The sequence below is a fragment of the Falsiroseomonas sp. genome (assembly GCF_051859025.1).
Classification (GTDB): domain Bacteria; phylum Pseudomonadota; class Alphaproteobacteria; order Acetobacterales; family Acetobacteraceae; genus Falsiroseomonas.
The window spans coordinates 1-108,640 of sequence record NZ_JBHYGL010000002.1 but is presented as its reverse complement, the minus strand read 5'-3'; the positions used below and the strand labels follow the sequence as shown (position 1 = coordinate 108,640).

At 71.5% G+C, this 108,640-nt stretch carries 113 protein-coding genes and 1 pseudogene (1 of these 114 cut by a window edge); 44 read left to right on the top strand and 70 right to left on the bottom strand.

Features of this window, described 5'->3' with window-relative positions; translation table 11 throughout:
* The 6 genes in view from ACTIE5_RS05830 to ACTIE5_RS05805 are tightly spaced (at most 57 nt apart) and all read left to right on the top strand, a layout consistent with a single transcriptional unit that may run on beyond the window.
* A protein-coding gene (locus ACTIE5_RS05830) for a DUF167 domain-containing protein (protein WP_439548768.1) crosses the window boundary here: on the top strand, positions 1 to 244 show its 3' portion. It extends 59 nt beyond the left edge of the window; only the last 244 of its 303 coding nucleotides appear in the window; the start codon falls outside the window, past its left edge; the stop codon is at positions 242 to 244.
* A complete protein-coding gene (gene folD / locus ACTIE5_RS05825; RefSeq protein WP_439548767.1) occupies positions 241 to 1,083 on the top strand; it encodes a bifunctional methylenetetrahydrofolate dehydrogenase/methenyltetrahydrofolate cyclohydrolase FolD in 843 nt (280 codons plus the stop codon). Before ACTIE5_RS05830 ends, folD begins: the two co-directional genes overlap by 4 nt.
* Positions 1,084 to 1,087: 4 nt before the next feature.
* Entirely contained in the window at positions 1,088 to 1,963 is an 876-nt protein-coding gene (locus tag ACTIE5_RS05820) for a DMT family transporter (RefSeq protein WP_439548766.1), read from the top strand.
* A 19-nt stretch (positions 1,964 to 1,982) separates the two neighbouring features.
* Positions 1,983 to 2,540, top strand: coding sequence for an NUDIX domain-containing protein (locus ACTIE5_RS05815; RefSeq protein ID WP_439548765.1), 558 nt, complete (start codon positions 1,983 to 1,985; stop codon positions 2,538 to 2,540).
* 57 nt (positions 2,541 to 2,597) lie between these two features.
* On the top strand, positions 2,598 to 2,846 hold the full coding sequence (locus ACTIE5_RS05810; protein WP_439548764.1) for a type II toxin-antitoxin system Phd/YefM family antitoxin: 249 nt from the start codon (positions 2,598 to 2,600) through the stop codon (positions 2,844 to 2,846).
* Complete coding sequence (locus ACTIE5_RS05805) at positions 2,837 to 3,289, top strand: type II toxin-antitoxin system VapC family toxin (RefSeq protein WP_439548763.1); 453 nt, start codon at positions 2,837 to 2,839, stop codon at positions 3,287 to 3,289. Before ACTIE5_RS05810 ends, ACTIE5_RS05805 begins: the two co-directional genes overlap by 10 nt.
* Here the strand turns inward: ACTIE5_RS05805 and ACTIE5_RS05800 are convergent.
* Positions 3,273 to 3,881: a hypothetical protein gene (locus ACTIE5_RS05800; RefSeq protein WP_439548762.1), complete on the bottom strand. Its 609-nt coding sequence runs from the start codon at positions 3,879 to 3,881 to the stop codon at positions 3,273 to 3,275. The genes ACTIE5_RS05805 and ACTIE5_RS05800 overlap by 17 nt on opposite strands.
* A gap of 14 nt (positions 3,882 to 3,895) precedes the next feature.
* Positions 3,896 to 5,653 (bottom strand): transglycosylase domain-containing protein, encoded by a 1,758-nt coding sequence (locus ACTIE5_RS05795; protein WP_439548761.1) that lies wholly within the window; start codon positions 5,651 to 5,653, stop codon positions 3,896 to 3,898.
* A 260-nt stretch (positions 5,654 to 5,913) separates the two neighbouring features.
* Here ACTIE5_RS05795 and ACTIE5_RS05790 point away from each other — a divergent pair, with 260 nt between their 5' ends.
* Positions 5,914 to 6,909: a Bug family tripartite tricarboxylate transporter substrate binding protein gene (locus ACTIE5_RS05790; protein ID WP_439548760.1), complete on the top strand. Its 996-nt coding sequence runs from the start codon at positions 5,914 to 5,916 to the stop codon at positions 6,907 to 6,909.
* Positions 6,910 to 6,966: 57 nt separating this feature from the next.
* On the opposite strand, the gene ACTIE5_RS05785 is transcribed toward ACTIE5_RS05790, so the two are convergent.
* The 3 genes from ACTIE5_RS05785 to ACTIE5_RS05775 form a co-directional block, all read right to left on the bottom strand.
* Positions 6,967 to 7,533, bottom strand: a complete 567-nt coding sequence (locus ACTIE5_RS05785; RefSeq protein ID WP_439548759.1) for a manganese efflux pump MntP — start codon at positions 7,531 to 7,533, stop codon at positions 6,967 to 6,969.
* 71 nt (positions 7,534 to 7,604) lie between these two features.
* A complete protein-coding gene (locus tag ACTIE5_RS05780; protein WP_439548758.1) occupies positions 7,605 to 9,185 on the bottom strand; it encodes a GMC family oxidoreductase in 1,581 nt (526 codons plus the stop codon).
* An 87-nt stretch (positions 9,186 to 9,272) separates the two neighbouring features.
* Positions 9,273 to 10,205 carry a LysR family transcriptional regulator gene (locus tag ACTIE5_RS05775; RefSeq protein ID WP_439548757.1) on the bottom strand — a complete coding sequence of 311 codons (933 nt, stop codon included), beginning with the start codon at positions 10,203 to 10,205 and terminating at the stop codon, positions 9,273 to 9,275.
* Positions 10,206 to 10,337: 132 nt separating this feature from the next.
* On the opposite strand from ACTIE5_RS05775, the gene ACTIE5_RS05770 reads away from it, so the two are divergent.
* Positions 10,338 to 10,775 (top strand): DoxX family protein, encoded by a 438-nt coding sequence (locus ACTIE5_RS05770; RefSeq protein ID WP_439548756.1) that lies wholly within the window; start codon positions 10,338 to 10,340, stop codon positions 10,773 to 10,775.
* A gap of 36 nt (positions 10,776 to 10,811) precedes the next feature.
* On the opposite strand, the gene ACTIE5_RS05765 is transcribed toward ACTIE5_RS05770, so the two are convergent.
* The 9 genes from ACTIE5_RS05765 to ACTIE5_RS05725 all read right to left on the bottom strand — a co-directional run bounded on the left by ACTIE5_RS05765 (position 10,812) and on the right by ACTIE5_RS05725 (position 19,272).
* On the bottom strand, positions 10,812 to 11,693 hold the full coding sequence (locus tag ACTIE5_RS05765; RefSeq protein ID WP_439548755.1) for an amidohydrolase family protein: 882 nt from the start codon (positions 11,691 to 11,693) through the stop codon (positions 10,812 to 10,814).
* 10 nt (positions 11,694 to 11,703) lie between these two features.
* Positions 11,704 to 12,690 (bottom strand): Bug family tripartite tricarboxylate transporter substrate binding protein, encoded by a 987-nt coding sequence (locus ACTIE5_RS05760; RefSeq protein WP_439548754.1) that lies wholly within the window; start codon positions 12,688 to 12,690, stop codon positions 11,704 to 11,706.
* A gap of 124 nt (positions 12,691 to 12,814) precedes the next feature.
* Complete coding sequence (gene dut / locus ACTIE5_RS05755; protein ID WP_092954223.1) at positions 12,815 to 13,276, bottom strand: dUTP diphosphatase; 462 nt, start codon at positions 13,274 to 13,276, stop codon at positions 12,815 to 12,817.
* 48 nt (positions 13,277 to 13,324) lie between these two features.
* Positions 13,325 to 14,674, bottom strand: coding sequence for an MFS transporter (locus ACTIE5_RS05750; protein WP_439548753.1), 1,350 nt, complete (start codon positions 14,672 to 14,674; stop codon positions 13,325 to 13,327).
* A 60-nt stretch (positions 14,675 to 14,734) separates the two neighbouring features.
* Positions 14,735 to 16,294, bottom strand: a complete 1,560-nt coding sequence (locus tag ACTIE5_RS05745; protein ID WP_439548752.1) for a D-aminopeptidase — start codon at positions 16,292 to 16,294, stop codon at positions 14,735 to 14,737.
* A 7-nt stretch (positions 16,295 to 16,301) separates the two neighbouring features.
* Positions 16,302 to 16,814 carry a flavin reductase family protein gene (locus ACTIE5_RS05740; RefSeq protein WP_439548751.1) on the bottom strand — a complete coding sequence of 171 codons (513 nt, stop codon included), beginning with the start codon at positions 16,812 to 16,814 and terminating at the stop codon, positions 16,302 to 16,304.
* 123 nt (positions 16,815 to 16,937) lie between these two features.
* On the bottom strand, positions 16,938 to 18,113 hold the full coding sequence (gene coaBC, locus ACTIE5_RS05735; RefSeq protein WP_439548750.1) for a bifunctional phosphopantothenoylcysteine decarboxylase/phosphopantothenate--cysteine ligase CoaBC: 1,176 nt from the start codon (positions 18,111 to 18,113) through the stop codon (positions 16,938 to 16,940).
* On the bottom strand, positions 18,113 to 18,547 hold the full coding sequence (locus tag ACTIE5_RS05730; RefSeq protein WP_439548749.1) for a PaaI family thioesterase: 435 nt from the start codon (positions 18,545 to 18,547) through the stop codon (positions 18,113 to 18,115). The genes coaBC and ACTIE5_RS05730 overlap by 1 nt, the downstream gene beginning before the upstream one ends.
* Positions 18,535 to 19,272 (bottom strand): class I SAM-dependent methyltransferase, encoded by a 738-nt coding sequence (locus ACTIE5_RS05725; RefSeq protein ID WP_439548748.1) that lies wholly within the window; start codon positions 19,270 to 19,272, stop codon positions 18,535 to 18,537. The genes ACTIE5_RS05730 and ACTIE5_RS05725 overlap by 13 nt, the downstream gene beginning before the upstream one ends.
* An 81-nt stretch (positions 19,273 to 19,353) precedes the next feature.
* Between ACTIE5_RS05725 and mutM the strand changes: the two genes are divergently transcribed.
* From mutM to dnaA, 4 genes are all read left to right on the top strand, one after another.
* Entirely contained in the window at positions 19,354 to 20,253 is a 900-nt protein-coding gene (gene mutM, locus ACTIE5_RS05720; protein WP_439548747.1) for a bifunctional DNA-formamidopyrimidine glycosylase/DNA-(apurinic or apyrimidinic site) lyase, read from the top strand.
* 75 nt (positions 20,254 to 20,328) lie between these two features.
* Positions 20,329 to 21,105, top strand: a complete 777-nt coding sequence (locus tag ACTIE5_RS05715; RefSeq protein ID WP_439548746.1) for an enoyl-CoA hydratase — start codon at positions 20,329 to 20,331, stop codon at positions 21,103 to 21,105.
* Between the two features lie 173 nt (positions 21,106 to 21,278).
* A complete protein-coding gene (gene rpsT / locus ACTIE5_RS05710) occupies positions 21,279 to 21,557 on the top strand; it encodes a 30S ribosomal protein S20 (RefSeq protein WP_439548745.1) in 279 nt (92 codons plus the stop codon).
* Positions 21,558 to 21,900: 343 nt separating this feature from the next.
* Complete coding sequence (gene dnaA, locus ACTIE5_RS05705; RefSeq protein ID WP_439548744.1) at positions 21,901 to 23,409, top strand: chromosomal replication initiator protein DnaA; 1,509 nt, start codon at positions 21,901 to 21,903, stop codon at positions 23,407 to 23,409.
* A gap of 86 nt (positions 23,410 to 23,495) precedes the next feature.
* Here dnaA and ACTIE5_RS05700 read toward each other — a convergent pair whose 3' ends face one another.
* The 13 genes from ACTIE5_RS05700 to ACTIE5_RS05640 form a co-directional block, all read right to left on the bottom strand.
* On the bottom strand, positions 23,496 to 24,506 hold the full coding sequence (locus tag ACTIE5_RS05700; RefSeq protein ID WP_439548743.1) for a hypothetical protein: 1,011 nt from the start codon (positions 24,504 to 24,506) through the stop codon (positions 23,496 to 23,498).
* 3 nt (positions 24,507 to 24,509) lie between these two features.
* Positions 24,510 to 25,493: a hypothetical protein gene (locus ACTIE5_RS05695; protein WP_439548742.1), complete on the bottom strand. Its 984-nt coding sequence runs from the start codon at positions 25,491 to 25,493 to the stop codon at positions 24,510 to 24,512.
* Positions 25,490 to 26,977 carry an amidohydrolase family protein gene (locus tag ACTIE5_RS05690; RefSeq protein WP_439548741.1) on the bottom strand — a complete coding sequence of 496 codons (1,488 nt, stop codon included), beginning with the start codon at positions 26,975 to 26,977 and terminating at the stop codon, positions 25,490 to 25,492. Before ACTIE5_RS05690 ends, ACTIE5_RS05695 begins: the two co-directional genes overlap by 4 nt.
* Entirely contained in the window at positions 26,974 to 28,146 is a 1,173-nt protein-coding gene (locus ACTIE5_RS05685; protein ID WP_439548740.1) for an amidase, read from the bottom strand. The genes ACTIE5_RS05690 and ACTIE5_RS05685 overlap by 4 nt, the downstream gene beginning before the upstream one ends.
* On the bottom strand, positions 28,143 to 29,603 hold the full coding sequence (locus tag ACTIE5_RS05680; protein ID WP_439548739.1) for a 4-hydroxyphenylacetate 3-hydroxylase family protein: 1,461 nt from the start codon (positions 29,601 to 29,603) through the stop codon (positions 28,143 to 28,145). The genes ACTIE5_RS05685 and ACTIE5_RS05680 overlap by 4 nt, the downstream gene beginning before the upstream one ends.
* Positions 29,597 to 31,060 carry an NAD(P)-binding domain-containing protein gene (locus ACTIE5_RS05675; RefSeq protein WP_439548738.1) on the bottom strand — a complete coding sequence of 488 codons (1,464 nt, stop codon included), beginning with the start codon at positions 31,058 to 31,060 and terminating at the stop codon, positions 29,597 to 29,599. Before ACTIE5_RS05675 ends, ACTIE5_RS05680 begins: the two co-directional genes overlap by 7 nt.
* A gap of 141 nt (positions 31,061 to 31,201) precedes the next feature.
* Entirely contained in the window at positions 31,202 to 31,975 is a 774-nt protein-coding gene (locus tag ACTIE5_RS05670; protein WP_439548737.1) for an ABC transporter substrate-binding protein, read from the bottom strand.
* A 14-nt stretch (positions 31,976 to 31,989) separates the two neighbouring features.
* A complete protein-coding gene (locus ACTIE5_RS05665) occupies positions 31,990 to 32,760 on the bottom strand; it encodes an amino acid ABC transporter ATP-binding protein (protein WP_439548736.1) in 771 nt (256 codons plus the stop codon).
* Positions 32,757 to 34,004 (bottom strand): amidohydrolase family protein, encoded by a 1,248-nt coding sequence (locus tag ACTIE5_RS05660; protein ID WP_439548735.1) that lies wholly within the window; start codon positions 34,002 to 34,004, stop codon positions 32,757 to 32,759. Before ACTIE5_RS05660 ends, ACTIE5_RS05665 begins: the two co-directional genes overlap by 4 nt.
* Positions 34,001 to 34,654, bottom strand: coding sequence for an amino acid ABC transporter permease (locus ACTIE5_RS05655; protein WP_439548734.1), 654 nt, complete (start codon positions 34,652 to 34,654; stop codon positions 34,001 to 34,003). The genes ACTIE5_RS05660 and ACTIE5_RS05655 overlap by 4 nt, the downstream gene beginning before the upstream one ends.
* Before the next feature lie 3 nt (positions 34,655 to 34,657).
* Positions 34,658 to 35,527, bottom strand: a complete 870-nt coding sequence (locus ACTIE5_RS05650) for a polysaccharide deacetylase (RefSeq protein WP_439548733.1) — start codon at positions 35,525 to 35,527, stop codon at positions 34,658 to 34,660.
* Positions 35,527 to 36,030: an ureidoglycolate lyase gene (locus ACTIE5_RS05645; protein WP_439548732.1), complete on the bottom strand. Its 504-nt coding sequence runs from the start codon at positions 36,028 to 36,030 to the stop codon at positions 35,527 to 35,529. The genes ACTIE5_RS05650 and ACTIE5_RS05645 overlap by 1 nt, the downstream gene beginning before the upstream one ends.
* On the bottom strand, positions 36,027 to 37,469 hold the full coding sequence (locus tag ACTIE5_RS05640; RefSeq protein ID WP_439548731.1) for an FAD/NAD(P)-binding protein: 1,443 nt from the start codon (positions 37,467 to 37,469) through the stop codon (positions 36,027 to 36,029). Before ACTIE5_RS05640 ends, ACTIE5_RS05645 begins: the two co-directional genes overlap by 4 nt.
* Before the next feature lie 364 nt (positions 37,470 to 37,833).
* Between ACTIE5_RS05640 and ACTIE5_RS05635 the strand changes: the two genes are divergently transcribed.
* The 3 genes from ACTIE5_RS05635 (at position 37,834) to ACTIE5_RS05625 (ending at position 39,970) form a co-directional block, all read left to right on the top strand.
* Complete coding sequence (locus tag ACTIE5_RS05635) at positions 37,834 to 38,373, top strand: sigma-70 family RNA polymerase sigma factor (protein WP_439548730.1); 540 nt, start codon at positions 37,834 to 37,836, stop codon at positions 38,371 to 38,373.
* Positions 38,370 to 39,050 (top strand): anti-sigma factor, encoded by a 681-nt coding sequence (locus ACTIE5_RS05630; RefSeq protein ID WP_439548729.1) that lies wholly within the window; start codon positions 38,370 to 38,372, stop codon positions 39,048 to 39,050. Before ACTIE5_RS05635 ends, ACTIE5_RS05630 begins: the two co-directional genes overlap by 4 nt.
* A gap of 98 nt (positions 39,051 to 39,148) precedes the next feature.
* On the top strand, positions 39,149 to 39,970 hold the full coding sequence (locus ACTIE5_RS05625) for a DUF4394 domain-containing protein (protein ID WP_439548728.1): 822 nt from the start codon (positions 39,149 to 39,151) through the stop codon (positions 39,968 to 39,970).
* A gap of 213 nt (positions 39,971 to 40,183) precedes the next feature.
* On the opposite strand, the gene ACTIE5_RS05620 is transcribed toward ACTIE5_RS05625, so the two are convergent.
* Positions 40,184 to 41,434: a putative DNA modification/repair radical SAM protein gene (locus tag ACTIE5_RS05620; protein ID WP_439548727.1), complete on the bottom strand. Its 1,251-nt coding sequence runs from the start codon at positions 41,432 to 41,434 to the stop codon at positions 40,184 to 40,186.
* Positions 41,435 to 41,504: 70 nt separating this feature from the next.
* On the bottom strand, positions 41,505 to 41,687 hold the full coding sequence (locus tag ACTIE5_RS05615; protein WP_439548726.1) for a hypothetical protein: 183 nt from the start codon (positions 41,685 to 41,687) through the stop codon (positions 41,505 to 41,507).
* A 155-nt stretch (positions 41,688 to 41,842) separates the two neighbouring features.
* On the opposite strand from ACTIE5_RS05615, the gene ACTIE5_RS05610 reads away from it, so the two are divergent.
* Complete coding sequence (locus ACTIE5_RS05610) at positions 41,843 to 42,124, top strand: hypothetical protein (protein ID WP_439548725.1); 282 nt, start codon at positions 41,843 to 41,845, stop codon at positions 42,122 to 42,124.
* Here the strand turns inward: ACTIE5_RS05610 and ACTIE5_RS05605 are convergent.
* Complete coding sequence (locus ACTIE5_RS05605) at positions 42,096 to 42,893, bottom strand: AraC family transcriptional regulator (RefSeq protein ID WP_439548724.1); 798 nt, start codon at positions 42,891 to 42,893, stop codon at positions 42,096 to 42,098. The two genes, ACTIE5_RS05610 and ACTIE5_RS05605, sit on opposite strands and share 29 nt — an antisense overlap.
* A gap of 69 nt (positions 42,894 to 42,962) precedes the next feature.
* Here ACTIE5_RS05605 and ACTIE5_RS05600 point away from each other — a divergent pair, with 69 nt between their 5' ends.
* Positions 42,963 to 44,204 carry an MFS transporter gene (locus tag ACTIE5_RS05600; RefSeq protein WP_439548723.1) on the top strand — a complete coding sequence of 414 codons (1,242 nt, stop codon included), beginning with the start codon at positions 42,963 to 42,965 and terminating at the stop codon, positions 44,202 to 44,204.
* A 22-nt stretch (positions 44,205 to 44,226) separates the two neighbouring features.
* On the opposite strand, the gene ACTIE5_RS05595 is transcribed toward ACTIE5_RS05600, so the two are convergent.
* Both ACTIE5_RS05595 and ACTIE5_RS05590 read right to left on the bottom strand, forming a co-directional pair.
* On the bottom strand, positions 44,227 to 45,135 hold the full coding sequence (locus tag ACTIE5_RS05595) for a hypothetical protein (protein ID WP_439548722.1): 909 nt from the start codon (positions 45,133 to 45,135) through the stop codon (positions 44,227 to 44,229).
* Positions 45,132 to 47,042 carry a glycosyltransferase gene (locus ACTIE5_RS05590; RefSeq protein ID WP_439548721.1) on the bottom strand — a complete coding sequence of 637 codons (1,911 nt, stop codon included), beginning with the start codon at positions 47,040 to 47,042 and terminating at the stop codon, positions 45,132 to 45,134. Before ACTIE5_RS05590 ends, ACTIE5_RS05595 begins: the two co-directional genes overlap by 4 nt.
* A gap of 186 nt (positions 47,043 to 47,228) precedes the next feature.
* Between ACTIE5_RS05590 and ACTIE5_RS05585 the strand changes: the two genes are divergently transcribed.
* From ACTIE5_RS05585 to ACTIE5_RS05570, 4 genes are all read left to right on the top strand, one after another.
* Positions 47,229 to 48,053 (top strand): DUF6502 family protein, encoded by an 825-nt coding sequence (locus ACTIE5_RS05585; RefSeq protein WP_439548720.1) that lies wholly within the window; start codon positions 47,229 to 47,231, stop codon positions 48,051 to 48,053.
* Complete coding sequence (locus ACTIE5_RS05580) at positions 48,050 to 49,321, top strand: DUF5666 domain-containing protein (protein ID WP_439548719.1); 1,272 nt, start codon at positions 48,050 to 48,052, stop codon at positions 49,319 to 49,321. Before ACTIE5_RS05585 ends, ACTIE5_RS05580 begins: the two co-directional genes overlap by 4 nt.
* Positions 49,322 to 49,682: 361 nt before the next feature.
* A complete protein-coding gene (gene pnp / locus ACTIE5_RS05575; RefSeq protein WP_439548718.1) occupies positions 49,683 to 51,941 on the top strand; it encodes a polyribonucleotide nucleotidyltransferase in 2,259 nt (752 codons plus the stop codon).
* A 218-nt stretch (positions 51,942 to 52,159) separates the two neighbouring features.
* Positions 52,160 to 53,560 carry an NAD(P)H-dependent flavin oxidoreductase gene (locus ACTIE5_RS05570; protein WP_439548717.1) on the top strand — a complete coding sequence of 467 codons (1,401 nt, stop codon included), beginning with the start codon at positions 52,160 to 52,162 and terminating at the stop codon, positions 53,558 to 53,560.
* Positions 53,561 to 53,650: 90 nt separating this feature from the next.
* Here ACTIE5_RS05570 and ACTIE5_RS05565 read toward each other — a convergent pair whose 3' ends face one another.
* From ACTIE5_RS05565 to ACTIE5_RS05555, 3 genes are all read right to left on the bottom strand, one after another.
* Positions 53,651 to 54,769, bottom strand: a complete 1,119-nt coding sequence (locus tag ACTIE5_RS05565) for an NADH:flavin oxidoreductase/NADH oxidase (RefSeq protein WP_439548716.1) — start codon at positions 54,767 to 54,769, stop codon at positions 53,651 to 53,653.
* A 67-nt stretch (positions 54,770 to 54,836) separates the two neighbouring features.
* Complete coding sequence (locus tag ACTIE5_RS05560) at positions 54,837 to 55,682, bottom strand: DUF2272 domain-containing protein (protein ID WP_439548715.1); 846 nt, start codon at positions 55,680 to 55,682, stop codon at positions 54,837 to 54,839.
* 20 nt (positions 55,683 to 55,702) lie between these two features.
* Positions 55,703 to 57,610 carry a hypothetical protein gene (locus ACTIE5_RS05555; RefSeq protein WP_439548714.1) on the bottom strand — a complete coding sequence of 636 codons (1,908 nt, stop codon included), beginning with the start codon at positions 57,608 to 57,610 and terminating at the stop codon, positions 55,703 to 55,705.
* A gap of 84 nt (positions 57,611 to 57,694) precedes the next feature.
* Here ACTIE5_RS05555 and ACTIE5_RS05550 point away from each other — a divergent pair, with 84 nt between their 5' ends.
* Positions 57,695 to 59,140, top strand: coding sequence for an FAD-dependent oxidoreductase (locus ACTIE5_RS05550; protein WP_439548713.1), 1,446 nt, complete (start codon positions 57,695 to 57,697; stop codon positions 59,138 to 59,140).
* A gap of 449 nt (positions 59,141 to 59,589) precedes the next feature.
* Here the strand turns inward: ACTIE5_RS05550 and ACTIE5_RS05545 are convergent, their stop codons facing one another.
* The 3 genes from ACTIE5_RS05545 to ACTIE5_RS05535 are packed head-to-tail and all read right to left on the bottom strand — an operon-like array spanning position 59,590 to position 62,217.
* Complete coding sequence (locus tag ACTIE5_RS05545) at positions 59,590 to 59,865, bottom strand: TfoX/Sxy family protein (RefSeq protein WP_439548712.1); 276 nt, start codon at positions 59,863 to 59,865, stop codon at positions 59,590 to 59,592.
* A 5-nt stretch (positions 59,866 to 59,870) separates the two neighbouring features.
* Positions 59,871 to 60,596, bottom strand: coding sequence for a ribonuclease activity regulator RraA (locus tag ACTIE5_RS05540; RefSeq protein ID WP_439548711.1), 726 nt, complete (start codon positions 60,594 to 60,596; stop codon positions 59,871 to 59,873).
* 49 nt (positions 60,597 to 60,645) lie between these two features.
* Positions 60,646 to 62,217 carry an alpha-amylase family glycosyl hydrolase gene (locus tag ACTIE5_RS05535; protein WP_439548710.1) on the bottom strand — a complete coding sequence of 524 codons (1,572 nt, stop codon included), beginning with the start codon at positions 62,215 to 62,217 and terminating at the stop codon, positions 60,646 to 60,648.
* A gap of 108 nt (positions 62,218 to 62,325) precedes the next feature.
* Between ACTIE5_RS05535 and ACTIE5_RS05530 the strand changes: the two genes are divergently transcribed.
* A complete protein-coding gene (locus ACTIE5_RS05530) occupies positions 62,326 to 62,568 on the top strand; it encodes a hypothetical protein (RefSeq protein ID WP_439548709.1) in 243 nt (80 codons plus the stop codon).
* Positions 62,569 to 62,663: 95 nt separating this feature from the next.
* Here ACTIE5_RS05530 and ACTIE5_RS05525 read toward each other — a convergent pair whose 3' ends face one another.
* The 4 genes from ACTIE5_RS05525 to ACTIE5_RS05510 all read right to left on the bottom strand — a co-directional run bounded on the left by ACTIE5_RS05525 (position 62,664) and on the right by ACTIE5_RS05510 (position 66,049).
* Complete coding sequence (locus tag ACTIE5_RS05525; protein ID WP_439548708.1) at positions 62,664 to 62,936, bottom strand: hypothetical protein; 273 nt, start codon at positions 62,934 to 62,936, stop codon at positions 62,664 to 62,666.
* A 67-nt stretch (positions 62,937 to 63,003) separates the two neighbouring features.
* Entirely contained in the window at positions 63,004 to 63,198 is a 195-nt protein-coding gene (locus ACTIE5_RS05520) for a cation transporter (protein WP_092954090.1), read from the bottom strand.
* Complete coding sequence (cueR, locus tag ACTIE5_RS05515) at positions 63,195 to 63,587, bottom strand: Cu(I)-responsive transcriptional regulator (protein ID WP_439548707.1); 393 nt, start codon at positions 63,585 to 63,587, stop codon at positions 63,195 to 63,197. The genes ACTIE5_RS05520 and cueR overlap by 4 nt, the downstream gene beginning before the upstream one ends.
* Complete coding sequence (locus tag ACTIE5_RS05510; RefSeq protein ID WP_439548706.1) at positions 63,584 to 66,049, bottom strand: heavy metal translocating P-type ATPase; 2,466 nt, start codon at positions 66,047 to 66,049, stop codon at positions 63,584 to 63,586. The genes cueR and ACTIE5_RS05510 overlap by 4 nt, the downstream gene beginning before the upstream one ends.
* A gap of 186 nt (positions 66,050 to 66,235) precedes the next feature.
* Here ACTIE5_RS05510 and ACTIE5_RS05505 point away from each other — a divergent pair, with 186 nt between their 5' ends.
* Positions 66,236 to 67,240 (top strand): S1C family serine protease, encoded by a 1,005-nt coding sequence (locus ACTIE5_RS05505; RefSeq protein ID WP_439548705.1) that lies wholly within the window; start codon positions 66,236 to 66,238, stop codon positions 67,238 to 67,240.
* 110 nt (positions 67,241 to 67,350) lie between these two features.
* Here ACTIE5_RS05505 and ACTIE5_RS05500 read toward each other — a convergent pair whose 3' ends face one another.
* The 7 genes from ACTIE5_RS05500 to ACTIE5_RS05470 all read right to left on the bottom strand — a co-directional run bounded on the left by ACTIE5_RS05500 (position 67,351) and on the right by ACTIE5_RS05470 (position 73,754).
* The gene (locus ACTIE5_RS05500; RefSeq protein ID WP_439548704.1) at positions 67,351 to 68,028 is read right to left on the bottom strand and encodes a hypothetical protein; all 678 of its coding nucleotides are present in this window, start codon (positions 68,026 to 68,028) and stop codon (positions 67,351 to 67,353) included.
* Complete coding sequence (locus tag ACTIE5_RS05495; protein WP_439548703.1) at positions 68,025 to 68,927, bottom strand: ABC transporter substrate-binding protein; 903 nt, start codon at positions 68,925 to 68,927, stop codon at positions 68,025 to 68,027. Before ACTIE5_RS05495 ends, ACTIE5_RS05500 begins: the two co-directional genes overlap by 4 nt.
* A 167-nt stretch (positions 68,928 to 69,094) precedes the next feature.
* Positions 69,095 to 70,078, bottom strand: a complete 984-nt coding sequence (locus ACTIE5_RS05490) for a tripartite tricarboxylate transporter substrate-binding protein (protein WP_439548702.1) — start codon at positions 70,076 to 70,078, stop codon at positions 69,095 to 69,097.
* Between the two features lie 136 nt (positions 70,079 to 70,214).
* Positions 70,215 to 70,958 carry an SDR family NAD(P)-dependent oxidoreductase gene (locus ACTIE5_RS05485; protein WP_439548701.1) on the bottom strand — a complete coding sequence of 248 codons (744 nt, stop codon included), beginning with the start codon at positions 70,956 to 70,958 and terminating at the stop codon, positions 70,215 to 70,217.
* Positions 70,955 to 71,845, bottom strand: a complete 891-nt coding sequence (locus tag ACTIE5_RS05480; protein ID WP_439548700.1) for a 3-keto-5-aminohexanoate cleavage protein — start codon at positions 71,843 to 71,845, stop codon at positions 70,955 to 70,957. Before ACTIE5_RS05480 ends, ACTIE5_RS05485 begins: the two co-directional genes overlap by 4 nt.
* Positions 71,846 to 71,850: 5 nt before the next feature.
* Positions 71,851 to 72,717: a dioxygenase gene (locus tag ACTIE5_RS05475; RefSeq protein WP_439548699.1), complete on the bottom strand. Its 867-nt coding sequence runs from the start codon at positions 72,715 to 72,717 to the stop codon at positions 71,851 to 71,853.
* A 32-nt stretch (positions 72,718 to 72,749) separates the two neighbouring features.
* Positions 72,750 to 73,754, bottom strand: coding sequence for a quinone oxidoreductase family protein (locus tag ACTIE5_RS05470; RefSeq protein ID WP_439548698.1), 1,005 nt, complete (start codon positions 73,752 to 73,754; stop codon positions 72,750 to 72,752).
* 123 nt (positions 73,755 to 73,877) lie between these two features.
* On the opposite strand from ACTIE5_RS05470, the gene ACTIE5_RS05465 reads away from it, so the two are divergent.
* The 4 genes from ACTIE5_RS05465 (at position 73,878) to ACTIE5_RS05450 (ending at position 77,165) form a co-directional block, all read left to right on the top strand.
* A complete protein-coding gene (locus ACTIE5_RS05465) occupies positions 73,878 to 74,966 on the top strand; it encodes a LacI family DNA-binding transcriptional regulator (RefSeq protein WP_439548697.1) in 1,089 nt (362 codons plus the stop codon).
* Positions 74,966 to 75,811 (top strand): metallophosphoesterase family protein, encoded by an 846-nt coding sequence (locus ACTIE5_RS05460; RefSeq protein WP_439548696.1) that lies wholly within the window; start codon positions 74,966 to 74,968, stop codon positions 75,809 to 75,811. The genes ACTIE5_RS05465 and ACTIE5_RS05460 overlap by 1 nt, the downstream gene beginning before the upstream one ends.
* A 168-nt stretch (positions 75,812 to 75,979) precedes the next feature.
* Positions 75,980 to 76,141, top strand: coding sequence for a hypothetical protein (locus ACTIE5_RS05455; protein WP_439548695.1), 162 nt, complete (start codon positions 75,980 to 75,982; stop codon positions 76,139 to 76,141).
* Positions 76,142 to 76,244: 103 nt separating this feature from the next.
* Positions 76,245 to 77,165 carry a PepSY domain-containing protein gene (locus ACTIE5_RS05450; protein WP_439548694.1) on the top strand — a complete coding sequence of 307 codons (921 nt, stop codon included), beginning with the start codon at positions 76,245 to 76,247 and terminating at the stop codon, positions 77,163 to 77,165.
* Here the strand turns inward: ACTIE5_RS05450 and ltnD are convergent.
* Both ltnD and ACTIE5_RS05440 read right to left on the bottom strand, forming a co-directional pair.
* Positions 77,143 to 78,036, bottom strand: a complete 894-nt coding sequence (gene ltnD / locus ACTIE5_RS05445; protein ID WP_439548693.1) for an L-threonate dehydrogenase — start codon at positions 78,034 to 78,036, stop codon at positions 77,143 to 77,145. The two genes, ACTIE5_RS05450 and ltnD, sit on opposite strands and share 23 nt — an antisense overlap.
* Before the next feature lie 154 nt (positions 78,037 to 78,190).
* A complete protein-coding gene (locus ACTIE5_RS05440) occupies positions 78,191 to 78,637 on the bottom strand; it encodes a MarR family winged helix-turn-helix transcriptional regulator (protein ID WP_439548692.1) in 447 nt (148 codons plus the stop codon).
* A 74-nt stretch (positions 78,638 to 78,711) separates the two neighbouring features.
* Here ACTIE5_RS05440 and ACTIE5_RS05435 point away from each other — a divergent pair, with 74 nt between their 5' ends.
* Genes ACTIE5_RS05435 through ACTIE5_RS05420 form a run of 4 tightly spaced genes read left to right on the top strand, consistent with a single transcriptional unit; the run spans position 78,712 to position 83,182 of the window.
* Entirely contained in the window at positions 78,712 to 79,749 is a 1,038-nt protein-coding gene (locus ACTIE5_RS05435) for a 2,5-dihydroxypyridine 5,6-dioxygenase (protein ID WP_439548691.1), read from the top strand.
* A complete protein-coding gene (locus tag ACTIE5_RS05430; RefSeq protein ID WP_439548690.1) occupies positions 79,746 to 80,462 on the top strand; it encodes an alpha/beta fold hydrolase in 717 nt (238 codons plus the stop codon). The genes ACTIE5_RS05435 and ACTIE5_RS05430 overlap by 4 nt, the downstream gene beginning before the upstream one ends.
* Before the next feature lie 3 nt (positions 80,463 to 80,465).
* A complete protein-coding gene (locus tag ACTIE5_RS05425; RefSeq protein ID WP_439548689.1) occupies positions 80,466 to 81,731 on the top strand; it encodes an acyl-CoA dehydrogenase family protein in 1,266 nt (421 codons plus the stop codon).
* The gene (locus tag ACTIE5_RS05420; protein WP_439548688.1) at positions 81,728 to 83,182 is read left to right on the top strand and encodes an AMP-binding protein; all 1,455 of its coding nucleotides are present in this window, start codon (positions 81,728 to 81,730) and stop codon (positions 83,180 to 83,182) included. Before ACTIE5_RS05425 ends, ACTIE5_RS05420 begins: the two co-directional genes overlap by 4 nt.
* On the opposite strand, the gene ACTIE5_RS05415 is transcribed toward ACTIE5_RS05420, so the two are convergent.
* From ACTIE5_RS05415 to ACTIE5_RS05400, 4 genes are all read right to left on the bottom strand, one after another.
* On the bottom strand, positions 83,148 to 83,462 hold the full coding sequence (locus ACTIE5_RS05415) for a BLUF domain-containing protein (RefSeq protein WP_439548687.1): 315 nt from the start codon (positions 83,460 to 83,462) through the stop codon (positions 83,148 to 83,150). The two genes, ACTIE5_RS05420 and ACTIE5_RS05415, sit on opposite strands and share 35 nt — an antisense overlap.
* A complete protein-coding gene (locus ACTIE5_RS05410) occupies positions 83,459 to 85,156 on the bottom strand; it encodes a methyl-accepting chemotaxis protein (protein ID WP_439548686.1) in 1,698 nt (565 codons plus the stop codon). Before ACTIE5_RS05410 ends, ACTIE5_RS05415 begins: the two co-directional genes overlap by 4 nt.
* A gap of 102 nt (positions 85,157 to 85,258) precedes the next feature.
* A complete protein-coding gene (locus ACTIE5_RS05405; RefSeq protein ID WP_439548685.1) occupies positions 85,259 to 86,143 on the bottom strand; it encodes an aldose 1-epimerase family protein in 885 nt (294 codons plus the stop codon).
* Positions 86,140 to 87,075 carry a 2-dehydropantoate 2-reductase gene (locus ACTIE5_RS05400; protein ID WP_439548684.1) on the bottom strand — a complete coding sequence of 312 codons (936 nt, stop codon included), beginning with the start codon at positions 87,073 to 87,075 and terminating at the stop codon, positions 86,140 to 86,142. The genes ACTIE5_RS05405 and ACTIE5_RS05400 overlap by 4 nt, the downstream gene beginning before the upstream one ends.
* A gap of 111 nt (positions 87,076 to 87,186) precedes the next feature.
* Between ACTIE5_RS05400 and ACTIE5_RS05395 the strand changes: the two genes are divergently transcribed.
* Positions 87,187 to 88,668 carry a UdgX family uracil-DNA binding protein gene (locus ACTIE5_RS05395; protein ID WP_439548683.1) on the top strand — a complete coding sequence of 494 codons (1,482 nt, stop codon included), beginning with the start codon at positions 87,187 to 87,189 and terminating at the stop codon, positions 88,666 to 88,668.
* Positions 88,669 to 88,737: 69 nt separating this feature from the next.
* Here the strand turns inward: ACTIE5_RS05395 and ACTIE5_RS05390 are convergent, their stop codons facing one another.
* From ACTIE5_RS05390 to hisB, 10 genes are all read right to left on the bottom strand, one after another.
* Positions 88,738 to 89,583 (bottom strand): SirB1 family protein, encoded by an 846-nt coding sequence (locus tag ACTIE5_RS05390; protein ID WP_439548682.1) that lies wholly within the window; start codon positions 89,581 to 89,583, stop codon positions 88,738 to 88,740.
* A 3-nt stretch (positions 89,584 to 89,586) separates the two neighbouring features.
* Entirely contained in the window at positions 89,587 to 89,976 is a 390-nt protein-coding gene (locus tag ACTIE5_RS05385) for a histidine triad nucleotide-binding protein (RefSeq protein WP_439548681.1), read from the bottom strand.
* Between the two features lie 88 nt (positions 89,977 to 90,064).
* Positions 90,065 to 90,721, bottom strand: coding sequence for a phosphoribosyl-ATP diphosphatase (locus ACTIE5_RS05380; RefSeq protein WP_439548680.1), 657 nt, complete (start codon positions 90,719 to 90,721; stop codon positions 90,065 to 90,067).
* Positions 90,721 to 91,491, bottom strand: coding sequence for an imidazole glycerol phosphate synthase subunit HisF (gene hisF, locus ACTIE5_RS05375; protein ID WP_439548679.1), 771 nt, complete (start codon positions 91,489 to 91,491; stop codon positions 90,721 to 90,723). The genes ACTIE5_RS05380 and hisF overlap by 1 nt, the downstream gene beginning before the upstream one ends.
* Positions 91,492 to 91,588: 97 nt before the next feature.
* Positions 91,589 to 91,768, bottom strand: a complete 180-nt coding sequence (locus ACTIE5_RS05370) for a hypothetical protein (protein ID WP_439548678.1) — start codon at positions 91,766 to 91,768, stop codon at positions 91,589 to 91,591.
* Between the two features lie 7 nt (positions 91,769 to 91,775).
* Positions 91,776 to 92,504 carry a 1-(5-phosphoribosyl)-5-[(5-phosphoribosylamino)methylideneamino]imidazole-4-carboxamide isomerase gene (hisA, locus tag ACTIE5_RS05365; protein ID WP_439548677.1) on the bottom strand — a complete coding sequence of 243 codons (729 nt, stop codon included), beginning with the start codon at positions 92,502 to 92,504 and terminating at the stop codon, positions 91,776 to 91,778.
* Positions 92,505 to 92,509: 5 nt separating this feature from the next.
* Positions 92,510 to 93,097, bottom strand: coding sequence for a GNAT family N-acetyltransferase (locus ACTIE5_RS05360; protein WP_439548676.1), 588 nt, complete (start codon positions 93,095 to 93,097; stop codon positions 92,510 to 92,512).
* On the bottom strand, positions 93,094 to 93,747 hold the full coding sequence (hisH, locus tag ACTIE5_RS05355) for an imidazole glycerol phosphate synthase subunit HisH (protein WP_439548675.1): 654 nt from the start codon (positions 93,745 to 93,747) through the stop codon (positions 93,094 to 93,096). Before hisH ends, ACTIE5_RS05360 begins: the two co-directional genes overlap by 4 nt.
* 10 nt (positions 93,748 to 93,757) lie before the next feature.
* On the bottom strand, positions 93,758 to 94,168 hold the full coding sequence (locus tag ACTIE5_RS05350) for a DUF2628 domain-containing protein (RefSeq protein WP_439548674.1): 411 nt from the start codon (positions 94,166 to 94,168) through the stop codon (positions 93,758 to 93,760).
* A gap of 2 nt (positions 94,169 to 94,170) precedes the next feature.
* Positions 94,171 to 94,767, bottom strand: coding sequence for an imidazoleglycerol-phosphate dehydratase HisB (gene hisB / locus ACTIE5_RS05345; protein WP_439548673.1), 597 nt, complete (start codon positions 94,765 to 94,767; stop codon positions 94,171 to 94,173).
* Positions 94,768 to 94,930: 163 nt separating this feature from the next.
* Between hisB and hslV the strand changes: the two genes are divergently transcribed.
* The 10 genes from hslV (at position 94,931) to ACTIE5_RS05295 (ending at position 103,882) form a co-directional block, all read left to right on the top strand.
* Entirely contained in the window at positions 94,931 to 95,497 is a 567-nt protein-coding gene (gene hslV, locus ACTIE5_RS05340; RefSeq protein WP_439548672.1) for an ATP-dependent protease subunit HslV, read from the top strand.
* Positions 95,494 to 96,819, top strand: coding sequence for an ATP-dependent protease ATPase subunit HslU (gene hslU, locus ACTIE5_RS05335; protein WP_439548671.1), 1,326 nt, complete (start codon positions 95,494 to 95,496; stop codon positions 96,817 to 96,819). Before hslV ends, hslU begins: the two co-directional genes overlap by 4 nt.
* Before the next feature lie 135 nt (positions 96,820 to 96,954).
* Entirely contained in the window at positions 96,955 to 97,179 is a 225-nt protein-coding gene (locus ACTIE5_RS05330; RefSeq protein WP_439548670.1) for an AbrB/MazE/SpoVT family DNA-binding domain-containing protein, read from the top strand.
* 10 nt (positions 97,180 to 97,189) lie between these two features.
* Entirely contained in the window at positions 97,190 to 97,585 is a 396-nt protein-coding gene (locus tag ACTIE5_RS05325; protein WP_439548669.1) for a type II toxin-antitoxin system death-on-curing family toxin, read from the top strand.
* Positions 97,586 to 97,610: 25 nt separating this feature from the next.
* Positions 97,611 to 98,432, top strand: coding sequence for an EcsC family protein (locus tag ACTIE5_RS05320; RefSeq protein ID WP_439548668.1), 822 nt, complete (start codon positions 97,611 to 97,613; stop codon positions 98,430 to 98,432).
* A gap of 176 nt (positions 98,433 to 98,608) precedes the next feature.
* Positions 98,609 to 100,675: a DUF4214 domain-containing protein gene (locus ACTIE5_RS05315; protein WP_439548667.1), complete on the top strand. Its 2,067-nt coding sequence runs from the start codon at positions 98,609 to 98,611 to the stop codon at positions 100,673 to 100,675.
* A 131-nt stretch (positions 100,676 to 100,806) separates the two neighbouring features.
* Entirely contained in the window at positions 100,807 to 101,589 is a 783-nt protein-coding gene (locus tag ACTIE5_RS05310) for an FTR1 family protein (protein ID WP_439548666.1), read from the top strand.
* A 153-nt stretch (positions 101,590 to 101,742) separates the two neighbouring features.
* Entirely contained in the window at positions 101,743 to 102,489 is a 747-nt protein-coding gene (locus ACTIE5_RS05305) for an AzlC family ABC transporter permease (RefSeq protein ID WP_439548665.1), read from the top strand.
* On the top strand, positions 102,486 to 102,809 hold the full coding sequence (locus ACTIE5_RS05300; protein ID WP_439548664.1) for a hypothetical protein: 324 nt from the start codon (positions 102,486 to 102,488) through the stop codon (positions 102,807 to 102,809). Before ACTIE5_RS05305 ends, ACTIE5_RS05300 begins: the two co-directional genes overlap by 4 nt.
* A 56-nt stretch (positions 102,810 to 102,865) precedes the next feature.
* Positions 102,866 to 103,882, top strand: a complete 1,017-nt coding sequence (locus ACTIE5_RS05295) for an HWE histidine kinase domain-containing protein (protein ID WP_439548663.1) — start codon at positions 102,866 to 102,868, stop codon at positions 103,880 to 103,882.
* On the opposite strand, the gene ACTIE5_RS05290 is transcribed toward ACTIE5_RS05295, so the two are convergent.
* Positions 103,867 to 104,718, bottom strand: a complete 852-nt coding sequence (locus tag ACTIE5_RS05290; protein ID WP_439548662.1) for an amidohydrolase family protein — start codon at positions 104,716 to 104,718, stop codon at positions 103,867 to 103,869. The two genes, ACTIE5_RS05295 and ACTIE5_RS05290, sit on opposite strands and share 16 nt — an antisense overlap.
* 43 nt (positions 104,719 to 104,761) lie before the next feature.
* Between ACTIE5_RS05290 and ACTIE5_RS05285 the strand changes: the two genes are divergently transcribed.
* The gene (locus ACTIE5_RS05285; protein ID WP_439548661.1) at positions 104,762 to 105,745 is read left to right on the top strand and encodes an NAD(P)-dependent oxidoreductase; all 984 of its coding nucleotides are present in this window, start codon (positions 104,762 to 104,764) and stop codon (positions 105,743 to 105,745) included.
* Between the two features lie 9 nt (positions 105,746 to 105,754).
* Here ACTIE5_RS05285 and ACTIE5_RS05280 read toward each other — a convergent pair whose 3' ends face one another.
* From ACTIE5_RS05280 to ACTIE5_RS05265, 4 genes and pseudogenes are all read right to left on the bottom strand, one after another.
* A complete protein-coding gene (locus tag ACTIE5_RS05280) occupies positions 105,755 to 106,810 on the bottom strand; it encodes a protein-glutamate methylesterase/protein-glutamine glutaminase (RefSeq protein ID WP_439548660.1) in 1,056 nt (351 codons plus the stop codon).
* Positions 106,811 to 106,827: 17 nt separating this feature from the next.
* Positions 106,828 to 107,463 carry a chemotaxis protein CheD gene (locus ACTIE5_RS05275; RefSeq protein WP_439548659.1) on the bottom strand — a complete coding sequence of 212 codons (636 nt, stop codon included), beginning with the start codon at positions 107,461 to 107,463 and terminating at the stop codon, positions 106,828 to 106,830.
* Positions 107,460 to 108,317: a CheR family methyltransferase gene (locus ACTIE5_RS05270; protein ID WP_439548658.1), complete on the bottom strand. Its 858-nt coding sequence runs from the start codon at positions 108,315 to 108,317 to the stop codon at positions 107,460 to 107,462. Before ACTIE5_RS05270 ends, ACTIE5_RS05275 begins: the two co-directional genes overlap by 4 nt.
* 3 nt (positions 108,318 to 108,320) lie before the next feature.
* A pseudogene (locus ACTIE5_RS05265) lies at positions 108,321 to 108,640 on the bottom strand (methyl-accepting chemotaxis protein); the annotation flags it as partial.

The window sequence follows — 108,640 nt, the reverse complement described above, 5'->3', positions numbered from 1 at the left end:
GCGGGCGAAGCGGCCCGCGGTGGGCGGGCTTTCGCCGGACGGCGCCGCCATCCGCGTGGCGGTGGCGGAGGTGGCGGAAGATGGCCGCGCCAATCGCGCCATCGGCCAGGCCCTGGCCCGGGCGCTCGGCGTTGCGCCCTCCGCGGTGGGCTTGCTGCAAGGGGGCGGGTCGCGCCAGAAGGTGTTCCGCATCGCCGGCGACCCGGCGGAACTGGTCCCGAAACTGGAAAAGCTCATCGCATGACGGCCCGCATCATCGACGGCAAGGCGGTTGCCGCCGGACTCCGCCAGCGCATCGCGGCCCGGGTGGCCGGCCTCGGCTACCGTCCCGGGCTGCGGGTGGTGCGGGTGGGGGATGACCCGGCATCGGGCGTCTATGTGCGCAACAAGGACAAGGCGGCGAAGGAGGTGGGCTTCGACAGCGCCACCATCGCCCTGCCGGCGGAAACGACGGAGGCCGAGTTGCTGGCGGTGGTCGCGCAGCTCAACGCGGACCCGGCCGTGGACGGCATCCTGGTGCAGCTGCCCCTGCCGCCGCAGATCCGGGCGGAGGTGGTGATTTCCGCCGTCGCGCCGGAGAAGGACGCGGACGGGTTCCATCCCCTCAATGCCGGGCGGCTGGCGTCTGGCCAGGCGGGGCTGGTGCCCTGCACGCCGAAGGGCGTGATGCACCTGCTGGCGGCCTCGGGCGCCGTCCTGCCGGGGGCGCGGGCGGTGGTGCTGGGCCGGTCCAACATCGTCGGCCGGCCGATGGCCCAACTCCTTCTTGCCGCCGATTGCACCGTGACCATCGTCCATTCGCGCACCCGCGACCTGCCGGCGGAATGCCGGCGGGCGGAAATCCTGGTGGCCGCGGTCGGGCGGGCGGAGATGGTGCGCGGCGACTGGATCGCGGAAGGCGCCACCGTCATCGATGTCGGCATCAACCGCCTGGCGGATGGCCGGCTGGTCGGCGACGTCGCCTACGCGGAAGCCGCTTCGCGGGCGGAGGCGATCAGCCCCGTGCCCGGCGGCGTCGGCCCCATGACCATCGCCTGCCTGCTGGAGAACACGCTGGACGCGGCGATCGCCCGAAGGGGATGACAGCGTGGGACGCGGCGGCTGGCTGATCGGCGGCAGCTTCGTCGCGATATGGGCCTCAGCCTTCACCGTGGCCGGGGTGGTGGTGCGGGAATGGCCGCCGCTCTGGGCGCTCGGCATCCGCTTCGCGCTGACGGCGCCGATCCTGCTGGCGATCGCGGTGGCAATGCGCGGGCGGATCCCCTCGGCCGCCGATGCGGTGCGGATCGCGGCGCTCGGCCTGTTCGGCATGGGCGGCTACCTCGCCTGCGCCTGGCTGGCCATGGCACGCATCCCGACCGGGCTGGTGGCCCTGATCTGCGCCACCACGCCCCTGCTGGTGGCGGCGGGGGAGAGCCTGGTCCTGCGGCGCCCCCTGCCCCGCCTGGCCTGGCTGGGCCTGGCCCTCGGCTGGGCGGGCGTGGCGCTGCTGGGGCTGCTGCGGGCGCTGGATGGGCTGGATGGGGCGGAGGCCGCGGGCATCGCCCTGGCCATCGCCGCCGCGGCCGGCCAGGCCGTGGGGCTGCTGATCTTCGCCCCGGCCAAGGGGCGGGTGGACATGTGGGCGGCGAGCCTGGGCCAGACCACCGTCTCCGCCCTGCTGTGCCTCAGCCTCGCGGTCATGCTGGAAGGCGGGCCGCCGGGGATGCCGCGGGCCGGCACGCTGGCGGCGCTGCTCTGGTCCATGCTGGTCGTCGGCATCGGCGCCTATGCGCTCTATTTCATCATGCTGAAGCGGGTGCCGACCTCCACCGCCTCCGCCCTGCAATTGCTCGCGCCGCCCGTGGCCGCGGTGTTCGGCTGGGCCCTGCTGGGGGAACGGCTGTTCGTCAGCGACATCATCGGCGGCGTGCTGACGCTGTCCGGACTGGCCCTGCTGTTGCATGCGCGGTCGCGTGGCTGACGCGGAAGGACCGAATGGCATGACCGACCAGACCCCTGACATCGTCGCGACCTCCACCCGCATCGCCTACGAGAATCGCTGGATGCGGGTGCGGGAGGATGCGATCCGCCGGCGGGACGGCTCCCCCGGCCTCTATGGCGTGGTGGAGAAGGACGACTTCACCCTGGTGGTGCCGGTCCATGACGACGGCGCGGTGGAGCTGGTGCAGCAATACCGCTACCCCGTGGGCGAACGGCTCTGGGAATTTCCCATGGGCATGTGGGGGCCGCGGGGCACGGACCCGCTGATGGTGGCGGCGCATGAATTGCGGGAGGAAACCGGCCTGGTCGCCGCCCACCTGCTTCCCATCGGCAAGCTGTATGAGGCGCCGGGCACGATGAACCAGGGCGCCCACATCGTGCTGGCCACCGGCCTGACCCGGGGGGAGGCAGCGCTGGAGACGGAGGAGCAGGACCTCATCACCCGCCGCATCCCCCGCGCCGAATTCGACCGCATGCTGCGCGATGGCGAGGTCCGGGACGCGATCACCGTCGCCGCCTGGGGACTGCTGCTGGTGAAGGGGTTGGTCAAGCCTTGACCAAGCGACGAGCGGCGGGTTAGTCAAGCGCCTGGTCAACCCGGACGAGGGACCGCCATGCGGACCGTGAACGTCTATGAGGCGAAGACGCACCTCTCCCAGATCCTGGCGGAGGTGGAGGCAGGGCAGGACGTGATCGTCGCCCGCAACGGCGTGCCGGTGGCGCGCATCACCGCGGTGGCGCCGAAGGTGCTGCGGGAGGCCGGTGATCTCCGGAAGCTCCCGGGCTGGGAGAACTTCGTGTATGACCCTGCCATCTTCGCGCCCCTGACGGATGAGCAGATGAAGGAAGAGGGTTGGGATTGAGTCCGGCGCGGAAAGGCTTCGCGGAAGCCTCGGCCGCCTGGCCATCCCACCCACCAGGCGCTTGCCTGGCGGATGCCTGCGCCCTGATCGTTTTCCATGCCTTCGGTGCCGCGGGCATGTCCGACGCTGGTCGTGCTGCCATGCAGGGCGGGGAGGTCTTTGTCATCGCAGAGACGGTGTGGGAGATCACCCGCAAGGCCGCTGACGGCAAGCTGCCGCCCTTTGCGCCCTTCGAAGACCTTGGCTTCCCGGCCTTCCTGCGGGAACGCGGATACAAATCCCTGGCCGTGGACTGGGACATCGCCGCCCGCGCCGCGACCCTGCCGCCGCATCACCGGGACCCGATGGACCGGATGCTGATCGCGACATCGCTGGCCACCGGCCTGCCCATCATCACCAATGACGCGGCCTTCGCCGCCTATGGCGTCACGCTGGTCTGGTAGGCCAGGCCAGCACCGGCCCAGCTTCCAGCGTGCCGGCTTCCAGCGTGCCGCCCGTGGCGGCCTCCGCCAGCAGCGCCATGGCGCGTTCGGAGGGGGCGATGCCGTCGGGCAGCGTCACCACCAGCGCCACCGCGCCATCCCGCTTCTCCGCCGCCAGGCCGATGCGCGCGCCCTGAGCCAGCAGCGGCACCGCATCCTGCACCAGGGCCAGCAGGGCCAGGTCCAGCCGGGCACGGTCCAGCGCGACCTCCGGCAGGCCATCGGCCACCGCCACATCCACCCCGTGCCGCGCGCCGGCAGCCACGGCCAGCAGCGGCAGCACCTGGCGCAGCGCCTGGGCGAGGGACGCGCGGGCCGGCTCCTCCACCGGGCGCCGCGCGGCATCCAGGAAGCCGCGCATCGTCGCGTCCAGCCGCTTCGAGGCCTCGATGCAGCGGTCCAGCTGCCGGCGGGGGGCGCCATCCGCGACGCTGCGGCCCAGCAGTTCCAGGTTCGACGCCAGCACCATCATCGCGTTGTTGATGTCATGCTGCACGCCGGGTGCGATCCGGCGCAGGCGGTCATGGCGCTGCGTGGTCAGGTCCTCAGGCAAGGCCGGTCACTCCTTCATCCGCCGCCGGGCGGGTTCGGCGGCTCCGATTGGGCGAGTCCTTCCAGGATCTCGCGGAACAGGCGCGCGGGCAGCGTGCCGCCCGCGACATCAACCATCGGGGACCCGTCATCGTTGCCGAGCCAGATGCCGATGACGAGTCCTGTTCCCGAAACGGGTGCCAGACCGATGAACCAGGCATCGCGGAAATCCTGCGTCGTGCCGGTCTTGCCCGCCACGGCGCGGGCGCCGGGCGGTTGCGCCGCGCGCCCGGTACCCCGGGCCACCACCGCTTCCAGCATCCGCCGCATGGCCTGCGCGGCTTCGGGCGTCGTCACGCGGTGGGAAGCCGGGGGCGCCACCGGCACGACGCGGCCATCGGCGCGGGCGGAGGCCAAGCCGCGCGCATCCGGCAGCAGCCCGCCATTGGCGAAGGGGGCATAGGCCGCGGTCAGGTCCAGCAGCGTCACCTCCCCGGTGCCGAGCGCGATGGTGGCGTCGCGCTGGAAGGGGCCGGGCAGACCGAAGCGGCGCGCGGTCTCGATCGCCGCCCGCGCGCCGCCGCTGCGTTGCAGCACCCGCACGGCCGCGGTGTTGACCGAATGGGCCAGCGCCTCGTCCATCGTGATCTCGCCCCGCGGCCGCCAGGCGCCGTTGCCGGGGGACCAGCCGCCGAGCGTCAGCGGGCCATCCGCCACCGGGTCCTGGGGCGAGGCGCCCCCTTCCAGCGCCGTCAGGAACACGAAGGGCTTGAAGGCGGAGCCCGGCTGTCGCCGGGCCTGCGTCGCGCGGTTGAACTGGGATGCACGAAAATCCCGCCCGCCCGCCATGGCGCGGACGTTGCCGGTCGCGGCCTCCATCGCCACCACCGCCCCCTGCCCGACGCGCGCGCGCTGGCCGGGGCCGGCCAGCAGCGCCTCCAGCCGCGCCTCCACCACCGCCTGCATCCGCAGATCGAGCGTGGTGCGCAGCACCAGATCGGCATTGCCGGGGAAGCGGCTGCCGAGGTCATCCATCACCCAATCCGCGAACCAGCCGGAATCGCGGGACGGGCGCGGCGGGATGCGGATGGCCTCCGCCGCCTGGCTGGCCTGGCGGGCGGTGATGGCGCCGGTATCGGCCATGGCGTCCAGCACCTCCGCCGCCCGACCCGCCGCGGCTTCGGGCGCGGAGCGCGGATTGAGGCGGGATGGCGCCTTGGGCAGCCCGGCCAGGATGGCGGATTGCCAGAGGTTCAGCCGCGACGCCGGCACGCCGAAATAGAGCCGCGCCGCCGCATCCACCCCATAGGCGCCGGCGCCGAGATAGACGCGGTTCAGGTAGATCTCGAGCAACTCGTCCTTGCTGAACTTCCATTCCAGCCACAACGCCATGACGGCTTCCTGCGCCTTGCGGCGGAAGCTGCGCTCCGGCGTCAGGAACAGGTTTTTCGCCAATTGCTGCGTCAGCGTCGATCCGCCCTGGGCGACGCGGCCGGTGGTGAAATTCACATAGGCCGCGCGGGCGATGCCGATGGGGTCGATGCCGAAATGGTCTCGGAAGCGGCGGTCCTCGATGGCGATCACCGCGGCGGGCAAGTGCGGCGGCAGGTCCCGCAGGCGGACGATGTCCCCCACCACGTCGCCGGAGGTCGCGATGATGCGCCCATCAGTTGCTTCCAGCGTCACGCCCGCGCGGCGCGTCGTGGTCAGGGCGAGGTCCGTGCGCGGCAGGTCCCAGGTCAGGAAGACCAGCAGCCCCGCCAGGGCGACGCCGCCCCAGATGGTCAGCAGCACCAGCCAGCGCAGCCACCGCCAGGCACGGCGGGGGCGTTTCGGCGGGGCCGGCGGGGCGGGGCGCCGGGAGGGAGCCCGAGGATGAGCAGGCGGTTCCGGCTTGCGGGCGATTCGGGCCATCCGCGCCCGCTGTAGCATGGCCGCGCCCCGGCGCCCCAACGGCGCAGGCATTCCTTGCCTTTCAATGACGGAACGTCCATTTGCGATGGTGATGGCAGCCCGCAGAAGGCTGCCCGCCTCATCGAACAGGGACCTCCTCCATGACCGATCTTTCGCGGCGCGCGGCGCTACGCCTTGCCGCGGCCGGCAGCCTGGCCGGCCTCGCCACCCCCGGCCTGTCCCCCGCCTGGGCCCAGGAATGGACGCCGCCCGGGCCGGTGCGGCTGATCAACCCCTTCGCCCCCGGTGGCAGCCCCGACATCCTGGCCCGCGTGATGGCGCCCCACATGCAGGGCTTCCTCGGCCAGCCCATGATCGTGGAGAACCGCCCCGGCGCGGGCGCCGCGGTCGGCACCCGCAGCGTGGCGCGCGCCGCGGCGGATGGCACGACGGTGCTGCTGGCGCCGATCTCCTCCGTCATCGCGCCCTTCATGATGCGCGATCCGGGCTACGACCTCGGCGAGTTCAAGGCCCTGACCTGGCTGGCGACGACGCCCTTCATCCTGGTGGTGCGCAGCGGGCGCTGGGCGGATGTCCGCGAATTCGATCGCCACCTGAAGGCCAATCCCGGCCGCCTGTCCGGCGCCACCGGCGGGTCCGGCACGCCCCACCAATTGGCGGCCGAACTGTATCGCGGCGCCAGCGGCGGCGACTTCACGCTGGTGAGCTACCGCGGCACGGCGCCGGCGCTGACGGACCTCCGCGCCGGGGTGGTGGATTTCATGTTCGCGGACATGCCGGCCGCCCTCGGCCAGATCCGCCAGGGCGGCTTGCAGGCGCTGGCGGTCTGCACGCCCGCCCGCGTGCCCGCGCTGCCTGATGTGCCCACCATGGCGGAGACCGTGGCCCCGGGCTTCGAGGCGAATAGCTGGGTGATGTGGTGGGTGCCCTCCGCCACGCCGGACCCGGTGGCGCGCCGCCTGGCCGCCGCCGCCGCGCATGGCCTGGCGCAGCCCGATGTCCGCACCCGCGCGGCGGAGGTGGGCTTCCTGCTCCAGGGCACCGACATGGCCGGGGCGGAGGCGCACAAGCGCGCCGAGACCGAGAAGTGGGGCGCCCTGATCCGCGCCCGCGGCCTGCGCTTCGAGGAAGGCTGAACAGCCGGCGGCGTGGCGCGAGGGCAGGAGGCGGTGCCGCCCCAGGCCATCGCGCCGCTACGCGAGGATCGTGTGTTCCAGCAGGATCTTCACGCCCAGCAGCACCAGCGCCACGCCGCCCAGCGCCTCCGCCATCCGCCCGAAGCGGCCGCCGAGCCAGCGGCCGACCAGCATGCCGATGGTGGCCATCACCGCCGTCGCCAGGCCGATCGCCGCCGCCGCCACGGTGATGTCCACGTCGAGGAAGGCCAGCGTCACGCCGACCGCCATGGCATCCAGGCTGGTGCCGATGGCGGTGGCCAGCAGCAGCGCCGTGCCATGCCGGCGCGGCCGCTCCACCGGGATGCCAGCCGGCTGCGCCGCGCCCCAGAGCATCCGCCCGCCGACCAGGCCCAGGATGACGAAGGCCAGCCAATGGTCCACCGCCGCCACATGCGCGCTGGCCGCCATGCCGAGCGCCCAGCCGATCACCGGCGTCACCGCCTCCACCGCGCCGAAGACCAGGCCGGTGCGCAGCGCCTCCCCGAACCTCGGCCGATCCAGCGCCGCGCCCTTGCCGATGGCGGCGGCGAAGGCATCGACGGACATGCCCATGGCCAAGGCGAGGGTGGTCATCGGCGTCATGGTCGGGCACTCCCCCTCGCAGCGAGGGGCGGCACCTAGCGACGTATGCACAGCTATTCAAGTGTCGATGTCTAGCCTGAAAGGATCATCCCCGAGGCCTTCTGCGCCACCGCCAGCACCGTCGCGTTGATGTTGCAGACGGGAATGTCCGGGAAGACCGAGGCATCCACCACCCGCAGCCCGGCCACGCCGCGCACGCGCAATTGCGCGTCCAGCGGCGCGCCGCTGCCATCGCCGCCCATCCGCACGGTGCAACTGGGGTGATACACGGTGCCGCCGGTCTCGGCCGCGAAGGATGCCAGTTCCTCATCCGATTGCAGCGCCGCGCCAGGGCGCAATTCGCCGGCGACGATGCCGCGCAGCGGCTCCGCCGCCATCCAGCGCCGGGCCAGGCGGATGCCGCGCACGACCGCGGCGCGGTCCTCCGGCGCCGTCAGGAAGCGCGGCGCGATGACGGGCGCATGGGCGGGATCGGCGGAGGCCAGCGTGACGCTGCCGCGCGACAGCGGCCGGCACTGCCAGGCGCCCAGCGTCAGCCCCGGCTCCGGGTCCGGCACGCCGATCCGCCCCTCGGCCCAGGAGACGGGGCCGCCATTGAGCTGGATGTCCGGTGCCTCCAGGCCCGGCAGGGTCTTGGCGAAGACGCCGACCATGCCGGGGGACCAGGTCAGCACCCCATCGCCGCGCAACGCCCAGCGCGCCAGTTCCAGCGCCAGGCGCGGCCAGGCGATGCGGCGGTTGGCGGACCAGCGATGGTCCGTCAGCCGCCAGGTCATGCGGGCGATGTAGTGGTCCTGCAAATTCCGGCCGATGCCGGGGATGTCCTGCAGGACCTCGATCCCCTGGTCCCGCAGATGCGCCGCGGGGCCGAGGCCGGACAGCATCAGCAGGTGGGGCGACCCGATGGCGCCGGCGCTCAGGATCACCTCCCGCCGCGCCCGGATGATGGTCTCCACGGCGCCGCGCCGGATGGCGACGCCCGTGGCGCGGCCGTCCTGGATCACGATCCGCAGCGCCAGGGCCTTGTCGAACAGCGCCACGCCGCGCGCCAGGGCAGGCTTCAGGAAGGCGCTGGCCGCGGAATGCCGGCGCCGCCCCTGGCGGGTTTGCTGAAATGTGGAGAATCCCGCCCGCACCGGGCCGTTCATGTCGCGCGGCGTAGGCAGGCCGATCGTGGCGGCGGCGTCGCGCAGCTTCGCGACCAAAGGCGGCACCTCGGCCAAATGCTCCACGGAAAGCTGGCCGTCCCGCCCGCGATGCGGCCCCGCTTCCTCCGCCCGTTCATAGGCCGCGAAATGCGGCGCGAGGTCGGCCCAGGACCAGCCCGCGCAACCCTTCTGCGCCCAGAGGTCGTAATCCGAGGGATCGCCCCAGACATGGCCAAGCCCGTTGATGGCGGACGAGCCCCCCAGCACCCGCCCGCGCGGATAATCCAGCGCCCGACCGCCCGTCGCCGCATCGGGCGCGGTGCTGAAACCCCAGGTAAGGGTGGGATGCGTCAGGATGCGGGCATAGCCGGCGGGGATGTGCAGCCACGGGTGACGGTCCCGCCCCCCGGCCTCGATCACCGCGACCGTCGCGCCGCCGGCGGAGAGCCTGTCAGCGAGGAGGCAGCCGGCGCTGCCGGCGCCGACCACGACGAAATCAAACATCGCGGTGATGTGGGGAAGGCGCTGCCTTCCCCATGCCCCATCCGCCAGGGGCGTGACGCCCCTGGACCGTCACCAGCAGAACAATCCTCATGCCCCCACGCCCGGCACCGGCCCCACTTCCCGCGCCACGCTCAGCAGCAGGCGGCGCAGCCAGGCATGGCCGGGATCAGCCTCGAACCGCCGATGGAACAGCAGGCTCAGGCGGGTGTGATTCAACTCCACCGGGCAGGGGCGCAGCACCAGGCCGTAGGTCTCCGCCATGCGCTGCGCGAGCCGCCCCGACAGCGACATCACCATGTCCGTCCGCATCAGGATCTCCGGCACCGCGCCGAGATGCGCCACCACGGCACCCAGCCGGCGCGGATACCCGGCCTCCGTCAACGGCCCGTCCAGCGCGCCGTCGCGCGACCCGTTGGCGGAATGCAGCAGATGCGGGAAGGCGGTGAAACGCTCCAGCGTCATCGGCCCCTCCGCCAGCGGATGGCCGGGCCGCACCAGGGTGAGAAATCCCTCCGGCAGCAGGCGCACGCGGGTGTAGAGCGCCGGCGGTTCCGGCAGCACGGCGATCGCGATCTCCGCTGTCCCGGCATCCAGGATTTCCATCGCATTGGTGCGGTCGGCATGCCGCACCGCGACCAGCGCGCGCGGCGCGTCCTTGGCCATCAGTTCCAGCAACGGCGGCACCAGCACGCTTTCCGCATATTCGCTGAGCGCCAGGGTGAAGACGCGGTCCGTTGTTGCGGGGTCGAAGGGCGCGTGGTCGGCCAGAGTCGTGCGCAAGGTGTCCAGCACCTGCGCCACCGGGCCCTCCAGCGAGAGCGCCAGCGCGGTGGGCTCCACACCGCCGGGGCGGCGCAGAAACAATTCATCCTTCAGCGCGGTGCGCAGGCGCGACAGGGCGTTGGAAACGGCGGGCTGGGAAAGGTTCAGCTTCTCCGCCGCGCGCGTCACATGCCTCTCCCGCGCCACGGCGTCGAAGACGCGCAGCAGGTTCAGGTCGAGGTTCTGGAGGTCCGCCAAATCATCACCCCATCATTCGTGGTGGTGATGATGGGTGTTCCGTACCGCTGTTGGAAGGGAAAGCCGGTCGCGGGCGATACCGCTGGCCATCAGGGGCGCCCACCGCGCCCCGCCAGAGACGGAACCACGACGATGTTTACCGACACCCGCACCACCACCCCCTATGCCGCCGCGCTGCTGCGCGTGACGCTGGGCGTCGCCTTCCTGGCGCATGGCCTGCTGCTGAAGATCATGACCTTCGGCCTGGCCGGCACGATGGGTTACTTCGGCTCCATCGGCTATCCGCCGATCCTGGGCGCGGTCGTCGCCATCGCGGAAACCGCGGCGGGCATCGCGCTGATCGCCGGCGTCTGGACGCGGGTGGTGAGCATCGCCGCGCTGCCCATCATGATCGGCGCCACCATCCAGCACATGGGCAAGGGCTGGCTGTTCAATGCGCCGGGCGGCGGCTGGGAATTCCCGGCGATGTGGACGGTGCTGCTGCTGGTGCAGGCCGGGCTGGGCGCGGGGGCCTTCGCCCTCGATATCAACAAGCTGCTCGGCCGCGGCGCGGTCGAAGCCCGCGCCTGAACAGGCCGGCATGACGACCATCAAGGCTCCCGGGGATCACTCCCCGGGGGTCTTGATGTCATACAGGGCCCGGGCGTTGTCCGACAGGATACGGTTGCGCACCGCCTCATCCGGTGCCCAGTCCAGCATCTGGTCCAGCAGGTCGCCATCATTGGGCATCAGCCGGCCACGCATGTTCACATGGGGCCAGTCCGACCCCCAGACCAGCCTTTCCGGCGCATGCGCCACCAGCGCCTTGGCGAGTGGCGTGACGGAGGCATAGGGGAAGTCCTCCTTCGTGCAGCGCATGGGGCCGGACAGTCGCACCCAGACGCGGCCACTATCCAGCATCCGGAGCATGGTGCGGAAGGCCGGCTGGTCCACGCCGCCCGCCGCCGGAATTGCGCCGAAATGGTCCAGCACCACCGGCCCCGGCAGCGCCATCAAGCGATCCGCGAAGTCGCCGAGATCACCCTGCGCGGGATAGAACTGCACCACCCAGCCCAGTTCCGCCGCCATCGCCGCCGCGCGTTCCGACAGATGCGGCAGATGCGCGCCATGCGCCGGGCTGACGAAGCGAAGCCCCCGCACGCCGAGGCCATGCAGCCGCGCCATCTCCGCCTGCGTCGTTTCTGGCGGCAGCAGCGCCACGCCGCGGAAGCGATCGGGGAAGCGCCGCAGCGTGTCCTCGAGATGCTTCGTATCCATGCCGTAGCCACCACCGCTGACGATGATGGCGTGCGACAGGCCGAGCGCGTCCTGCAGCGCGATGTTCGTCTCCGGCAGCGCATCCTCCGAGATGTAGCGGCTGCCGGGATCGAAGGGATAATCGGCGGCGGGGCCGAACAGATGCACCTGGCAATCGACGGAGCCCGGCGGGCAGACCAGGCGCGGCTTGCGCGGGTTGGGATCGGGCGGTGGCGTGAGGGGCGGGGACATGAGGCGACCCTTATTCGGCGCGGATGTTGGCGGCGCGGATGACCTCGCGCCATAGCGGGATTTCCCGCGCGATGAGGGCGCGGAATTCGTCGGGCGTATTGCCCACGGGCTCCACGCCCTGCGCGGTCAGGCGCTCCACCACATCCGGCGCGCGCACCGTCGCCCTGGCGGCACGGGACAGAGTCTCGATCGCCTCGGCCGGCGTGCCGGTGGGTGCCAGGATACCCATCCAGAGGATGCCCTCGAAGCCCGGCAGCCCCATCTCCGCCACCGTCGGCACATCCGGCAGCAAAGGCGAGCGCTGCGCGCTGGCGATGGCCAGCACCCGGATGGTGCCGGCCGCGATATGCGCGGCGGAGGTCGCGAGGCTGTCGAGCTTCAGCGCCACGCGCCCCGCCACCAGATCCGTCAGCGCCGGCGCGGCGCCGCGATAGGGGACGTGCAGCACCTCGATCCCCAGGCGCCGGTTCATCAACTCCATCGTGACATGCGGATGGGACCCGATGCCGGCGGAGGAATAGCTGAGCGCGCCGGGGTTCGCCCGCGCATGCGCCACGAATTCAGCGAAATTGGTGAAGGGCGCGCTGCGCGGCGCGATCAGGATCTCCGGGATCTGCGCGACGAGGGAGATGGGGATGAAGTCGCGCTCCGGCTCGAAGCCGCTATTGGGGCTGAGGCTCGGGTTGATGGTGTGGTTGGGCGCGTTGAACAGCAGCGTGTAGCCATCCGCCGTCGCGCGCGCCACGCGCTGCGTGCCGACATTGCCGCCGGCACCAGGGACGCTGTCGATGATGATGCTGGCATTGCCGAGTTGTTCCGCCAGCTTCTGCGCGATGGTGCGCGCGGTCACGTCCACCGTCCCACCGGGCGGGAAGGGGACGACCAGGCGGATGGGCCGGTTGGGATAGGCGGATTGCGCGCGGGCGCCGAGCCCGAGCGCAAGCCCGGGCGCGGCAAGGCCGAGGGCGAGCAGCCCCCGGCGCCTGAGGTTCAGCATGGCATTCCTCCGTGGCGCGCCACCCTTGCCGGGCGGTCGCTTCAGGAGGGCAGCCTGCGCCCGGGGCGGGGGCGCTACAAGCCACCGGGGGCGGAGCCCCTGAAAGCCTTACGGGGCGGAGCCCCTACAAACCAGTGGAGCCGAAGCCGCCGGCGCCGCGCGCGGAGACAGACGAGAATTCTTCCACGACCTGGAAGCTGGGCCGCAGCACCGGCACGAAGACCATCTGCGCGAAACGCTCGCCGGGTTCCAGCACGATCGGCTCGCTGCCCGGGCCGTTGCGGTTCCAGCAGCTGACCATGATGGGGCCCATGTAGTCGGGGTCGATCAGGCCGACGAGGTTGCCCAGCACCAGGCCGCGCTTGTGCCCCATGCCGGATCGCGGCAGCACCAGCGCCGCCATCCCCGCATCCGCCATGTGCACCGCGATGCCGGAGGAGACGAGCACGGGCGCCGCGCCCGGCATGATGGTCAGCGGCGCATCGAGGCAGGCCATGAGGTCCACCGCCGCGGCCATCTCGCTCTGGTAGCGCGGCAGGCCCCATTGGGCGAGCCGTGCATCCAGCACCTTCAGTTCCACATCCATCCGTCAGGCTTCCCGCGCAAGCGGCCGCGCCGCGCGGCCCGTGGCGCCTTATGGCAGACGGCGCCCCGGGCCTCCATCGGCGCCGGGCCCCGCGGCAGCCATCGCCTGCTGGCCCCCAGCCTCCTCGCTCCCGGTCTCCGGATGCAGGGCGGTGCCGACCGGCACGGCAGGCGCGAGCGCGAAGCTGCCCTTCTCCTCCTGCGGCGGCGCGGGGCGCTGGCGCATCCGCCACAGGCCCCAGGCCAGCACCAGCGCCTGCGCGGCGGCCATGGCGAAGGCGAGCCCCTGCGCCCCCGCGGCCGACATGGCGGCGCCGGCGATGATCGGCCCCAGCGTCGCGCCCAGCCCCTGCAGCACCAGCAGCCCCCCGGCGGCGGAGACGTAGTCGCCGGGCGAGACGGTGTCGTTCACATGCGCGGCGACGATGCCGTAGGTCGGCATCACGCTGGCGCCGAAGATGGCGGCGCACACACAGATCAGGGGCAGGCCCGAACCCTCCGGCACCAGATTCACCAGCAGCGGCACCACCACGGCGGCCACGCCGGCCATGGAAACGGCGACGATGCGCCGGTCGATGCGGTCGGACAGCCTTCCCATCGGCCAGGACATCAGGAAGCCACCCAGCGTGGCACTCGCCATGACGAAGGCGATGCCGCTGCCCGCCATGCCGCCATTGGCCAGCAGCAGCGGCGCCAGCGCGAAGAAGCTGGCGGTGGTGAAGCCGCACAGGGCCGCCGCCACCACGCCGAAGGGCGATCCGCGATAGAGGCGGAGAAGGTCGATCCGCGCCTCCCCCACCGCCTGGCCCGGCGCGCTGGCGCCCGAAACGGCGATGGGCACCAGGGCGAGGGAGATCAGCACCGCGACGATGCAGAAGGCCGTGAAGCCGCCGGCATCGACCAGGGTCAGCAGCAGCTGCCCGCCAATGCCCGCGACCAGCCCCGCCATGCCATAGAGGCCGAGGACGCGGCCGCGATTGGCGGCGGTGGCTTCCGCGTTCAGCCAGCTCTCCACCGTCATGAACAGGCCCGCGAAGCAGAAGCCTGTCAGCGCACGCGTCGCGATCCACGCAATCGGATGCATCACGAGCAGGTGCAGCAGCGCGGCGGTGGAGGCGATGGCGGCGAGCGCCGCGAAGGTGCGCGTGTGACCGACACGGCGGATCAGCGAACCCGCGCGCAGCGATCCCACGACGACGCCGCCCCAGAAGGCGGCGCCGACGAAGCCGATGATGGCGGCGTCGAAGCCCTCGATATTGCCGCGGACGCCGAGCAGCGTGCCCTGCAGCGTGTTGCCCATCTGCATGCTGGCATAGCCCAGCAGCAGCGCGGCGAGGGTGGAGACGGTGGTGGCGAAGCCTGCCGTGGTGCCGGTGGTGGTAGTGGTGGAAGCCGACATGCGAAAGTCCCGGAAGCCAACAGAAGCCCCCGTAACGCCCGCAGGCGGATCGGTTCCCCCTCAGTTCACGCGGTCATAGGCAAGCCCCCGGGCCAGCCAGCACCCCACCGTCACGCCCGCCGCCCGTCCCGAAGCGTCGCGGCGGAAGGCCAGCGACCAGTCGCCGGGCGGCGTATGGTCCAGCGCGCGCGGGCAGGGCAGCACCCAGAGATCGGGGCCGACGGGCTCCAGCGCCTCCATCCGCCCCTGGCCCAGGAAGCCGCTGAAGGCGCCGTGGGGGACACCGCCGGCATCGAGGATGGTCAGCACCGCGTCCAGTTCCGCGCAGCGGTATTCGCCGGCGATATCGGGCGCCGCATTCCCCGCGGAGGGGCGCAGCAGCGCCACCTGGTTCTCCTGCGGCCGTTCCATGCGCAGGCCCGCTTCGCTCATGCAAAGCCGGGTGCGCCCGTTATCGGCGCTGCCATCCTCCCGCATCTCCAGCCGTTCCGCCGAATGGCCGAAGCGCAGGCGCAGCTGGCCGGGGCCGGCTTCATCGATGCGGACGGACAGCGCGGTCTCCGGGTCCTGGTAGGCGCCGAGCCACGCCGGCATGGGCCAGGCGGCGGCGGTGGGCCGCGCCTCCCCCAGCACCGCCGCCAGCGCGTCCAGCGCGGCGGCATGGGCATCGGAGAGGTGGTTGAACATCACCACGACGGAGATGCGGTCGGCCGCCACATGCAGGCGATGGCTGCGCCAGCCCCGCAGCGCCCCGCCATGGCCTGTGGTCGCCCGGCCGAATTCACGCCCGCGGCCCAGCCCGAAGCCGTAGGGCGCCGCCGGGCCATCGGCGAAGGCAACCGGCGCGGAAAGGCGGTTGTAGAGCGAACCGGCATCGTCGCGCGTCGCGTCGATGTGCCGTTCCCAGGCGATCATGTCGTCGAGGCTGGCACCCATTCCGGCATCGCCGGTCCAGAGGATGCGGTTCGCCGCCGCGCGGAAGCCGGTGGCGACGGAGCCCTCATAGCCCTCCGTCCCGTCCGGCATGGCGCGCGTATCGGCCGCCAGCATCGCACTGCCCATGCCGGCGGGATGGAAGACGTGGTCGCGCAGCAATTCCGCGAAGCCGCGCCCGGTCACATCCTGCAAGGCGTCGGATATCAGGCGAAAATTCTGGTTGACGTAGGAATAGCGGGTGCCCGGCGCGAAGTGCAGGGATTGCGTGGCCCCGATGACGCGCGCGGCTTCCGCGTCCCCGAAGGGGGCCTCCACCGGGGATCCGTGCAGCATCGCGACGGCCCAGTAGTCCCGCAGCCCCGACTGGTTGTGCGCGAGGTGCAGCACATCCGGCACCGCACCCGCAAGGCGCGGCAGCCGCGCGCGGATGGCGGGGTTGAGCCGCCCCGGATCGGGCAGCGCCGCCAGCATCGCCGCGCAGGTGAACTGCTTGGTGATGGAGCACAGGCGGAACAGGCTGCCGGGCGTGAAGGGGATTCGCCGTTCGGCATTGGCGAATCCCCAGGCATGGCGCAGCAGCACCTCGCCCTGGCGCAGCACGGCGATGGCGCCGCCCGGGCCGGGGTAGCGGCGCGGCAGCGCGGCGGCCAAGCCCTCCAGCCGCGCGGCGATGTCCTGCGCCATGACGCGGTCAGACCGTGCGGTAGGCGCGGTTGAAATACAGCAGGGGCGCGGCATCCGGCACCGTGTGCACGGCCAGCACCTGGCAGAACAGCACGCTGTGGGTGCCCACTTCCGTCACCTGCGCGATGCGGCAGTCGAAATTGGCGATGGCGCCCTGAAGCACCGGCGCGCCCGTCACCAGTTTCGTCCATTCGCCCAGCGCGAAGCGGTCCGCCAGCGTGCCGGTGCTGCTGCCGAAGGCGCTGGACAGCGCTTCCTGCCCTGCGGAGAGCGTATTGACGCAGACCACGCCATTCGCGCGCACCAGCGGCGTGGCGGACCCGGCCCTACGCACGCAGACCAGCAGCGTCGCCGGATCATCCGTCACGCTGGTGACGGCGGAGGCGGTGAACCCGCCCTCCCCGGCCGGGCCGCCGGTGGTGACGAGGTTCACCGCGGCCGCCAGCAGCGCCATGCCGCCACGGAACTCCTTCTGGTCGACGGGGGACAGGGTCTCGATGGCCGGCGCGTCAGACGGCATGAGGGGCGGGCCCTTGGCGGGGGAAGGCTGGAAGCATGGGGAGAGATCCTCGTTGCGCATCGCAGATGGGGGCCAGGATACGCCCTGGCGAGACCCGATGCATCGTTTGACTGGAAGGCGGCGTCAGCCCAGCGCGTCCGCCACGCGCGCGGCCAGGCGCCTGGCCACTTCCTCCTTCGGCAGGCGCGGCCAATCCTCGACACCCGCTTCGGTCACGAGGTGCACGGCATTCTCCGCGCCGCCCATGACATCGCCGGAGACGTCGTTGGCCACGATCCAGTCGCAGCCCTTGCGCAGCCGCTTGGCGGTGGCGTGCTGCACGACCTTCTCCGTCTCCGCCGCGAAGCCGACCACCAGGCGGGGGCGTTGTGTCGTGTGCTGCGCGACGGTCGCGAGGATGTCCGGGTTCAGGGCCAGGCGGATCTCCGGCGGCGGCGCGCCGGGTTCCTTCTTGATCTTCTGCGTCGGCGCGGCATCGGGCCTGAAATCCGCGACGGCGGCGGCGAAGATCGCGGCATCGGCCGGCAGCGCCGCCTCCACCGCCGCCAGCATGTCGCGCGCGCTTTCGATGCGCTTCACCGTCACGCCGGCGGGATCGGGCTGGGAGACGGGGCCACTGACCAGCGTGACGCGCGCGCCAAGTGCGGCCAGCGCCGCGGCGATGGCATGGCCCTGCTTGCCGCTGCTGCGATTGGCGATGTAGCGGACGGGGTCGATGGCTTCCTGCGTCGGCCCGCTGGTGACGATGACGTGGCGGCCCTTCAGCGGGCCGTCCGCCAGCATCGCCTCGATCGTCGCGAACAGCGTGGCGGGTTCCACCAGGCGGCCGGGGCCGCTCTCGGGCTCCGCCATCGCCCCCTCCTCCGGCCCCGCCACCGCCACGCCGCGCGTGCGCAGCGCCACCATGTTCGCCTGCGTCGCAGGGTGGGCCCACATGGCCGGGTTCATCGCCGGCGCCACCAGCACCGGCGCGCGGGTCGCCAGCAGCACGGTGGAGGCCAGGTCATCCGCCAGGCCATTCGCCATGCGCGCGATCATGTTGGCCGAGGCCGGCGCCACCAGCACCAGATCCGGCCAGCGCGCCAGGCGGATATGGCCGATCTCCGCCTCCGCCGCCCAGAGATCGTCATGCACCCGCGCGCCGGAGATGCCGGCCAGCGCTTCCTTCGTCACGAAGCGGGCGCCGCCGGCGGTGAGGATGGGGGAGACCTCATGCCCCGCCTTCCGCAGCAGCCGCGTCAGTTCCAGCGCCTTGTAGGCGGCGACGCTGCCGGAGACGACCAGGAGGATGCGGGACATCAGCGGGGCTCCGGTGCGGAACGGATCATGGTGGCCATCATGGTCGCCACCAGCGCCTCCGTCCCCGCCGCATCGCGCGCGAAGATATCGGCGCGGCAGAAGGTCAGCGTGCGGCCGGGCTTCACCACCTCACCCCGGGCCACCACGGCGATGCCGGCGGCGGGGCGGAGGAAGCTGGTCTTGAATTCCACGCTCAGCACCTCCGCCCCTTCCGGCATCAGGGACAGGGCCGCGAAGCCGCAGGCATTGTCGGCCAGCGCCGTCAGCACCCCCGCATGGAACAACCCGTGATGCTGGGTCAGATCGTCGCGGAAGGCGCATTCGATGGCGCAGTGCCCGGCGGACAGTTCCACCATCCGCGCATCGAGGTTGCGCATGAATCCCTGCCGCGCGAAGGCAGCACGGACTCGCGCTTCGGCTCCTACAGCCGCCATCCCGTATGGATCGCGACGATCCCGCCCGAGAGGTTGCGGTGCGCCACCCGTTCCAGCCCCGCCGCGCGCATCATTTCGCACAGCGTTTCCTGGTCCGGGAAGCGGCGGATGCTCTCCGCCAGGTATTCGTAGCTGTCCCGGTCATTGGCGACGCGCGCACCGATCTCCGGCAGGACCTTGAAGGACCAGGTGTCGTAGATGCTCGCCAGCGGCGCGATCTCCACGCGGGAAAATTCCAGGCAGTGGAAGCGCCCGCCGGGCCGCAGCACGCGCCGCGCTTCCCGCAGCACGGCGTCCTTGTCCGTGCAGTTGCGCAGGCCGAAGGCGATGGAGATCTTCTCCACGCTGCGGTCCGGCAGGGGGATGTGTTCGGCATCCACCACCGCGTAGTCGAGGCCTTCCACGATGCCGCGGTCCAGCGCCCGCTTCTGGGCGACCTCAAGCATGGCGGGGTTCACATCGGTCAGGATCACCCGCTTCGCGCCGCCGGCCAGCGCGCCGAAGGCGATGTCCCCGGTGCCGCCGGCCAGGTCCAGCAGCGTCTCCCGCTTCGAGGCGCCGATGGCGTTGACGAAGATGCGCTTCCAGACCCGGTGGATGCCGAGCGACATGAGGTCGTTCATCAGGTCGTAGCGCGGGGCCACGCTTTCGAACACCTGGCGCACCAGGCTGGCCTTTTGGTCGCGGGGAACCTCCCGGAACCCGAAATCGGTCGTGTCGGTCATCAGCCTACCTTGCAACTTGCGCCAGCCCCCGGCAAGCAAGCGCCCCGCTTTGCCGCCTGACGGCGGCAGCCTGGAGAAAAAATGCCGGAATTGCCGGAGGTGGAGACGGTGATGAGGGGGCTGGCGGCCGTGTTGCAAGGCCGCCGGATCATCCGCGCCGAGACCACCCGCCCCGATCTGCGCTGGCCCTTCCCGCCCCGGCTGGGGGAGAGGCTGACCGGCGCTCGGGTGGTGGGGTTCCGGCGCCGGGGCAAGTACATGCTGGCCCGGCTGGACACGGCGGAGAGCCTGCTGATCCACCTCGGCATGTCCGGCCGCATGGTGGCCCGGCCGATGGAGGGCCCGCCCGTGCCCTGGATGGGCCCGACCGGCCGGTTCTCGGACGCCCGCGGCCATAACGGGCCACCGGAAGCCCATGAGCACCTGTTCATGGAGACGGATGACGGCACGCGGGTCGGCTTCGTGGACCCCCGCCGCTTCGGCTGCGTGGACCTGATGCCGACGGGGCAGGAGGACCGCCACAAGCTGCTGGACGGCATGGGGCCGGAGCCACTGGAGGCCGATTTCACCGCCGCCGCGCTTTCCGCCGCGCTGGCCGGCAAGAAGACGCCCATCAAGGCCGCGCTGCTGGACCAGGGCGTGGTGGCGGGCCTCGGCAACATCTATGTGGCGGAGGCGCTGTTCCGCGCCGGCATCTCCCCCCGCCGCCTGGCCCAAACCGTCGCCGGTGCCCGGGCGGCGAAGCTCGTGCCGGCCATCAAGGCCGTGCTGGAGGAGGCGATCGGCGCCGGCGGTTCATCGCTCCGCGACTACGTCCGGGCGGATGGCGAACTGGGCCGGTTCCAGGACCGGTTTGCCGTCTATGACCGGGAGGGCCAGCCCTGCCCGCTATGTCCCGGGCCGGATAGTGGCTGCGCGGGCGTGGCGCGCATCGTCCAGTCCGGCCGCAGCACCTTCTATTGCGGGAAGACGCAGCGGTAGCCCAGGCCGGGCACCGACGTTGAGGCACCGGCGGTCCTGCGCTACGCCTTGGAGCATCCAAGGGAGCGTCGCCGCATGGCCTACGAAATGATCCTGGTCGAGACCCAAGGCCGCGTCGGCGTCATCACGCTGAACCGGCCCCAGGCGCTGAACGCGCTTTGCGACCAGTTGATGACGGAACTGGGCGACGCGCTGCGCGGCTTCGATGCCGATCCCACGGTCGGCGCCATCGTCATCACAGGCAGCCCGAAAGCCTTCGCCGCGGGCGCCGACATCAAGGAAATGAAGGACCGGACCTACCCGGCCGTCTATTTCGACGACTTCATCGGCAAGCGGTGGGAAACGGTCCTCACCATCCAGAAGCCCGTCATCGCGGCCGTGGCCGGCTTCGCCCTCGGCGGGGGGTGTGAACTGGCGATGATGTGCGACCTGATCCTGGCCGCGGACAACGCCAAGTTCGGCCAGCCGGAGATCAACCTCGGCATCATCCCCGGCGCCGGTGGCACGCAGCGCCTGGTGCGGTCCATCGGCAAGTCCAAGGCGATGGAGATGGTGCTGACCGGCCGCATGATGGATGCCGCGGAGGCCGAGCGCGCCAACCTGGTCTGCCGCATCGTCCCGGTGGCCGACCTGGTCGCGGAAGCCGTGAAGATGGGGGAGAAGATGGCCAGCCTCTCCGCCCCCTCCGTCGCCATGGCGAAGGAAGCGATCAACGTGGCCTATGAGACGACGCTGCGCGAAGGCGTGCGTTTCGAACGGCGCCTGTTCCTCAGCCTGTTTTCGACGGAAGACCAGAAGGAAGGCATGTCCGCCTTCGCCGAGAAGCGGAAGCCGTCCTTCACGAACCGATAACCTGAACCGGGGCGGTCAGGACCGAAGCGTGACCGCCCTGTTGCCCCCCTCTTGCCCCCGCGTGACGTCCGTCCATTGACTCGGACAACGCCCGGGGGATAGAAACCGCGCCTTCGCCGATGGGTCCGCCCGGAGGCTCCCGAAACATCCCGACTGGTCAGATACAGCAACCCATGGCGAACACGGCCTCCGCGCGCAAGCGCATCCGTCAGACCGAGAAGCGCACGGAGCGCAACCGCGCCCGCAAGTCGCGGGTCCGGACCTTCCTCCGCAAGGTCGAGCTGGCGATTGCCGGCGGCGACAAGACGGCGGCGGCGACGGCCTTCCAGGCGGCGCAGCCCGAAATGCAGCGCGCGGCCGGCAAGGGCGTGTTCCACGCCAACACCGTTGCCCGCAAGCTGTCGCGCCTTTCCGCGCGCATCAAGGCCATCGGCGCTTCCGCCCAGGCCTGAGACCCGCCATGCCCGGCCGTTGACAGCAACGGCCGGCCAAAGCGGCGTCCCTTTTCCAGACCCGTGTAATCCAACCCGGCGGCGCGCATCACAGGCGCCGGCTGTCGGGCGATTATGCATGACTTCAATTTTGTGTTTCAAACTGAATACTTTCACCCTCATGATCATGACTTGGTCGGGGTGCAGTAATCATTTGCGTGGGCCAAGCGTGGCGCTGTAGCTTCCGGGAAGCAGGGTGCATCCCCCCGGAACGCGCACCACTGCCCCCATGGCGGGTCCTCCGCAGCACGCAGTTCACATCGACATTGCCCGTCAGGGCCCATGAGGTTGGCAGGTGCGTCCTATGGAGAATGCGGTCGGTCCGTCGTCTCCGCCCTCCCCCCCGGCCCAGCTGGCGGAGGTATGGGCGCGCATCCGCGGCCGGCTGCGTGAGGAAGTGGGCGAGGTCGAGTACCGCACCTGGCTCCGCCAGATGACCCTCTCCGCCATCCAGGGCGAAGAAGTGATCGTTCTCCTCCCGACCCGTTTCTTGCGCGACTGGGTTCGCGGGCATTACGGCGACCGCCTGCGCGCCCTGTGGCAGGCGGAAATCCCCGCCATCCGCCGCATCGACTTCCGCGTGACGCCGGAACCCCGTGCCGCCGAACCCGCGCCGGAAGCCGCCCCGGCCGCCATGGAGGCACCGCGCCAGCCGCCGCGCCCCGCGCCACCCCGCGCCGCCGAACCCGCCGAGGCACCCACCGGGCTGGCGGAGCCGCTCGGCCGCGCCGCGCCCGCCGCGGAGGTTCGCCCCAACGATCCGCGCAGCGACTGGACCGCGCCGCTCGACCCGCGCTTCACCTTCGACACCTTCGTCGTCGGCAAGCCCAACGAATTCGCCTATGCCTGCGCCCGCCGCGTGGCGGAAAAGCCGGCCAGCCCGGGCTTCAACCCGCTGTTCCTCTATGGCGGCGTCGGCCTGGGCAAGACCCACCTGATGCATGCCGCCGCCTGGGCGATCCGGGAGATCGGCGCCGCCGAAGGCCGCCCGCCACTCTCCGTCGCCTACATGTCGGCCGAGAAGTTCATGTACCGCTTCATCGCGGCGCTGCGGTCCCAGTCCACGATGGAATTCAAGGAAAGCCTGCGCAGCGTCGACGTGCTGCTGATCGACGACCTGCAATTCCTGATCGGCAAGGACAACACGCAGGAAGAATTCTTCCACACCTTCAACGCCCTGGTGGACGCCGGCAAGCAGATCATCGTGAGCGCGGACAAGTCGCCCTCCGACCTCTCCGGCATCGAGGATCGCCTCCGCACCCGTCTCGGCTGCGGCATGGTCGCCGACCTGCACGCCACCACCTACGAACTCCGCATCTCCATCCTGCAGGCCAAGGCACAGAGCCAGGGCGTGCCGGTGCCACCCAAGGTGATGGAATTCCTCGCCCACAAGATCACGTCCAACGTGCGTGAACTGGAAGGCGCGCTGAACCGCCTGATCGCCCATGCGAACCTGTTCGGCCGGCCCGTGACGCTGGAAGGCGCGCAGGAAGTGCTGCACGACATCCTCCGCGCCCATGACCGCCGCGTGACGATCGAGGAAATCCAGAAGCGCGTCGCGGAACACTACAACATCCGCCTGACCGACATGTCCTCCCCACGCCGCGCCCGCAACGTGGCCCGGCCGCGGCAGGTGGCGATGTACCTGGCCAAGCAGCTCACAAGCCGGTCCCTGCCGGAAATCGGCCGCCGCTTCGGCGGGCGGGACCACACCACGGTGATGCACGCGGTCAGCCGCGTGGCGGAACTCATGCAGGCGGACAGCGCCTTCGCGGAAGACGTGGAACTGCTGCGGCGGATGCTGGAGACGTAAGGCGTCCTCAGGGGCGCTGCGCCTGAAACCCCGGCAGGCTGACCGCCTGCGGCGGCAGCGTGAGGCAGGGGCCTCCTGCACCACCATCAATTGGCGCGCAGCGCCGCCAGTAGATCCTCCAGAAGCTCCGGCAGCGCGAGGGGTGTAGCGTCGCCACCGCCGCGGCCGAAATGGCCGGCGGCCTCGGCGGGCGTCCTGCCCAACCGCGACGCCAGGCGCGCCAGGGCATCCTGGCACTGCTCCCGCGTCGGCAGGGCGGTCAGGCGCAGCCCCTCCGGCAGCAGGTCATTGGCACCCACCAGCGGCAGCCTCTCCGCCCCCACCTGGCGCTGCGCGACGATGCCATGCGCGGCCCGCTGCCCCTTCGCCACCACGAAGCTGCGATGCGTGAGGCCCGGCGCCACCCAGCTGATCCGCCGCGTATAGACGCCGCCGAACCGCGCCAAGGCCTCCGCCACCACCCGCGCCATCTCGTTGTGCATCACCACATAGGCGCGCTTCTCCGAAGGCCCCCACTTCCACCGCGTGGCACTGACCCGCACGGCAGTATGGTCCGCCCGCCAGGGGGAGACCGCATTGCCCCGCTCCTCGAACAGGCCGGGATCGTCATAGAGCACGGCGGGCGAAACGCCGCCGGGATAGGCCAGCATGTGCTCATAGGGCACCAGGCCCAGCGGTTCGCTGATGACCGCGCGATGCACCATGATGCCATCGGGATGCAGCAGCGGCGCCAGGCTGAACAGCGCCTCGCTCTCCCCCTCCTCCCGCAACGCCAGCAGAGTCGGATCGGCCGGCGCCATCGGCACGAAGCCCGCGGCGATCAGCGCGGCATTGATGCGCTTGTGCTCGGTGGACAGGATGTAGGGCTTCGTTCGCGTACACGGCAGCAGCAGCAGCACGCGGCGCGGCACATCCGGCAGCGCGGGGCTGTAGTCCCGCCCGACGAAGTCGAACCACGCCCTGATCCGCGGCTGCGTGAGGCTGTCCACATTATCCTGCGGACAATACAGCGCCAGCGAGGGATCCAGCGTGAAGGGCGCGCGGAACTTCTGCGCGGATTCCCGCACGCGCGTGACGCGGTCATCGGTGGTGACCATCGATCAGGTTTCCAGGAGCGAAGCGGGGAACAGATCCTCCGGCGCCAGGTCGCGCTTCAGCAGACCCTCGTCGCGCATGTAGCGGATCAGCGTCGCGAAGACGTGGCGGTTGGCGGCGAAGCCGGTGGACCAGAAATCCGCGCCCAGGACGCGCTCCGTCTCCTCCAGTTGTTGCACCAGGAAGGGCAGACCGAAGGCGAGCGTCGCGCTGTCATGCAGCCGCAGCCGGGACTGGCGCTGCGATTCCGCGAAGGCATCATGCAGCGCCCGCGGCAGCCAGGGATTCGCCTCGGCGATAGGCTTCTTCACCGCCACCAGATGCATCGGCGGGAAGATGCCGCTGCGCTGGAAATACTCGATCTCCGCCGCCATCGGATCGGCGAACAACCGCCCCACCTTGTCCGGCGCACTGAAGAAACTGTCCGGTGCGCGGGCGGTGTAGATCGCGTCGATCTCGCCGCTCTCCAGCATCTCGGACAGCGACTTGTCCGTCACATGCTCGATCGTCACGCACGGCGGATAATCCTGCGGATGATCCTCCCCGGCACGAGGCGCGTTCAGCCCCGCATTCACATAGATCGGCGCGGCGACGGGCAGGTCGTAGTACTCGGCGAAGATGCCGCGCAGCCAGACCGCCGCCGCCATGTCCCACACCATCGCGCCAACGCGCCTGCCCGCGAGGTCCGCCGGCTTCGTCAGCCCCTTCGCCTTGTTCACATAGACGCAGGAGAAGCGGAAATGCCGTGATGGGAACACGGGAATGCCGACGTAATCCTGCGAGGGCCGGTCGAAATGCCGCAGCCAGGTAGCGACGGGGAATTCACAGCAATCGAATTGGTGGCTGGTCATCTGCAGGTTGAACAGCGGCTGCAACGGCATCACCGTTGTCTCCGCCGCGACGCCCGCGATGGCAACGCGGCCCTCCGCCAGCGCCCGGGCGCGGTCGCAATCGGAAACGCCGATGGTGAGGCGAAGCGGCGTGGTCATGCGGGGCGATCCTCCACGGGAATCTTGCGCGCGAAGGGCAGGGCCGCGCGTCCCTCCCGTTCGGCATAGGTCACGACATGCGGCTCCAGCCGCGCGGCCAGGGCGCGCGATGGCGCCAGGCGCTCCATCAGTTCCGCCAGCGCGTCGCGCGCGCGGTCGCGCAGCGTGGCGGCGGCCGGCGCCAGGCACCGCCCGTCCGCCACCACCTGCCGGCCGGCGACGAAGACTTCGCGGACGGCGCCGGCGACGTTGCAGGTCACGGCCTGGTTCGCCGCGTCATGCAGCGGCACGAAGGCGCGGTGGCCGAGATCCAGCAGCGCGAGATCCGCCGGCAGCCCCGGCGCGATCCGCCCGCCCTCGATCCCCAGCACCGCCGCGCTGCCCTCCGTGCCCATCCACAGCACATCCGCGGCCGCCAGCCACTCATCACGCGGCACGTCCCTCAGCCGCGACAGATGCGATGCCAGCCGCATCGCCTCCGCCATGTCCAGGCTGTCCGCGGAATTGCACCCATCCGTGCCGAGCCCGACCGTGACGCCCCGCGCCCGCATGGCGGCAATGGAGGCGACACCAGCGCCAAGCCGCATGTTGCTGGCCGGCATATGGGCGACGGTCGCGCCGTGCCGTGCCAGCAGGTCCAGCTCATCACTGCCGAGCCACACCGCATGCGCCGCCGTGAAATGCGGCCCCAGCAGGCCGAGGCGGGCGATGTGATGCACGGGCCCCGTGCCCCACAGCCGCCGCGCGATCAGCGCCTGCAACCGCGATTCCGCGACATGCATGTGCAGCCGCAGGCCACGGGATGCCGCGAGGTCCCGGCACCCCGTCACGAACTCATCCGTGCAGTGGTGCGGGATGGTCGGCGCCAGGGCGAAGGCGATGCCCGGCGGCGGCGTCACGGCGCCGAATGCGTCGCGCAGCGCGGCCAGGGTCTGCGCTGCCGGGGCCAGGCGAAACGCCGCCGCCTGCCCTCGCAGATCGTCCGGCAGCGTCTCCAGGAAGCCTGGCAGCACCTCGAACAACGCGCGGTCCGCCACCATCGGCGCCACCAACGCCCGCATCCCCGCCTCGGCATAGGCGCCAGCGACCGTCGCCAGCCCCTCGGCACTCGGCCGCGGGAATTCGAAGAACAGGTCGTAGCAGGCCGTGCAGCCGGCCTCGAGCATCTCCACCGCGCCCAGCAGGGTGGAAATCCGGATGATGTCGATCGACCGCTGCCCGCCCATCCAGGCGCCATTGGTCAGGGAGGATTCCAGCATCCACCGATCCGCCACCCCCTTCATGAGTGTGGCGTGGCCATGGGTATGCGCGTTCACCAGGCCCGGCAGCACCAGGCGATCCCGCGCATCGAAGCGGGGCACGCCCGCGGGCCCTTCGCCCGGCAACAGCAGCGCCGCGATCCGACCGCCCTGCAGCAGCAGGTCGCGCGGCGCCGCCGTGGCACCGTCCCAGACCAAGCCGCCAGTGACCAGCAGCGTCGTCACGACAGCGCGGGAGCCAGGGTTTCCGCCGCCGCGAGCAGCATCACGTCCTGGTAGGGCGCTGCCACCAGCGACAGGCCGAAGGGCACGCCATCCAGCGTGCCCGCCGGGATGTTCACCTGCGGCAGGCGGCAGAGGCTCGCGATGCAGGTCAGCGCCAGCGTGTTGTCGCGGAAGGCGAATTGCGCGGAGACGGGCGCGTTGCGCAGCGGCGGCAGGTCATGCGCCGTCGGGATCACCAGGATGCCGTCATGGCCCAGCAGCGCACGGATGTGTTCCGACAGCTTCTCCCGCCGCACCCAGGCCGCGGCGATATCGGCCGCCGGCACGGTGGAGGCCAGCGCGATGCGGTCCCGCACCGCGGGGCTGAGGCGCCGCCCCGGCGCCGTCGCCCAGCTGCCATGCGTCGCCCAGAGTTCGCCGAGTTGCAGCGGCTTGAAGGTCTCCAGCCAATAGCCGTGGCCCCATTCGCCATAGGCGTGCACGGCCTGCATCGGGCCGAGCTTCGCCGCGGCATCGCGCATCACATCGCCCAGCACCGGCCCGGGAATGGCGAAGGCGTCTTCCGCGAACAGCAGCCGCGGCGTGGTGGCGGGCGCGTCGCCGAAGAACAGCGAACCGACCTTCCGCAGCAGCGCCGCATCGCGCGCGAACCAGCCCACTGTGTCGATGCTCGGCGCCATCGGCATCAGCCCGGCGGTGGAGACGCGGCCATGCGAGGTGCGAATGCCGAAGACGCCGCAGAAGCTGGACGGCACCCGGACCGAACCGCCGGTATCCGTGCCGAAGGCGAAGTCACAGAACCCGCCGGCGACCGCGACGACGGAGCCGGAGGAGGAACCGCCCGGCACGCGGTCCGGCGCCACCGGGTTGATCGGCGCGCCATAATGCGGGTTCTCCCCGAACAGCCCGCAGGCGATCTCATCGGTATGGGTCTTGCCGATCATGGTCGCACCGGCGGCGAGTGCCGGCAGCAGCGCGCTGGCCGTGGTGGCGGAAGGCGGTGTCTGTTCCACCCGGTCCGGGTTGCCCCAGCCGCTGATGGTGCCGGCCACGTCGAACAGGTCCTTCACCGCGAAGGTGAGGCCCGCAAGCGGCCCTTCCGCCGCGCCTTCCACCCGCACATCGCCATGCCCGACGAAGGCGGAGGCCCTGATCTCGGCGGGCGTCATTCCGCCGCCGCCTTCGCATCCGGGCGATCGAGCCCGTAGCTGTCCATGAAGCCCTGCACCATGGCCTTGGGTCCTGTCCAATCGTGGAAGCGGTAGGAATTGCCGCGGATGGCGAATTGCGGACCAGAGTAGAACATTTCGTATTGCAGGTGTCGCGATCCGAACTCCGATCCGATCGCATCCCAGGCGAGTTTCATCAGCTTCACCCGCTCCTCGCTGCCCGCCACCGGGGAACGCTGGCTGGCCTGGATCATGTGCTCGATCTCGCCGCCGTCGAAATCCGCGGCCGAGGAGGGCAGCATCACCAGCCCGCCGCCCGACAGCCCGCGGATCGCGTCGATGAATTCGGGGTAGGTCGTCTGTGCGATCACCTGCGCGGAAGCCAGCAGCCTGCGGTCGGGCACGAAGGTGCCAAAGAAATCCTCGCCCTGCGATTCCATGGCGATGACCAGCGCCTCGATGCTGCTCGCCTTGGCGGCCAGCAGGCCCAGCGTCTCCCGCGTCTGGGGGAAGCCCAGGATGCCGTTGGTTTCCGCGATGCGGTGCGCGAGGCCAAGCAGGAAGCGCAGCTTGACCGAAAGCCGCACGATGCACTGGTGGTTCTGCATCACATGCGCCCGTGTCTCATGCCACTGCGCCTGCATCATGCGGAGGTCGCGGTGCACGAAGACGCGGTCCCAGGGGATCTTCACATCGTCGAAGAAGACGAGGGCATCATTCTCATCGAAGCGGGACGACAGCGGATAGTCGAAGACGGAACTCGCCGCGGCTTCGTAGCTGCGCCGCGATGCCAGCTTCAGGCCCTTCGTCGCCAGCGGCGTGACGGCGGTGAAGGCGTAGGGCTCATCCCCCGGCATCAGGGCGACGATGCCGGAGACCATGATCTCATTCGCCATCACGCCGGCCGTCGCCAGCATCTTGGCGCCGCGGATGGTGATGCCGCCGGTGTCCTCATCCACGATGCGGGCGACAAGGTCCCCGCCCGGCTGGTCGCGCGCCTGCTTCGACTTGTCCGCCTGCGGGTTGATGATGACGTAGGCGAGCCAGTGGTCGGCGCGGCGTGCCTGGTCGAAATAGCCCGCCAGCGCCGCCCTGCCCCGCGCGTCATAGGCGTGCAGCCCCGCCATGAAGCCCACAAAAGTGGAGGCGACGTGGTCCGGGCTTCGCCCCATCATCCCGCAGCTCCGCGCCGCGATCCGTTCCATCGCGCGACGACGACGCACCAGATCGCCATGGTTGCGCGGCAGCATCCAGGCCAGGCCCGTGCGCGTGCCATCGCCGAGGTCGAAGGTCATGCCCTCCGGGTCCTCGGCCTGCAGGTCATAGAGCGAGGCCGCGGAGGCGACGGCGACGGCGAAGGCGGGGTCCGTCGTGACATCCGCGACGCGCCGCCCGTCGATGAAGATGCTGCGCGCATCGCGCAGGCTGCGCAGGTGGGTCGCACCGTCCTTCACCATGGCCGTGTCCCTTCGGATGCAAGCCGCAGATCGGTCAATTCGCGTTCGTCATAGGCGACCAGCGCCGCGTGGTCGGCCTCCGCCTGGTCCAGGAACAGGTCGCGCGTGATGCCGCGCGCGATGCGATCCACGCTGGGCCGCAGCGTGGAGATGCCGCCCGATGACGCCGTGCTGACCATGGCGGCGAAGGAGGAGGAGCGGAGCCGACTGAGCCATGGCGCCTGGCCCGCCACACGCTCCGTGAAGGCGAAATCGCCGGTGAGGTAGGGGAAGGCGCCGAGCGCGGCATCCTCATCCCCCACCGGCGGCGCGTAGCGGTCCCGCCAGCGCGCGATGAACGGCGCGGCGGCGGTGAGTTCCGGCCGTAAAGCGGGCTCCACCACCAGCCCGGTGCCGACGATGAGGAAATCCGCGGCGATGGTGCCATGGGGCGTGTTGATGGCGATCGCGTCGCCCTCCATGCGCAGCGTCCGCACCGGCGCGCCGAGGTGCAGATGGAACGCCGCATGCGCGGCACAGCGGGAGAATGTCTCCTGCGGTGGCGGCTGGTTCATGCCGAAGATGGTCCGCATGAAGCGCCATTTCTGCGCATCCGGCAGGTCGGCGAAATGGTGGAGAAAACCGAAAAACTCCATCCAGCGATAGGGATTGACCGCCGGCAGCGCCGCCCTGCGCGCCAGCAGATCCACGCGCGCCGCCCCGTGTTCCAGCGCCATCGCTGCATTGTCGAAGGCCGAGGCCCCCGCACCCAGCACCGCCACCCGCCGCCCCGCCAGCGCCGCGAAATCGATGGGCTGCGCGGTATGGGCATGGCGATCCGCCGGCAGGGATCGCGTGACGATATCCGGCACCCGCCATTCGCCCGCGCCATCCACCCCCGTCGCCAGCACCACATGCCGCGCCAGCCAGCGCGCTCGCGTGCCGTCCTCGCGCTCCGCCATCACCGACAGAAGATCATCGGCTTCGGGCGCCACCGCGCTGACCCGCCACCCCGGCGTCACCGGCAGTTCCAGCACGCCCTGCAGCCAGTCGAGATAGGCCTGCCAGGTCGCGCGCGGGATTTTCGTGAGCGCCGCCCAGGCGGGCTCGCCGTAGCGCGCCTCGAACCAGGCGCGGACGGAGAGCGATGGGATCCCGAGTTCAGGCCCCGTCACATGCTTCGGCGTGCGCAGCGTGTGCATCCGGGCGAAGCGCAGCCAGATGCCGGCGGGGGCGCCGGCGTCGAGCACCTCGGTCTTCGTCACGCGAGCGCGCCGCAGCGCGAAGGACAGCGCCAGGCCGCATTGCCCGCCGCCCACCACCACCGCATCGCGCACATCGTCGCCACGCGGCCGCACCCAGTCCCGCGCGGGATAGGCCAGCGTCGAAAGCTCCCACGCCACGCGCTCCGCCAGCAGCGAGAGCCGCGCCCCGGCATCCGCCAGCGGCATCAGGTGATGGGAGGGCAGCGCATCCATGGCCTGCGGGTCAGCTCCTGGCGACGGGCGCGCGGCAAGACACCCCCTTCGGGACACCGCCGCGCCATGTCGCCCAGGCCCGATCATCCGGCTCACCAGGGCAGACCCAGACTATCACGACTGCGACGCGCTCCGGAAGCATCAGCCGGCCTGGCCGAACCACTTCTGGTCCAGCCCCGGCAGGAAGCCATCCGCCTGCATGGCCGCCAGGTGCCGGTTGATCTCCGCCATCAGCGCCACATCCGGATGCCGCGTATTGATGCCGACATCGCGCGCATCCCAGACCGGGGAGACGCCGAGCCGCACGCGGGTGTTGCGCGCGATGTTCCAGCGCAGCACGGGCTGGGTGTTCACCACCGCCTCCACCCGCCCCACCACCAGATCCTGCAGCGCCAGCGGGAATTCGTTGTAGACGCGGATCTCCCTGACGCGGCTGGCGTGGTGCTGGCGGACGAACTGCTCGCCCGACGTGCCGACCTGCACGCCGACGATGCGCCCCGCCAGATCCTCCGGCCGGTCGATTGCCAGCCCCGGGCGATACCCGGCCGCGATGCCGGTCTTGTAGTAGGGGGTGGAGAAGGCGATGCGCTCCGCCCGTTCCGGCGTCCACGCCATCGCCGTGATCAGGCAATCCACGCGGCCGGAGGTGAGGCCCGCGATCAGCCCGGCGAAGGCGATCACCTGCCACTGGATGCGCAAGCCCATGCGCCGGCCGAGTTCCTCGCCGAGGTCCACGTCATAGCCCGTGAGGCGCCCATTCTCCATGAATTCGAAGGGCGGGAAGGCGCCGCCATTGCCGACCACAAGCACCCCCGCGGCGCGCGCCTTGGCGAGCGTGTCACCCTCCTGCGCCAGCACCGGCGTCGCGAGGGTTGTTGCCAGCAGCGTGCGGCGGGTCAGGCGGAAGCGGTCCATGGTTTGTGTTCCTGTCATGCGTCGATGGCATCGGCGCGCAGGACGCGGCCGAGGAATTCACGCGTCCGCGCTTCCCGCGGGCGGCCCAGCACATCGGCGGGCGGGCCCTGTTCCACGACCAGCCCGCCATCCATGAAGATGACGCGGTCCGCCGCTTCGCGGGCGAAGCCCATCTCATGCGTCACGACGAGCATGGTCATCCCGTCCTCCGCCAGGCCGCGCATCACGGCCAGGACCTCGCCGACCAGTTCGGGATCGAGGGCGGAGGTCACCTCGTCGAACAGCATGACCTCCGGCTGCATGGCCAGCGCGCGCGCGATGGCGACGCGCTGCTGCTGCCCGCCCGACAGATCGGCGGGATAGGCATCCGCCTTGTGCGCCAGGCCGACGCGCGCCAGCAGCGCCCGGGCCTCCGCCTCCACCGCCGGCCGTGGCCGCTTCAGCACCTGCACGGGCGCCTCCATGATGTTGGCCAGCGCCGTCATGTGCGGGAACAGGTTGAATTGCTGGAAGACGATGCCGATGCGCCGGCGCGCGAAGGTCATGTCCCGTTCGGGGATACGGGCGCCACCGCGGCCCCAGCCGATATACTGGCCGGCGACCACCACCTCCCCGCTCTCGAAGGGCTCCAGCCCGTTCAGGCATTGCAGCAGCGTCGATTTCCCGCTGCCGGAGGGGCCGATGACGCAGACCGTCTCCCCCTTCGCCACGGTCAGGTCCACGCCGCGCAGCACTGGCGTGGCGCCATAGGATTTGTGCAGGTTGCGGACGGCAATCGCGGTCATGGCAGCGCCGCCAGCGCGGGCGGCAGCAGCGCGCCGTCACGCATCAGGAAGGCGCCATCCCGCAGCACATGCTTCAGGTCGCGCGGCCGCGCCGCCAGCAGCAGCCGCGCCGCGATCTCATCGGGCCGGGCGCCAGCGAAGGCGGCGGCGCGGAGGTCGAAGGCGATCACATCCGCCCGCGCGCCAGGCACCAGCGCATGGCCGCCGGTCGCCATCGCCAGGGTCTGCGCCGGCGTCGGCCATTCCGCGTCGGGCCGGCCCGCGCGGGGCAGCAGCATGGCGAATTTCGCGGCTTCCAGCATGTCCTGCGTGTCGTTGCTGCCGGGGCCGTCCGATCCCACGCGCATCTTCACGCCGCGCGCTAGCCCGCGCGCCACGGGCGCGATCCCGCTGCCGAGGCGCAGATTGGCCAGCGGGTTGTGCACCATCGTCGTGCCACGCGCCGCCATCCGGTCCAGTTCGGCGTCCCCCAGATGGACGCAATGCGCGTATTCCACCTGGGCACCCGCCAGGCCGAGGCGTTCCAGCCAGGCCACGGGATCATCGCCGCCCGCCCGCGCGCGACAATCCACCGCATCCTTCGCCGTCTCGCAGAGATGGAGGTGCACGAAGGCACCGTATCGCTCCGCCAGCCCCGCCACACCCCGCAGCAATTCGTCGCTGCAGCGCTGCGGCGCCGAAGGCCCGAGCCCCACCATCGCGCCCGGCGGCGGATCGCGCAGCAGCGCCGCCGCCACCGCCAGTGCTTCCGCCGTGCTCGGCGGCGTGAAGCTGGCGGAGGGCGAGGGCAGGTCGCGCAGCATCATCGCCACCCGCGCGCGGATGCCGCCTTCCGCCCAGGCAGCGGCCGCCGCGGCCACGCTTTCCACGCTCGGCGGGATCTGGCGGAAATGGTCCGTCACCTGCACCGCGCCACCGCGGATCGCCTCAGCGCAGCTGATCAGGATGGCCTGGCGGATGCGCGAAGCGGGCAGCGCATCCTGGCCATCGGCGTATTCCACCGCGAGCCAGTCATCCAGCCGCGCCATCGGCGCCCGCCCGCGTGCGAGGGCTTCGGGCGAATGGGTATGGGCGTTGACGAAGGCCGGCAGCATCAGCAGGTGCGATGCCTCCACCACCGACGCGCCATCAACCGGCCCCTCGGCCACGACGCCGTCGCGCAGCAGCAGGTCCGCGCCGGCCACCGGCGCCCAGTCATCGCCGCCGCGCAGCAGCGTGGCGCCCCGGAACAGCACCGCGCTCATGCCACCCTCCAGCGGGATTCCAGCCGCGCCACCAGCCAGACCAGCGGCAGGGTCATCATCAGGTACATCAGCGCCACGCCCGCGAAGGGGCTGAAGGTATTGGCCTGCCAGGTCATGATGTCCGTCCCCGCCCGCAGCAGATCCGGGATGGCGATGACGCTGACCAGCGCCGTGTTCTTCAGCAGCGTGATCGCCTCATTCCCGATCGGCGGCAGCACGCGCCGCAGCGCCTGCGGCAGCACGATCCGCCGCATCGCCAGCGGCCATCCCATGCCGAGCGAGCGCGCCGCGCGCATCTGCCCGCGATCGATGGATTGGATGCCGGCCCGCACGATCTCCGTCACATAGGCACCGTTGGTCAGCGACAGCGCCAGGATCGCGACGGTCTTCGCCTCCATCAGCAGGCCGAGCGAGGGCAGCCCGTAGTAGAAGAACAGCATCGTCACCAGCAGCGGCACGCCGCGCAACAGCGTCACGCAGAACAGCGCGAGCGCGTTCAACGGCGCGATGCCGGAAACCCGCGCGAGCCCGCCCATCAGCCCCAGCACCAGCCCGCCGCAGATCGAGACGATGGCCAGTTCCGCCGTCGTCGCCGCGCCGCGCGCCAGCGCGGGCAGACTCTGCACGAACAGGGCCCATTCGAAATCCATGCCTCACACCACCGTCGCGGCGTGGCGCGCGATGTCGCCGGGCCGGCAGAGCCACACCTCCTCCCGCGCCTGCGCGATATGCGCGAAGGCGCGGCGGAGGTGCTTCAGCCGGAAGGCATGGCCCACCAGGAAGGGATGCAGCGACAGGTTGAAGGTCAGCGGCCATCTTTTCGAGAGTCGCCGCTGCTCCTCGAACTGGTCGATCAGGGCATCGGCCCAGGCGGCGGGGGGCCATTTGGCGGCATGCAGGATGGGGATGTCATTCGTCGGCCGCGAATACGGCACGGTGATGAGCGAACGCCCACCCCGCGTCGCCAGCCGCGTCGGCTGGTCGTCATGCGTCCAGTCCATCACATAGTCGAAGCCCTGCTCCGCCAGCAGGTCCGGCGTCACATGCGTCTCCGCCACCCAGGGGCCCATCCAGCCGCGGGGCGCCGCGCCTTCCTCCGCCGCGATGCGCGCGCGACATTCGGCGATCATCGCGCGCTCCGTCGCCTCATCCATGTCGCATTGCCGCTCGGCATTGGTGCGGCCATGGCCCACCACCTCATCGCCCCGCGCGCGGAAGGCCTTGGCGACGGGTGGGCATGAATCGTAGATGGCGGTGTTCATCAGCGCCGCGGCGGGCAGCGCGTATTCGTCCAGCGAATCAAGCAGGTTCCAGACGCCGACGCGGTTGCCCCAATCACGAAAACCGTAGTTCTGCACATCGGGTTCCGGCAGCGGGTTCACCAGCGGGATGCCCATGCCCTCCGCGAAGGGAAAGGCTTCGAGGTTCACCGCGATGAACACCGCCAGGCGCCGGCCCCCCGGCCAGTCCCAGGCCGGCCGTTGCGCGATGGCGGAATAGGCGTAGCGCCCGTGGTCGCGCATCACGGCGTGATCGCGAAGGCAACGCCGAATTCGGCATCGAGGCGCACGGTGTGGTGGTCCACCTCATTGGTGTCCGCCAGTTCCAGGTTGAGGAAATCCTGGGTCTCAGCCTCGAAGAACGGCCCCGCATGCCAGGTGCCGCGATGCAGGGCCAGCGCCTTGTCGCCGGGGATGCGGAACACGCGGATCGCGGCCGGGTCGGGCTTCGCATCGGGCAGGTCGGGATCGCCCGCCGGCGCGAGGCCGATGAACCACTCCCCGCCCATCGTCGCGGCCAGGCATTGCGTCACGCGCGTGTGGCGCGTGATGCCCCGCACCAGCATCGGGCGCTTCACCAGCCGCATGATGTAGAGCCGCGGCGTGCCGCGACCCAGTTCCAGCCGCGCATCGGCGGGGCCGAAGGGCGTGCCGTCCTCCCCCGGCTCCACCAGCGTGCCGAAGGACGCCAGGGCTTCCGCGGTCGCCGCTTCCGGCACCAGGGCGATGATGCGGGTGTCGCTCATGCGGCTACGGTCTCCGGGAGATTGAACGGGGCGAGCTCGGCGTGGTCGCCGCCCAGGAACCAGGCCCAGTCGCTTTCCTGCTGGTCCAGGAACAGCCGGCGCTTGACGCCTTCCACCAGCCGCGGCGCCACGTATTTCATGGCGCTGATCGAAGCCGCGACCGGCCCCAGGCTGAGCGAGGCGTTGTTGGTGATGGTGAAGACGCGGCCGAGCCACGGCGCCGCCCCCGGCAGCCTTTCCGTGAAGCCGCCGAAGCGGTCGAGGTAGGGCTGCCGCCCGAGCCTGGCATCCGCCTGTTCCGCCGGCGGCGTGAAGCGGTCCCGCCACAGCGCGGCATGCGGCAGCAGCGCGGCGTATTCGGATCTCAGCGTCATGTCGGCCGTGAAGCCGGTGGCGACGACCAGCCGGTCGAAGACCAGGCGCTTGCCATTGCCTTCCACGATGATCTCGCCGCCCGTCCAGCGCAGCTGGTCCCAGGGCATGCCGGTGCGCAGCCGGAAGCCGGGCTGGGCCATCGCGGCATCGAAGGTGGGCTGCGGCGGCGGCTGGCCGATCTGGCGCAGCCGGGTCGCATAGGCCCATTTCGCGGCATCGGGCAGGTCCACGTAGTGGGCCAGGTGCCCGGCGCTTTCCATCCAGCGCCGCGGATTGTCGCGCGGCAATTCGGGCCGCCGCACGCAGACCTCCGCGCGCGTCGCGCCAGCCTGCAGCGCCGCGATGGCGACATCGAAGGCCGTCGCCCCCGCACCCAGCACGCCCACCCGTTCACCGGCGAAGGCGCCGAGGTCCAGGATGTCATTCGCATGCACCACGCGGCCGGGCGGCAGGGCGCGGGCGATGGCATCGGGGATGGCGTAGCCGCCGGCCCCGCCGGTGCCGGTCGCCATCACCACGCTGCGGGCGTGGCGCAGCAGCGGGCCATCCGGCGTTTCGAACAGCAGGCCGATCAGCGTGCCATCGGCCGTCGGCTGCATCTCCCGCAGCCGCCAGCCATTGCGCACCGGCAGGTCCAGCACGCGGCGGAACCAGGTGAGGTAGGCGGCCCAGGCGGTGCGGGGGATGCGGTACATCGCTTCCCACGCGGCCTCCCCGTGCTGGGCTTCCCACCAGGCGCGGAAGGTCAGGGATGGCAGGCCGCATTCCGGGCCGGCCAGATCCTTCGGCGTGCGCAGCATCTGCATCCGCGCGAAGTTCATCCAGGGGCCTTCCAGCCCCGCCCGCGCCGCGTCGAAGACGGCGATGCGCGTCACGCATTCGCGCTTGAGCAGGCCGGCCAGCGCCAGGCCGTACTGGCCGCCGCCGATGATGGCGCAGTCCAGCGCCTCCGCCCCATCGGGCGCGACCAGGGGCGCCACCCAGGGGGCGGTCGGGAAGGCGGTCTGGGCAAGCTCGCGCGCCACCAGGCGCTCCAGCGCGGGCAGGCCTTGCGGGAAGGTCATGGCAACTCCGCCAGGGTTCCGGTTCGGGGATGATCGGGGTGCGGGACACCCACCGCGCGTCCCGGGGCGGGACGCGACGGCCACGGGATCACGCCGTTGGTCGCCACCGGCCGCGTGCCCGGGCCAGCCCATGGGCGCGCGCCGGCCTGCCGGGGCGCCTGGGGCGGCCGGCGGCGGGGCGGGCGGGAAGGGGCGGCCAGGATGGCATGGCACCCGCCTCGCAAGGGCCGTGCCAGCCTCGCGGATGGCCTTTCGCCGCCACCGCCGCCCCGCGATGGCCGCGCTTTCGGCAGGCCTGCCCGATCCGCAGGCATCGGATGCCCCCGTTGCACCCTGGTGGGCGCCGTGGGCATCCTCCGCCCGCATGGACGCCGCGACTGACCTTTCCCCGCTGCTGTCAGCCGTCGCCGGGGGCGACCGCCAGGCCCTGCGGGCCGTCTATGAACGCCAGGCGACGCGACTGTTCGGCGTGGCCAATGCCATCCTGCGGGACCGGCACGCCGCGGCGGATGCGCTGCAGGACGCCTTCCTGAAGATCGCCCGCCGCGCCGACCAGTTCGACCCCAGCCGCGGCAGCGCGGAGGCCTGGCTGGCCGCCATCGTCCGCTACGCCGCCCTCGACCTCGCCCGCGCCAGGGGGCGGGAGATCCCGACCGATGACCCGACGCTGGGCGATACCCCCGTCGAATCCGATGCCCTCGACCGCATCGCGGCAGAGGCCGAGGGCGCCCGCCTGCGCGAATGCCTGTCGGGGCTGGAGGAACGGAACCGCCGCGGCATCGTCCTGGCCTTCGTGCATGGCCTGTCCCACGCCCAGATCGCGGCGCGGCTCGACCTGCCGCTCGGTACCGTGAAGGCCTGGATCAGGCGAGGACTCCTCAGGCTGCGGGAGTGCCTGGCATGATGACTCCCGAGGAACGGGACGCGCTGGCCGCCGAATACGTGCTCGGCACGCTGGAGGCGCGGGAAGCCGCGGCCGTCGCCGCCGCGCTGCCCCTCGATGCCGCGCTGGCGGAGGCCGTGGCGGCGTGGGAGGCGAAGCTCGGCCCCCTCGCCACCCTGGCGCCGCCGGAGGCCCCGCCCCCCGATCTGTGGCGCCGGATCGAGGCCGCGCTGGACCCGGCGCGCGCCCCCGCAGCGCCCTGGTGGCGCAGGCTGCTCGACCCCTGGCGCGTGGGTGCCATCGGCGCCACGGCCGTCGCTGCCGGCCTCGCGGCCTTCATGGTCCTGCGTCCGGCGCCGGAGCCGCGCCTGATGACCGTGCTGCTGACCGATCGCGAACAGCCGGCCTGGCTGGTGGAGGCCGATCGCGCCGGCATCCGCCTGGCCTCCCTCAACACGCGCCCGGCGCCGCCGGACCGGGTGCTGGAATTGTGGGCGCTGCCGCAGGGCGCGACGGCGCCGACCTCGCTCGGCCTGATCCCGGCCGATGGGCGCATCACCGTCAGCCCGGCCAGGATCCGCCCGAGCCCGGGGATGCTGATCGAGATCACGCTGGAACCGCCGGGGGGCTCCCCCATCGGCCGCCCGACCGGGCCGATCCAATTCATCGGCCGCCTGGCGCCGGCCACGGGTTCGTGATCGCGATTATTCCGTAGCGGCTGCGTCCAGCGGCATCCGCCCTCCGTAACGCCGGCAGCGAGGCCCAGACGGCCCCGTCACGACAACGGAGAAACGCGATGTCCCCCAACCTGCGCTACACGATTCTCGCCGCCAGCTTCATCGCCGCCGCCGGTGCCGGCCCCGCCAGCGCCACCACGCTGATCGGCCTGACCGCGGAGAACAGCCTGGTCCGCATCGACGGCGAAAGCCGCCGCGCCGCCGCCCCCATCCGCATCACGGGCGCCGAGGGCCGCGTCATCGGCATCGACCAGCGGCCGCAGGATGGCCGCCTCTATGGCGTGACCGAACGCAGCCAGATCGTCTCCATCGATCCCGCGACCGGCCGCGCGACCCAGGTCTCACGCCTCAACATGCCCTTCGATGGCGGCGGGCGCGCGGTGGTGGATTTCAACCCGGTCGCCAACCGGCTGCGGCTGATGGGCATGAACGGCACGAATTTCCGCGTGAACGTCGATAGCGGCGAAGTCGTGCGCGACGGCGCGCTGAAGTACCAGGAAGGCCCGAATGCCGGCACCACGCCGCGCATCACGGCCGGCGCCTACACCAACTCCGTCGCCCCGCCCGCCAATGCGCCGGCGGCCGGCCAGCCCGGCGCGCCCAGCACCGCGCTCTACACGCTCGACACCCTGCTCGGCAGCTTCAACCTGCAGGCGCCGCCGAATGACGGCGTGCAGCAATCCCGCGGCATGGTCGGCATGGCGCTGCCCGCCAGCACGGCTTTCGACATCCTGACGGATGCGCAGGGCGGCAATACCGGCTTCGTCCTGGCCGGCGGCACGCTGCACACGATCGACCTGGCGAATGGGCGCCTGACCGCGACGGGCGCCGTCACGGGCCTCGGGCAGGCCGAGGTGATCGACATCGCCGCGATGCGATGACGCGACATCGCCGCGATGCGGTGACGCGGTGAACCAGCCCGCCATGGCCAGCCACCCCCTCCATCCCGGTCGGCCATGAGGCGGCGGTGGCACATGCCCGCGATGCGGGATCACGCCGCCGCCGCCTTGCGGGGACAGGGCGCTGCCGCGAAACGGCAGGCCTCAAGGCGGGCCGGGGCAGCAATCCCGGCCTCGCCCCGTTCGGCGATCACGTCAGAACAGCGACATCTGCACCGGCCTGGCGGCACGGGCGAAGGCGGTCTCCGGCACCAGCAGGCCGCGCAGGCCCGGCATCTCCAGCCCCCGCGCCCGGTGGCCCGGCAGCAGCACGAAGGGCAGCACCTTCGCCAGGCTCACGCGCAGCCGCGCCAAATCCTCCGCCCGCATCAGCGTGTGCCGCCGCGCGGCGATGATGCGGTCCACGGTCTTGGCGCCGAGCCCCGGCACGCGCAGCAGCGCCTCCCGCGGCGCGGTGTTCACATCGACGGGGAAATGCTCCCGGTGCTTCAGTGCCCAGGCGGTCTTGGGGTCGAGCTCAAGGTCCAGCATGCCCCCCTGCCCGCCCGCCATGATCTCCTCCCGCGAAAAGCCGTAGAACCGCAGGAGCCAGTCGGCCTGATACAGGCGATGTTCCCGCACCAGCGGCGGCGCGATGGGCGGCAGCAGGCGGGATGCGTCGGGGATGGGCGAATAGGCGGAGTAGTAGACCCGCCGCATCCGGTACCCCGCATAGAGGTCCGTCGCGGTGCCGAGGATCACGCCATCATCCGCCCCGTCGGCGCCCACGATCATCTGCGTGGACTGCCCCGCGGGCGCGAAGCGCTGGGGCTGCGCGCGGCGGGCGGTCTTCACGGCATCCTGCGATTCCTCGATCCGTCCCCGCAGCCCCGCCATCGCGACCCTGATGCGCCGAAAATCCTTCTCCGGCGCCAGCGCCGCCAGGCTCTCCGCCTTCGGGAGCTCGACGTTGATGGAGAGCCGGTCCGCGTGGCGCCCAGCCTCCGCCAGCAGTTCCGGCGCGGCATCGGGGATGGTCTTCAGGTGGATGTAGCCGCGAAATCCATGTTCCTCCCGCAGGGTCCGCGCCACCAGCACCAGCTGCTCCATGGTGTAGTCCGGGGACCGGATGATGCCGGAGGACAGGAACAGCCCCTCGATCGTGTTGCGGCGGTAGAAGGCGAGCGTGAGGTCCACCACCTCCCGCACCGAAAAGCGGGCACGGCGGACGTTGGACGACGCGCGGTTCACGCAATAGGCGCAGTCGAAGACGCAGGCATTGGTCAGCAGGATCTTGAGCAGCGAGATGCAGCGCCCATCCGGCGCATAGGCATGGCAGATGCCCGACCCCTCCGTGCTGCCGATGCCGCCCTTCAGGCTGTTGCGCTTCGTGGTGCCGGAGGAAGCGCAGGACGCGTCATATTTGGCGGCATCGGCCAGGATCTCGAGCTTCTCGCGCAGCTCCATGGGGAACAGAATCCGACAGGTTTCTGTTCATGTTATGTTCAAGTGGGCACTGCGCAAGGTGGGGCCTGTGCTACCGGATGCGCCAGCGCCGCCACATCGCGACCCAGGCACCGAGGCCACCGACGAAGACCGTCGTGGCGACCGCCCAGACCAGCAGGATCACGATCACCGCCTTGAGCGGCGACGGTGCCGTCATCATCGTGCCGGCCAGGCCGGCGACCTCCGGCAGATGTTCAGCCGATGCGCTGCGCATGCGTCTCCTCCCTTCCCGAACGGCCATCCCGATTGGGGCATCAACGCGGCAAGGCGGAAGTTCCCGCAGGCAGATCGCTTTCTTGTGATGAGCGCGGGCGGTCCATGGCGCCTTCTTCCCTGGGCGGACGAATGTGGCTGCGCAATGGTGCGCCCATGAAGCGTTTGGACACGGATTGCATACCGCCGGTGAACACCCCGCCCCCAGCGGCGCCGTCGCTGGAGACCATCCTGGCGGAGCTGCGCCGCCTGGCGATCGGGGCGCTGGATGGCGGCCATCCGGTGGTGGCCGCGAGGATCGCCGCCGTGGCGGACCAGGTCGAGGCAGCCGCCTGGCCGCCCCGCCCCCCTCGCCCGCGCTACGGCGCCGGTCGCGCCGCCCCGCCGGCGGAGGAGACGCCATCGGCCATCACCGGCGGGCCGCCGCCCCCGGGGTGATCCCGAAGGCCGCGCGGAAGGCCGCGCCGAAGGCCGGCGCGCTGGCATAGCCCACCGCCGCCGCCGCCCGCGCCGGCGTCTCCCCGCTGGCAAGCCGCGATGCCGCCTCCGCCAGCCGCAGCGTCTGCCGCCAGCGCGCGAAGCCCATCCCCGTCTCCGCCACGAACAACCGTTCCAGCGTCCGCGGGCTCGCCCCCGCCTGGGCGGCCCAATCCTCCAGCCGGCGCGCGCTGGCGGGGTCCTGCCGCAGCGCCGCGGCCAGGCGCTTCAGCCGGGGGTCGCGCGGTTCCGGCACGCGGAAGGGCAGCGCCGGCGCGCGGGCGATCTCATCCAGGATCAGCGCCGCCAGGTGGCCGCCACGCCCCGCCAGATCCCATTCCAGCGGCTCCGCGCAGGCGGCCAGGATGAGTTCGCGCAACAGGGGGGAGACGGCGAGCACCGTCGCCTCCCCCGGCCCCGCGGCCGCGGCATCGGCGCGCAGGAACAGCGCCCGCATTGCGACGCCGCCTTCCGTCTCCACCCGATGCGGCTCCCGCGCCGGCATCCACAGCGCATGGCCGGGCGGCACCACGAAGCCCGCCGCGTCGGTCGCGATGCGCATCGTGCCCCGCGTGGCCCAGAGGAGTTGCGCGCGGTCATGCGCGTGGCGCGGCACGCCCTCCCCTTCCGCATAGTCGCGGGCGAAGGCCGAAAGGGGCCGGTCCACCTCATCCTGCGGCAGGTCGCGGCGCGGGGCGGGCGCAAGGTCGGTTTGGCGGTTTGGCGACATGGGCTGTCGGGACGTCTCCGATGCGCCAGCCTAGCATGGTCGCAGTCAGGACAGTTGGAAACGGCACCCATGGACGCGGCCCGGCGCACGATCTGGTTCATCAACGCGGCGCATATCTTCACCCATTACGGGCTGCTGATCCTGGCCACCGCCGTGCTCGGCATCGTGCTGCAGGAACCGGAGGTCTTCGGCACCGGCTACGGCCCGATCGTGGCGCTCGGCACGGGCATGTTCGTGGTCTACGGCATGGGGTCGCTGCCCATGGGCAATCTGGCGGACCGCTTCGGCCGGCCGGCGCTGATGGCCGCCTTCTTCCTCGGCACCGGGGCCGCGATGGTGGCCGCGGGCTTCGCGACGGGGCCCGTCACGCTGGGCCTGGCGCTCGCCGTCATGGGGGCCTTCAGCGCCATCTACCATCCCATCGGCACCGCCATGCTGGTCGATGCGGCAGGGGAGAAGGTGGGCCGCGCCATGGGCATCAACGGCGTCTTCGGCAATGCCGGCGTGGCGCTGGCCCCCGCCGTCACGGCCTTCGTCGCGGCCGCCATCGGCTGGCGCTGGGCCTTCTTCATCCCGGGCGTGCTCTGCGTCGCCGTCGGGCTTCTCTATTTGCGGGAGGGCCAGGTGGACAGCGCCAAGGCCAAGGCCGGCGCCAAACCGTTCCCCGAAATCCCGCCCGCCATCGTCCGCCGCGCCGTGGTGGTGCTGATGAGCCTGGCCGCCGTCTCCGGCTTCATCTTCAACGCCTTCACCATCCTGCTGCCAAAGCTGATGGAGGAGCGCCTGGCCAATTCGCCGGACCTGCTGCCGGTGGTCGGCGTGCTCGCCTTCCTCACCATCATCTGCGGCGGCATCACGCAGTTGACCGTGGGCCGGCTGATCGACCGCAACACGCTGAAGCGCGTCTTTTTGCCGCTCGCCTGCGTGCCGCTGCCCGGCCTCGCGCTGCTGTCCTTCCTGGAGGGATGGGCGGTGCTGCCCGTCGCGGGCCTGCTGGCGGCGGCCATCTTCGGCCAGGTCACGGTGAATGAGACGATGACCGCCCGCTATGTCGGCCCGAAGCTGCGCACGAAGCTTTATTCCATCCGCTTCTTCGTGGGCTTCCTCGGCGCCGCCGCGGCCAGCCCGGTGATCGCCTGGCTGCATGGCACGGCCGGGGGCCTCGGCAGCGTGCTGCTGGTGCTCTCCGCCTTCGGGGGCATCACCTTCCTCTGCGCCCTCGCCTTCCCCGACCGGCGGGAGGAGTTGTCGCCCGAGCTCTGGGCCAGCGCGCCGGAGGCCCCGCGAGCCCTGCCCCAGGCCGCGGAATAGGGAGCTGGCCGGGCGGCGCGCGTCAGGCCCTGGCGTCGCGGCCGAAATCCCGCGCGACCGGCCCCAGCCGGTCGCGCATCCCATCCGTGATGCCCCATGCGAAGGCCCGTAGCGCCTGCCAGCTTCGCCCGGCCGCCGCATGCAGCACCGACTGGGCCGCGATCGTCACCACGGCGCGGCATTTCCAGGCCAGCGGCACCGTGGCCAGGCGCAGCATCGCCACCTGGTTGCGCGCATGGGTGTACAGCCGCCGCGGCGGCTGCAGCGCGAGCCGCAGCCCCAGCAGCGGCACGCGCAGCACCCCGCTGCCCAGCCGGTGCGGCATGGGCATGGTGGCCAGCATCCAGCAGGAGAAATGCCCCGCCCAGGCGCGCAGGCACCATTCGATGTCCACCGCATCAATGAAGAAATCCTCGCGGAACCCGCCCAGCGCCTCGAAGGCCGCGAGGTCGATGAGCGAGCCGGAGGAGATGACGAATTCGAGCGGCACAGCCCCCGCCACCGGTGCCGCCGCGCCCCGGCGGCAGCGCCGCGGCGCCTTGCACCCGCAGCCCTGCGCCGCCACGGGCATCGGCCCCACCACCGCCGGGCATTCGCCAACCGCGATCAGCCGCGCCCGAACGCCGAGCAGCGCCGCCGCCATCGCCGGCGGGGGGGAACTGTCCTGGTCCAGCAGCAGCAGCGCCTCGAACCCCTCCGCCCGCGCCACCGCCGCCATGCGGTTGTAGGCGATGCCAAGCCCCTGGTTGCTGCCATCGCCCAGCAGCACCGGCGCCCGCCGCCCAGGCCGGTCCAGCACTGCCCGCGCCGCCGCATCCAGCGGCGCGTTGAGGAACAGGTACACCTGCGCGACGGAGGCCTCGAGCGCCGCCAGCGCCTCCTCCAGCAGCATCGGCGCGGGGTGGAACAGCACGATGCCGGCGGCGATCATGCCACCCCCTCCCGCGGCCAGCGGAAGCCGGATGGCGCGGCGGCGGCCGTGCAGGCCGCCAGCAGCGGCAGGTTCGGGTTATGGAAGGGGTCGGCGGCCAGGCTCTCCGCCCAGCGATGGCGCATCACGGCGCGCGCCGCGTCCATCGCGGCGACACCCTCCGGCACCGACTCGGGCAGCGCGTCCAGCACGCCGCGATGCATGAGCATGGCGAAGGGCGTGTGCAGCACGCGAAGCCCCCGCCAGCGCAGCCGCAGGCATAGATCCACGTCATGCAGCGCGTGCGGCAGCGTATACTCATCCAGCCCGCCCGCGGCTTCGAACACCGCGCGGCGCAGCATCATCACGGCACCGGACACCGCGGAGACCTGCCGCGCCAACGCCAGCATCCCGCCCGGGCCGACCTCCCCGGCCATGGCATCGGGCGCCACTGGCCGCACCACGGCTTGCGGGTCCAGCGCATAGCCCGCATGCAGCAGGCGCCCGTCGCGGCCCATCAGCTTGGCCCCCACGGCCCCCACGGGCTGCCGCAGCACATGGCCGGCCAATTCCCCGATCCAGTAGGGGGAAAGGACATCCACGGCCCGGTCCAGCAGCAGCAGCAGCGATCCCCGCGCCTCCGCCGCCGCCAGGTTCAACGCGCCCGCGCGGCTGGTGCCCGGCGGCACGTCGAGGAAGCGGATCCGCCCATCAAGCGATTGCCTGTCGCCCACGGGCGGGCTGGCCGAAGCGTCGCCCTGCGCCCGCATCGGCGCGGCGACGATCATCTCCAGCTCCGCCCATTGGGTCCTCCGCAGCACGCCATCGGCGCATTCCGGCAGCCGCCCGCCATGGGGCATCGCCACCAGCACGCTGACCAGCGGCCGCGGCGGCCGCACCGGATGCACCACGCGGTGCCAGCTTGGCGCCAGCGGCGCCGGCTGCAGCACCGCCCCCACCTCGCCCGCCGAGGCAAGGCTTTCCATGACAGCGGCACGGGACGCGCGGACGCAGCGCGCGGCCTCCCGCTTCGAATAGCTGCCCTGGGCCGGCTGCCGCCAGTGATACAGGATGCGCGGGATGTGATGGATGCGTGCCGGCGTCGTCGCCGCCGCCGCGCGCAGCGCCAGGTCATGGTCCTGGCTGCCGTTGAAGCCCGGCCGCAGCCCGCCGATCCGGCGCAACAGCCGCCTGGAATAAACGCCGAGGTGGCTGACCAGGTTCTGCGCCAGCAGCAGATCGGGGTCGAAATCCGGCTTGAAATAGGGCGCGAAGCGGCGCCCCTTCGCATCGATCTTGTCCTCGTCGGAATAGGCGATGTCGAGGTCGGGGTGCTGGCGCACCAGCGCCGCCACGTCATGCAGCGCGCGGGCCGGCAGCAGGTCGTCATGGTCCATCAGCAGTACGAAGTCGCCGCGGGCCATGCCGATGGCATCGTTGGTGGCGCGCGCGATGTGGCCGTTGCGCGTGCGCCGCCGCCAGCGGATGCGCGGATCCACCGCCGCCATCTCAGCCAACAGCGCCTCCGCCTGGCCGGATGGCGAGGCATCGTCCACCGCGCAGAGTTCCCAATGCGGGTAGGTCTGCGCCTTCAGGGATTCGATGGCCTGGCGTAGCAGCGCCGGCGGGGTCTCATGGATCGGCATGGCGACGGACAGCAGCGGCGGGTTCCTGTGGTCCATCGCCTCCCGCCGCATGGCCTGCGCCTCGGCCTCCGTCAGCGTGTCATGGTCCTCGATCCAGCGCTGGTAGCCCAGCGCATCGGTCGTCGGCAGCGCACGCAGACAGGGGCGCAGCAGCGGCAGCGCGGGCAGGGCCAGCCGGCGAAGGCCGGCACGCAGGGCGGGGTGGCGGCGCAACTCCCCCAGCACCGCGGCGGCGATGCGCGCAACGGGAAGCGGGGCGACGAAGGGCTTGGTCGGGGGCATCACGGGTTCCGCCTTGTGGTCTCGGCGCAACATAATGTGGGAAAATTTCCCACGTCAATCTTGTGGGCTGATTTCCCACGTCACGTCGTGTTACGCTGCCCTACACCCGGAAGCGTCCGTCCCTTGTCCGACCCGCCCGCCACGCCCCAAGGCCCGCCCCTTGCCCCCCCTCTTGCTCCGGCCCTCATGCGGCCGCTCGCCCGGCTGCTGCGCCCGCTGCTGCGCCTGATGATCCGCGCCGGCCTCACCTGGCCCGTCTTCGCGGAGCTGGTTCGCGCCCTCTATGTCCAGGTGGCGGCGGAGGAGGTCGCGACCGCGGCCGCCCGCACCGACAGCCGCCTCAGCCTGATGACGGGCGTGCACCGGAAGGAGATCCGGCGCCTGCGCGAACAGCCCCCGGATGCGCCCGCGGTGCCGGCGGTCGTCACTCTGGGCAGCCAGCTTGTCGCCCGCTGGCTCGGCCTGCCCGCCTTCACGGATGCCGGGGGGCGGCCCCTGCCGCTGCCCCGCACGGCGCCGCCCGGCGAACCCTCCTTCGAGGCGCTGGTGAGCGGCGTGACGCGGGATGTCCGCCCCCGCGCCGTGCTGGATGACTGGCTGGCCCAGGGCCTGGTGCGCATGGACGGGGAGGATCGCGCCATCCTCCAGGCCTCGGCCTTCGTGCCGCGGCCGGGGACGGAGGCGCAGCTGCACTACTTCGCCCGCAACCTGCACGACCATCTGGCCGCCGCCACCGCGAATGTCGCGGGCGCCTCGCCCGCCTTCCTGGAACGCGCCGTGCATTATGACGGGCTGCCGGAGGCGGTCGCGGATCGCATGGAGGCGCTGAGCCGCGCCGCGGTGGAACGCCTGCTGGTGGAGGTGAACCGGGAGGTCCTGCACCTGCTGGACAGCCAGCCCGCCCCGCCCCCGGGCACGCCGACCCGCCGCGTCAACCTCGGCGTCTACCTCTATGCGGAAGCCGAAGCCGCCCCGGCCGCGCCGGATGCCCGGGCGGAGAGGCGGGCATGAGGGGATACGCCGCCCTGCTGCTGCTGCTGGCGGCGGCCTGCGCGCCCGCGGCGCCGCCTTCCCACCCCGCCTGCCGGATCGGACCCGATGACGGTCCCGTGCTCGGCAGCGGGGATCGCGGCATCGGCGGCACCGGCGCCCTCGCCGCGTCAGGCGCCCCGGGCGCACCAGGCACCCCAGGCGCCATGGCGGGCGGGGACCGCGGCATCGGCGGCACGGGCGTGATCGGCGTGGTCACGGGCTTCGCCAGCATCTGCGTCAATGGCGTGGCGGTGGAGCATGGCACCGGCCAGGCGGCGGTGCCGCCCGATGGCGGCTTCGGGGCCGGCGCCCCGCTGCGCGCCGGCCAGGTCGTCGTCATCCGCGCCGCGGGCGATGGCAGCGTGCTGCGCGCCGACACCGTCGCGGTGCGGCATGCGGTTGTAGGGCCCGTCACCGGGACCCGGCCCGGCGGCCTGGTCGTCGCGGGCCAGCCCATCGTCTTCGCCCCGGCGCTCCGCGGCGGCCAGGGCTGGGCGCCCGGCAGCTGGATCGCCGTCAGCGGCCTCCCTCGGCCGGATGGCGTGATCGAGGCCACGCGCATCGACCCCGCCCCCCCCGGCCAGGTCCTGCTGCGCGGCGTGGTGGAACGGGATGCCGCAGGGCTCCGGCTCGGCCCCGTGCGCCTGGCGATGGGCGGCATCGGTGGCCTGGCCCTGGGCCCGCCCATCGTCGCCACCGGGACCTGGCGGAATGGCATGCTGGTGCTGGATGCGGCGGCGCCGGACCTGACGCTGGCCGACCCATTGCGGCGATTCGGGCCGGACACGCGGCGCCTGCTGGTGGAGGCCTTCGTGGGGGGCGGCGCGGGCGGGTTGCAGCTGGGTCCGGGCGGGCCGGTCGTGCCGGTTGCCGCATCCCCGGCGCAGGCCGGATTGGCCCGCCGGGCGGAAGCCCGCCTGGTGGTGGAAGCGATGCGCCAGCCCGACGGCGGCTTCCTCGCGATTGCCGCGATGGCGCCGCCGCCGATGTCGGACGCGAATGGTTCCGCGGGCGGGGCTGGCGGCTTGGGCGCGGCAGGCCCCATGGGCGGCCAGCCAGGCGCCGGCCCGCCAGGGCCGGGACAGGCGGGGCCGGGACAGGCGGGCGGCGATCCGCCGGGCGGAGGCCCCGGTGGTGGCACGGGCGGAGGCCTCGGTGGAGGTCCCGGGGGTGGCCCCGGTGGAGGTCCCGGGGGTGGCGGTGGCCCCGGTGGTGGCCCGGGCGGCAGCGGTCCCGGCGGCCGCTGACCGGCCCGCCCGGCCTTTCCGCTGGCCTTCCGCCCCTGGCCGTGGCATAGCCCCGGCCGGGCCGGTCCCCCGACGGGGCCCCGGCCTCCGCTGCGATGGCAGCGGATGCTTCGAGGATGGGCCGTTCCCGGATGGGAGGATGACGGCGCCTCCGGCCACATGGGCGGCCTTCCCACTGCGCAGACAACGCGGTGGGCCCTCCGCCTCCCCATGCCGCCCGAGTCGCCGACCATCCCTGTCCGATCGGACAGGAACGACATCGCGCGCATCCGTCTCCCTCGCATTCAGCCGCCCGCGGGAAACCCGCGCGGGCGGTGTCATGACGTGGCCCCGCATCCGGCGGGTCCGAGAAGGACGACGCATGTTCGACAAATACTTCCGCAAGGACATCTCCTGGGGCGGCCAGCTGCTGACGCTGGAGACCGGGAAGATCGCCCGCCAGGCGGATGGCGCCGTGCTGGCGCGGCTCGGCGACACCATCGTGCTCTGCACCGTGGTCGGCGCCCGCAGCGTGAAGCCCGGCCAGGACTTCTTCCCCCTGACCGTGAACTACCAGGAGAAGGCCTTCGCCGCGGGCAAGATCCCCGGCGGCTTCTTCAAGCGCGAGGGTCGCCCCTCCGAGAACGAGACCCTGGTCTCCCGCCTCATCGACCGCCCGCTGCGCCCGCTGTTCCCGGACGGATTCCGGAACGAGGTCCAGGTGGTCGCGACCGTGCTGTCGCATGACCTCGAGAACAATCCGGACATCGTGGCGCTCGTCGGCTGCTCCGCCGCGCTGACGCTGTCGGGCATCCCCTTCTTCGGCCCGGTCGGCGGCGCGCGCGTTGCCTATATCGATGGCCAGTACGTCCTGAACCCCACCGCCGCCCAGCTGGCGCAGAGCGACCTCGACCTCGTCGTCGCCGGCACCGCCGAAGGCGTACTGATGGTGGAATCGGAAGCCAAGGAGCTGTCCGAGGACGTGATGCTCGGCGCCGTGGAATTCGGCCACAAGTCGTTCCAGGCCGTCATCCAGGGCATCATCGAGCTGGCCGAAGTGGCCGCCAAGGATGCCTGGGCCCTGCCGGAGGAGAGCGAGGCCACCAGGACGCTCAAGGCCCGCATCGCCGAACTCGGCCGCGCGCCGATGGCCGAAGCCTACAAGATCGTCGAGAAGCTGACCCGCCAGAACGCCGTCGGCGCCGCCAAGAAGGCCGTGGTCGCGGCGCTGGAGGCCGAGGGCCTGGATGCCGGCGCCGCCAAGGGCCTGCTGAAGGAACTGGAAGCCGACGTCGTCCGCAACGCCATCCTGGACACCGGCCTGCGCATCGACGGCCGCGACACCAAGACGGTCCGCCCGATCGTGGCCGAGGTCGGCATCCTGCCGCGCTCGCACGGCTCCGCCCTGTTCACCCGCGGCGAGACGCAGGCGCTCTGCGTCGCCACGCTGGGCACCGGGCAGGATGAGCAGATCATCGACGCCCTCGCGGGCGAATACCGCGAGAACTTCATGCTGCACTACAACTTCCCTCCCTACTCCGTGAACGAGACCGGCCGCATGGGTTCGCCCGGGCGCCGCGAGATCGGGCATGGCAAGCTGGCCTGGCGGGCGATCCACCCGCTGCTGCCGGAGAAGGACAAGTTCCCCTACACCATGCGCGTGGTGTCCGAGATCACGGAGTCCAACGGCTCCTCCTCCATGGCCACCGTCTGCGGCACCAGCCTCGCGCTGATGGACGCCGGCACGCCGCTGAAGCGCCCCTGCGCCGGCATCGCCATGGGCCTGATCAAGGAAGACCGCGCCTTCGCCGTGCTGTCCGACATCCTGGGTGACGAAGACCACCTGGGCGACATGGACTTCAAGGTGGCGGGGTCCGAGGCCGGCATCACCGCGCTGCAGATGGACATCAAGATCACGTCCATCACCTTCGACATCATGAAGATCGCCCTTGGCCAGGCCAAGGACGGCCGCCTGCACATCCTGGGCGAGATGGCGAAGGGCCTTTCCGGCGCCCGCGGCGACGTGGCGGCCACCGCGCCCCGCATCACCGTGATCAACATCAACAAGGACAAGATCCGCGACGTCATCGGCAGCGGCGGCAAGGTGATCCGCGAGATCACCGAGCAGACGGGCTGCAAGATCGACATCGAGGATGACGGCACCATCAAGGTCGCCGCCGTGTCCATCGAGGCCGCGCAGAAGGCCATCGACTGGATCCAGGGCATCGTGGCGGAGCCCGAGGTCGGCAAGATCTACAATGGCAAGGTCGTGAAGACGGCCGAATTCGGCGCCTTCGTGAACTTCCTCGGCGCCAAGGACGGCCTCGTCCACATCTCCGAACTGGCGAATGAGCGGGTCCAGAAGACCAGCGACGTCGTCAAGGATGGCGATGCGGTCAAGGTCAAGGTCATCGGCTTCGACGACCGCGGCAAGGTGAAGCTCTCCATGCGCGTGGTCGACCAGGCCACCGGCGCCGACATCACCGAACAGGTCGGCGCCCGCCGCCCGCGTGAGGATGGCGAAGGCGGTGGCGGCGGCGGTGACCGCGGCGGCGACCGTGGTGGCGATCGCGGCCCGCGCCGTGACCGCGACAGCGGCCGTGAGCGCGGCTTCCGTCCCCGCCGCGAAGGCGGCGAGTAAGCTCAAACCGCCGCGAAGGCGGCGAGTGAGCAACCGGGGGCGGAGCATCTCCGCCCGCCCCGGCCAGAGTTGAGGGCGGGACTCGGGTAATCCCGGGTACCCCCCTCCCACTCCGGCGCCGGACGCGCCATATTCATGCATGACGGGACGTCCTCCGGGACGTCCCGTCATTCGCATGCACCACCCTTCGTCTGAGACAGTCACCGGAGCCCAAGGCCTTGAAGGCGATCAACCCGATCCGCATGGGCGGCGTCGAAGTCCTGCCGCTTGTCGAAGGCGGCAAGGGCGTGGCGGTGTCCAACGGTGCCACCTGCGGCGGCTGGGCCTCCGGCGGCGGCGTCGGCACCTTTTCCGCCGTGAACGCCGACAGCTACGACGCCGATGGCAACGTCATCCGGCAGACCTACACCGGCCGCACGCGGCGCGAGCGGCATGAGGAGCTGGTGGCCTACGGCATCGCCGGCGGCATCGCCCAGGCGCGCGAGGCGCATGAACGCGCCGGCGGCCAGGGCCGCATCCACATGAACATCCTGTGGGAGATGGGCGGCGCCGAACGCGTGGCGCGCGGCATCCTCGAAGGCGCCAAGGGCCTGGTCCATGGCGTCACCTGCGGCGCCGGCATGCCCTATCGCCTGGCGGACCTCGCCCGCGAATACAACGTCCACTACTACCCCATCATCTCCTCCGCCCGCGCCTTCGCCGCGCTGTGGAAGCGGTCCTACAACAAGCAGCGCGAATTGCTGGGCGGCGTGGTCTATGAAGACCCCTGGCTGGCCGGCGGCCATAACGGCCTGTCCAACAGCGAAGACCCGAAGCGGCCGGAGGATCCCTATCCCCGCGTCCTGAAGCTGCGCCAGCAGATGCGCGAATTCGGCCTGGGCGATGTCCCCATCATCATGGCCGGCGGCGTCTGGTGGCTGGAGGAATGGGAGCACTGGATCGACAGCGAGGAGCTTGGCCCCGTCGCCTTCCAGTTCGGCACCCGCCCGCTGCTGACGCAGGAAAGCCCGATCAGCGAGGAATGGAAGACCCGTCTCCTCCAGATCAAGGAGGGCGACGTGCTGCTGCAGCCCTTCAGCCCGACGGGCTTCTACTCCTCCGCCGTGCGCACGGACTTCCTGAACGAGCTGGAAGCGCGCAGCGAACGGCAGATGCCCTTCACGACCGAGGCGAATGAGGCCCATACGGCGCCGCTCGGCATCGGCCCGCGCAAGCGACTGGTCTACCTGAAGCCGGACGATTTGCCCCGCGCGGAAGGCTACATCGCGTCCGGCTTCACCGAGGCGCTGCGCACACCCGACGACACCCTGGTGTTCGAGACGCCGGCGGCGGCGCGGGAGATCCTGAACGACCAGACGGATTGCATGGGCTGCCTGTCCCATTGCCGCTTCTCGAACTGGACGCAGAACGAGCCCGATTTCAGCACCGGCAAGAAGGCCGATCCCCGCAGCTTCTGCATCCAGAAGACCCTGCAGGACATCGCCCATGGCGGCAGGCTGGAACGGAACCTGATGTTCTCCGGCCACAACGCCTACCGCTTCGGCACCGACCCCTTCTACTCCAACGGCTTCGTGCCGACGGCGAAGCAGCTGGTCGAGCGGATCATGACCGGTCGCTGAGCCAAGCGGGCCGCTGAGGCAAAAGGCGGGGCGCCAAGGGCGCCCGCCACTGGGACAAAAGGCGGGGCGCCAGCGGCGCCCCGCGGGGGCTCACTCCCCAAGTGCCGGCATCGGGCTGCCGGTCTCCCGCCGCATGCCCATGCGGGCGATGCTGCCCCAGGCGCGATCGTATTGCGGCGGCGTCCGCGCGGCATCGACGCGGCCGAGTGCCACCGCGGCGCGCATCGGCCAGTAGGGATCGCGCAGCGTGGCGCGCGCCAGCAGCACCAGATCCGCGCGGCCCTCGGCGATGATGGCCTGCGCCGGCTCCGGCTCCGTGATCAGGCCGACAGCGGCCACCACCATCCCGGCGCCCTGCTTCACCGCCTCCGCCCCCGGCACCTGGTAGCCCGGGCCGAGCACGATCTTCTGCCGGGGATCGATGCCGCCGGAGGACACATCCATGCCATCGATGCCCGCCGCCTTCAGGCGCTTTGACAGCTCGATCGTCTGATCCGTCGTCCACCCACCCTCGATCCAGTCGGTGTGGGAGACGCGGACAAACAGAGGCAAATCCTCGCCCACGGCTTCCCGCACGGCGCGGGCGATGGCGATCGGCAGGCGCGTCCGGCCCTCGAAATCCCCGCCCCAGCGGTCGTTGCGCGTGTTGCTGATGGGCGAGAGGAACTGGTGCAGCAAATAGCCATGGGCGGCGTGCAGTTCGACCAGCCGGTAGCCCGCGGCCACGGCCCGCTTCGCGCAGGCGGCGAACAGCGCCGGCAGCGCCTCGATCTCCTCCGCCGTCATCATGGTCGGCGTGGCGAACTGGCCCATGGGGATGGCGGAGGGGGCCTTGATCTCCCACCCCGGATCGGCCGGCGCATCGTCCCAGGCGGGGGCGCGGCTGGCCTTGCGGCCGGCATGGCCGATCTGGATCGCCGGCACCGCGCCGGCATGGGCGATGGCGGCGGCCAACCGCGCATGGGCGGGAATCTGCGCATCCTCCCACAGGCCGAGGTCGCCGGGCGTGATCCGCCCATCCGCCGTCACGGCGGTGGCTTCCGCCATCACCATCCCCGCGCCGCCGATGGCGCGTTGCAACAGGTGGGCCAGGTGCCAATCCGTCGGCCGTCCATCCGGCCCGGCGCAGTACTGGCACATGGGGGAGATGCCGATGCGGTTCGGCAGGGTGACGGTGCGAATCGTGAGGGGCGCGAAGAGGTCGGTCATGGCGGTCATGCTCCGGGGCCCGGGATGCGGGCGGCTTGCCCCTGGCATACAGCCGCGACGCCGGTGGTCAATCGCGCACCCAGGGCGGCAGCCGCCCGAGCCGGCTTTCCACCAGCAGCAGCAGTGGCCGGCGGCCGGGCGGCGCGGGCAGCAGGCGCCCATCCGGCCCGGCCGGATAGCGCGTCATCGTCACGGCATCGAGGACATTGCCCCCCACCGCCTGGACCTGCCCGGGCGGCGTCGCCACCACGATGTCGCAATGCATGGCCCGCGCGCGCCCGGCCTCCGCCAGGCGTTCCGTCCAGTGGCGCAGCGGCGCGGGGCCGCGGTCGAAGCACAGCAGGTCCCCGGGCGCGGGGGCGCGGTCCTCCGGCGCATGGGGGATGAAGGGGGCCTCGGCGGGGAAGCGCCGGGCGGTCTCCATCAGCCCGTCCAGGTAGAAGGCGTGGGTGGCGCTGGGCGGGAATTCCGCCGCATCCACCCCCGCGGCCCGGAAGACCCAGGCGATGAAGGCCGCGGACCAGTAGGGGGTGGACCACAGCGCCGCGCCCTCGGGCTGCCGGGCCAGGGTGGCGGCGTAGCGGCGGCGGTTGAGCGGGATGGCGCCGTGATCCTCCGGCACCGCCTGCCAATAGGCCATGACGCGCGGAAAATTGGCGGGATCGGCTTCCCGCGCCGGGGCTTCCGCGCCATCGGTCCAGGCGTCGCGCGCGACCTCTCCCCAATCCCGCCATTCCGCGGTGGCGATGCGCACCACGCGATCGGCGGCGGAGGGCGGGTAGGACAGGGGCGGCGCCGGTGCCGGGGGCGGCGTGGCGCAGCCGGCCAGGACCAGCAGCGCCGCCAACCAGCGCAACCGCTTCCCGCCGCTGCCGCGGCCCGCCTTCATGCCGCTGCCGCGGCCCCCCTTCATGCCGCTGCCGCGGCCCCCTTTCATGCCGCTGCCGCGGCGAGGCCCAGGATCACCGCATCGGGCGCCATCAGGCCGAGCATCGCGGCCGCCTGGGTCGTGGGTTCGGGATCGCCGCCGAAGGGGGATGGCATGACCTCCAGCACCCCGCCCTGCAGGCGCACCAGGGGCCGGAGCAGCGCGATGGCCTGGTGGTGCAGTTCCTCCGCCTGGCCGATCGTCGCCTCAGCCAGCACGCCCGGGCTGGCGGCGGCGGCCAGCACCACCGCGCCGGCGGCCCGGGCCATCAGCGCCACCCCTTCGCCGTAGCGGAGTTCCGATTGCCGGATGGCATCGCCCACCCGCAGCCCCTCCGCCGACACCAGGCGCGGGCCGGCCACCAGCTCCACCGTGGCGGGCCACACCGCAGCCACCGCGGCCTGGATGGCGGGGGCCAGGCGCTGCGGGTCCAGCTGCGGCAGGGCGCGGGCCAGGGCCAGCAGCGCCTGGGCATGGGCGGCCGGGCTGGCGATGCGGCCATCGCGTTCGCGGAAGGCGCCATCCTCCCCCTGCAGGGCCAGCAGCCGCCCGGCCAGGTCGCCGAGTGCCGCGGCATGGCCGGGCCGGGCTTCGGCACGGAGCCGGGCCTCCACCCCCAGCGCGGCCTGGGCCAGATCCTCCAGCCCCGGATCGCCGGCCTGCAGCCTGGCCAGCCGGGCGTCGAACCAGGCGGCCAGCGCAGCCTGGCGTTCCGGCGTCACGGGGGTGCGGTAGGCATCGGCGGCGGCGAACAACAGGTGGGTGCCGATGGCATTGAGCGTGGCGCCCTGGGGGGACAGGGGATGCCGGTCGAGGCCTTCCGTCCCCACGCCGGGCATCATCGCCTGCGCGGCCTCCGGCCCCGTCAGGCCGATGGAGAGCAGCCGGTCCTCCCGCACCACCAGCGACACGCCGGGGGGAAGGTCCATCGGGCCCTGGCGGAGCAGCAGCCAGTGCAGCTGGCCGGGCTTCAGGGCCGTGGCGCTGGCGTGCATCACCCGGGCGGGGTCGGCGGGGCGCAGGTGCAGGACGGGACCATCCGGCCACCAGCCATCCGTCGCCACCGCCACATGGCCGATCGGCCCGGTGGGGGAGATGGCGGCGGTGCCTGCCGCGGCGGGGGGAGCGAAGTCGCGCCAGGCGCCGGTGGCGTGGGCCGAGACCTCCGCGAAGCCGCTGTCGGACAGGCCATCGGCGCCCGTCGTCACGCGCACCCGCCGCAGCGCGACCGTCGCGGTGAAGGTGACGGTGACGCGCATGACCGGGGAGTTGGCGCTGATGGCGTAGTCGTAGCGCAGCCGCCCGGCCTCCACCGGGCGCGGCCGCAGCCAGCCCGCCCGGCCCATGACGCGGCTTTCGTGCCAGAGCACGATCTCGTCCCCGTCCTGGCGCAGGCCGCAATCGGTGATCGCGTTCTCCACATCCTCGCAGTGGCGACGGCGGCCGAGCTGGAACTCCACCAGATTGCCGCTGTGGGTCACGGCGACGAGGCCGGCCAGGGGCCCCCTCGGGCGCTGGTGCAGCAGCCCGGCGGAGAGGTCGCCGGTGAAGACGTGGAAGGGCGTCAGCACCACCAGGTCCCGCGCGTCATCCCGCTGCACCACCAGCCCGTGATTGCCGAGGCGGCGGGCGGGCGCGGGCGCATCCTCCATCGCCATGGCGAAGTCGATCGCGGCTTCCGCCAGCCCGGGCGCGGCATCATGGATGTCGGGCATGGCCAGCAGCTCCGCCGCCCGCGCATTGGCGGCGGCGACGCAGTAGCTGCCCCCGGCGGCGCCTTCCGCCAGCGCCGCCACCGGGCGGCCGCCCAGCGTGACGACGCGGTCGATCGGGCCCCGGAACCAGGCGGCCAGGCGATCGCGGTCGGTTGCGTGCAGCAGGTTGCGCATGAAGGGCCGGGCAGCCTTCGCCATCGTGGGGGGATGCGCAGGATACAGCGCGCGAAGGCCCCCCGTGAAGGCTGGGAAGCCGGGGCGGATCCGCCCTATCCTGCCGGCATGGGCACGAATGATGGCGGCCGCCTTTTCTTCCGATCCGAGGTCTTCACCCCCCGCGCGCGAATCCGCCGGGCCGATACCGGCCTGACGGTGCGGGAGGCAGCGCGGGACATCCCCGTGCACGCGGAATGCGACGTGCTGGTGGTGGGCGGCGGCCCCGCCGGCACCGCCGCCGCGGTCGCGGCCGCCAGGCTCGGCGCGCGCACCATCCTGCTGGAACGCCACAACCATCTGGGCGGCCTGTCCACCGGCGGGCTGGTGGTGTGGATCGACCGGATGACGGGCTGGGATGGCAGCCTGCTGATCCGCGGCTTCGCGGAGGAGCTTCTGGCCCGCCTGCCCGCCGATGCGGTGGCCGGCCCGCCCCGGGATGCCTGGGGATCCCGCGATGCCGCCACCGCCGCCTGGTGGGCGCTGCGCACCGCCGCCTTCCACGGCACCGTCACCCATTCCCCCACCGTCTGCCCGGAGCATCTGAAGGCCGCGAGCCTGGAGCTATGCGCGGAAGCGGGGGTGGAGATGCTGTTCCACGCCTGGGGGGCGGAGCCCATCCTGCGCGACGGCGCCGTCAGCGGCGCGATCTTCGAGAGCAAGCAGGGCCGCCGCGCCGTGCTGGCGAAGGTCACGGTGGATGGCACGGGTGATGGCGACCTCTATGCCCGCGCCGGCGCCGCCTTCGCCGAGGATGTCGATGAGCGCGACATCCACCACTGCATGAACACGGCCTGGACCTGGGGCGGCGTGGACATGCCGCGCTATTTGGCCTGGCGGGCGGAAAAGCCCGATGAATTCAGCGAGTTCATGCGCCGCGGCAAGGAAGCGGTGGGCTTCTTCGACAAGGCCTTCGCCAGCTGGCGGGACGATGTGGCGCTGTTCATGGGGCCGCGCCTGGCCGGCTATTCCGCCGTGATGGTCGATGACCTGGCGGCGGTGGAGGTGATCTCCCACCGCCTGATGTTCCGCCACCTCGACCGCTATCGCGCGGAATGCCCGGGCTTCGCGGGCGCCTTCCCGATGCTGTCGGCGCCGCAATTGGGCGTGCGGCACGCGCGGCGGCTGGCGGGGGTCACGCCGGTAACGCGGGCATGGTGGGATGGGCGGATCTCGGCGGAGGAGATCGGCGTCTCCCCCAGCCTGGCGCCTTCCTTCGCGCCGGTCTCGGTGCCCTATGGGGCGATCGTGCCGGTGGCGCTGGATGGGCTGCTGGCGCCGGGGCGGCACCTCGCCTGCGATGCCACCAGCCATTCCTTCCTGCGGGAGATTCCCCAGTGCTGGCTGACCGGCCAAGCCGCGGGGGTGGCGGCCGCGCTGGCGGCGGGGCGGGGGGTGGCGCCGCGGGCGTTGCCGGTGGGCGACATCCAGGCGGCGCTGGCCAGGCAGGGCGCCTTCCTCCGCATCCCCGCGGAAGGATCAGCCCCGGCATCCTTCGCGCTGCACAATGGCTGACCAAGGCTTCACGCGCAGGTCACGCCGCTGTGAGGCCGGAAGGCGCAGAGGATGGGACGTCAAGGCATTGCCTCGACGTTTTCTCCCGGCGGTTCCGCGCATGGTGTGCGGACCAACACTTCCCCGGCGCTGCGAGGCGCCGGGGGTTTTTTTGGCCCCGGGGTTTTGGCGCCCGTATTTCCGGGCGGCCTGTGGCAGCAATGTCACTAAAATCTAAAGCGCATTTAGCCGTTTTAGTGCTTTTAGCACCGTTTTCGGGGCCATCCCTGCCGTGACAGCCCCAGGGGCCGGCGCGGGTGGCGCTTGGGTGTGGCGGCGTGGCCACATGTCCAGTCGCGGCTCCGCCAAACGTCCAGTCGCGGCTCCGCGGCGGGTCCGGCGGGCGCGACAAGCCCGCCTGATGATCGGAACTTATCAGGAACTTCGGCCGACCGCCAGCGGTTTCGCGGTCAGTCCAGCAGCGCGGCGCCCAGCGCCGCCTTCTCCGCCTCGTCCAGGCTCCGCCAATCCCGCCCCTGCAGCCCGGCCGCCATGGCCCAGAGCAGGTTGCGGGATGGCTTCGCGCCCATGAAGCGCAGCCGGCGGAAGGCCCCCGCCGCGCCCAGCGCGCGCAGGTCGCCCACCGTCTCGATCCCGGCCTCCGTCAGCATCGCGGCGCTGCGGGGGCCGAGGTTGCGCAACCGATGCACCCCGGCGCGGTCCACCAGGGGCGCGTCGCTGGCCATGGCCCTCAGCCCTTGGCGCGATCGGCCTCGTAGCGCGCCTTGGTCTCCGCGTTCGGGGGATAGAGGCCGGGCAGCGCCAGGCCCTTCTCGACCTCCTGCATGATCCAGCCTTCCAGGCGCTCCTGCTCCACCGCCGCTTCCGTCACGGCATCCAGCAGCGCGGCCGGGATCACCACGGCGCCGTCCTGGTCCGCCACGATGATGTCGCCCGGCACCACGGTGACGCCGCCGCAGCCGATCACTTCCTGCCAGCCCACGAAGTTCAGCGCGGCGACGGAAGCCGGGGCGACGTAGCCCTGGCAGAAGACCGGCAGGCCGGTGCCGATCACGCCGGCGCCGTCCCGCACCATGCCATCCGTCACCAGCCCCGCCACGCCCTTCTTCGCCATGCGGGCGCAGAGGATGTCGCCGAAGATGCCGGCGGCGGTGTTGCCCATGGCGTCGGCGACGGCGACGCAGCCTTCGGGCATGTCCTCGATCGCCGCGCGGGTGGAACGGGGGGAGGACCAGCTCTCCACCGTCGCCAGATCCTCCCGCGTCGGCGTGAAGCGCAGCGTGAAGGCCGGGCCGACGATCCGCTTCGTCGGGCCCTGCACGATCGGGCGGCTGCCGGCGATGTAGCAGAAGCGCACGCCCTTCTTCAGCAGCACGGTGGTCAGGGTGGCGGTGGTGACGCCCATCAGGGCGTCGCGCGTGGCGGGGTTCATGAAGGGCTGGGCTCCGGCTGCCATGGCAGAATGCGTGGCCGCTTGAAGCCCAGCCGGGCGCCGTCGTCCAGGGTCAGACCCGCGCGAGCGACACCCCCCAGCCATGCAGCGTGCCTTCCGCCGGCGGTACCGGACTCCCCGCCAGGGCAGCGCCGCCCGCCACGCCTTCGGGCAGGGGCACGGGATCGGCGGCGAGGTTGAACAGGCAGCGGACGCGGTCCGGGCCTTCCTCCCGCTCGAATCCCAGCAGCGGGGCGGGCAGGTCGATCGGCCGCAGGCTGCCCGCCACCAGCGCCGGGCTGGCGCGGCGCGCGGCCAGAAGCCCGCGCGTGAAGGCCAGGATGCTGCCGGGCGCCTGCTGGGCGGAGACGGAAAGCGCGCGATGGGCGTCGGGCACCGGCAGCCAGGGCGTGCCGGTGGTGAAGCCGGCATGGGGCAGGGCGGCGTCCCAGGGCATCGGCGTGCGGGACCCGTCGCGGCCGGCGAAATCCGGCCAGAAGGCGATGCCGAAGGGGTCGCGCAGCGCCTCGAACGGCAGATCGGCCTCGGGCAGGCCCAGCTCCTCCCCCTGGTAGAGGCAGGCGCTGCCGCGCAAGGTCAGCAGCAGGGCCAGCAGCAGGCGGATGACGCCGGCATCGGGGACGCCGCCGGGGGACCAGCGCGTGGCGGTGCGGACCACATCGTGGTTGCTGAAATTCCAGCAGGGCCAGCCATCCGGGTTCGCGGCGGCCTCCACCAAAGCGCGGGCCACGGCGTGGTCGAAGCCGGCGCGGAGCGGCGCCAGGGTATAGGCCATGTGCAGCAGCCCCGGCGCGGTGGCGCGGGCGACGCGCTGGTGGGCGCCGGGCTGGGAGGACAGCTCCCCCAGCAGCGCGGCGCCGGCGGCATCGGCTTCCGCCCTCAGGCGGCGCAGGATGGCGTCGGTCCCCTGCCCCATCATGTCGTGAAGGTGCAGCTGCATGCCGAAGAGCTTGGCGGGGGGTTCGGGGCGTGGGGGGGCCGGGGGGTTGTCCCGCAGCGCCGGGTCATGGGCCAGGAAATCCAGCGCATCCAGGCGGAAGCCATCCACGCCGCGGGCCAGCCAGAAGCGCATGACGGCGGCGACCGCATCGAGCGTCGCCGGGTCCCCCAGGTTCAGGGCCGGCTGGTCGGGCAGGAAATGGTGCAGGTAGTATTGGCGGCGCCGCGGCTCCCACCGCCAGGCCGGGCCGCCGAAGACGGAAAGCCAGTTGCTGGGCGGCGACCCATCCGGCTTCGCATCCGCCCAGACATAGCGGGCGGAGAGCTTCCCATCCCGCCGCGCCCGGCTTTCGCGGAACCAGGCATGGGCGGTGCTGGTATGGCCGGTCACCAGGTCCAGCATGACCTTCAGGCCGCGCGCCTGGGCGCCCGCGATGACGGCGTCCATATCCGCCAGCGTGCCATAGCGCGGGTCCACCGCGCAGTGGTCGGCGACGTCATAGCCGAAATCCGCCTGGGGGGAGGCATAGACGGGGGCGAGCCAGATCGCGTCCACGCCCAGCGCCGCGACATGGTCGAGGCCCTGGAGGATGCCGCGCAGATCGCCCACCCCGTCGCCATCCGAATCCCAGAAGGACCGGGGGTAGATCTGGTAGATCACCGCGCCGCGCCACCACTCCGCCATGCCTGGCCCTCCTGCGATCCGGGACTGCAAGGCGCGGCGGGGGCGCGGGTTCCCGCAACCCCTGCACCACGCCTGGCGTTCCACCCTTCCGGACACAGGAGCAATGCCATGGACGACAAGGACAGGATCGACGAGGCCCGCGGGTCCGAGGACGCGCTGCGGCCGACCCTGCCGGGGGGCGAAAGGGTGCGGCCCGGGGAGACAGGCGAGGAGGCAGAGGACAACAGGGCCTCCGGCCATATCGACGACCCGATCCATCCGGGGGAGACACAGCCGGGGGAGATGATGGAACAGGCGCAGCTGCGAGGGGGGCCGGTGGATGTCTCGCCGGACCGGGTGCGGCGCGGGTGACTTTCGGGGAAGGCGCTGCCTTCCCCGGACCCCTACCGCCCCCTCTGGAAGGTTTGGGAGGCAGAGCCTCCTGGACCATCGTCAATTGATCCCGGTCAAGGGGGAGCAGCGCTCCCCCTTCGGACCAGCCACCGCCATACCCCGAACAGGTTCAGCGCCAGCAGCACGAGGTTGGTCAGCCCCAGCTGGCTTTCCTGTTCCAGCTGTGCCGAGGCCAGCCAGCAGGCCGATCCGCCGGAAAACAGCGCGAAGCCCCACCCCGTGGCGCGCCGCCCCAGATCGGCGGCCGTCATGCCCGCCCCCGCGATGGTCAGCGCCGTCGCGCCCCATTTGAAGATGTCAGGCCAGGTGGCCCCGCCGATCCCCATGCCGCCCGCCCTGCCCGTGCAGGGCGCAAACGCCAGCAGGCGGGGCGCGTTGCCCCATGACGCGCGGTCAGGCCGGCTTGTAGCCTTCCTCCGCCACCGCGGCGGCGACCTGGGCGGGGGTCAGCACCGTCTCCGCCGTGATGGTGCCGGTGTCGAGCGCCACGGCGACGCGCGCGGCGGGGTCGAGCGCCTGGATCGCGCCGGTCACCGCCTTCACGCAATGGCCGCAGGTCATGCCGGCAACGCGGAGTTCAACGGTCATGCGGGCTTGCCTTCCAACTCGTCGATGATGGGGCAGTCCGGGCGGTCATCGCCCTGGCAGTGGTTCGCGAGGTGTCGGAGGCTGTCCGCCACGGCCTGGAGGGATGTGGCCTTCGCCTCCAGCGCCGCAACATGGTCCAGCGCCAGGCGCTTCACATCCCCGCTGGCGCGGGACCGGTCCTGCCACAGCGCCAGCAGCTTGCGGATATCCTCCAGCGGAAACGCCAGGTCCCTTGCATGGCGGATGAAGCGCAGCACGGCGACATCCTTCGGGCCATAGCTGCGGTAGCCATTGGCCCGCCGCGTGGCGCTGATCAGGCCGATGGATTCGTAGTGGCGGATCATCTTGGCGGAGACGCCGGACCGGGAAGCCGCTTCCCCGATATTCATGCCGCGGGGCCGGACGGACGGGGGCGCGGCGCTTCTGGCCTCCCCCCTTGAGGCTTCCACCCTTGAGGTCTCCACCGGGCCAGCAGCAGCGCGTTCGCCACCACCGAGACGGAGGACAGTGCCATGGCCGCCCCCGCCACTGGGGGAGACAGCCATCCCGCCGCCGCCAGAGGAATGCCGAGCAGGTTGTACCCGAAGGCCCATGACAGGTTTTCCTTGAGCTTGCGATAGGTTCTGCGGGTGATGTCGAGCGTGGCCGGGACCAGCCCCGGATCGCCCCGCATCAGGGTCACGCCCGCCGCCGCCATGGCGACATCGGTCCCGGTGCCCATGGCGATGCCGAGATCGGCCGCGGCCAGCGCCGGGGCGTCGTTCACGCCATCGCCCACCATGGCGACGCGCTGGCCTTCCCGGCGCCAGGCCGCGACATGGCCGGCCTTGTCCTGGGGCAGCACTTCCGCCTCCACCCGGTCGATGCCGAGCCGGGAAGCGGCTTGCGCCGCCGCGGCGCGGTTGTCGCCCGACAGCATCGCGACGCCCACGCCCATGCCCTTGAGGGCGGCGATGGCGGCGGTGGCGCCAGGCTTGGGCGCATCCTCGAAGGACAGCAGGGCGAGGACGCGCGCGGCGGCGGGGTCCATGAGCCAGGCGATGCTGCGGCCCTGCGCGGCCTCGACCTGCGCGGTGGTGGCGAGCACGCCGGGATCGGCGCCGGATTCCGCCAGCAGGCGGGGGCTGCCGAGGGCCAGGCGGCGGCCTTCGACCAGGCCCTCCACGCCGCGTCCGGGCAGGGCGCGGAACGCCGTGGCCGGTTCGGGCGTGGCGCCGAAGGCCGAGAGGACGGCGCGGGCCAGCGGGTGTTCGCTGCCGGCCTGGAGGGAGGCGGCCTGGGCCAGGGCCCCGGCGGGGTCGATGCCCTCGGCCGGGTGCAGGCTGGCCAGGCGGGGCTTGCCCTCCGTCAGCGTGCCGGTCTTGTCGAAGGCAACCAGCGAAATGCCCTGGGCACGCTCGATCGCCTCCGCGTCGCGGATCAGGATGCCGGCGCGGGCGGCGGCGCCGGTGCCGGCCATGATGGCGGCGGGCGTCGCCAGGCCGAGCGCGCAGGGGCAGGCGATGACCAGCACGGCGACGGCGTTGAGCAGCGCGGCCTCGAACCCCGCGCCGGCCAGCAGCCAGCCGATGAGCGTGGCGGCGGCGATGGCGATGACGACGGGGACGAAGATGGCGCTGACGCGGTCCACCAGCTTCTGCACCGGCGCGCGGCTGGCCTGGGCGGCGGCCACCATGGCGGCGACGCGGGCCAGGGTGGTGTCGGCGCCGATCGCCGTGGCGCGCAGCACCAGGCGGCCATCCAGCACCACCGTGCCGGTCGCGGCGCGGTCGCCAGGGCGCTTTTCCACCGGGCGGCTTTCGCCGGTCAGGGCGCTTTCGTCGATCCCGGCCTCGCCTTCCTCGATGACGGCATCGACGGGGATGCGTTCGCCGGGGCGGACCACGACGCGGTCGCCCAGTGCGAGCGCGGCGGCGGGGATTTCATGTTCCGTGCCCTGCGCATCGAGCCGCCGGGCGGTGCGGGGGCGGAGGTCGAGCAGCGCGCGGATGGCGGCCCCCGTGCCGCGCTTGGCGCGGGCTTCCAGGTATTTCCCCAGCATCACGAAGAAGATGACGACGACGGCGGCTTCGAAATACAGCGCATGGGCATGGCCGCCGCCGTGGCGGATGAGCAGCCAGACGCTCATCGAGAAGGCCGAGAGCGTGCCGATGGAGACCAGCAGATCCATGTTGCCGGTGCGGTTGCGCAAGGCCGCCCAGCCCGCGCGGAAGAAGCGCGCGCCGAACCAGAACTGCATGGGGATGGCCAGTGCCAGCTGCAGCCAGCCATTCGGCAGCCAGTCCTGGCCGAAGGGCATGCCGGCCATGCCGATGAGGAAGGGCGCGGCCAGCAGCCCGGCCAGCACCAGGTCCCGCCGCTGGCGCGCCAGCTTCGCGGCCGCTTCCGCCTCCGCCGCGGCCGAGCCATCGGGCGCGCTGGCCAGCGCATAGCCGGCGCGGGAGAGGGCGGCGGCCAGCGCCGATTCCTCGACGCCAGCCAGCATCCGCACCGTCGCCTGGTCCGAGGCCAGGTTCACGGTGGCGGAGAGCACGCCAGGGACCTTGGCGAGCGCGCGTTCGACGCGGCCGGCGCAGCTCGCGCAGGTCATGCCCTCGATCCCCAGCGTCCGTTCCTGCTCCGGCACCTGGTAGCCGGCGGCGCGGATGGCCTCGGCCAGGGTGGCGGGGGGCGCGGTGCCGGTGACGGTGGCGGTTTCGGAGGCCAGGTTGACGCTGGCGGTGGCCACGCCCGGGACCTTCGCCAGCGCACGCTCCACCCGGCCGGCGCAGCTCGCGCAGGTCATGCCCTCCACGGGGAGGGAGACGGTGCCGAGGGGGATTTGCGGCGGCACGAGGGGGGCCTCGGGCATCGGGGGCTTGGGTTCCATGGGAGGCAGATGGGGTCTCCCACCATGGGAGGGTCAACCACCAGGCCTCGATAATCCTGGAGATTGACCGGGCTGGAAGGCGGGCGCCTTGATCCATCTCATTTTTGCGGACGGAATCGGGGCGGTGCTGTTGACGGGGGTGTGACGCGGGCCGACATGCGGCGCGCCATGCGCAACATTGCCCCCGCGATCCTGTTCTCCCTGGTCCTGGCCGCGCCCGCGGGCGCCCAGGCTCCCGCCCCGCCGCAGTCCGAGCCGGTTCGGATCATCAACCGCACGGGGCAGGAGGCGACGGCGCTGCATGCCGTGCGCAGCGGCCGGCCGGATTGGGGCAGCAACCTGCTGAATCGCGGGCCGCTGCCCAGCAACGCGGCCTTCGCGCTGCGGGTGAACCAGGATGCGGGGTGCCGCTTCGACATCCGCATGGTGCTGGCCGATGGGCGGGAGGGGCTGCTGCGGGACCGCGACATCTGCGGGGAGACGCGGATCGAGATCGCGACCGCGGCCGCGCCGCTGCCGCCGGTGGCTCAGGCCAGGCCGAACCAGAATGCGCGGCGCGTGTCGTCCGGCACCGGCTTCGTGGTGGCGCCGGACCGGGTGCTGACCAACCACCACGTCATCGATGGCTGCGCCCGCATCCTGGCGCGGACCTCGGACGGGCGCTGGCTGGCGGCGACGGTGCAGGGGCAGGCGGATGCGCGGCTGGACCTGGCGCTGCTGGCGGTGCCGGGGAATCCCGGGCCGACGCTGGCCTTCCGGGGCACGCCGGCGGTGCGGCGGGGGGAGGGGGTGGTGGCCTATGGGTTCCCGCTCTCCGGCCTGCTGTCATCCGACCCGAAGCTGACGCGGGGCGAGATCAATGCCTTCGGCGGCATCGGCAACGACCAGACGCGCTTCCAGATCAGCGCCGAAGTGCAGCCCGGCAATTCCGGCGGGCCGCTGCTGGACATGCAGGGGAATGTGGTGGGGGTGGTGGTCGCGAAGCTCGACAGCCGCCGGGTGCAGAACGTGGACAATGTGAATTTCGCGGTGAAGGGGGAGGCGGCGCAGTCCTTCCTGCGGCGGAACAGCCAGGAATTCAGGACGGCGGAGAGCCGGGGGGCGGACAAGAGCGCGGCGGATGTGGGCGATATCGCGCATCGGGCGACGGTGATGCTGCGGTGTGAGCCGTAGGGAGCGCCGCAGGGGGGGAGACCCCCCTGGACCATCGTCCACTGGAGACGGTCCAGGGGCGTCTCGCCCCTGGCGGATAGGGTCCGGGAAAGGCAGCGCCTTTCCCGGAATCACGCATCCCCTTCCGCCGGAATCTCGACCCAGGCCCTGAACGCTTCCGACGCCTGCACATCGCCACCCGCGATCAGCGCCCGCCACAGCCCCGCCGCATGCACCACGTTCGGCAGCCCGGCCGGCTGCACCGTCAGGCACATCGCCTCCGCCATCCAGCCTTCCTCCACCCCCGCCGCGTAGCCCGCGCGGAGGTAGCGCGTGACGCCCGCGGAATCGCGCCGCGCGGTGCAGGCGGCCAGCAGCGCGAGCGCGCGGCGTGACGGCGGCAGCGCGGGGGTGAGGGCTTCGAGGGCGGTGACCTCCGCGGCCGTCGCGTCCCAGCCCGGCAATTGGCCGGCCCAGGCCTCCGCCGCGAAATCGAAGCGGGACCGGGCGGCGGCGAAGCCGGCCAGGCGGAGGGCGGCTTCCACACCCTCGATGCCCCCGCCCGCTTCCCGGTAGCGGCGGACGTGGTGGCGGGCGGTGGCGCTGCCGACCACGGCCGTGATGACCAGCCAAAGAAACTCCTTCTCCGCCGCCGGGAGGGCGACGGGCTGGAGGGCGAGGCGGCCATAGGCAGCCTCATAGGCTTCGGCGAAACCGGGGGAGAGCAGGCGGAACAGGCCGTGATGGGGGAGCAGGTAGCCGCGCTTCGCCCGCGCTGCCTCCAGCCCCGCGCGGAAGGCGTCGCTCATCCGAAGGCCTCGGCGCGGATGGAGGGATCGAGGTAGCGGGACGGGTCGTCGAGCTGCTTGCCAGTGAAGTGGCTGCGCAGGCGCAGCACGGTGCGCAGGCCTTCATCGCTGATGGACAGGTCGCGGATGATGCCGTGGACGGGATCGAGCAGCGCCGTGACCGCGCGCGCCGCGACGGGGGGCGGCATCTTCGCATTCTCCACGAGGATGGCGGCGGCCCCGGCGTGATCGGCATCGAGCAGCGCGAGGGTTTCGCGGAAGGCGCGGGCGAAGGCGACGAAGGCCGCGCGCTTCTCCGCCAGCACGCCGCGCCGCGATGCCGCGACGATGCCCTGGTAGGGGCCGACGGCATCCTGCGCGCGGGCCAGCCGGCGAAAGCCCTTGGCCTCCGCCGCCAAGTCGAGCGGCGTGTTCAGAAGCGTCGCGGCCTGGGCGCCTTCGACCAGCGCGGCCAGGCGTTGCGCGCCGCCGCCGACGGCGACCCATTCCACCGCATCGGCCACGCCGGCACGGCCGAGAATGTCGCGCAGCACGAAGGCGAAGCCGGTGGTCATGGCATCCACCGCGACGTGCCTGCCGCGCAATGCCGCGATATCAGCGACATCGGGCGCGGCCATGACGTTCAGCATGCCGTCATCGACACCGAGCCAGGCGACGAAATCGGCGGGGCCGGGGAGTTCGACCTCCCCCTGCCCCTCGTCATAGGCGACGATGTTGTCCACCGCCGTCAGCGCCAGGTCGAAGCGGCCAGCGTAAAGGTCGCTCGCCATCGCCTTGGAATTGGGCGTGAGGGAGAGCGCGATTTCCAGCCCATGGCGCGCGAAGACGCCATGCTTCTGCCCGGCCCAGAGGGCGAGGTTGGAGGCGCCGGCGAAGGCGACGACGTTCAGGGTCTGCATGCATGCCTCATGAAAAAGGGCAGGGATGCGGGTGCATCCCTGCCCGTGGCTTTTACCAAGAGTTGCGGCCGCCTTTGGCGGCCGAGGCCGCGAATGCGGCCCGCCGGAAGTCCGGCGAGCCAAGCGGCCGGAGGCCGCGCCTGGCGCCTGAGGGCATCAATAAAGCTTCAATCGGCGAACTGGCCGGCCGCCTGCAGGACCGGGCGCCAGCGCGCGATTTCCGCCACCAGATGCGCGCGGTGCACATCGGGGTTCTGGCGCTCCACCGGCTCCGGCGGGCTGCCGAGCTCATTCATCCGCGTCACCACGCGGGGATCGGCGAGGGCGACGCGCAGCGCCTGGTTCAGGCGCATGACGATGGGCGTGGGCGTGCCCTTCGGCGCATAGACGCCGTGCCAGATGCCGATCTCGAAGCCCGGCAGCCCAGCCTGGCCGGCGGTGGGGATGCCCGGCAGCTGCGCCATGGGTTCCGCCGTCGTCACCGCCAGGCCGCGCACGCGCCCGCTGGTGACGAAGGAGGAGGCGGAGGTGGTCTGGTCGCAATAGATGTCGAGGCGATCCGCCATCAGTTCCGGATAGATCGGGCCGGAGCCGGTGTAGGAGACGGCGGTGACGCGCACGCCGAGGCTCGCCTGGAACAGCGTGCCGCAGAGCTGGCTGGCGGAACCCAGGCCGGCATTGGCGAGGTTCACGGCTTCGCCCCGTTCGCGCACCAGGCGGATCATCTCCGCGAAGTTGGTCACGGGCAGGCCGGGGCGGGCGAGCCAGATCATCGGCGTCGCCGTCACCAGGCCGATCGTCTCGAACGCCGTCACGGGGTCATAGGGCAGCCGGCGATAGAGCGTGGGCGCGGTGGCGATGCCGATGTTGTGCAGCAGGATGTTGTAGCCATCGGGCGCCGCGGCGGCGACGCGCGCGGTGCCGGTGGTGCCGCCGGCGCCGCCGACATTCTGCACCAGCACGTTCTGGCCGAGGTCACGCCCCATCGATTCCGCGATCATGCGGCCCACCACATCGGTCGGGCCGCCGGGGGCGAAGGGGATCACCATGGTGATCGGGCGTTCGGGCCAGGTCTGCGCCTGGGCCGTGCCGACGAAGGGCAGGGCCAGCGCGGCGGCCGCCAGCAGGCGGCGCGTCGTCCTCATCATCATGGTTCGTTGTCCTCCGTTATGGTGCAGCAATAGTGTCAGAGCCTGCGCAAAAATCGAGCCCGGGCATCGAGTCCCCGGGCCCTGGACGGCGCCTGTCCCGCGGAAGCGGCGCCGTCGGGCATCGATACAGGGCCTCTCAGCGCCCGCCGCCGATATCCACCAGCGTTCCGGTCATGTAGGAGGCCGCGGGGGAGAGCAGGAAGGTGATGAGGCCAGCGACCTCCTCCGGCTCCCCGGGCCGACCCAGCGCGATGGCGGCGGTCATGGTCTTCAGGCGCTCGGCGCCGGCCTTGGCTTCGTGGGTCGCGGTGCGGATGACACCAGGGCGCACGGTGCAGACGCGGATGCCGAGTTTCCCGACTTCATTGGCGAGGCCGGCGGTGAAGCCATCCACCGCGCCTTTCGCGGCGGCGTACATCACGCGGCCGGGCTGGCCGCCGAGGACGCTGGCGCGGGAGCCGACATTGACGATGACGCCACCCTCCCCGCCCCGATCCGTCGCCATGCGGCGCACGGCTTCGCGGGCGCAGAAGACGGTGGTGCGGAGGTTGCTGTCCATCATCCGGTCGTAATCGGCCGTGGTGAGGTCGGCGATCCTGGCATCCGCGCTGCCGCCGGCGTTGTTCACCAGGCCGCGCAAGGGGCCGATGCGGTCGGCAGCTTCGAAGAGGGTGGTGATGCCAGTTTCGGACTGCACATCGGCCTGCACGGCATGCGCCTTGCCGCCGGCGGCTTCGATATCGGCCACCACGGCGTTCGCGCTGTCGGCGTCACGGGCGTAGTTGACCACGACGGTCCAGCCATCCGCCGCAGCCGCCTTGCAGGTGGCAGCGCCGATCCCTCGGCCGCCGCCCGTCACCACCAATACGCCGCGCGTCATCGCGACCAGCCGCCAACTTGCGACAATTCGGCGCGGGCCTCGGCGGCGGTCATCGGCTCCACGCCGAATTCGCGCAGCAGGCGCACGGCGCGTTCCACCAGCACGGTGTTGCTGGTCGCGAGTTCGCCCTTGTTGAGATAGATGTTGTCCTCCAGCCCGACGCGCACATGGCCGCCCAGCAGCCAGGCCTGCATCAGCATGGGGAATTCCATCCGCCCGATGGCGAAGGCGGCCCAGGGGGAGCCTGCCGGCAGGATGGATTTGGCGTAGTTCAGCGTTTGCGGGTCCCAGTCGAAGCCCCAGCGGATGCCCATGCAGACCTGGAACAGGCAGGGGCCCTTCAGCACGCCCTGTTCCATCAAATTCTTCGCCAGGCCGATATCGCCGGAATCGAAGACTTCAAGTTCGGGGATGGTGCCGACGCTGTAGATCAGCTCCGCCATCTTGGTGACGGACCAGGGCGCGTTGATGACGACGGCATTGCCCGACCACATCGTGTTCAGGTCGAGCGTCGCGATTTCCGGGCGCAGGGCGACGATGTGCTCCACGCGCTTTTCCGGCGGCAGCAGCGTGCTGTTCGGGCCGGCGATGCGGGGATTGTCGCGGGACGGATCGAAGCGGCCGCCGGGGCCGGTCGTCAGGTTGATGACGACATCCGTGCCACTGCTGCGGATGCGGTCCACGACTTCCTTGTAGAGGTCGAGGGACATGGAAGGCTTGCCGGTCTCGGGATCGCGCACATGGATATGGGCGACGGCAGCGCCGGCCTTGGCGGCATCGATCGCGGCATTGGCGATCTGCTCCGGCGTGATGGGCAGATAGGGCGTCTGCTCGGGGGTGGTGATGTTGCCCGTCACCGCGCAGGTGAGGATGACCTTGCGACGCATTTTCTTCAGTCCTTGGCAGCGTTCAGGGGTGCATCCGCCTTCGGGATGCGGAATTCGTAGGTCAGCCGCGCGGGCCGGCCTTCCTTCTTGGCGGCTTCCCAATCCGTGACGAGGGAGGCCTTCACGCCGAAGACCGCATCGTCATGCAGGTAGGGATCACCGTCCTTGAAGATGTGCGTGATCAGGTCCCGGTAGCCCGGCTTCTTGATCCAGAAATGGACATGGGCGGGGCGCATCGGGCCGCGGCCCATCGCCGCCAGCACGCGGCCCACCGGGCCATCATGCGGCACGGGATAGGCGGCGGGAACCACGGTCGGGAAGGCCACCACGCCATCGGGGCCGGTGACGAAGCGGCCGCGCATGTTGTGCTCGTCGCCCATCTGGCTGTCGTAGAAACCCTCCGGCGATGTGTGCCAGGTATCGACCTGCGCGCCTTCCAGCGGATTTCCGTCAGCATCGAGGATGCGTATCTCGACTTCCAGGGGCTCGCCGTCGACGCCGGGGGACATGTTTTCCCCATTTTTCATCACCGGGGGGTTCTCCCGGTGGAACGGGCCGAGGACCGTCGTCTCGCTGACCGATGCATGGGTGCGGTGGGCGATGGCATCGACGAGCATGGAGACGCCGAGGATGTCCGACAGCAGGATCACCTCCTGCCGCTTGTCGTCGCACCAGCGGCCGAGTTCGGTGATGAAGCCGACGCCCTGCTCCCATTCCTCCGGCGTGAGTTCGACTTCCTTCACGAACTCATGCACGTGGCGGATCAGCGCGGTCATGACCTTCTGGATGCGCGGGGCGGCGTCGGGGCGGATGCGCCCGAGCACCGCCTCGGTCAGGTTCTCGCTGGTGTAGGTGATGTGGCCGTCGGCCATGATCGTGTCTCCTCCCTGAGTGGCGGGATGGGTTATCGCATCGTGAGCACGACGCGCCCGCGGGTGCCGCGGGCGACGGAGGCGTAGCCGGAAGCGCCATCCGCCAGCGCGTGGCGTTCCGCGATGGCGGGGGCGGGGTAGGTGCCGGATTCGAAGCCGGGGCGCAGCGCGTCCATCATCGGCGCGCATTCGGACGCGCGGCGCTTCAGGCTGTCCACGCCGATCAGGCGGCATTCGCGGCGGTAGAAGGGGATCATCTCCACCTTCATGCTTTCGCCGGGCGAGCCGGAGATGAGGATGGCGCGGCCGCCGAAGCCGAGTGCGGCGAGCGCCGCCTCCACCAGGTCCGGCCGGCCCACGCAATCGAAGACGACATCGATGGTCTTGCCGCCGGTGGCCCTGGCGATGGAGGCCGCGAAATCGGGATCGTTCAGGTCGATGAAATTGTCGGTGGCGTGGCGCGCGGGCGCATCGGCGGGCGCCTGGCCGCGGCAGGCGGCGATGACCTTGGCACCCTTGCCGCGGGCGATGCCGCAGGCGGCACCACCGACGCCGCCGCTGGCGCCGATGACCAGCAGCGTCTCCCCTTCCCTGATCTGCGCGTAGTCGAGGCCGATCCAGGCGCTGATGTAGTTCACGCCCACCGCGCCGGCCTGTTCGAAACTCAGCTTGGCGGGCTTGCGTGACAGGGCGGCGACCGGGACGGTCAGATAAGCGGCGTGGGAGCCATCCCGCGTGAAGCCGATATCGCCGCCGGTGCCCCAGACCTCCGCCCCCAGCCATTCGGCCGGGCCGGCCACCACCACGCCCGCGAAATCGCGGCCGGGCGTGCGGGGCGGCACGGTCTGCTTCATCCGCCCGAGCACATTCTTCACATCGGACGGGTTGATGGAGGCGGCATGGACCTGAACCAGCGCCTCGCCCTCCGCGGGGGCGGCCACGGGCATCTGTTCCACCGCCAGCACCTCCGGCCCGCCATGGCGCTGGAAGCGCAGGGCCGGGGCGTGGGTGGCCAGGGCGAGCGGCGCGTCATTCATCGGTGGACGGTTCCTCAAGCGGGCGTTGGCGGCTTCGTAAGCATCGCCTCGAAAGGGGTCAAGCGTTTTCTGCAATCGATTGCATTGCCTCATTCCCGCCAAGTCCGGCTAGGATGGTGCGGCATGCCCGATAGCCGCCTTCCCGGGGACCCCGCCCCGCCCGTATCACCGTCCGGCCCGTCGCCGGGCACGCCGGCCGGCCGGGCCACCATTGCCGATGTCGCCCGGGCGGCGGGGGTCCATGCCTCCACCGTCTCACGCGCCCTCAACCCCGCCACGCGGGGGATGGTGACGGAAGCGGTGGCGCTGCGGGTGGCGCAGGCGGCGGAGAGGCTGGGCTGGCGGCCCTCGGCGCTCGCGGCCGGGCTGCGCACGCGGAAATCCCGCACCATCGGCATCCTGGTCCCGGACCTCGTGAACCCGATCTTCCCGCCGATCGTGCGCGCGGCGGAAACGCTGCTGGCGGCGCAGGGATACGCCACGCTGGTGGCCAACACCGACAATGACCCGGCGCGGGAGGAGATGCTGATCTCCCGCATGGCGGAACATCTGGTGGATGGGCTGATGCTGGCCTCCGTGGCGGAGGGCACGCGCGCGATCGAGTTGTGCGCGCGCTGGTCCATCCCGGCGGTGCTGATCAACCGGCGCCTGCCGGGGGCCACGACATCCGCCGTGACGAATGACGACCGGCACGGGATCGGGCTGGCGGTCGCGCATCTGGTCGCACTCGGCCACCGGCGCATCGCGCATCTCGCGGGGCCGCCCGGCGTATCGACGGCCATCGACCGGCGGGAGGGGTTTGTCGACGCCCTGCGCGCGGCGGGGCTGGCGCCGGCGGCGATGGTGGATGCGGCGGGCTACACCCGCGCGGCGGGGCAGGCGGCGATGGAGCGGCTGCTGGCGGGGCCGGGCTTCACGGCCGTGGTGGTCGCCAACGATATGTTATGCCTGGGCGTCTATGACGTGCTGCAGGGGCGCGGCCTGCGGGCGGGCGCCGACCTCTCCGTCACGGGGTTCAACGACATGCCCTTCGTGGACCTGATCGACCCGCCGCTGACCACCATCCGCATCCAGCACGCGGCCATGGGGCGGGAGGCCGCGGAGACGCTGCTGGCGGAGATCGCGGAACCCGCCACGCCGCGCCGCGACACCCGCCTGGTGCCCGAACTCATCATCCGCGCCTCCACCCGCGCGGCGAAGCAGGAATCCTGATGCCCATCATCGTCGCGCAGGTCTCGGACGCGCATCTCGGCCCGCGCACCACCGTCTTCCAGGCCAACATGGCGCGGATCGAGGCCGTGCTGCATGCGGACCCGCCGGCGGCGCTGGTGGCCAGTGGCGACCTGTCGCTGGATGGGGCGGACCGGGATGCCGACCTGTCCTTCGCCGCCACCGCCTTCCGCCGCGCCGCCGGGCGGGCGCCGCTGCTGGCCATACCGGGCAACCACGATGTCGGCAGCACGGCGGAAACCATGCCCAGCCAGACGGTGGACGAAGCCCGGCTGGCGCGCTGGGACCAGATGCTGGGCCCCGATCGCTTCGTGCAGGATCTGGATGGCCCGGGCGGCGAATCCTGGCGGCTGGTCGGGCTGAACTCGGAAATCATGGGCACGGGCCTGGCGAGGGAGGCCGAGCAGGCCGGTTTCGTGACGGCGGCGCTGGAAGCCCTCGGCCGGCGGCGCATCGCGCTATTCCTGCACAAGCCGCCCTACCTGCACGGCATGGATGATGGCTTCGACTACTGGTCGGTGCCGCCCGCGGCGCGGGCCACGCTGGTGCCGCTGCTGTCCCACCCCGCGCTGCGGCTCGTCGCCTCCGGCCACCTGCACCTGCATCGGCTGGTGCGGCGCGGCGACGTGACCCATGCCTGGGCGCCGCCGGCATCCTTCGTCTGCGAGCCGGAGATCCAGCCCGGCATCCCCGGGGAAAGGCTGGCCGGCTTCCTGCGGCACCGCCTGCATGCGGACCATGTGGAGGTCGAGCTCGTCTCCCCCACCGGCATCCGGGCGCCGTTCCTGGATGAGGTGCGGGCGGAGACCTATCCGCGGCAGGGCTGATGATGATCCGCAATAAAGAGACTTTACTGCTTTTTGGGGTTGTCGCGAAATGACACTTCGCAACCCATGATCGGTTTCCGGCCCGAATCGGCCCGGCTATGACATCAGGGCGGTCAGACAGGGGCGGCAATGTCGCAGGCCAATAAGCCAAAATCGGAATTCCTGGGGTTGCGCGACCCCTATGCGGAAGCAACCCCCGGCGAGGGAGACGCCCGCCGACCCGCCGAACCGCTGATGACACGGGAGAAGGCCGCCGAACTCGGCCGCGCCGGCGCCGCCCTTGCCGTGCTGCTGCTGGTCATCGCCGTGGTGGTCGCCGCCATCAGCTGAACCCGGCCGCGCTGCGTGGCGATGTCACGATGCGTGACACTTCATCACCCACGGGTGATGGGCCAGCTTGTAGGACAGCCTCCGTGACCTGACGGGTGCTGCGATGACCAAGGCGTTGTTCCTGAAACTGCATCGCTGGGTGGCGCTGGCATCCGCGCTGCCGCTGCTGGCGGTGATCCTCTCCGGCCTGGTGCTGTCCTTCGAGCCGGCGCTGAAGGCGACGACGCCGGATGGCATGGTGACGCTGGAACGGCTGGAACGGATCGTGGAGGCCGCGGGGCCGGCCGGGCGTGGCGGCGCGCTGGCGATCCAGGGCTATGCGGGGACGGCGAGCCTGGGCGGGCGCGGCGCATCGACCACCTATGACCTGGCGAGCGGCCTGCCGGTGCAGCCGGCCTATCTGCCCGGCCAGTTCCGCACCATGCGGGGGCTGCATGAGACGCTGCTGCTGGACCTGGGCTGGCTGGTGGAGGCCAGCACCATCGCGCTGGTGCTGCTGGCGCTGGTCGGCCTTCTGCTGGGTTTGCCCAAGCTGCGCAACACCGTCGGCGGCTGGCACCGGCTGACGGGCTGGGCGCTGCTGCCGCTGCTTTTGGGCAGCCCGCTGACCGGCCTGGCCCTGGCCTTCGGCATCACCTTCGCCACGCCCGTGCCGCCCCCGCCGGGCGCCGCGCCGCCGCTGACGGAGACGATCCGCCAGGTGGCGGCGCTGCATGACCTGGACGGGCTCGACTTCATCCGCCCGATCGGGGGCGGGCGGCTGGTGCGGGTGCTGGATTCCTCCGGCACCGCCATCGCCTATCGCGCGGGGCCGGACGGGCTGGTGCGCCAGCCCGACAACTGGCCACGGCTGCTGCATGAGGGCGGCTGGGGCGGCGTGCTGGGCAGCGTGGTGAACCTGGTGATCTCGATCGCGCTGGTCGGGCTGTTCGCCACTGGGATCTTCATCTGGGCGCGCCGCAGCCTGGCGAAGAGTAGGGCGAAGGCGGCGCGCCGGCGGCCTACTGTTTCGGCGGCAGGGTGATGCCGGTCAGGGCCTCCCACACCCGGATGACGAAACCATCATCGGCGCGGCCATGGCCCATGGCGCTGGCGGCCGTGAACAGCTGCTGCGCCTGGGACGCGAGCGGCACGGGGTGGTTCAGGCCGCGCGCCATCTCCGCCACCAGGCCGAGATCCTTGACGAAGATGTCGACCGCGCTGCGGGGCGCATCGTCGCCGGTCAGCACGCGGGCCATCCGGTTCTCGAACATCCAGGAATTGCCGGCGGCGGTGGTCACCACGTCATAGAGCTGCTTCGGGTCCGCGCCGGCGCGGATGCCCAGCGCCATCGCCTCCGCCGCCACGGCGATGTGCACGCCGGCGAGGAGCTGGTGCACGACCTTCACGGTGGCGCCGATGCCGGGCGCGTCGCCGAGTTCCCAGACCTTGGTCGCCACCGCATCCAGCACCGGCCGCGCCTTGGCGAAGGCGGCCTGGCTGCCGGAGGCCATGACCGTCATCTCCCCCGACGCGGCCTTGGCGGCACCGCCGGAGACGGGGGCATCGAGGTAGAGGAAGCCCGCTGCCTCCGCCTTCTCGGCCAGCTTCTTCGCATCCGCCGGGGCCATGGTGGCGGAGGCGATGATGACGGCGCCGGGCGCCAGGCGCGGCGCGCAGCCTGCGGGGCCGAACAGCGCGGCTTCCGTCTGGGCGGCGTTGACGACCAGCAGCAGGACGGCGTCGGTGCCTTCCGCGATCTCCGCCGCGCTGGCCGCCGTGCTGCCGCCTGCGGCCGCGAAATCGGCGCGCGCGGTGTCGCGCATGTCGCAGCCCGTCGTCGCCAGCCCCGCCCGGTGGCAGGACAGCGCGGCACCCATGCCCATGGCCCCGAGGCCGATCACCGCCACCTTCATCGCCCGCGCTCCCTGCGTGTCGTGCGCACCCTTACCGCCCGCGCGCGTCAAGACAAGACAAGGCGGGCGATCTGCACGAGGGCGGAGATGACGACCAGCACCAGGACGATGCGGCCGAGCTTGTCGGGCGATGGCATGGCCGCGGAGATGGGGATCAGGCGGCGTCCGTGGAAGGCCCCGCGATTTCCCGCAGCAGCGCCTTCAGCGCGGGGGCCGTGGCGGCGTGGCGGGCGAGCAGCGCGGCCTCATGCGCCCGCGCCTCCTCCACCAGTTCGGCGGCCAGCGCGGCGCCGGCTTGCGTCGCGCGGATGCGCATGCTGCGGCCCTCGCGGTGGCGGATGACAAGGCCTTCCGCCGCCATGCGGTCCAGCAGCTTGGACATGGTGGGCTGCTGCATCAGGCAGGTTTCCGCGAGTTCCCCGACCGTGACGCCCTCTGCCGCTCCATCCAGCGTTGCCAGCACGCGCCAGACCGGCACGGCGACGCCGCGGGCCTTCAGCCGGGCGTGGAAGCCGGATGAGGCCGCGTGGCTCGCCCGCGCCAGCAGGGCCAGCAGGTAGTCGTCAACGAACCTTGGGACGAAGCGGCGGGATTCGCTCATGGACCTCAACATATGACTTTTCATATCTCGCGGACCAGCGTTATCCTTGTCCCGACCTAAGGGAGTGCCCGGGATTGCGCGACGACCGGATCGAGCCGCAATGGATCGAGGCCTTCGAGGCCGTGCTGCGCCTCTGCAAGGCGCAGCCGGGGGAGGTTGTCTGCCTGCTGGCGGAAAGCCAGTCCCGGCCGCTGAACATCGACCTGGCGGAGCTGGCGGCGCATCGCCTGGGCTGCCGGCCCTTCCGGCTGGTGGTGCCGACGCCGCGGCAATCCGCGCCCGTGCCGGTGCGATCCACGGGCGCATCGCGGGCGCTGCAGGGGCATCCGGGCGCGCTGGCGGCGCTGAAGGCGTCCCCCCTGATCCTGGACTTGACGCTGGAGGGGCTGCTGCACGCGCCGGAGCTGAAGGAAATCCTCGGCGCGGGCGCGCGCATCCTGATGGTGTCCAACGAGCATCCGGAGGCGCTGGAACGCCTGGTACCGCTGCCAGGGGACGAGGCGCCGGTGAAGGCCGCGGTGAAGCGGGCGCGAGCGGCGAAGCGCATGACGGTGACGAGCGCGGCGGGCACCGACCTGACCGTGGACATGGCCGGCGCCATCACCGCGGGGGTCTGGGGCTGGACGGATCGGCCCGGCACCATCGCGCATTGGCCGGGCGGCGTGGTGGTGAGCTTCCCGCGCGCGGGCACCGTCAACGGCACGCTGGTGCTGGCGCCGGGCGACGCGAACCTCACCTTCAAGCGGTATATCGAAAGCCCCGTGCGCCTGACGCTGGTGGATGACCATGTGACGGCGATCGAGGGCTCGGGCGTGGATGCCATCGCCATGCGGGAGCACTTGGCGGCCTGGGGCGATCGCGCGGCCTATGCGGTCAGCCATGTCGGCTGGGGGATGAACAAGCGCGCGCGGCGGGAGGCGCTGCTGGCCTATGGCGCGCGCGACACCAACGGAACGGAACTGCGGGCGGCGGCGGGGAATTTCCTGTTCTCGACAGGCGCCAATGAATTCGCGGGCCGCTTCACGGAGGGGCATTTCGACATCCCCGTCTTCGGCTGCACCATCGCACTGGATGGCGAACCTGTCGTCGTCGAGGGGAGGCTTCTTCCATGACCACCATCCTGCTGCCCACCATTCTGCTGCACGGCATCGGTGGCCCGTCCTGGGGCGAATTTTCCCGAGACGCCATCGACTGGCCCTTTCCAGGGTTTTGCGGCACGGCGGCCCTGCCTTCCATGACCTTCCCGGCGCTGACGCAGGCGCTGCTGGCGATGATGGATGCGAAGGGCATCGCCAAGGCGACGCTGGTCGGCCATTCCATGGGCGGCATGGTCGCGCAGGATTTTGTCGCGACGCATCCGGACCGCGTGGCGAAGCTGGTGCTGTACGGCACCACGCCGGCCTTCGGCGGGCGCGATCCGAGCTTCGCCGACGCCTTCCTGCGCGCGCGCCTCGGCCCGCTGGAAGGCAGCACGATGCGGGATGCGGCGGCGGCGATGCTGGAGCGCATGTTCGGGCCGGACGCCGCGCCCGATGCCTTCGCGCGCGCGCTGGAAGCGATGCAGGCGGTGCCGGACGATGTCTATCGCGACACGCTGCGCTGCCTGACCACCTTCGACCGCCGTGCGGACATGGCGAAGATCAGCGTGCCGACGGTGCTGATCGCGGGTGACCGCGACCAGGCCGCGCCGCTCAAGACCATGCAGCGCATGGCGGAGACCATTCCCGGCGCGCGGATCATCGTCATCCCGGAAGCGGGGCATTTGATCCATCTGGAGAAGCCGGCGGCATTCCGCGCCGCGCTGCGCGACGCATTGGAGCACTGACCGATGGACGCCCTGCCCGCCACCACGCTGGAAGACGCGCCGATCTTCCACCCCGACGCCTTCCGCCTGACCCCCTTCGAGGCCGAGTTGACCAGCAAGGCCCGTCGCTTCGGCGCCACCGTGCTGGCACCGCGCGCATCGCGCTGGGACCGGGAAGCGACCTTCCCCACCGACAACTACCGCGACATGCATCGCGAAGGGCTGCTCGGCATCTGCATCCCGAAGGGCGAAGGCGGGCTGGGTGCCGATTTCCGCGCTTACTGCATGACCGCGGCGGAACTCGGCCGGTACTGCGGCGCCACGGCGCTGACCTGGAACATGCATGTCTGCTCCACGCTCTGGACCGGCGCGCTGACCGAGGACCTCGACATCCCCGAGGACGCTCGCGCGGAACATCGCCGGCGGCGGCAGATGCATTACGACCGCATCCTGCAGGATGGCGCGATCTATTCGCAGCCCTTCTCCGAAGGCGGCGCGGCGGCGGCGGGCGCCGCGGCCTTCGGCACCACGGCGAAGCGCGTCGAGGGCGGCTACCTCATCAACGGCAAGAAGATCTTCGCGAGTCTCGCGGGGCACGCGAACTACTACGGCATCCTCTGCACGGAAGTGCATGACGGAGAAAAGCTGTCGCGACGGGATACGCTGTATCTCGGCGTGCCGGCCACCGCGCCGGGCGTGACGGTCGAGGGCGAGTGGGACCCGCTCGGCATGCGGGGCACCGTGTCGCGCAACCTGCTGTTCAAGGACGTCTTCGTGCCGGACGATGCGGCGCTGATGCCGCCGGGGCTGTATTTCCAGGCCGCCACGCGCTGGCCGCACATGTTCATGACGCTGTCGCCGACCTACATGGGCATCTGCCAGGCGGCCTACGACTTCACCGTGAAATACCTGCGTGGCGAGGTTCCGGGCACGCCGCCGGTCAAGCGCCGCATGTATCCGACGAAGCAGATCGCCGTCGCCCAGATGCGCATCATGCTGGAACAGACCAAGGCGCTGTGGTTCCAGGCCATCACCGATGCGCGGCCCGATCCCAGCAAGGACCAGATGATGCGCGCGCTGACCGCGCAATACACGGTGATGGAGAATGCCAACGCGCTCTGCGCGCTCGCCATCCGCACCTGCGGCGGCCAGTCCATGCTGAAGACGCTGCCGCTGGAACGGATGTACCGGGACAGCCGCTGCGGCGCGCTGATGCTGCCCTGGACGGCGGAATTGTGCCTGGATCGGTTGGGCCGCGACACGCTGTATGAGAAGGGCGAGGTCGATTGACCGCGATATTGGCGGGCTGGGCGGCCGCGCATCCGGCTGACCGCGTCGCGCTGCGGTTTGGCGACACCGCGCTGACCCATGGCGCGCTGGACCACGCCGCCGCTGCGATGGCCGGCGCCCTGGCGGCGCGGGGGATCGGGCGGGGGGACCGCATCGGCTTCCTCGGCCACAACCACCCCGCGCAGATCGTGGCGCTGCTGGCCTGCGCGCGGCTGGGGGCGATGCAGGTGCCGCTGAACTGGCGCCTGGCCGCGCCGGAATGGCGCTTCATCCTGGAGGATGCGGGCGCATCGCTTCTGCTGACGACGCCCGATTTTCTTCAGGCTGCCGCGGACGCCGCTCCCGGCGGCTGCGCCGTCGTCGATGCGACGACGATGGAAGGCGCGCCGATTGATGCGACGGGCGCGGATGATGACGCGCTGCTGCTGGTCTATACCAGCGGCACCACGGGCCGCCCGAAGGGCGCGGTGCTGGACCAGCGGGCGCTGCGCTTCAACGCGCTGAACGCCGCCGCCACCTTCGAACTTTCGCCGGCCGACCGCGTGCTGACGGTGCTGCCGCTGTTCCATGTCGGCGGGCTCAACATCCAGACCACGCCGGCGCTGATGGCGGGCGCGGAAGTGATCCTGCATCCCCGCTTCGACGCGGATGCCTTCTTCGACACGGTGGCGCGCGACCACCCGACGCTGACCTTGCTGGTGCCCGCCGTGATGCAGGCGCTGGTGTCGCATCCCCGCTGGGCCACCGCCGACCTGTCGTCGCTGCGCGCCATCGGTGCCGGGTCGTCCGACGTGCCCCTCCCCTTGATCGAGGCTTTTCACCAGCGCGGCATTCCCGTGCAGCAGGTCTATGGCGCGACGGAGACCTGCCCCATCGCGCTGGTGCAATCCCGCGCGGAGGCGCTGGCCGCGCCGGGCTCCATCGGCCGCCCGGCGCCGCATGCGGAATGCAGGCTCGTCGATGCCAGCGGCGCCCCGTGCCAGCCCGGCGCTGACGGAGAAATCCAGGTGCGCGGGCCCGCCGTACTGCGCGGCTACTGGAAGCGCGACGATGCGCTGACAGCGGATGGCTGGTTCCCGACCGGCGATGTCGGCCGCATCGACGCGGAGGGCCGCTGGTGGTTCACGGACCGCCTGAAGCACGTGATCATCTCGGGCGGGGAGAACATCTACCCGGCCGAGGTCGAGCGCCTGCTGCGCAGCGCACCCGGCGTGGCGGAAGGCGCCGTCGTCGGCCGCGACGATCCACGCTGGGGGGAGGTGCCCATCGCCGTCGTCGTGCCCGGCCCCGGCTTCGACCCCGCGCGCGTGCTAGCGCATTTCGAGGGCCAGATCGCGCGCTTCAAGCAGCCCCGCGCGGTGGTGGCGCTGCCCGCCTTGCCGCGCACCGCGCTCGGCAAGGTGGAGGTCGCGCGGCTTAAGGCGATGGTGGCCGCACACCCCAATCCGTGAATTCCCGCGCCGCGACGGCGCGGTCCTCCAGCACCACGACATCGCGGTGGCGCCAGTCCCGCTTGAGGCGGGCGAAGGCGTTGCGCACGGCGCGCGGCGGGCCTTCCAGCACCTGGCCGATGCAGTGGCCGCGCAGGGAAAGGCGGCCGGTGACGCCGCGCGCCAGCAGGCCGGCGCGCAGCCTGTCCACCAGCGCGGCGATGGCGGCGGCATCGGCCGCCACGCCGGGTTGCCCCACACTCATCGCCACGATGCGGTGGAGGGGCCGATGCTGGGTCATGCCGCGCGCAGCGTGGCCAGCACGTCCCGCACCTGGCGGCGGAGTGCTTCCGCCTGCTGCGACAATTCGCCGGCGGTGGCGTTCACCTGGGTTGCGGCACCGCCGGTTTCGCCCGCGGCCTGGCGCACTTCCTCGATCCGGGTGGCGACATCCCGCGTGCCGCTGGCGGCGGCCTGGACGCTGCGGGCGATGTCCCGCGTCGCGGCGCCCTGTTCCTCCACCGCCGCGGCGATGGCAACGGCGATGTCGCTGATCTTCACGATGGTGTCGCGGATGGCGCCGATTTCCGTCGCGGCGCCGCGCGTCGCGTCCTGCATCGCGCGGATCTGCTGGGCGATGCCTTCCGTGGCGCGCGTGGTCTGGCCGGCCAGGGACTTCACCTCGGATGCCACCACCGCGAAGCCCTTGCCGGCATCGCCGGCGCGCGCGGCCTCGATTGTCGCGTTGAGGGCGAGGAGGTTGGTCTGGCCGGCGATGCTGCCGATCAGCTTCAGCACTTCCTCGATCCGCTGGGATGCGTCGTTGAGGTTGGCGACGGTGCTGTTGGTGCGTTCCGCCTGGTCCACCGCCGCGCGGGCGACGGCGGAGCTTTCATTGACCTGGCGCGCGATCTCGGCGACCGAGCTGGCCAGTTCCTCCGTCGCCGCGGCGACGGTGGCGACATTCTCGCTGGTCGTGCCGGTCACGTCGCTGACGGTATTGGCGCGCACCGCGCCCTGTTCGGCGATGCCGACGAGGGAGGTGGCGGCGGCGTTGAGTTCGGTGGAGGCGGAGGCGATGCCTTCCACCACGCCGCCGACGCGCGTTTCCAGCTGCTGGGCCACGCGGTCCAGGTCCTGCTTGCGGGTGATCTCCAGCAGGCGCTTCTGTTCCTCCTGCGTCGCGCGCAGCGTCGCGGCTTCGCGCAGGCCCTCGGCGAAGGTGGACAGGGCGCGCGCCATGGTGCCGACCTCATCGCCGCGATTCGTGGCGGGGATCTGCGTATCGAACTTCCCGCCGGCGACGCTGGCCATCGCGCCATCAAGGCGCTTCAGCGGCCGCACGACGACGCCCAGCGTCATCGCCACCGCGATCAGGATGGACAGCAGGAGCCCGCCGGCGATGACGGCTGCGGCAACGACGATCGATGCGTCCACCTCATCGGAGACGGCGGCACTGCGGCGGTCGGCGCGTTCCAGCATCGCCTCGGTCAGGGTGCGAATGGCATTCCGCAAGTCATTCACCTGGCTGGCGAATTCGCGGCGCAGCTGCGCTTCCGCCACGCGCTGCTGGCCTTCCGCCATCAGCCGGAGCGCGCTGAGCGCTGAGGAGCGCAGCGCCTGGAAACGCTGGTCGATGGCGTCCACCTGCGTCACCAGCGGCGTGCCCGCAACCGATTCGCGGACCGTGCGGAGGCGCGTGGCCATCAGGGCGCCCATCTGCTCGATGTCACGCTGCGCCTCGGCAATCATGGCCGGTTCGCCGAGAGCCACGCTGCGCCACATCAGCTGCGCCATGTCGAGCAGCACGGGGTTGAGGCGGGCCGAGACCGTGGCGGCCCTGGCTTCACCCTGCACCAGCGCGGAGTAGCGATGGTCCACCTCATTCGCCAGGCGCACCGCGTACATGGCGCTGCCGGCGGCCACCAGGACCATCAGCGCCACCGGCAGCATCGTCTTCCACAGCACGGACAGGTTGTTGAACCAACGCCGCATCGGATGCTCCCGCCAGGATGGGACGATCTTCGTCCCCCGTCGCGGCAACGGCGCCGCGACGGTGCTCTGGCATGGCTACCCTTCAGTAAGGGCTAACGCGGTTCATTCCGTTATTGAGACGCGCCAGGTGAAGCGCCGCGTTTCCCCGGCGTTCAGCATTTCCATCCCCGGCTTGGACCAGACATCGACATCGTAGCCATCGATATCGGCATGGCCGGCCCAGGGTTCGATGCAGAGGAAATCGGCGCCGGGCTTCATCCAGAGGCCGAGCTGCCCGAAGCCCTGCCAGGCGATCTCCAGCCCCGGGGCGGACCCAGGGGCGGAATAACGCAGGCGGCGGCTGGCGGGGTTCAGCAGGATCATGGCGCTCGGGCGGAACAGATCCTCCCGCAGCCCCAGCGTGCGGCCATGAATCGGCAGGGCGTGGGGTGTCTGGTCGATCAGCCCGGCCTCGTTCAGGCGGAAGAAGGGGCCGGCTTCCTCCTGCTCGAAGTCGATGCGGTGGGCCAGCTTGCCGGCGCCGCCGGGCAGCGGCCAGCAGAAGGCGGGATGCGCGCCGACGGAGAAGGGCAGCGTCCCCTCCCCCGCATTCGTCACGGCATAGGTCACGGCCAGCGTCGCACCATGCAGGGCGTAGGCGACCTCGAAACGGAAGGCGAAGGGGTAGATGGCGCGCGTCGCTTCCGAATCCGTCAGCAGGAAGCGGCAGCCGGTGGCGTCCTGCTCCACCAGGGTGAAGCGGCTGTCGCGCGCGAAGCCGTGCTGGCCCATGGGGTAGCTGGCATCGCCGATGCGCAGCCTGTCGCCCTTCACCCGTCCGACGATCGGGAACAGCACGGGGGAATGGCGCGGCCAGGCTTCTTCCGCCTGCCAGAGCAATTCGCGGCCCTGCGCGTCCTGCAGGCTGGAGAGTTCGGCGCCATCGGCCTTCACCGTGGCGCGGAGCTTCGATGTGCCAAGGCTGACCTGGTCGGGGTTGCCTGTCATGGCAGTCGCTTCGCCTCCCGCCGCTGGTCATGCGCGCGGGCGTGCAGCAGGGCCTGCGCGTGCAGATCCTCCGGCACCCCCGCCGCGCGCGCGGCATCGGTGAGGAAGCCGAGGATGTGCTCCGCCTCCGTCCGTCCGCCCGCCTCCAGGTCCCGCAGCATGGAGGCTGTGTAGGCGCTGGCGGCGTCGGAGAACATGGCGCGGTAGCTTTCCATGAAACCGGGCGACATGGGGAAGCCGTTGGCCGCGGCGATGGCGGCGTTGCGTTCGAGGAGGGAGAGCAGGAAGCCGCGGCCGCCGGCGCGGATGATCTCCCCCACGCTGGCGCGCATCAGCACGGTGCCGGCGGCGACGGTGCCGAGGTGGACCAGCTTCTCCCACATCCGGCGGCGGATATCGGGCACGGCCTGCGCCACCAGGCCGGGCGCGTCGCCCAGCGCGGCGGCGAAGGCGGCGGCGCGGCCATCCATGCGGCCATCCTGTTCGCCAAAGGTCAGCCAATGCCAGTCGTTCAAATGCTGCACCGTGCCGTCCGGGCGCAGCGTCGCGGCGCATTTGGCCAGGCCGCCCCAGACGCGATCGGCGCCGAAGGCGGCGTTCAGGCGGTCGATATGCGACAGGCCGTTGAGCACCGGCAGGACGCAGGCGCCGCCCTCCACTGCGGGGCGGATCGCCTCGATCGCCGCATCCAGATCATAGGCCTTGCAGGACAGCAGCACGACATCGAAGCCGGGCGTGGCCCGGGCCAGCGTGGCGACGGGGGTGTCGAAATCGCCGAAGGTGCTGCGGATGCGAAGCCCATCCCGCGCCAGGGCGGCGGCGCGGGCGGGGCGCACCAGGAAGGCGACATCGAGCCCCCGCTGCATCGCCCTGCCACCGAAATAGCCACCAAGCGCCCCCGCGCCCAGCACCAGCATCCGCATCGCCATCATCCGTTTTCCCGTGCGGCATGAACATCACCGATGCGGGCCGCCCCTCCAAGACTCGCTTGAGGCCAGGGAATATGTTCTATATTTGTTCACGACGAGGTGAAGGAGCAGGGGATGACGGTCGCGGCGATCCTGGCAGGGCCCGCGGATTTCGCGGGATGGCGGCAGGCGGCGCGTGGCCTGGTGGCGGCGGGGCTGGCGCCGGCGCAGGTGGAATGGCGCGTGGCGGGCGATGCGCCCACCTTGTTCGGCGACACCCCCGCCCCCCCGCCGCCGGACCAGCCCGGCCGCTTCACCGTGCCCCGCGCCCTCCTGGGCCTGGCGGAAATCGCCATCCGGCACAGCGACCCGGAACGCTTCGCCCTGCTCTACGGCCTGCTCTGGCGGCTGCAGAACGGGGAGGCTGCGCTGATGCAGGTGGCAACCGACCCCGCGGTGGCGCGGCTGGAGGCGATGGCCAAGGCGGTGCGGCGCGATGCCCACAAGATGCACGCCTTCCTCCGCTTCCGGCAGGTGGAGACGGAGGCCGGCACCCGCCATGTCGCCTGGTTCGAGCCCGACCATCACATCGAGGAGGCGGAGGCCGATTTCTTCGTCCGCCGCTTCGCCAGCCTGCGCTGGACCATCGTGACACGGCGCCGCACCGTGGGCTGGGACGGGGAGGCCCTGTCCCTCGGCCCCGGCGGCAACCGCGCCGACGTGCCGCCGGATGATGCGGTGGAGCCCCTGTGGCGCGCCTATTACGGCGCCATCTTCAACCCGGCGCGGGTGAAGCCCAACGCCATGCGGGCGGAAATGCCCCGCAAATACTGGCGCAACATGCCGGAGACCTTCGAGATTCCCCGCCTGCTGGCGGAAGCCCCGCAACGGGTGCGGGAGATGGTGGCCCGCGGCGGCGGCGCGCCCAACCCGCAGCCGCAGCGCGCCATCCATGTGCCCGCGCAGCCCATCGCCGCCCCGCGCGTTGAGGGGGCCATGGACCTGCTCGACACCGCCCGCGACCCGTCCCTGGCGCTGGCCGACCTCCGCCAGGAACTGCTCGGCCGGGGTGACTGGCCCGAATGGGCGACCCGCGCCACGCAACCCGTCTTCGGCGAAGGGCCGGTCGGCGCGCCGCTGCTTTTCGTCGGCGAACAGCCGGGCGATGAGGAGGACATCCAGGGCCGGCCCTTCGTCGGCCCGGCGGGGCGGCTGTTCAACCGGGCGATGGAAGCCGCGGGCCTGCCGCGCGATGCCGCCTACGTCACCAATGCGGTGAAGCACTTCAAGTTCACGCCGACCGGCAAGCGGCGCCTGCACCAATCGCCGGATGCCGGCGACATCACCTACTACCGGCCGTTCCTGCTGCGGGAGGTGGGGCTCGTCTCGCCCAGGCTGGTCGTGGCGCTGGGGGCTTCGGCGTTGCAGGCGCTGACGGGGAAGAAACTGCCGGTGATGAAGTCGCGCGGCACGATCGTCACGGGGCTCGACGGGCACCCGATCTTCGCGACGGTGCATCCGAGCTTCCTGCTGCGGATACCGGACGAGGATGGGCAGGCGCGGGAGTTCGAAACATTCGTGGAGGATCTGAAGGGGGCGGGGCAACAGGTCGCGTAGGACGCCCGGGGGAAACGCTGTTTCCCCCGATACCCCCATTGCCAGGGTCGAGACGACCCTGGACCGTCTTCAGTTCAGGCGCTGGCGTAATTCTTCCAGCAGGCCGCGGACGCGCAGGGCCTGGGGGCCCTCGGGGACCAGCTTGAGAAAACTCTCCAGCGCGGCGATGGCGGCGCCGATCTGGTCGAGACGCTGATGCATCAGGCCGGCTTCCCGCCACAAGGGCGCGGCATCGGGGGCGATGCGCAGCATGTCCTCGGTGCAGGCCACGGCGCCGGCCAGATCGCCATCCCGCAGGCGACGCACCTTGATGTTGTTCTGCAACCGCAGCAGCACGGCGCGCTTTTCCATCCGCGCGAGCGACGCCGGGCCCAACTCCGCCTGGTCCCCCGCGAAACGCTTCAAGGTGGCGCGAAGGTCACGCGCCTCCATCGCACGGCCGCCGGCGAAGACATCCACCACCACCTGGCCGCGACCGGCCAGCGCGATCAGGAAATGGCCGGGGAAGTCGATGCCATGCGCCTCCCACCCCGCGGCCTCCGCCGCATGCAGCCAGAGGATGCCGAGCGCGACCGGCAGGCCCCGGCGGCGCTCCATCACCCGCAGCAGATTGGCGTTGGCCAGATCCTCGTAATTCTCCTCATCCCCGGCATAGCCGAACTGGCCGTGGATGACCTGGGCGAGGACGGCACGGCGGCGGGCGACGTCGCCGGCATCGGCTTCCTTGTCCCCGGCGGCGGCATTCACCGCGGCGCGGGCCAGCGCCGTCAGGTGTTCAGCCCCTGCACGCCAATCGGCATCCAGCGCATCGACGCGCGCCAGCTGCAGCGCGGCCAGGCCGATATCGATCTCGGAATCCGGCAGCGTGCCGAGCGCGGCCAGCGCCGACCGCGCATCCTGCAACGGGTTGCTCATGATTCAGGCCTGGGGCGCCGGGACCATCCGGCCGACGCGGCGGCCGCCGAAGATGTGGACGTGGAAATGGGGCACCTCCTGCCCGCCATCCTCGCCCATGTTGGACAGGATGCGATAGCCCGAAGCCTCCAGCCCCAATTCGCGCGCCACCTGGCCGACGGCCCGCCAGAAGCCCGCGATCTCGGCGTCCGACGCATTGGCGGTGAAATCGGCGTGGGAGACATAGGCCCCCTTCGGGATCACCAGCACATGCACGGGCGTCTGCGGGTTGATGTCGTGGAAGGCCAGCGCGAAGGCATCGTCATGCACCCGCTTGCAGGGGATCTCCCCCCGCAGGATGCGCGCGAAGATGTTTTGCGGGTCATAGGGCGGCAGGCCGGTGATGCGCGTCATCGTCGAAGCTCCGCGGGCGTGGTCTGGGCGCGTGGTCTGGGCGCCTGTTCTGGTGTTGCCGGCCTGCCTGCGCAAGCGGCGCCGGGCATCAGGGCAGTTTGGTCGTGTTCGCGGCGCGGACCAGGCCCTTGGGCCGCGACGCCTTCTCCGCGATGCCGGAAATGCCCTGGCGGCGGGCGAGTTCGGCCCAGACCTCCGCCGGCGCGATGCCGGCATCCACCCAGAGAACCAGCAGGTGATAGAGCAGGTCGGCGCTTTCCAGCACCGTCGCGGCGCGGTTGCCCATCGTCGCCTCGATCACGCATTCCACCGCCTCCTCCCCCAGCTTCTGGGCGACCTTGGCGGTGCCGCGGGCCAGCAGGCGGGCGGAGTGCGAATGCTCGATGTCGCCGGCGGCGCGGCGGGCCTCGATCGTGCGCCACAGCGTGTCGAGGATCGCGGCTTCCGCGCCCTCCACCGTGAAGGGGCCGAGCGCGCCGGCGCCGGCGGCGGCCGCGGCCTTGGGCATGGCAAGCTGCCGGGCGACGGGGATGGTGGGCGGCAGCGGCAGGGCGGCCGCGACCTTCAGCGCCTTCTTCTTCGCCTTGGGCAGCTTGGGCTTCGAAAGCTTCGCTTTGGGGGGCTTGGCCTTGGGCGCCTTGGCCTTCACCGGCTTTGCCTTCGGGTCCTTCACCAGCTTCGCCTTGGCGGGCTTCGCCTTCGGGTCCTTCACCGGCTTCGCCTTGGGGGTCGCGGCCTTGCCCATCACGCAGCCTCCGCCATCGGGCGCACGGGCAATCCCGCCGCTTCCAGCGCCGCCTTGGCCTCCGCGATCCGCATCTGGCCGTAATGGAAGACGCTGGCGGCCAGCAGGCCGGTGGCCCCCGCCTTCGCGCCATCCACGAAATGGCTGGTATCGCCGACGCCGCCGCTGGCCACGATCGGCAGCCTGACCGCCGCCCGCGCGGCGCGCAGCAGGCCGAGGTCGAAGCCCTGGCGGGTGCCGTCACGGTCCATCGAGGTCAGCAGGATCTCCCCGGCGCCACGGCGCTCGGCCTCCCGCACCCATTCGATGGCGTCGATGCCGGTGCCGCGGCGGCCGCCATGGGTGAAGACCTCCCACTGGCCCTCGCCGGAGGACCGGGCATCGATGGCGACGACGATGGCCTGGCTGCCGAAGGCCTCCGCGCCGCGGGTCACCAGGGCGGGGTCCGACACGAAGGCGGAATTGATGGAGACCTTGTCGGCACCGGCCAGCAGCAGGCGGCGCATATCTTCCACCGCGCGGACGCCGCCGCCGACGGTCAGCGGGATGAAGACCTGCGCCGCGGTGCGGGAGACGACGTCGAGCATCGTGTCCCGGCCCTCATGGCTCGCGGTGATGTCGAGGAAGGTGATCTCGTCCGCGCCTTCGCGGTCATAGATGCGGGCCTGCTCGACGGGATCGCCGGCATCGCGCAGCTCAAGAAAATTCACGCCCTTGACGACGCGGCCGTCCTTGACGTCGAGGCAGGGGATCACGCGCAGGGCCAGCACCAGGGGCGCTCCGCTGGGGGACAAGGGAGTCCGGGTTGTCAGGGGCCGCGCCGGGTGGCGGGGGCCTGCGGGTGATTGCGACCGTTGGCGCCGTTGGTCAAGCGATGATCTGGCGGACCCAGCCCAGCAGGAGCCCGGCGAGGACCAGCACCAGCGCGGCGCCGGCATCCCGCCGGCGGAAGGGCGCGCCCTTCACCAGTCGCGCCAGCACCCGCACCGCGAGCCAGGCCGCCAGGATGAAGCAGGCCGTCTCCGCCAGGTGCAGCGGGGCGGCCATGGGCGGTTCAGGCGGCGGCGAGTGCCAGGGCGGCGGCGGGTTCCACGCGCCCGTCATACAGCGCGCGGCCCAGGATGGCGCCTGCGACGACGCCCTCCGCCTTCAGCGCCACGATGTCATCCGTGGAGGCGACGCCGCCGGAGGCGATGACGGGCATGGTCACGGCGCGGGCCAGAGCGGCGGTGGCGGTGACGTTCACGCCGCTCAACATGCCGTCGCGGGCGATGTCGGTGTAGATGATGGCGCAGGCGCCGGAGCCTTCGAAGGCTTTCGCGAGGTCCACCGCGGTCGTGCTGCTCGTCTCCGCCCAGCCTTCGGTGGCGACGAAGCCGTCCCGCGCATCGATGCCGAGTGCCACGCGCCCCGGGAAGGCGCGGCAGGCGGCGCGGGCGAAGTCGGGGTCCTTCACGGCGGCCGATCCCAGGATGATGCGCGTGACGCCGGCGGCGAGCCAGGCTTCCGCCGTCGCCATGTCCCGGATGCCGCCGCCCAGCTGCACGGCAAGCCCCGGGACGGCGGCGATGATGCGCTGCACCGCCGCCACATTGGCGGGCTTGCCGGCGAAGGCGCCGTCGAGGTCCACCACATGCACCCAGGCGAAGCCCTGGCCGGCGAAGGACGCGGCCTGGGCGCCCGGATCATCGGCATAGACGGTCGCCTGCGCCATGTCCCCGCGCTTGAGGCGCACGACCTGGCCGCCCTTGAGGTCGATGGCGGGATAGAGAACGAAACCCATGGGTGTCACCCGCCCCCGATCAGGCTTTCCGTGCTGCGCCCGCGGCCGGGCTCCAGCAGCTTGTGGTAGAAATGGCCGGCGACGGTGCGGCTTTCGACCCGCGCATAGGCGGGATGGGTGCCCCAGCGCGTGTAGCCGAGGCCCTCGAACAGCGCGATGGCGCTTGCCTGCGTCTCCCGCACGTCGAGGTTCAGGACGCGGATGCCGGTGCCGGCGGCGTATTCCTCGACGCGCTCCACCAATTGCCGGGCCAGGCCATGGCCGCGGGCATAGGGGGCGATGTAGGCGTGGGTCAGCTGGGCGGCGAAGGCCTGGGCTTCGTTGTTGCGCGGCGGGCGGACCAGCTGGGCGCTGCCGACGACGATGTTGTCCAGCCGCGCCACGAACAGCGTGCGGTCCGGCACCAGCAGCACGCCCTTGAAGTGGCGGGCCAGCGCGGCGCGGTCCTGGGACTGCACCCAGCCGAAGCCGCCGCCTTCGATGATCGCGGCGTTCGTCGCCTCGCAGAGTTCGTCGAGGTCATGGGGCGAGAGTTCGGTGACGATCGCCACCGCCAGCTTGTGCTGGCCGGCGCGCTGGATGGTCGGGGTCATGGAGTCCATCGCAGGAAGTTGGCGAGGATGCGCAGCCCGACCAGGCTGCTCTTCTCCACATGGAATTGCGTGCCGGCGATGTTGTCCCGCCCGACGATGGCGGGAACCTTGCCGCCATAGGTGGCGCTGGCCAGCAATTCGGGGGCCTTGCCGCCGGACAGCGCGTAGGAATGCACGAAATAGGCATGGGCGCCCGGCGCGATGCCTTCCAGCAGCGGATGCGCCGCCTGGTCCAGCACCAGCGCGTTCCAGCCCATCTGCGGCAGGGGCAGTTCCGTGCCGGCGGCGTCGCGCGGGTCCATCGGCGCGATCTCGCCGCCGATCCAGCCGAGGCCCTGCGTCACGCCATGTTCCAGCCCGCGCTCCGCCATCAGCTGCATGCCGACGCAGATGCCGAGGAAGGGCTTTCTGCGGATCATGACGCTGTCGTTCAGCGCCTCCACCATGCCCGGCAGGGCGTCCAGGCCCCGGCGGCAGGCGGCGAAGGCACCCTGGCCGGGCAGCACGACGCGATCGGCCGCGCGCACATCATCGGCGCTGGTGGTGACGGCGACGTCGGCCGCCACGCCGGTTTCGCGGATGACGCGTTCCAGGGCGCGGGTGACGGAGGCGAGGTTGCCCGAGCCCGGATCGACGACCGCGATCTTCATGGGGCGATCCTCATGGCAACGTCCGCACCAGATCGGGCCGCTGCTGGCCGAGGCGGAACCAGGCGGTATCCAGGCTGTCCGCCACCACCACGCCCTGTTCCGGCAGGCCGAGGCGCGCCAGGCGCGCGCGCAGGCGGTCCCGTGCCTCGAACCCCGCCAGCAGGTGCAGGGCGACGGTGGCGGCACTCAGGATGGGTTCGGGCAGCAGGAAGGCCGCGGCGACGATGAGCAGCAGCAGGCCGAGCGCTTCCCACCACAGCCGGTTCCAGGCGAACCAGAAGGGGCCGAGGATGGTGGCGGCCAGGGAGAAGCCTTCCGGCACCAGGACTGGCGGGCGCACCTTCGGCTCCGGCCAGCCCTCCGGCCCGGCGGACCAGGATGCGGGCGGGGGGGGCGCCGCGTGGACGGTGTAGAGCTTCACGATCAGCCCTCCAGCGAGCCCTTGGTGGAGGGGATTTCGCCAGTCATGCGCGGATCGGCTTCCACCGCCATGCGGAGCGCGCGGGCGACGGCCTTGAAGCAGGCTTCCGCCACATGGTGGGCGTTGCTGCCGGCCTTCAGGGTGACGTGCAGGGTGATCCCGCTGTTGAAGGCGAAGGCGCGAAAGAATTCCTCGACCAACTCGGTGTCGAAGGTGCCGATCTTGGGGCGCTGGAAGGGGACGGACCAGGCGAGGAAGGGGCGGCCGGAGATGTCGATCGCGGCCTCGGCCAGCGCTTCGTCCATCGGCAGCAGGCACTGCCCGAAGCGGCGGATGCCGCGCTTGTCGCCCAGCGCCTGGCGCAGCGCCTGGCCGAGCACGATGCCGACATCCTCCACCGTGTGGTGGTCATCGATATGCAGGTCGCCCTTGGCCGCGACGGTGAGGTCCATCAGCGAATGGCGGGCGAGCGCGGTCAGCATATGGTCGAAGAAGCCGACCCCGGTCGCGACCTCCACCTGGCCGGTGCCGTCCAGGGCAAGGGTCAGGCGGATATCGGTTTCGGAGGTGGCGCGGGCGATGCTGGCGGTGCGCGTCATGGGCGCTGCACTAGCGGATAGGGCGGGCGGGGTCCACGGGCGGGTGATGGCGAGGGTGCAACAATCGGGGTGACGGCCTACCGTTGTTGCATATTTGTTCTGCATCATCGTTGCTGCCGCCCCGCATTGCACTGACACCGAGCCGATGCCACATGCGCGGGCCATGAACACCACCTCCCCTCCGCATGATCCTCTCGGCTGGCACGGCACCACCATCCTCTGCGTCCGCAAGGATGGGCGCGTGGCGATGGCGGGGGATGGCCAGGTTTCGCTGGGCCAGACCGTCGTGAAGGGCAATGCCCGCAAGGTGCGGCGCATCGCCCAGGGCCGCGTGCTCGCCGGCTTCGCCGGTGCGACGGCCGATGCCTTCACCCTGCTGGAACGGCTGGAGGCGAAGCTGGAACGCTTCCCGGACCAGCTGGAACGCGCCTGCGTCGAACTCGCCAAGGATTGGCGGACGGATCGCTACCTGCGGCGGCTGGAAGCGCTGCTCGCGGTCGCGGATGGCAAGCGGTCCCTGCTGCTGACCGGCCAGGGCGACGTGCTGGAACCCGAGGATGCCGTGATCGGCATCGGCTCCGGCGGGAACTACGCGCTGGCGGCGGCGCGCGCCCTGCTGCCGGTCGAGGGGCTCTCCGCCGAGGAGATCGCGAAGCGCTCCATGGCGATCGCCGCCAGCATCTGCGTCTACACCAACGGCAACATCGTGCTGGAGACCATCGAGTCGTGACGGAAACCGTGAACCTTTCCCCGCGGGAAATCGTCAGCGAGCTCGACCGCCACATCGTCGGCCAGAACGACGCCAAGCGCGCCGTGGCCATCGCGCTGCGCAACCGCTGGCGCCGCCAGCAACTCGCGCCCGGGCTGCGCGAGGAAGTGGTGCCGAAGAACATCCTGATGATCGGGCCGACGGGCTGCGGCAAGACGGAGATCGCGCGCCGCCTCGCGAAGCTTGCCAACGCGCCCTTCCTGAAGGTGGAGGCGACGAAGTTCACCGAGGTCGGCTATGTCGGCCGCGACGTGGACAGCATCATCCGGGATCTCATCGAGGTCAGCATCACGCAGACGCGGGAAAACTCGCGCAAATCGGTGCAGGCGAAGGCGGAGCTGGCAGCTGAAGAAAGGCTGATCTCCGCCCTGGTCGGCGAAGGGGCCTCCGGCGAAACCCGCATGAAATTCCGCCGGATGCTGCGGGAGGGCCAGTTGGAGGCGCGGGAGGTGGAGGTCCAGGTGGCCGATACCACCGGCGGCATGCCGATCGGCATGATGGACATGCCCGGCGCCCAGGGCCTGCAGATGCAGAACATGCAGGAAATGCTGGGCAAGATGTTCGGCGGCCGCCAGAAGCCCCGCAAGATGACGGTGGCGGAGGCGCGGCAGGTCCTGCTGAAGGACGAGGCCGACAAGCTGCTGGACCAGGAGGCGCTGACGCGGGAAGCCGTGGCCAATGCCGAGAACAACGGCATCGTCTTCATCGACGAGATCGACAAGGTCTGCGCCCGCACCAGCGAGGGCGGCACGCGCGGCGGCGACGTCTCCCGCGAAGGCGTGCAGCGGGACCTGCTGCCCCTCATCGAGGGCACGACCGTCACGACGAAGCACGGACCGGTGAAGACGGACCACATCCTCTTCATCACCTCCGGCGCCTTCCACCAGGCGAAGCCGAGTGACCTGCTGCCGGAATTGCAGGGCCGCCTGCCGATCCGCGTGGAACTCTCCGCGCTGACGCGCGAGGATTTTCGGCGGATTCTGACGGAGCCCGAGCATTCACTGGTGAAGCAGTACATCGCGCTGCTGGGGACGGAGGGCGTGACGCTCGACATCACCGCCGACGCGACGGACGCGATCGCGGAACTGGCGGCCGAGATCAACGCCTCGGTGGAAAACATCGGGGCGCGGCGGCTGGCGACGGTGATGGAACGGCTGCTGGACGAGATCAGCTTCACTGCCTCCGACCGGGGCGGGGAGACGATCACGGTGGATGGCACGCTCGTGAGAACGCGCGTGGCGCCGCTGGCGGGCAGCGCGGATCTGTCGCGGTTCATCCTGTAGGAGAAATCGCGGTACGATCCCGTGGCTCAACAGGATCGTACCGCGGTACTTTTGGTATCGACTTCTCATCTCGAGAGCTGTTATAACTTCCGTTGACACGGCATCTCCAGCGATGCCATGACGGAGGCATGAGCCATGGCGACCCTCAAGCTGCGCGCGGTTGGCAATTCGGTGGGCGTGGTGCTGCCGAAGGAGTTGCTCGCGCGCCTGAACCTGGTGGAGGGCGACAGCCTGCAGGTGGTGGAAAGCCAGGACGGTTTGCTGCTGACCGTGGTGCCCCAGGAAACCGAGGCGCAACTCGACCTCGGGCGCGAGATGATGCGCAAGTACCGGGAGACTTTCGCAGCGCTGGCGAAGTAGCGAGGGCACCGTGACGCCCCCCCGCTGGCTCGACAAGCGAGCGCTTCTCTACCTCCATCGTGAAAGCCTGCGCCAGTTCGGCGGCGCGGATGGGTTGCGGGATGAGGGGCTGCTGGACAGCGCCCTTGCCCGCCCCCTCAACCGTCATGCCTATGAAGCCGAGACGGATATCTGCCGCCTGGCGGCGGCCTATGCCCATGGCATCGTGCGCAACCATCCCTTCGTGGATGGCAAAAAGCGCGCGGCCTTCGTGGCGGCGGGCGTCTTCCTGATGGCGAACGGGCTGGACCTGGTGGCGCCGCCGGCGATGGCCACGGTCGCCATGCTGGACCTCGCCGCCGGCGACCTGTCCGAAGACGAATTCGCGACCTGGCTGCGGGACCATACGGCTCCTCGTGCGTCATGACGCGCGAACCCCCATATGGTGCCGCATGTCCCTCACCATCGCGCCTCCCCCGCCGAGCATCCTGACCGACGACGCGCGGGCGGAACTCTCCCGCGCCGTCGTGCAGTTGGAGACCGTGTCGCTTGCCGCGCGCATCGCCGGCATGGTCGGCACCCCCGTGGAGGCGCTGCGGTCGCGCCTGCCATCCGGCGTGCAATCCATGCTGGATGGCGCGGTGCGGAAGGCACTGGCTTCCGCCATGCAGGCGGCGCTGAAGGCCTCGCCCAGCGCCAACCCCACCCCCTTCCCTACGGCCTGGTTCCATCGCGGCCTGGCGGCGGCGACGGGGGCGGCGGGCGGTGCGCTCGGCCTGCCGGGGACGCTGGTGGAACTGCCCATCTCCACCACGCTGCTGCTGCGCCAGATCGCGGCCATCGCGGCGGAGCACGGTGAGGATCTGGCGGACCCGCTGGTGGCCGCGGAATGCCTGAAAGTCTTCGCCCTCGGCGGCCGGGATGCGCGGGATGATGCGGCGGAATCCGGCTACTTCGCCGTCCGCGTCGCGCTGGCGGAGGCGGTGAAGGGCGCGGTCGGCAAGGGCATGGCGGGGATGCTGCTGCCGGGCTTCCTCGGCCCCATCGCGGCGCGTTTCGGCGGGCCGGTGGCGCTGAAGATCTCCGCCCAGGCGGCGCCGCTGATCGGCGCGGCAGGCGGGGCGGCCATCAACCTCGCCTTCCTCGAGCATTTCCGCGGCGTGGCGCAGGGGCATTTCACCGTGCGCCGGCTGGAAAGGCTGCATGGCCCCGATGCGGTGAAGACCGCCTATGAGGCGATTGCCGCCACGCGCGACGCCCGCTTCATGGCGTGAATGGGGCAGCGGCAGCCCGAACGGCGGCCGCGCGCGCCATCGTGACCGCCGGAAAACGAGGCCCGCCGCAACGTTACGCGGCCTTGCGCGTTGCTTCTCACTAGCCCGTCATCAGGACGAACCATCGCGGGATCGCCGCATTGCCCACCGGAACCAGCATCCGGGGGTTATTCGCCTTGCAACTCGATCTCATCCTGCGTGGCCAGTCCAACGCCGCCTATCTCGCCGAACTCGATGGCTTCGCCGGGGCGGGGCGGCTGGTGACTGAGGTGGAGCGGCTGCTCGGCTTCGATGGCGTGAATGACCGCGTCACCCTGGTCTATGACCGGGATGGCCAGGGCGGCGACACCACCTATCCCGCCACCGCCTTCCTCGATGAATGGATGGACCCCGCGGCGGGCGGCGGCTGGCAGGCCGGGGAGCTGGAGCAGCTGTTCCTGCGGCGGATGGAGCAATACGTCGCCGACGGTCCGGGCGACGCGACCGCCCTGGTCTGGCTGCATAGCGAATATGACAGCCGCGATGCCGGTCTTTCCGCCACCTCCCTCGCCCAGGCGATGCGGGTCGATGCGGGGCTGGTGCGCCAGGTGCTGGGGCGGGACATCCCCTATTTGTATGTCGCCGCGCATCCCTTCGGCGACGGCACGGATACCGGCCACCAGGCCATCCGCCAGGCGATGGAGACGCTGGCCGCGGATCCCGGCTTCAATGCGCGCATCGCCGCGCGGGCGCCGGACCTCAATGTCGATCTCGACAACTACGATGGGGATGAGAAGACGCGGGAATTCGGGGGCGCGCATATCTCGGCCTCCGACGCGCTGATCGTCGCGGGGCGCATCGCGCGCGTGGCGGCGGAGGAATTCGCGGCCTATGCCAAGCCGGGCTCGCCGGTCGCGTTGGCGGGCGGGAACATCGCCTCCGACGGTCCCCAGGTGGTGGCGGCGACGCGGCTGGAGCCGACGCGCCTGCAGGTGGATGTGCGGCATGACGGGGCCGCGGGCTTCGCGGCCCTGGATGCGGATGCGGCGGCGGGTGCCGGCTGGTCCGCGCTGCTGCCGAATGGCACGCGGGTGCAGGCGACGGGCGCGGCGATCCTGGATGCGGACAGCCTGGCGGTCAGCTTCGGCCAGGCGCTGCCGGTTGGCGCGGTGCTCGACTATGCCTGGGGCATCGGCAAGCTCTGGGGCGCGGATGGCACCGGGCAGGGCCATGCGGTGACGGATGGGGCGGGCCTGCCGGTCTGGACGGCGGCAGCGGGGGTTGTGGTGGGCAATGGCGCGCCAGCGCCGGTGGCCGTGCCGGTCCCGGCGCCGGTCCCGGTGCCAGCCCCCGTTCCCGTGCCCGCGCCCGCGCCGCAGCCCCTGACACCCGCCACGATCGACACCACCGCCCTGTTCCGCGAACAGGCGACGGTGACGCTGGTCGCCCCCGATCTCGCCGTGGTGACCACCGCCGATGGCCGCAGCACGACCGTGGGCGGCAGCGAGATCCGCTTCGCCGATGGGCGGGAAGTCATCGGTGCCGGCGGCAATGCCGCGCTGGTGGACCGGCTGCATGACATCGTGCTGGGGCGCGATACCTCCCCGCTCGGCACTAGCTGGGCGGCGGATGCGCTGGATTCGGGGCGCATCCAGGCGCGGGACCTGGCGGAGGGATTCCTGGCGCAGGGCGGCATCGGCGCCATCGCGGATGATCGCGCCTTCGCCACCGCCGCCTGGACCAATGCCGCCGGCGCGCCCCCCACCGAAGCCGGCGTCGCGCTGCTGCTGGAACGGCTGGAGGCCGGCAACCGCGCCGACTTCCTCGTCATGGTCGCGACGGAGGCCTATGTCCTGGCCGCCCGGCCCTCCCCCGCCAGCGGTGCCTTCGTCGCGGATTGGGGCCTGAGCTTCGCGGATGGCCTGACGCGCCTCGCCTATGGGCGGGAAGCGACGGTGGCGGAGTTGCGCGCCCTCGACGCCCGGCTCGATTCGGGATGGTCCCCGGCGGAGCTGGCCCGCGACCTGGCGGGCACGGCGGAATTCCAGTCCCGCATCGCCGGGCTGGATGATGCCGATGCGGCGGTCCTGCTGCACCAGGCCGCGCTGGGGCGCGCGCCGGATGCGGCGGAACTGGCCGAATGGGCCGGCCGCTTCGCCGCGGGCGCGACGACGGCCGACCTGGCCGAGGCGCTGGCGGATTTCTGGGAGTTCCAGGCCGGCGTGCAGTCCCGCGCGGCGGACGGCCTCTCCCCTATAGGCTGACAAGGGGGCGGCTGAAGCGGGATTGCCCGGCGCGCGCGCGCCGGGCGATGGCTTGCCATTGTTTCACGTGAAATGGACGGCGGCGGGGATTAATTTGCGAACGACTCGCAATCTCAGAAAGCCTCCGCACCATGTCCCTCATGCTCGATGCCGGCCTGATCCTGCTGCGGGAGGGTCTGGAAGCCGTCCTCGTCCTCGCCGCCCTCGCTGCCTTCATCGGCCGCGCCGCGCCCGAACGCGCGGGCGCACTCGGCTGGGGCGCGGCGGGCGGGCTGGGTGCCAGCCTGGTGGTCGCCGTGCTCTACGCCATCCTGCTGGGCGGGGAACATGATGACCGGGTGGAAGCCGCGACCTGCCTGCTGGCCGCGGCACTGATGCTGTGGACCGGCGGCTGGCTGGCGCGCCACGCCGATCCCCGCGCCTGGTCCGAAGCCCTGAAGCAGCGCACGGGCCGCGCCCTGGAAAGCAACCGCGTGGCGCTGGCCGTCGCGGCCATCGGCTTCCTCGCCGTCTTCCGCGAAGGGGCGGAAACCGTGCTGTTCCTCGCCGCCCTGGGGGCGGAGGAACAGCCGCTGCCCGTGCTGGCCGGCGCCGCCGTGGCGGCGGTGCTGCTGTTCGGCTTCTGGCTGGCGATCCGCCGCGGCACGCGCCGCCTGCCGCTGCGGCCGCTCTTCCTCGGCACCAGCCTGTTCCTGCTGGTCGTGGCGGCGCGCTTCACCGCGGCGGCGGTGCAGGAGATGCAGGAACAGGCCTTCATCGGCTTCACGCCCATCGACCTGCCGGCGGCCCTGGCCGCGATCGACGTGCCGGAAAGCGCGGAGGCGCTGGCGGCCTTCCTGGCCGTGCTGTGCCTGGCGCCGATCGCCTTCCTGCCGCGGCGACGGGCGGCGGCCCGGCCGGCGGCGGCGGAGTAGCGCCGCCCACCTGCACCAAGTGTCAGTCCGCAGGGGGGCGCCGCCCCCCCTGCAACAAATGTCAGTCCGCAGGGGGGCGCCGCCCCCCTGCAACCCCCGGCCAGGGTCCAACGGGACCCTGGACCGCGAGATTATGGGTCCGGCGGGTGGGGGGTGACGCCCGCCACGACCACCCGCATCCTCCCGCCCATGCATCCGTCCTTCCGCAACGGCGCCCGCGAGGCCCTCGGCGCCCCGGCGCTGGCCATGGGCGCCACCTTCCTCGCCTTCGGCGCAGCAGTGGCGGAAGCGGGACTGTCGCTGCCCTGGGCGCTGCTCTGCACCGGCGCGGTCTACGGCATGGCGGGACAATTGGTGCTGCTGCAGGTGGCGGCAGGGGGCGGGGTGGCCCAAGGGGGGGCCCCAGCGGCTGCCCCAGGGGCTGGGCTGCCGGCGGTGGTCGCGGCGACGGCCGCCAATGCGCGCTTCCTGCCCATGGCGGTCGCCATCGCGCCGATGCTGGGGCGGGGCTGGCGGCGCTACCTCGCCCTTCCCTTCATCGCCATCACGCCCTGGGCGGCGGGGATGCGCGCGCTGCCAGGGCTGGCGGAACCCGCGCGGCTGCCATGGTTCCTCGGCTTCGCCATCGCATCCTGGTGCGCGGCCATGGGCGCCACCGCCGCCGGGCACCTCGCCGCGCCGAACCTGCCGGCCGAACTCCGCGCCGCGCTGCTCTTCACCAACCCGCTGTATTTCTGCCTGCTGCTGGCGGCCGATGCGGGAAGGCCAGGCGTCGCGCCGGCACTGGTCGCCGGCGTGCTCGCTTCACCCCTCGCCTTCGCGGTGGGCGGCGCCTGGGGGCTGCCGCTGGCGGGGCTGCTGGGCGGCACGCTCGCCTTCCTCTGGAACCGCCGGCGATGAACCAGGCGGATTGGGCGCTGGCACTGACGGTGGGGATCGGCCTGGCGCTGCGGGGCTGTGGCCTGCTGCTGGGCGGCGCGCTGCGGCCGGACCACCCCGCCATCGCCTGGGCCTCCGCGGTGTCCGTGGCCACCCTCGCCGCCTTCGTCACCCTGGCGATCGCCGCCCCCGCCGGGCTGCTGGCCACCGTGCCCTGGCCGGCGCGGCTGGCCGGGCTTGCCGCGGGCGGCCTGGCCTACGGCCTGCTGCGCCGCCGCCTGCTGCCGGCCATGGGGGCGGGGCTCGCCGCGCTGCTGCTGGCCCGGCTCTGGACGGGCTGATACACTCGACTCCGCAAGGACCGAGGGAGCGGCAGCCTGCAGGATCCGGTGCCTGGATGATCGGCTTCGACCTGGGCTCGGAAGCCGGGCGGGAACGGGCGCGGCTGGCGATTAAGAATTTCGGCATCGCCTTCTTCGACTCCGACGTGGCGACCGGCACTGTCGTGCTGAGCCCCAACGCCTTCGCCATGTTCGGCCTGCCAGTGCCGCCTCGCATGCCGGTGGAAAGCACGGGGTTCTGGGAATGCTATCACCCCGAGGATCTCGAGGCCGCCCGCGCCACCTTCGCCGCCGATTTGCGCGGCGACCGCAACCGCGACATCTATTGCGAGCGCGTCCGCATCATCCGCCAGACCGACCGCGCCATCCGCCATATCGAATTCCTCGGCCGCATGTTCGGCCCGCCCGGCGCGCGCACCCACATAGTCGGCATGCTGCGCGACGTGACCGATGAGGCGGAGGCCGAGGCGCGCCGCGCCCTGCTGGTGCGGGAAGTGAACCACCGCGCCAACAACACGCTGTCCGTCGTGCAGGCGCTGCTGCGGCTGACCCAGGCGGCGGACGTGCCGGAATACAAGCGGCGGCTGGAGGGACGGATCCTGTCGCTGGCCCGCACCCAGACGCTGGTGGACCAGGCAGCGCAGCATCCCGCCGCCTTTGCCCTGCTCATCGCCTCCGAACTCGCCGCCTATCGCGACCACCTGACGCTGGAAGCCGATGACGTGCCTGACCTGGTGGCGAATGCGGTGCAGCCGGTGGCGATGATCCTCTATGAGATGGCCACCAATGCCGCGAAGCACGGGGCACTGGCCGCCGCCAGCGGCGAGGTGCGGATCGAGGCGCGGCGTGACGGCGCGGCGGTGGTGCTGCGCTGGGCCGAGCAGGGCGGCGCGCCGATCATCGCCCCGCCGGCGCGCAAGGGCACGGGCATGGCGGTGATCCAGTCCCAGATCCGCCGCCTCGGCGGCACGCAGCTTCTGGAATGGACGCCAGCCGGGTTGCTGGTGGAGCTGCGCTTTCCCCTGGAGAACTGGGCCGGGCGGAAGCCGGGCGGGGATCAGCCGAAGCCGTAGAGCGTGGCCGCGTTGTCCACCAGGATGCGATGCCGCACCGCTGCATCGGGCGCCCATTCGGCCAGGCGGTCCAGCAGCGCCGCGTCATCCGGGATGGTGGTGGCATTGGGATGCGGCCAGTTGGTGCCCCAGACCAGCCTTTCCGGCACCGCCGCCACCAGCGCCCGCGCCAAATCGCCCACCGCCTCCGGCCTCGCCTGGTCCAGCGCATAGGGGGAGGAGAGCTTCATCCAGCCCCGCCCCGCCTGCATCAGGTCCATGACCACGCCCCAAGCGGGATCGGCTTCCCATTCCACGAGCGGCAGCTGCGCGAAATGGTCGAAGACCACCGGGCAGGGCAGCGCGCGCAGCACGGGGCCAAGACCCGCGATGATCGCCGGCGTCGCATAGAGCTGCAGGTGCCAGCCGAGTTCCGCGAGTGTCCGCCCGAGCGGCGCGACATCATCGACGCTCAGGGGAATGCCCTGCACCAGATTGGCCCGCGCGCCGACCACGCCGTCCGCCGCCATGGCGCGGAGTTCAGCCATCGGCGTGCCAGGCGCCACCACCGCCACCATCCGCGCCCGCATCGGCCCCGCCTGCCGCAGCGCCGCCAGATGCAGTGAATTGTCGAGCCCGTAGGTGGAGGGCTGCACCAGCACATGCCGGTCCACGCCGAGCCGCGCCAGCACCCGCGCATGATCCGCCAGGCTGGCATCCGCATGGGGCCGCCCGCCCGGCACCACGGGCGCCGCCGCGTCATAGACGTGATGGTGGCAATCCACCGCGCCCGGCGGCACGGGAATGCGGGGCGGGGCGGTGCCCGCGGTGAAGGGGATCTCGTGCGCCGTGCTCATGCCCCCTAGGCTAGGACGAGAAGAACCGGAGGGCGAGACGTCCATGCTGCGCGTGTTCCTGACCCATACGCCCGAGATGCGGGCCGGCTACTACCCGCCCCGGGCCGAGGCTGCGCTGCGGGCGGTGGCGGAGGTGGTCCTGCATGACGGCGACCGCCCTTTGGCCGGGGAGGAGCTGGCCCGCGCGGCGGCGGGCTGCCACTGCATCGTCGCCGATCGTTCGACCCCCGGCCTGCCCGCCACCTTCGCCGCGGCGCCTGATCTGCTGGCCTTCCTGCGCGTGGCGGTCGACATCTCCACCATCGACGTGCCAGCGGCCAGCGCGGCCGGCGTGCTGGTGACGCAGGCGACGCCGGGCTTCACCGCCAGCGTGGCGGAACTCGCCATCGGGATGATGGTGGATCTGGCGCGCGGAGTCTCCACCAGCAGCACCGCCTATCACAACGGCACGCTGCCGGAGGTGCGGATGGGCGTGCAGCTGGAAGGCAAGACACTCGGCCTGATCGGCTGGGGGCGCATCGCCCGGCGCATCGCCCCCATCGCGACGGCGATGGGCATGCGCGTGGTGGTGCATGACCCTTACGCGGCGGTGGAAGGCGCCGAGGCCCTGGGACGCGACGCGCTGCTGGCGGCAAGCGACGTGGTGATGCCGCTCGCCGTCTCCACGCCGGAGACGCGGCACCTGATGAATGCGGACGCCTTCGCCCGCATGAAGCGCGGCGCCTTCCTGGTGAATCTCAGCCGGGGCGAGCTGGTGGATGAGGACGCGCTGGAGGCGGCGCTGGAAAGCGGCCAGCTGCGCGGCGCGGCGATGGATGTCGGCAGCGCGCCGGACCAGCGGCCCGCACCGCGCCTGGCCGCGCGCGCGAATGTGGTGGCGACGCCGCATGTCGGCGGGCTGACGCCGGAAGCCGCGGAGCACCAGGCGATGGATACCGTCCGCCAGGTGGGGATGCTGGCGCGGGGCGAGATGCCGGATGGCGCGGTGAACGCCGATGCCGCGACACGCTTCGCGGCCTGGGTGTAGGCGCGCTGACTACGCCGTGCGGCGCGCGGGCTCGGCCTCCCGCGCCCGCACGATCTCGCGCGCCAGTTGGTCCACCGTCAGCTCCTGCTCCACGGCGCCGATCTGCATGGCGGCCTTGGGCATGCCGTAGACGACGCAGCTCGCCTCCGTCTGGCCGAGCGTGCGCGCCCCGGCGCGGCGCATGGCCAGAAGGCCGTTCGCGCCATCCTTGCCCATGCCGGTCAGGATGATGCCCATCGCATTCGCGCCCGCCGCCGTCGCGACGGATTGGAACAGCACATCGACCGAGGGACGGTGGCCGGATACCGCCGGGCCATCATGCAGGCGGCAGGCGTAATGCGCGCCGGTGCGCGTCACTTCCAGGTGGCGCGCGCCGGGGGCGATGTAGACCTGGCCCGGCAGGATGCGCCGGCCATCCGTCGCCTCCACCACCGTCATGGCGCATTGCTGGTCGAGCCGCCTGGCGAAGCTGGTCGTGAAGCCCGCCGGCATGTGCTGGGTGATGACGATGGCCGGCGCCGTCGCCGGCATCTGCAACAGCAATTGCTGCAGAGTCTCCACCCCCCCGGTGGAGGCACCGACCGCGACGATGCGTCCGGCAGTGGAAAGGCGGGCATCCACCTGCAGCGGCACGCTCGCCACCGCGCGCATGGCGCGGGCACGAGGCCTGGCCGCGGCGGCGGCGCGGACCTTCGCGACCAGTTCCTCCCCCAGCGCCGTCATGCCGCTGCGGATATCGATCAGCGGTTTGGCGACATCGTCGATGGCGCCGAGTTCCAGCGCCCGCAGCGCCGCATCCGTGCCCTTCTGCGTCAGGGTGGAGACGACGACCACCGGCATCGGCCGCAGCGCCATCAGCTTCTCGAGGAAACTCAGCCCGTCCATCTTCGGCATCTCGATGTCGAGCGTGAGCACATCCGGCGACAGCGCCTTGATCTTCTCCCGCGCCACCAGCGGATCGCCGGCCGTGCCGACGACCTCGATCCCCGGATCGGCGGAGAGGAGTTCCGTCAGCAATTGCCGGATCAGGGCACTGTCATCCACCACGAGCACCCGGATCGGCATGCCGCTCACCCTTCCTGTCATTCAAAAATCTCGATGCTGCCGGCGACCGGACGATTGGCGAGGTGCCGGCGCAGCCTGCCTTCCTGGGCGCGGACGATCTCCTGCGCCTCGGGCAGTAACCGCATGAAGGCGCGGCCGAGCACGGGCTGGTAGACGATGCTGCGGGCGCGCGCGCCGCCGAGGTTTCGCGCCACCGCCTGCATCCGCTCCGCCTTCAGATAGGCATCGATGAATTCGATGTTGCGGCTGCCGACGGAATCCGTGCTGGCGCCGAGCCGCGCGCCGCCGAACAGCTTCACCTCCATCCGCGCGCGCTGCCCACCGCGCGCCAGCAGGTCGTTCACCAGGCGCTCCATCGCGAAATTGCCGTAGCGCAGGCTGGCCGCCGCCTTGCCCCAGCCGCCATCGACGCTGGTCGGCAGCATGAAGTGATTGAGGCCGCCGACCCGCGCGACGGGGTCGCGGATGCAGGCGGAGATGCAGGAGCCGAGCACGGTGACGATCACCGCCTCCTCCTCCGCCGAGACATGGTATTCGCCCGGCCCCACCTTCACCGCCCGCCGGCCGGCCAGCGGATCGCCTGACAGCAGCAGCCGGGATTGCAGCGCGGCGCCGGCGGTGGCAGCAGCCGGCACCGCCAGGGACGGGCTCATTTGACCCTGCGGTATATGGTCCGGCCGAGATGCGTGAAGCGTTCGCTCACGCGGTAGAGACTTTCGGAATGGCCCACGAACAGCATGCCGCCGGGCTTCAGCATGTCCGCGAAGCGGTCGAACAGCACGCGCTGCGTCGGCTTGTCGAAGTAGATGACGACATTGCGGCAGAAGATCGCATCGAAGGGCCCGCGCATCGGCCAGGGGCCGAGCAGGTTGAGCGACCGGAAGGCGATGAGGTCCTTCAACTCATCACCCATCGCGACGGTGGAGGCATCGACACGCCGCACATGGGCGCGCCGCAGCTCCGCCGGGATGGCGGCCACGCGTTCCATGCCGTAGAGCCCGGCGGCGCCATGCGCGACCATGTCGGTGTCGATATCCGTCGCGAGCACCTTCGCGTCCCAGGCACCGAGGTCCGACATCGCGCGATGCAGCGTCATGGCGATGGTGTAGGGTTCCTCGCCCGAGGAACAGCCGGCGGACCAGATGCGCAGCCGCCGCTGGTCCCGCGACAGGGCGGGCAGCACGCGGTCGCCCAGCGCCTCGAAGTGATGGGGTTCGCGGAAGAAGCCGGTGAGGTTCGTGGTGATCGCATTGATCATCCGCACCCGTTCTTCCGCGCCGTCCGGGCCTTCCAGCATGGCCCGATAGTCGCTGAAGCTCAGCAGCCGGAGCGCCCGCAGCCGCCGCCGCAGCCGCCCATGCACCAGGTCCCTCTTGTTCTGGCCGAGGACGATGCCCGACGCCTCCCTCACCATGGCGGCGATGGCGACGAAATCCTCGTCATGCAGGAGCACTTCCTGCATGAGCGCCGTGACGGAAGGTCCGGGCAGGGTTGCCGCGGCGGACATGGATCAGAACTCCTTCCACTCGTCATCCGACGTCGCGGCCTTGGCCGGGCCGGGCTTCGCGGGACGTGAAGCGGGCCGCGCGGCGGCGCGCGGGGCCGGCCGGCCCTTGGGGGCGGGCGGCGCCTGGTCGGCGTTCAGCACGAAGGCGGAGACCATGCCGGACAGCGCTTCCGTCTGTTCCTCCATGGACTTCGCCGCGGCCGCCGCTTCCTCGACCAGCGCGGAATTCTGCTGCGTGATCTTGTCCATCTGCGCGACGGCGACGTTGACCTGCTCGATCCCCGCCGATTGTTCCTGCGACGCGGCCGAGATCTCCGCCATGA

Bases quoted from the DNA above. Each gene is read 5' to 3' on its own strand.
- ACTIE5_RS05425 (WP_439548689.1), top strand. From the start codon at position 80,466: ATGGACGCCCTGCCCGCCACCACGCTGGAAGACGCGCCGATCTTCCAC.
- ACTIE5_RS05590 (WP_439548721.1), bottom strand. From the start codon at position 47,042: ATGCCCCCGACCAAGCCCTTCGTCGCCCCGCTTCCCGTTGCGCGCATC.
- ACTIE5_RS05510 (WP_439548706.1), bottom strand. From the start codon at position 66,049: ATGCCCGAGGCCCCCCTCGTGCCGCCGCAAATCCCCCTCGGCACCGTC.
- ACTIE5_RS05615 (WP_439548726.1), bottom strand. From the start codon at position 41,687: ATGCGCAGCGCATCGGCTGAACATCTGCCGGAGGTCGCCGGCCTGGCC.
- ACTIE5_RS05715 (WP_439548746.1), top strand. From the start codon at position 20,329: ATGGCCTACGAAATGATCCTGGTCGAGACCCAAGGCCGCGTCGGCGTC.
- ACTIE5_RS05300 (WP_439548664.1), top strand. From the start codon at position 102,486: ATGAACCAGGCGGATTGGGCGCTGGCACTGACGGTGGGGATCGGCCTG.
- ltnD (WP_439548693.1), bottom strand. From the start codon at position 78,036: ATGAAGGTGGCGGTGATCGGCCTCGGGGCCATGGGCATGGGTGCCGCG.
- ACTIE5_RS05440 (WP_439548692.1), bottom strand. From the start codon at position 78,637: ATGAGCGAATCCCGCCGCTTCGTCCCAAGGTTCGTTGACGACTACCTG.
- ACTIE5_RS05410 (WP_439548686.1), bottom strand. From the start codon at position 85,156: ATGCGGCGTTGGTTCAACAACCTGTCCGTGCTGTGGAAGACGATGCTG.
- dut (WP_092954223.1), bottom strand. From the start codon at position 13,276: ATGGATGTGGAACTGAAGGTGCTGGATGCACGGCTCGCCCAATGGGGC.
- ACTIE5_RS05560 (WP_439548715.1), bottom strand. From the start codon at position 55,682: ATGAAGGGGGGCCGCGGCAGCGGCATGAAGGCGGGCCGCGGCAGCGGC.
- ACTIE5_RS05725 (WP_439548748.1), bottom strand. From the start codon at position 19,272: ATGACCGACACGACCGATTTCGGGTTCCGGGAGGTTCCCCGCGACCAA.
- ACTIE5_RS05450 (WP_439548694.1), top strand. From the start codon at position 76,245: ATGACCAAGGCGTTGTTCCTGAAACTGCATCGCTGGGTGGCGCTGGCA.
- ACTIE5_RS05280 (WP_439548660.1), bottom strand. From the start codon at position 106,810: ATGCCGATCCGGGTGCTCGTGGTGGATGACAGTGCCCTGATCCGGCAA.
- ACTIE5_RS05650 (WP_439548733.1), bottom strand. From the start codon at position 35,527: ATGCGCGACCACGGGCGCTACGCCTATTCCGCCATCGCGCAACGGCCG.
- ACTIE5_RS05275 (WP_439548659.1), bottom strand. From the start codon at position 107,463: ATGAGCCCGTCCCTGGCGGTGCCGGCTGCTGCCACCGCCGGCGCCGCG.
- ACTIE5_RS05745 (WP_439548752.1), bottom strand. From the start codon at position 16,294: ATGGCGCAGGACATCGCCGCGCGGCTGGAGGGCTTGGCCGCCGCGCTG.
- ACTIE5_RS05520 (WP_092954090.1), bottom strand. From the start codon at position 63,198: ATGACCGTTGAACTCCGCGTTGCCGGCATGACCTGCGGCCATTGCGTG.
- ACTIE5_RS05760 (WP_439548754.1), bottom strand. From the start codon at position 12,690: ATGCTGAACCTCAGGCGCCGGGGGCTGCTCGCCCTCGGCCTTGCCGCG.
- ACTIE5_RS05770 (WP_439548756.1), top strand. From the start codon at position 10,338: ATGTTTACCGACACCCGCACCACCACCCCCTATGCCGCCGCGCTGCTG.
- ACTIE5_RS05470 (WP_439548698.1), bottom strand. From the start codon at position 73,754: ATGAATGACGCGCCGCTCGCCCTGGCCACCCACGCCCCGGCCCTGCGC.
- ACTIE5_RS05695 (WP_439548742.1), bottom strand. From the start codon at position 25,493: ATGACCACGCCGCTTCGCCTCACCATCGGCGTTTCCGATTGCGACCGC.
- ACTIE5_RS05750 (WP_439548753.1), bottom strand. From the start codon at position 14,674: ATGTCGGCTTCCACCACTACCACCACCGGCACCACGGCAGGCTTCGCC.
- ACTIE5_RS05405 (WP_439548685.1), bottom strand. From the start codon at position 86,143: ATGACAGGCAACCCCGACCAGGTCAGCCTTGGCACATCGAAGCTCCGC.
- ACTIE5_RS05810 (WP_439548764.1), top strand. From the start codon at position 2,598: ATGCGGACCGTGAACGTCTATGAGGCGAAGACGCACCTCTCCCAGATC.
- ACTIE5_RS05360 (WP_439548676.1), bottom strand. From the start codon at position 93,097: ATGACCCCGACCATCCAGCGCGCCGGCCAGCACAAGCTGGCGGTGGCG.
- ACTIE5_RS05680 (WP_439548739.1), bottom strand. From the start codon at position 29,603: ATGGTGAAGGACGGTGCGACCCACCTGCGCAGCCTGCGCGATGCGCGC.
- ACTIE5_RS05600 (WP_439548723.1), top strand. From the start codon at position 42,963: ATGGACGCGGCCCGGCGCACGATCTGGTTCATCAACGCGGCGCATATC.
- ACTIE5_RS05580 (WP_439548719.1), top strand. From the start codon at position 48,050: ATGAGGGGATACGCCGCCCTGCTGCTGCTGCTGGCGGCGGCCTGCGCG.
- ACTIE5_RS05550 (WP_439548713.1), top strand. From the start codon at position 57,695: ATGGGCACGAATGATGGCGGCCGCCTTTTCTTCCGATCCGAGGTCTTC.
- ACTIE5_RS05670 (WP_439548737.1), bottom strand. From the start codon at position 31,975: ATGGACCGCTTCCGCCTGACCCGCCGCACGCTGCTGGCAACAACCCTC.
- hisH (WP_439548675.1), bottom strand. From the start codon at position 93,747: ATGAAGATCGCGGTCGTCGATCCGGGCTCGGGCAACCTCGCCTCCGTC.
- ACTIE5_RS05630 (WP_439548729.1), top strand. From the start codon at position 38,370: ATGATGACTCCCGAGGAACGGGACGCGCTGGCCGCCGAATACGTGCTC.
- ACTIE5_RS05475 (WP_439548699.1), bottom strand. From the start codon at position 72,717: ATGGCCGACGGCCACATCACCTACACCAGCGAGAACCTGACCGAGGCG.
- ACTIE5_RS05640 (WP_439548731.1), bottom strand. From the start codon at position 37,469: ATGACCTTCCCGCAAGGCCTGCCCGCGCTGGAGCGCCTGGTGGCGCGC.
- hisB (WP_439548673.1), bottom strand. From the start codon at position 94,767: ATGACGCGCACCGCCAGCATCGCCCGCGCCACCTCCGAAACCGATATC.
- ACTIE5_RS05730 (WP_439548749.1), bottom strand. From the start codon at position 18,547: ATGGCGGCTGTAGGAGCCGAAGCGCGAGTCCGTGCTGCCTTCGCGCGG.
- ACTIE5_RS05790 (WP_439548760.1), top strand. From the start codon at position 5,914: ATGACCGATCTTTCGCGGCGCGCGGCGCTACGCCTTGCCGCGGCCGGC.
- ACTIE5_RS05415 (WP_439548687.1), bottom strand. From the start codon at position 83,462: ATGACCCAGCATCGGCCCCTCCACCGCATCGTGGCGATGAGTGTGGGG.
- ACTIE5_RS05595 (WP_439548722.1), bottom strand. From the start codon at position 45,135: ATGATCGCCGCCGGCATCGTGCTGTTCCACCCCGCGCCGATGCTGCTG.
- ACTIE5_RS05395 (WP_439548683.1), top strand. From the start codon at position 87,187: ATGACGGTCGCGGCGATCCTGGCAGGGCCCGCGGATTTCGCGGGATGG.
- hslV (WP_439548672.1), top strand. From the start codon at position 94,931: ATGAACACCACCTCCCCTCCGCATGATCCTCTCGGCTGGCACGGCACC.
- dnaA (WP_439548744.1), top strand. From the start codon at position 21,901: ATGGAGAATGCGGTCGGTCCGTCGTCTCCGCCCTCCCCCCCGGCCCAG.
- ACTIE5_RS05565 (WP_439548716.1), bottom strand. From the start codon at position 54,769: ATGACCGACCTCTTCGCGCCCCTCACGATTCGCACCGTCACCCTGCCG.
- coaBC (WP_439548750.1), bottom strand. From the start codon at position 18,113: ATGTCCCGCATCCTCCTGGTCGTCTCCGGCAGCGTCGCCGCCTACAAG.
- ACTIE5_RS05740 (WP_439548751.1), bottom strand. From the start codon at position 16,814: ATGCCGTCTGACGCGCCGGCCATCGAGACCCTGTCCCCCGTCGACCAG.
- rpsT (WP_439548745.1), top strand. From the start codon at position 21,279: ATGGCGAACACGGCCTCCGCGCGCAAGCGCATCCGTCAGACCGAGAAG.
- ACTIE5_RS05585 (WP_439548720.1), top strand. From the start codon at position 47,229: ATGCGGCCGCTCGCCCGGCTGCTGCGCCCGCTGCTGCGCCTGATGATC.
- ACTIE5_RS05465 (WP_439548697.1), top strand. From the start codon at position 73,878: ATGCCCGATAGCCGCCTTCCCGGGGACCCCGCCCCGCCCGTATCACCG.
- ACTIE5_RS05545 (WP_439548712.1), bottom strand. From the start codon at position 59,865: ATGGCCAGCGACGCGCCCCTGGTGGACCGCGCCGGGGTGCATCGGTTG.
- pnp (WP_439548718.1), top strand. From the start codon at position 49,683: ATGTTCGACAAATACTTCCGCAAGGACATCTCCTGGGGCGGCCAGCTG.
- ACTIE5_RS05495 (WP_439548703.1), bottom strand. From the start codon at position 68,927: ATGCAGACCCTGAACGTCGTCGCCTTCGCCGGCGCCTCCAACCTCGCC.
- ACTIE5_RS05380 (WP_439548680.1), bottom strand. From the start codon at position 90,721: ATGGGCAAGGCCGCGACCCCCAAGGCGAAGCCGGTGAAGGACCCGAAG.
- ACTIE5_RS05460 (WP_439548696.1), top strand. From the start codon at position 74,966: ATGCCCATCATCGTCGCGCAGGTCTCGGACGCGCATCTCGGCCCGCGC.
- ACTIE5_RS05330 (WP_439548670.1), top strand. From the start codon at position 96,955: ATGGCGACCCTCAAGCTGCGCGCGGTTGGCAATTCGGTGGGCGTGGTG.
- ACTIE5_RS05540 (WP_439548711.1), bottom strand. From the start codon at position 60,596: ATGGCAGCCGGAGCCCAGCCCTTCATGAACCCCGCCACGCGCGACGCC.
- ACTIE5_RS05625 (WP_439548728.1), top strand. From the start codon at position 39,149: ATGTCCCCCAACCTGCGCTACACGATTCTCGCCGCCAGCTTCATCGCC.
- ACTIE5_RS05655 (WP_439548734.1), bottom strand. From the start codon at position 34,654: ATGGATTTCGAATGGGCCCTGTTCGTGCAGAGTCTGCCCGCGCTGGCG.
- ACTIE5_RS05485 (WP_439548701.1), bottom strand. From the start codon at position 70,958: ATGACGCGCGGCGTATTGGTGGTGACGGGCGGCGGCCGAGGGATCGGC.
- ACTIE5_RS05390 (WP_439548682.1), bottom strand. From the start codon at position 89,583: ATGAGCAACCCGTTGCAGGATGCGCGGTCGGCGCTGGCCGCGCTCGGC.
- ACTIE5_RS05815 (WP_439548765.1), top strand. From the start codon at position 1,983: ATGACCGACCAGACCCCTGACATCGTCGCGACCTCCACCCGCATCGCC.
- ACTIE5_RS05635 (WP_439548730.1), top strand. From the start codon at position 37,834: ATGGACGCCGCGACTGACCTTTCCCCGCTGCTGTCAGCCGTCGCCGGG.
- ACTIE5_RS05500 (WP_439548704.1), bottom strand. From the start codon at position 68,028: ATGAGCGACGCCTTCCGCGCGGGGCTGGAGGCAGCGCGGGCGAAGCGC.
- ACTIE5_RS05645 (WP_439548732.1), bottom strand. From the start codon at position 36,030: ATGAGCGACACCCGCATCATCGCCCTGGTGCCGGAAGCGGCGACCGCG.
- ACTIE5_RS05780 (WP_439548758.1), bottom strand. From the start codon at position 9,185: ATGTTTGATTTCGTCGTGGTCGGCGCCGGCAGCGCCGGCTGCCTCCTC.
- ACTIE5_RS05555 (WP_439548714.1), bottom strand. From the start codon at position 57,610: ATGGCGAAGGCTGCCCGGCCCTTCATGCGCAACCTGCTGCACGCAACC.
- ACTIE5_RS05385 (WP_439548681.1), bottom strand. From the start codon at position 89,976: ATGACGCGCATCACCGGCCTGCCGCCCTATGACCCGCAAAACATCTTC.
- ACTIE5_RS05665 (WP_439548736.1), bottom strand. From the start codon at position 32,760: ATGACCGCGATTGCCGTCCGCAACCTGCACAAATCCTATGGCGCCACG.
- ACTIE5_RS05700 (WP_439548743.1), bottom strand. From the start codon at position 24,506: ATGGTCACCACCGATGACCGCGTCACGCGCGTGCGGGAATCCGCGCAG.
- hisA (WP_439548677.1), bottom strand. From the start codon at position 92,504: ATGGGTTTCGTTCTCTATCCCGCCATCGACCTCAAGGGCGGCCAGGTC.
- ACTIE5_RS05785 (WP_439548759.1), bottom strand. From the start codon at position 7,533: ATGACGCCGATGACCACCCTCGCCTTGGCCATGGGCATGTCCGTCGAT.
- ACTIE5_RS05675 (WP_439548738.1), bottom strand. From the start codon at position 31,060: ATGGATGCGCTGCCCTCCCATCACCTGATGCCGCTGGCGGATGCCGGG.
- ACTIE5_RS05610 (WP_439548725.1), top strand. From the start codon at position 41,843: ATGAAGCGTTTGGACACGGATTGCATACCGCCGGTGAACACCCCGCCC.
- ACTIE5_RS05320 (WP_439548668.1), top strand. From the start codon at position 97,611: ATGTCCCTCACCATCGCGCCTCCCCCGCCGAGCATCCTGACCGACGAC.
- ACTIE5_RS05400 (WP_439548684.1), bottom strand. From the start codon at position 87,075: ATGATGGCGATGCGGATGCTGGTGCTGGGCGCGGGGGCGCTTGGTGGC.
- ACTIE5_RS05685 (WP_439548740.1), bottom strand. From the start codon at position 28,146: ATGACGCCCGCCGAGATCAGGGCCTCCGCCTTCGTCGGGCATGGCGAT.
- folD (WP_439548767.1), top strand. From the start codon at position 241: ATGACGGCCCGCATCATCGACGGCAAGGCGGTTGCCGCCGGACTCCGC.
- ACTIE5_RS05370 (WP_439548678.1), bottom strand. From the start codon at position 91,768: ATGGCCGCCCCGCTGCACCTGGCGGAGACGGCCTGCTTCATCCTGGCG.
- ACTIE5_RS05270 (WP_439548658.1), bottom strand. From the start codon at position 108,317: ATGTCCGCCGCGGCAACCCTGCCCGGACCTTCCGTCACGGCGCTCATG.
- ACTIE5_RS05535 (WP_439548710.1), bottom strand. From the start codon at position 62,217: ATGGCGGAGTGGTGGCGCGGCGCGGTGATCTACCAGATCTACCCCCGG.
- ACTIE5_RS05620 (WP_439548727.1), bottom strand. From the start codon at position 41,434: ATGGAGCTGCGCGAGAAGCTCGAGATCCTGGCCGATGCCGCCAAATAT.
- ACTIE5_RS05480 (WP_439548700.1), bottom strand. From the start codon at position 71,845: ATGCGTCGCAAGGTCATCCTCACCTGCGCGGTGACGGGCAACATCACC.
- ACTIE5_RS05430 (WP_439548690.1), top strand. From the start codon at position 79,746: ATGACCACCATCCTGCTGCCCACCATTCTGCTGCACGGCATCGGTGGC.
- ACTIE5_RS05605 (WP_439548724.1), bottom strand. From the start codon at position 42,893: ATGTCGCCAAACCGCCAAACCGACCTTGCGCCCGCCCCGCGCCGCGAC.
- cueR (WP_439548707.1), bottom strand. From the start codon at position 63,587: ATGAATATCGGGGAAGCGGCTTCCCGGTCCGGCGTCTCCGCCAAGATG.
- ACTIE5_RS05490 (WP_439548702.1), bottom strand. From the start codon at position 70,078: ATGATGATGAGGACGACGCGCCGCCTGCTGGCGGCCGCCGCGCTGGCC.
- ACTIE5_RS05290 (WP_439548662.1), bottom strand. From the start codon at position 104,718: ATGAGCACGGCGCACGAGATCCCCTTCACCGCGGGCACCGCCCCGCCC.
- ACTIE5_RS05660 (WP_439548735.1), bottom strand. From the start codon at position 34,004: ATGAGCGCGGTGCTGTTCCGGGGCGCCACGCTGCTGCGCGGCGGCGAT.
- ACTIE5_RS05525 (WP_439548708.1), bottom strand. From the start codon at position 62,936: ATGGGGATCGGCGGGGCCACCTGGCCTGACATCTTCAAATGGGGCGCG.
- ACTIE5_RS05505 (WP_439548705.1), top strand. From the start codon at position 66,236: ATGCGCAACATTGCCCCCGCGATCCTGTTCTCCCTGGTCCTGGCCGCG.
- ACTIE5_RS05310 (WP_439548666.1), top strand. From the start codon at position 100,807: ATGTCCCTCATGCTCGATGCCGGCCTGATCCTGCTGCGGGAGGGTCTG.
- ACTIE5_RS05295 (WP_439548663.1), top strand. From the start codon at position 102,866: ATGATCGGCTTCGACCTGGGCTCGGAAGCCGGGCGGGAACGGGCGCGG.
- ACTIE5_RS05765 (WP_439548755.1), bottom strand. From the start codon at position 11,693: ATGTCCCCGCCCCTCACGCCACCGCCCGATCCCAACCCGCGCAAGCCG.
- mutM (WP_439548747.1), top strand. From the start codon at position 19,354: ATGCCGGAATTGCCGGAGGTGGAGACGGTGATGAGGGGGCTGGCGGCC.
- ACTIE5_RS05285 (WP_439548661.1), top strand. From the start codon at position 104,762: ATGCTGCGCGTGTTCCTGACCCATACGCCCGAGATGCGGGCCGGCTAC.
- ACTIE5_RS05530 (WP_439548709.1), top strand. From the start codon at position 62,326: ATGGACGACAAGGACAGGATCGACGAGGCCCGCGGGTCCGAGGACGCG.